Origin of the sequence: Candidatus Magnetominusculus xianensis (assembly GCA_001541255.1) — a bacterium.
Classification (GTDB): Bacteria; Nitrospirota; Thermodesulfovibrionia; order Thermodesulfovibrionales; family Magnetobacteriaceae; genus Magnetominusculus; species Magnetominusculus xianensis.
Genome location: LNQR01000034.1, coordinates 1 through 87,425 on the forward strand (window position 1 = coordinate 1; position 87,425 = coordinate 87,425).

An 87,425-nucleotide genomic window follows, 5' to 3' on the forward strand; every position below is an offset into this window, starting at 1 on the left:
AATTATAAGATGTGCTGATAATTGTAGCTTTAGGACTGCTCTCAACCTCTACCGTAAATTGTTAAGCAATTCCTGTACCGCACAGTATTGTCGCTGTCCCTGTTTATTCATTTCCCTTCATTTTCCCTTCTGAATCCAATATGGCGGCCTTTTATCTGCTGCTGCTTCATTAATTCACGTATGACATCAAAGACCAACTTAAACGGTGTGTCATATTTTTTCTCAATATTATCGTGTTTGCGCGCCAAATCTGCATTTGAGGCAAGCATCTGCCGAAGTCTGACAAACGTGCACATGATTTCGATATGGTCCCTCAAGTTTTCAAACTCCCCTTAATACCAAATTGCAGTCAAAAAAGTAAGTGTAATCGTTTAGTCTAATGCTGCCTTGTCTGCCATTAGTAAAAGTGCGGGGTTACAGGAATTCAGAAGGGGACGAATAGACAAAATGGTTCATTTTGTCTATTGCCAGGTAAATATTTATCTACCTTCAAAAAAATTATTACTTTTTTTCAATATATATTCACTTTGTATCATGCTGTATGTTATCATAAATGCGAGAGTATTTATAATTATTGTTTACATAAAAAAAGGAGGATTAATAATATGATAGCTCAGAAAAGAAGAACACTTATATGGGATTAACACCATTAGAAAGGGAAAAAAGAGCTAAAATGATTATACATGGGGCATCAGTTGCTTCTGCAGCAACTGCGGGTGCGCTTGCTCAGGGTGCTACTTTAGGATTAGATACACCATTTTTAACTGTCATTACTGTGGGCATGGTAATTGCGCTTGGCGAACTGTTCGATCAGAAAACTAATAAATCTACAGCATTAGCTATTCTCGGACAAGCGGCTGGTGCAGGAGTAGGTGTTGCTGGTGCAAAAGCGTTACTTGGATGGTTTCCTGGTATAGGAAATTTAGCTAATGCAATAATTACTACTATATATACAGAGGGTCTTGGTTGGTGGGTTTACAAATACTTTACTAAAAAAACTGCAACATAGAATATGTATGAATTTAGTTTAACATGCAATTCCCCGTGGTCTTGCCTCGGGCCGTATACTTACGTTTTTTGGATATCATACGCTCTTGCAGTAGGGAGATTTATTGAAAATTCACTAATAATCTCCCTTGTTCTTGAAAAAATGAAGAGCTAAATAGAGTTACTAAATATGGATGACTAAATAAGTACCGTGACAATTTACGGCGATTAAAATGTTTCTTAAACAATAGACAAAAATAATTTATTTGTTTGTTGTTTGGTAAATTATACAATTGTCTGCAACTTAGTATTAGTCAGTTGAACCATAAAAACAGCTGGGAATCGGTCATAAAAGTACGCACCAACATTTTTGTCTTAACTCCACGAAGTTCAACCTACCCAGCGTCTAAACATAACCTTCTCGCCGCGAATCAGCAAAATCTTCAATCTCGATAGGTATCATTGCAAGTTTTCGCGCTAATGATGACACTACTATTAATGTACCAGCCGGTAAAGATTTTTTCAGATTTAGCTATTTCTGCACGTTTAGTGTATAATAGCAGTTTATCCCAAAAGACATGAAATGGACGAACATAGAATTTGGTAACTGAAAACATAAGAAATTTCTCTATAATTGCCCATATTGACCACGGCAAATCTACGCTGGCCGACAGGTTTTTAGAACTCACCGGTGCGCTCAGCCGCAAGGAACTCACTAAACAGGTACTCGACTCCATGGACCTGGAAAAAGAACGCGGCATCACCATCAAGGCTCATGCCGTAAGGATTATCTACGAGGCCGACAGTGGCCTAAGTTATATCCTGAACCTGATAGACACGCCCGGACATGTGGACTTTTCATACGAGGTATCAAGAAGCCTTGCCTCATGTGAGGGCGCACTCCTGGTGGTTGACTCCACTCAGGGGGTTGAAGCACAGACCCTTGCCAACACATATCTTGCCCTCGACCACAATCTTGAACTGCTGCCCGTGATAAATAAAATCGACCTGCCACAGGCAGAACCAGAACGCGTCGTCACACAGATAGAGGAGACCATAGGGATTGACTGCTCTGAGGCACTGATGGCGTCGGCAAAAAACGGTATCGGCGTAAAAGAAATCCTTGAGGCAATCGTCAGGAAAGTCCCGCCTCCAACCGGGGATGCAGGGCTGCCGCTCCGGGCATTGATCTTCGATTCGTGGTTTGACAGCTACAAGGGTGTCATCGTCATGGTCAGGGTATTTGACGGCACGATTACAAAGGGTACGCAGATAAAAATGATGTCAACCGGTAAGGTCTTCGAGGTCATCGATGTGGGTGTGTTTACCCCAAAACTGCTCTATACAGAGTCTCTTGGCCCCGGCACCGTTGGATTTATATCGGCAAACATGAAGACAGTCGGAGATACAAAAATCGGGGATACGATAACCTATGCCCAAGTTTCGGCCTCTGAACCGCTGCCTGGTTATAAAGAGATTAAGCCGATGGTCTTTTGCGGTATCTATCCTACAGAGACACACGAATATGAGGAGCTTAAGGATGCCCTTTTAAAGCTCGGGCTCAATGACTCATCATTCAGCTATGAGCCTGAGACCTCCACCGCGCTTGGCTTCGGCTTCAGATGCGGATTCCTCGGACTCCTGCACATGGACATTATAAAGGAAAGGCTTGAGCGGGAGTTTAACCTGTCGCTGTTAAACACAGCCCCGACGGTTATTTACAGGGTCACAAAAAATGACGGCGATATAGTATCAATAGATAATCCAACACAACTGCCTGAGAGTTTTGTTAAAATAGAAGAGCCGTTTATTCTGGCAACGATTTTCGTGCCGGAGAAATACGTTGGCAATATCTTCGACTTGTGTCAGGAAAAAAGAGGCACACAGAAGGAGTTTACCTACTATGGGAAGGACAGGGTGATGGTCGCATATGAGCTGCCGATGAACGAGATATTGTGGGATTTCTTCGACAGGCTGAAGTCTATATCAAAGGGTTATGCCTCAATGGATTATGATTTCATCGGCTACAGGGATGCAGACCTCGTAAAGCTTGACATACTGATAAACACAAAACCAGTCGATGCCCTTTCACTCATCGTTCACAGGGACAAGTCCTATCACAAGGGGCGGCAGATTGTGGAAAACCTTCGCAAGGTCATAGATCGCCAGCTCTATGAAATAGCTATTCAGGCTGCCATCGGTAGGAAAATAATAGCCAGAGAGAGCGTAAAGGCCATGAGAAAAGACGTGCTGGCCAAGTGCTATGGCGGCGATATAACAAGAAAAAGAAAACTGTTAGAAAAGCAAAAGGAAGGGAAGAAAAGAATGAAACAAATAGGTAATATAGAGATACCACAAGAGGCATTTTTAGCGGTTATGAGGATAGATAAATGAAAAAAAATGTCTACAGGGAGTACTCCGAGGCAATAGTAACCGCCCTCTTGCTGGCCCTTTTCATCCGTGCCTTTGTGATACAGGCCTATAAGATACCCTCTGGTTCAATGGAGAAAACCCTGCTGGTAGGAGACCAGCTCCTTGTGAATAAGTTTATTTATGGTGTAATGATCCCGTTTACGGACACGAAGATTCTCACCTTCAATCAGCCCAAAAAGGGCGATATAATAGTGTTCAAGTACCCTGATGACCTCAGCAGGGACTTCATAAAGCGTGTCGTAGCCGTTGGCGGGGACATCGTAGAGGTAGTAGATAAAGAGGTATACGTAAATCATGAAAAACTTGTTGAACCATTCATACAGCACACGGACACATCGATGAGAAATGGTATCCCCCCGCGCGACAACATGGAGCCAAGACGTGTCCCCCCAGGCAAATTCTTCGTCATGGGCGACAACCGCGACAACAGCCAGGACAGCCGCTTCTGGGGCTTCGTTGACCTGAATCTTATACGGGGAAAGGCACTGATTATTTATTGGTCATGGGATAATTCTAAAAATATAGGCTGGTATGAACATATCAGATTTAATCGAATAGGGAGGCTTGTAAAATGACTGAAAAAACGTTGAGCAACGAGCGCGGCGGCGGCGGCATCAAGGCAATCATTATTATAGCACTCATAGTGACCGCAATGTATTCTGGATTTAAGTTTGCAATGCCGTACTACAAACATAATTCTATGAACTCTGAGGCAAAAGAGATAGCCAGACTGGGGCAGGAGAAAGAAAAAACCCTTGAACTAATAAATGAAAAGGTGCAGGAACTGGGAATCCCCATAAAGAAAGATAAGATAAACATCACATTCGACAAGGAAAAGAGGATTATAACGATAAAAATGGCATGGAGTGTCGAGGTTGACCTCATGGGATTCTATAAAAAAACCCTTTTCTTCAAAGTTGACGTAAAAGAATAACGATGTTCACAGGCATAACACTATCCATAGGCGAGGTAGCCTCGATGAAAAGGAAACACGGCGTAACCGAACTGGTGGTTGTTGACGCGGTAGTATCGAAGGACGCCCAAATCGGTGACAGCATATCGATAAACGGTGTTTGCCTTACAGTAGTAAAGAAGGAAAGCGACAAAATGTTTTTTGATGTCTCAGATGAGACCCAAAGAAGCTCAGGGGTTGGCATGTTTACCTCCGGCACAAAGGTAAACCTTGAGCCTGCGATGTCAGCCGGAGGCAGGTTTGGCGGGCACTTCGTCACCGGACATATAGACGGCACGGGGACAATAGAGGCAAAACACGCAGCGGGTGGGGGCGTCATAGAGGTAGTTATTAATGCCCCGCCAGTGATTCAAAAATACATAGTAAGGAAGGGTTCAATAGCAATAGACGGCGTCAGCCTCACGGTTGCAGATGTGCGTGTGGGAGGGTTTTCTATTGTCATAATCCCTCATACATCGGGCGTGACGACACTTGGGGCAAAGAACCGGGGCGATAGTGTTAATCTTGAGACGGACATTATAGGCAAATATGTAGAGAAATTTGTCGCCGCATATTCGGGAAATACTGCCGGAAATAGTGAAAAACTATTAAATAAACTAAGAGAGGAAGGTTTCATAAGATGAAAACCAGACATTCGTTTAATACAATAGAAGAGGCAATAAAGGACATCGAAGAGGGAAAGATGGTAATCCTCATCGATGACGAAGACAGGGAAAACGAGGGTGACCTCTGTGTTGCCGCAGAGAAAATCACACCTGATGTGATAAACTTCATGGCCAAATACGGCAGAGGGCTGATTTGCCTGAGCCTGACCCCTGAGAAAGTCGAACACTTGAACCTCCCTATGATGACAAGCAACAATACCTCGTCCTTCGGTACAGCCTTTACAGTATCCATAGAGGCCAGAAAGGGAGTAACTACGGGCATCTCAGCAGCAGACAGGGCAAGGACTATTCTTACGGCAATTAGGCCCGACTGCCGTCCTGAAGACCTCGCCAGGCCGGGGCATATCTTCCCTCTGAGGGCAAAGCCCGGTGGAGTCCTTCAGCGTGCAGGCCAAACAGAGGGGTCTGTTGATCTTGCGAAACTTGCCGGTCTTATCCCCGCCGGTGTAATCTGTGAAATACTCAACGACGACGGCACTATGGCCAGGGTACCGGAGCTTATGGAGTTTGCGGCAAAACACCAGTTAAAAATCGTAACAATAGAGGACCTTATCGAATACAGGCTCAAAAACGAGCGTTTGATAAAAAAGGTGGCAAACGTAAATATGCCGACTATATTCGGTGGTGACTTCAAGGCCATAGCATATGAAAACGCCGTCGATGCCAATGTCCACCTGGCCCTGATAAAGGGCAATATCACGGCCAATGAACCGGTGCTGGTGCGGGTACACTCTGAGTGTCTCACCGGTGATGTGTTCGGCTCAAGGCGCTGCGACTGCGGGCAGCAACTGCAAAAGGCTATGGAGATAATAGACAAAGAGGGATGCGGCGTGATACTGTATATGAGACAAGAAGGACGCGGCATCGGCCTTGCCAACAAACTCAAGGCATATGAGCTTCAGGACCAGGGCATGGACACTGTTGAGGCCAACATTGAACTTGGCTTTAAGGACGACCTCAGGGACTACGGCATAGGGGCACAGATACTTGTTGACCTGGGTATTAAGCAGATAGCCCTGATGACAAATAATCCGAGGAAAATCGTTGGGTTAGACGGCTACGGGATTGAAATAGTAAAGCGAGTTCCCATCGAGATTGTCCCGTGCGATAAAAATCTGGTTTATTTAAAGACAAAAAAGAAGAAAATGGGACATATATTAGATAAAGTTTGAGGAAAAAATCCCAATAAAGGAGAAGCTGATGAGAGTTTACGAAGGAGAATTGAATGCAAAGGGTTTTAAGTTTTGCCTGATTGTGAGCCGGTTTAACGACTTCATAACCGGGCGTCTGCTTGAAGGGGCAGTTGATGCCCTTACACGGCATGGCGCTGAGAGTGCTGACATATCGGTAATAAAAGTGCCGGGTTCGTTTGAACTGCCTCTGATAGCAAAAAAGGCGGCACAATCCAGGGCATATGATGCTGTTATCGCGCTGGCTGCGATAATACGCGGGGCAACGCCGCACTTCGAGTATGTAGCGGCAGAGGCGTCAAAGGGAATAGCTGCGGCATCGATGGACACCGGAGTACCAATAGCCTATGGCGTGATAACCTCCGACACCATCGAACAGGCTATCGAGCGCGCCGGTACAAAAAGCGGCAACAAGGGATGGGATGCGGCCATGACGGCAATCGAAATGGCTAATCTCATAAAGAAGCTCTAACCAGCCGCCGACTATGACGAGAAGACAAGCACGGGAATATGTATTGCAAAGCCTGTTTCAATATGAATTTACAAAGTCCATCTCTGACAGAAAAGAGATACAGGAGGGGCTTGCCAACAAATCCCCGTCTGACGACATCCTTGAATTCATAGAAGACCTCATAGGTGGGGTTATAAAAAATTTGAAAGAAATTGACGAGATAATTCAATCGGTTTCAAAGCATTGGGAGCTGCAGAGGATTGCCTCTGTGGACAGGAATATTATAAGATTTGCCGTGTATGAACTACTCTACAGGGCAGACATACCGGCGGCGGTTACGATTAACGAGGCTGTGGATATAGCAAAAAAGTATTCAACCCTGGAGTCCTTTTCATTTATAAACGGCATATTGGACACGATAGCGCACGAAAACGCCCCCGAAAACGCTAAAGGCGGTAAACGGCAAAAGGAGAGCACCAAATGACACCCTACGCGGTAATCTCCGATGTCCACTCAAACCTGCACGCCCTCAATGCGGTTATCAAAGATATTGAAGACCGCGGTATTGCAGATATCTACTTCGCCGGAGACATTGTAGGCTACGGCCCGAGGCCAAATGAATGTATTGATATAATAATACAGCGCTGCAAGATACTCATCGCAGGCAATCACGACTGGGCAGTAATCGGTTACACCGACACCGAGTATTTTAACGAAATCGCACTGCGTGCAATTGAATGGACGCGCGAGCAAATAACTGACAAACACATGGAAGACATAAGGGCATTTAAATTATTTAAATCTGACCCGGCACGCAATGCCATGTTTGTCCACGCCACACCAAAAGACCCTGATAACTGGGACTACCTCTTTTCGCTGACAAATGCTGAGGTAAACTTTCGGAGTTTTGGGCAGCAATTCTGCTTCGTAGGCCACAGTCATACGCCGGTTATAATAGAAAACGCCGGAATGGGCAATATGTCAACTATTTGGGATAAAACTGAAATAAAGGAAGCAAACCGTTACATAGTAAACGCAGGCAGCGTGGGGCAGCCACGAGATGGTGATACGCGTTCCTCATACGCCGTTGTCGATGACTCTGCTATTGAGATAATCAGGGTCCCCTATGACGTGGAAAAAACACAGGAGGAAATGGCAGATGCCAACCTCCCGGCAAGGCTCATTGAGCGCTTGTCATATGGTCATTAAAATCAAACACAAGGGGTTTTCAAATAAAATAATATGATAGAACGATACACAAAAAAAGAGATGGGGCAGTTGTGGACGCTTGAGGCCAAGTACAGGAAGTGGCTTGAGGTAGAGTTGGCAGTGTGCGAGGCATGGGCTGAAAGAGGGGAAATCCCCGCCGAAGCCCTTGAAACAATTAAAGAAAAGGCTGGATTCGATTGTTTACGCATTGACGAAATAGAGGCAGAGGTTAAACACGACGTTATCGCCTTCCTCACCAGCGTTGCCGAACACGTCGGCCCGGAATCGAGATATATCCACAAGGGGCTTACCTCGTCAGACATCCTTGATACCTCAAACGCCCTGCTTATGCGGGATGCAGCAGATATTATCATAGGCGATATTAAGGCCCTGATGGAATGCCTCAAGGCACAGGCGATTAAATACAAAAAGACCCCGTGCATAGGGCGAAGCCATGGCATCCACGCTGAACCAACGGTGTTTGGCCTAAAGTTTGCCCTCTGGTATGAGGAAATGAATAGAAATCTCAGCAGAATGGAAAGTGCGCGTAAGACGATAAGCGCAGGGAAGCTCTCTGGTGCAGTTGGAACATTTTCCAGCATAGAGCCAGAGTTAGAAACCGCGGTGCTGGGAAAATTAGGTCTTGTCCCTGAACACGTGGCCACGCAAATAGTGCAGCGCGACAGATACGCAGAGTTTATGACAACACTTGCCATAATTGCCTCGACTATTGAAAAGATTGCCGTAGAGATAAGGCACCTCCAGCGCACGGAGGTACGCGAGGCCGAAGAGCCATTCTCAGTGGGCCAGAAGGGCTCTTCAGCAATGCCCCACAAACGCAACCCCATAGGAAGTGAAAACCTCACCGGACTTGCCAGGGTTGTGCGCTCAAATGCAATGGCCGCCCTTGAGAACGTTGCCCTGTGGCATGAGCGTGACATCAGTCATTCCTCTGTCGAGCGGATTATCATCCCGGACAGTACAATTCTCGTTAATTACATGCTGGTACGCCTCAAGGGAATCCTGTCGAGATTGGTTGTCTATCCAGAGACGATGCTGAAAAATCTAAACCTAAGCCACGGCCTCTATAATTCTCAAAAGGTACTCCTTGCGCTTGCCGGTGCGGGAATGTCCAGAGAGGACGCATACTCAATAGTCCAGAAAAAGGCGATGGAGAGCTGGGCAGACGGTATGAAATTTAAGGAACTCCTGCAAGCCAGTGAACCGGTGAAGGCTTGTCTGGCCGGAGGAGCACTTGATAAACTATTCGACCTTGACGACTATCTTAAACACATCGACTTTATATATGAACGTGTGTTCGGAGCAGGTTAAGGGCTGGTGGGCGATACAGGGCTCGAACCTGTGACTTCTGCCGTGTGAAGGCAGCGCTCTACCACTGAGCTAATCGCCCCACAAAATCTACTAATAGAACATAACAATTTTACCGCTTGATTGTCAATAACTCATATTTGGCCTTTATGAATTATTTTCTTATGGTATTTTTCTAATCTTTTAGTGTATTCTATTGCTATGAAAGTAAAGTTTTGGGGCGTAAGGGGTTCAATCCCAACACCAGGCAAAGACACTGTGCGCTACGGTGGAAACACCTCCTGCATAGGGCTTGACGCCGAAGACGGCACTATCGTCATCTTTGAAGCCGGTACCGGCATACGCATGATTGGCTCAAAGCTCGCCGCCATGTCGCCAGTCAAGGTACACCTGTTCCTTTCACACACGCACTGGGACCATATTCATGGATTCCCATTTTTTATCCCGGCCTATATACCAAAAAACGAAATAACTATCTATGGCCCGCCCCATTTTGATAAAAACCTTCGTGAGATAATGGCCCAGCAGATGGTCTATTCATACTTCCCCGTAAACTCCGACGAGCTGCAGGCAACCATCAAGTACGTTGACCTGAAAGAGGAGACTGTCGAAATAGGCAGCCTTAAAATCCGCTCTAAACTTGTAAACCACCCCGTAACCTGCTTTGCCTACAGGGTAACAGAGGGCAGCAAAAGCATGGTCTACACGGGTGACAACGAGCCTTACTATAATTTCATGGCAAGCGCCGCAATGGACGAGGCCGAGACAGCCGAAATTGCTATGATTGTTGAAGAGCAAAACAACAGAAACGTTGAATTCGTAAAAGACTGCGACTTACTTATTGCCGATGCCCAGTACAAGCACTCTGAATACCCCACAAAGGTCGGCTGGGGACACAGCTCTAACGTACATGTCGTTGACATGTCTATAAAGGCAGGCGTAAAGCACCTCGTCATGTTCCACCACGAACCAACCCGTTCAGATGCTCAGGTTGATGAGATTGTACAAGAGACAAGGGCGTATTACGCAGGGACAGGGCACACAGGGCTTACTATATCGGCTGCTGCCGAGGGCGACGAAATCGTAATCGTTTAACTTCTACGGCTGTGCTGCATTATCTTTTGCCGGTGAGCTTTTCAAGTTCTTTTCTTATATATTTTGAGTCTATCCTGCCGTAACCGGAACAGCCCAGCGTAAAAATAAGTTTTTCTAAATCACTCTCTGACCAATCTGTGGAGCCGCGTCTGGTTAGAGTACCCTGTACGTATGGGGTATGGGCGACGATGAACTTCTCAAGTAATGCAGTAGCATTGGCGTCCCACTGCTGTTCGTTTCTAACGATTAGCTCCCAGTCCAGCGCCCAGACCTTGATTGTGCTGTCGTCATAGGCAGAGATTGCATAACGCCCGTCCATGCTTATAGCAACTGCATTTACGCCCACTACGTGGCCCTTAAATATCCTCAGACACTGCCCAGTTGCGGCCTCCCAAATCCTGAATGTGCTGTCAAAACTCCCTGATATAACATGCTGGGCATCCGAGGTGAACGCCACTGAGGTCACACGCGCCGTATGCCCTTCAAGGTCTCTGATGCTGCGCCCAGTGGCAATGTCCCAGATTTTTACGGTCTTATCGTCGCTTCCAGTTACGGCATAACGCCCGTTTAAACTTATCGCAACACAATTAATCGGGGCAGAATGACCGCTGAAAGTCCCCAAAAGACCTATAAACTCTACAGTGGTCATCTCACACTGTTTTATTACACAGTCCTCTCCGCCAGACAACAGCATCCGGTTGTCCAGGCTCAATGCTACAGTGCGTACCGGGGCAGAGTGTTCTTTAAACGTCTTGAGGCAGCTGCCAGAGTACAAATCCCACACCTTGACTGTCTTGTCATCGCTTCCCGACACGGCAAGTTTACCATCAGCCGTAATGCAAACGGCATTTACACGCCCATCGTGCCCTTTGAGGGTCTTAAGCAGGCGCCCCTTTGAGGTCTCCCACAACCGGACTGTCTTGTCCTGACCGCCAGACAGGGCATAGCTGCCATCGGCGCTGAGGCTTACTGCCTTTACACCTTCAAAGTGTCCTTTAAAGGCCAGCGCAGCATTTTTTGATTCAACCTCACGCAGCCGAAGTGTCTTGTCCATGCTGCCGGATAGGATAAAGTGGTTGGCATCGTCTATGCAGACAGAGGTTACAGCGTTATCATGTCCGGTATATGTAAATGCCTCCCATGCACCGGCGAGGTTCTTGTGTGGAAATACGCTGTAAAGGCGTGTCCACATGTCAACGGCCTCGACTGTCCGGCTGTAGCCCTTTTGAGAGCGTGCCTTTCGTATATGCCCGGCTGCCTTGACGTAATCCCCTGATTGAAGCGATTCTTTTGCAAGCGAGAGTTCACTGCTGTAGGCGGCCATTGCCGAAAATGCAGTCTCACTTTTTAATACCAGAGAAAGCATCATCGGGGCACGATAAACCTCTTTCTCACTCTGAAGGTCCCAGAACAACATATCGTTTCCCATGCCGTTTGAGGCAAAGTGTTTGCCATTTACAGACATATGGACAGAGCTTACCGGCGTCTGATGTCCCTCAAAGGTACGCAGGCAGCGCCCGCTGGATAAATCCCACAACCTGACGGTCTTGTCCTGACCGCCTGACAGGGCATATCGTGAGTTCCATGAAAGCACCACCGACTGTACAGGCTCTGCATGACCGGTCAAGGGCTTTTGATAGTGCCGCGTACGGAAATCCCACAGCCGTAACATGTTGTCAGCACAGGCGGTGATTAAGTAAACCCCGTCTTTACTCAGGCAGGCAGAGTTTACGGCAGCGGTGTGTTCCTTAAACACATGCAGACACTTCAACGACTGAATATTCCATATTCTCACAGTGCCGTCAAGACTGCTTGAAACCACTTGCTGCCCGTCGTTGGTAACGGTCACTGACGTAATAACGCCCCTGTGACCAGCAAATGAACGAAGATAGTTGCCGGAGTTCGTATCCCAGAGTTTTATTGTCTCATCAGCGCTTCCTGATACGGGATATTTACCGTCGGGGCTGAGATATACCGCAGTTACATCGCCTGCGTGTCCCCTGAAATTATAGAGCGTACTGCCTGTGGATATGTTCCACATGCGCACGGTTTTGTCAGCACTTCCGGAGATTGCAAACCTGCCGTCACTGGTCATGCTGACTGCTAAGACAGCGCCTGTGTGTCCGCTTAAGGTTTTAATACACTGACCTATTGCCGTATCCCAGAGCCTGATCTTTTTGTCCATACTGCCTGTAAGGGCAAGGCGTCCGTCGTGACTCAGGCTCACCGACGTAACCTGGGCAAGGTGACCGGCAAAGGTCTCAGACAGCCTCCTTGAGGTGGGGAGTTCTTCGCGGGCGAGGGTTAGCGCCGCTGCAGCCTCCTCAATATTGCCATATGCGGCGATAATATTCTCAAGATATTTTATAGCCGACAGACAGTCGTTCCTTTCAATGTGTGCTAGGGCAAGCAGGTACTCCGGCATCCAGTCTTCCCTGTGTGAACGTTGAACCTCTTCGAGTTCTCTGATCAGCATATCGTCGGTAGTTTTTGCGTTTCTCCAGTTTATGAGACCAAGGTTGTATGAGGACTGTGGGTGGTGGGGCTGGATTTTTATCGCTTCCTGCCAGAGTTTCTCTGCCTCTTCGTCTCTGCCAAGGTCAAGCAGTGAGACAGCGCGGTTGTTCAGGCTGTCGGCTGTGGCGCTGTTTGCCTGTGGCATCTGTCTTGGATATGGGGTTGAGGTGATTTCCTGATATATACCAATTAATGTATTTGCAATTTGTTCCATACTCTCAGGGCGCTGCAACGGGTTGATGTTAAGGCAACTGCGTAAGAGTTTGGCAATCTGGGGCGGCATAGGGGGAAGGGAGGTGTGGGGTGAGCTGTCCTGATTTTCAACGTGGTACGCCAGAGCCTCGGCTGCAACAGTGCCGGAGGGCCATGTTACCTCACCTGTGAACATCACCAGTATTGATACTGCCCACGACCATATGTCTGTTTTCAACGACAAATTTCCCTTGTTGGCCTGCTCAGGAGAACAAAAAGCTGGGGTCATACCAGACTGGCCGGACTGGCCAGATTGGTCGGATTGGATCGATCTATTGGTTTCATCCTCCACTACCCTGCCGCTATGGCTTGCAACAGCCTTAGCGAGGCCAAAGTCCGTCACTTTTGCGATTCCCTCAGAGGTGATCATAATATTTGCCGGTTTCATATCCCTGTGTACAAGTCCCTTTACATGCGCGTAGTGAAGTCCCCAGGCGATTTGAATTGAAATATCTATAATTTTATCCAGCTCAGTTAGTTTACCGTCGTGTATCCAGTCGTTTAAGTTTCCACCGTTGACGTATTCGGCAAAGACACGCGGGATGCTGTCAAGCTCCCTGACATAGTAGCAGCTTACAATGTGCGGGTGCAGACCGAGGTTTACCCAGGTCTCGGCCTCTTCCTGAAAACCCTTAGACCCGCCGGAGCGTGCCAGCTCTGAGGGCTTTGGGCTTTTCACGGCAAGGTCAACATTCCAGCCCCGGTGACGTACCTTGTAGACCTTACCCATGCCGCCTTCACCTAAGAATCCTGTTATCTCATAGAGATCAAGGACTACATCCCCAATGTTCCAGTCGTGGGAACTGCGCCTATTCATTAGGCTGGCTGAACTGACAGATGCTGCTGACAAATCAACAGCACGCTGCTCACCAGCCTTTTCAATTCGAAACATAGTGCCGCACTTCTTACACTTTGCCGACTTTCCGGCAAACGAGGCAGACACATTATATTTGGCTCCACAAATGGTACACGCCGTTATTATCGTCATTGTACTCCCCAAGTCTTTGCCCGTGATATTATATATCTCAGGTATTTACATTGATTTATCACTTACAGGGGCATACCAATAGTATATGGCCTCAGTTTCCTCTAAACCCTTCAGGTGATATGAACCAATGGGCATGGCCTTTACTTTCAGGTCTGGACTTAACGTTTGCCAAAAACTCTCTGTCATAAGGATAAGTTCGCGGCGGTTTGAGTTTACGAGGAAGGAGTTTACTTTCTCCTCTTTGTGGCGCAGGTCTTCGACGGAGAATACGGCATGGGCGTTTCTGCCTGTGCGCTCTCCTTCCTGTGTAAGGCGCACAGGTCCCCAGTGGAGGGCAACGCTTATTTGAACGGGTATCTTTATATAGCGCTGTACGCCTGGCGATAGTTTTAAGGCCGCAGAAATGGCGCTGTCTGCCGTCCCGAATGTGGCAAAGAACCCGTCTCCTGTGCATTTCAGAAATGGATGTTTTTCGCTCTGAAGCACCTTATCAAGCATTTGTCCAAGCGCTGATATGACCTTGACAAGATGTGTATCGCCCTGCTTGACAATCCTTGTAGACCCTACAATATCAACAACGAGCAGGGCCTCTGTTCGTTCCTCGAAAAACTCACTTGGCGGGATTAATATGCTTCCCTCTGAGGCATATGCCTCATCAAACAACCCCTCGGTCAGTCCCTCGGGCTGCGTCCCTGATGCCGATGGTATTATCCCTATGCGGGTCCTTCCTAAGGCAATCCACGACGGCACCGGCAGCGGCTGCGTCCCTTTAAAACGGTGTCCGTTGAGATATGTCCCGTTTCTGCTGTTTGTGTCCTCTATAACTAATGAATCCCCCGCAACCTTTATTACACAGTGTTTACGTGAGATTGTCTTGTCCCACTTTAAGGCAAGGTCGTTGTCTGTGCTTCTTCCAATAGAAAAAGATGGATACTTAACCGGCATACAAAAATGCGACGGCTGCTTGTCTAAATCAACGACAAACGCGTATGGCTCTGTGCGGTCGCTATCGTGGGCCGTGATTGTACCACCGGCAAACTCTTCGGTCTCCATAGAAGCAAAATCATATTCACCGGAGCGTCCTTTTGACTGAGATGGCGCGCACTCAACTAACACTACGGTTATGTTGTCAACGCCGCCTGCGCTGTTAGCGGCAGCTACTAGTTCGATGCAAGCCGTTTCAATATTTTTGTGTTTGTTCAGAATTTTCACTATTGTATCGTCATCAACCATGCCGGTAAGACCGTCGCTGCAGAGCAGGTACCTATCGCCTGGAAATGTTTTTGCCACCCTGATATCAGGCATTACCTCACCGGTCATGCCTATGCAGCGGGTGATTTTCCCTCTGGCCGGGTGCTTCACCGCCTGTGCGGATGTTATTTCCCCTGAGTCTATAAGCACCTGAACTACGGAGTGGTCTATGGTCAGTTGGGCAAAACTTCCGCTTCTCAGTAAATATGCACGGCTGTCACCCATATGGGCAATAAGCGCCAGATCATCTTTGAACATGGCAAGCACTACGGTTGCCCCCATGCCCGACATCCCTGCCTTTGACTTGCTTTGCATGCGCACCTGGTCGTTTAACTCCGTAAAGGCAAGCGTAAGTCCCTCTTCAACCTGAGGCGATTGCAAACTTTTGATGTTCCTTAGATTCCTTTGAAGCAGGGTTGGAAGTATTTCCACTACCATTTTTGACGCCATATCCCCTGCCGCGTGCCCCCCCATGCCGTCAGACACAATATACAGCCCGTACTCATTGTCAAGCATCAGGCTGTCTTCGTTTCTCTTTCGTACATGCCCTTTGTCGGACAGCCCTGCAGAGATGATTGCTTTGTTCATAGCACACCTTCCAGGGCCTTTTTAAAAGACTCTGCGGTCTTAAATATTATTTCAGGCTGGTCAACTAAGGCCGTGTCTATTACTTCAGCCAGGTTCTTTGGAATGGCCTGGTTCCTCCTCTGAATTGGAACACAAGAGGTCTGAAGCACAATATACCAGGGGTCCTTTCCCTTTGGGAAGTCCCGCGGGAAGCGCCCGGTCAGAAGAAAATAATATGTTGCCGCCATTGCCCACACATCTGCCTCCGGCTTTGAGTACTTGAAGTTGATAACCTGCTGCCTTGCCATAAATACTGGGGTGCCTGCGGCAGAACCCGTCCGTGTGTAACCGCTCAGGCCAGCGGCGTCGAAGGCCTTGCCAAGCCCAAAATCAGCAATCTTTGCTATGCGCCCCTGCGGTGTGTCCGTATAAAATATATTCGACGGCTTTATATCTCTGTGAACAAGGCCGTTTATTGTAACTATGCTGCCGTTAGTGAGTTTGACATTTGGGATTTGTATGTTATGGGCGTATATTAACCCGTCAAGGGCCTGAAGTATGATGTGTGTGGCCTCGGCAACCGACAGTTTCCCGCCTTTACGAGCCATTATCTTATCTACGCTTCCACCCTCGCAGTACTCAAGCGTAAAGTAAAATGTGCCCTGTGAGTTTCCATAATCAAGCAGACCTACCACGTTTGGATGTTTTAAGTGTTTAGTGTTTTCCACTTCCCGTAAGAACATCTCCCTCGCGCGATCATTTACGGCAGCGCTTGAGAGCATGACCTTCAGGGCTACTTTCTGCCCGGTTCCTGTTTGCTCTGCCAGATACACGGCGCCCATTCCGCCTTTTCCCAGTTCATTGATTACTTTATATCCTTTTATGTTTACCGAGTCGTCTTCGGCCTCTTGTTTTATTAACTGAAGTGGATTCTCAATGCACGACGCACACAGTATTTCGCTGGCATCAGGGTCAAAAGGGAACTCATTGCCGCAGTTGGTGCAGCGTTTTATATCAGCCCCCTGCGGTTTTTTAACTGGTTCTAATTGTACTTGTTTTGATTTACAGTCTGTGCAGATATATGAACCATCTGTTTGTAATCCGCCGTCTGCGCCATCGCCTGTCAGCTCCTTCGAACAAACTGAACACGCTAGAGGAACAGTGATAGATACGCGGAACACGGTCATGCCTAGTCTTATGGTATCGCCGTCTTTGAGATCATGTTCGGGGAATTTTGCCTTTATCGCCTCTCTATGAGCTATAGTTCTGTCGCGTTGTCCTATTTTTTTACCGTTTACGAATGTGCCATTGAGACTGCCAAAATCGCGAACCCTCATGCCCGGCGGGTTTATATCAAGCAGACAGTGGTGGCGGGATATCGTGCTGTGGTCTTTGTCATCCGGCAGGCGCGGGTTACAGTCCCCTCCACGCCCAATAATGCACGTGGTACGGTCTGTAAACACATACTCTGTTCCCTTTAACGACCCTTCTGTAACTTTAAGAACTATTTTTGCTGGCAAGGCTCAAAAACCTCACTCTTATTTACAGGTATTTACAGGACACGAGCCGCATCCGCGCCGTGCCGCTGACGCCCGCTATGTCTCACTAACGGCCCTAACGACCGCTTATTACGTAAACACTATAACAAAGCACTTTAACTATTGTCAATGCTGCGAATTTCCACTAAAATACTGAGTTGCAGTTGACACCGGCGTTGTGCTATACTTTTTCATCGGCATGGAGGTTTAGATGAGACTGATTTATTTATTTGTCATTATGATATTATTTGCGCCAGTAATAACAGGCTGTGCCGGGTCAAGTGTAACCAAAGGAGACAGCGGTCAGCAGGAAAGCCAGCCGCCAACGCCGCCCATGCCCTCACAGCTTTCATTAATGGGTACGGACTTCGAGGATGTTGACATCCCGGACGAGCTAAAACTGGTAGAAGGCGAATCGATGCTGATGAACACAGCGAACTTCGCAGGCGGGTCATTGGTTTACGCGGCTAATGTTACCGTAGATTCCGTCGTAAGATTCTTCAAGATACAGATGCCAAAGAAAGGCTGGGAGTTTATGGCGTCATCGTTTGCAAGAAATAACGCAATCATCGCGTACAGGAAGCCAAATAAAAACTGCGTAATCCATATCACCGGCCCGGGCGGTTGGCAGCCAGAGGCAAAAGTCCATATCTGGATAGGCAATACTATGAATGCAGCACCCTCCGGGAACCCTGCGCCCGTGAAACCATCCTTGAAATAGAAGTTGCTCCGGTGACCCCCCTGTCAGGATTAGGCGCCGGGCTGCCCTTCTTCGTTGAAGCCGCTTTGCACACGACGAACGCTTTTTGCAAGCTCTCTCATAGCGTCTGTAAGGGATGTACCCGCTTCCATTTTGCTGCGCACAAATTCTGCCTTTGACAGCTCATTAATGACGTGGTCTGTGGAAGTCCCCATACGGCATTCGTTTACCCCGTCCTGAAGCTGCTGATTTATACATGTTTCGATTTCCTGTGGCGTAAATTTTATTGCCAGTTCCCTCACCTCTTTTAAGGGCACATGCTGCTTCTCCATTACTATACCTCCTGGCACGTGTTTCTTGTTATTAAGTTCAGGCGCTGCCTGCTGCCTGCTATGATAGCTTATGGCTCATGGCAACTACAATGGGTTCTTTTTTTTCTTAAGAATTTACTTGCACTTTATAGTGATTATTTGTTATAAAATAAACAGGTGGGCGAAGCTGCCTGCCCTGCTGGTGATTATATGAAAGAGTTATTCCGACTAGCATGAGTTTAGGGAGCCAGTGTAAGGGCGCTCAGAGAGCATGCCGCATGCTGCGGAAGCCCAACGCGTTCTTTTCGGCACCCACCTGTGAAAGCAGGGACTTAACTCTTTTGTGCACACCGCAAGGGCGGGTTTGATTATACATAGATAATATCGGCAGCAGTGGCAGCACAAAGGGCAGTATTGGCAAAGGCATTAGTATTTGGAGGTTTTGTTGTTAACCCTATAACAATAACGTTATAGTTTGCAGATAAATAACAACTGGCAGGCCGCTTAGGCCCGGTGCCGGTGGTATAATGATTTGCTGTTTTTATTAACAGGGTTATCAAAACTCCTAAGTCAGGTCTTTGCCGTATCATCTCTGCCTTCCCTTGTGTGACGCTGGTCTGCGCAACTAGCTGACGGGCATGGCCCGTATTAACCCGTATTAAGATGTATGATTTTAACTTTAAGGATTTTATATATTTGGATTTATTTAAGGGACATCAGAGTAAGGTACGAGGTGAAGCACGTGGGGCGCCGTTGGCCTGGAGGCTGCGTCCTGTGGATTTATCTGAAATAGCCGGGCAGGGGCATATACTTTCAAAGGGCAAGGCCCTGCTTAATATTATTGAGGACGATAAAATCGTCTCACTGGTACTATACGGCCCTCCTGGGACGGGGAAGACCGCGCTTGCCCACATTGTTTCCGACATGACTAAGTCGGTATTCGTGGAGGTTAATGCCGTCACATCAGGGATTAAAGAAATCAGAGAGGCAGTTTCTATTGCCGCAACCTCTAAGACTATCGTATTTGTAGATGAGATTCACCGCTTTAACAAAGTCCAGCAAGATGCCCTTTTGCCGCACATAGAATCCGGCAGGATTGTCTTAATCGGGGCATCAACAGAAAACCCATCATTCGCCCTTACTCCGGCGCTTGCGTCGAGGACTATGATTTTCAGGTTTAATCCACTGTCTACTGAAGACATAAAGTCAATTCTCCAAAGGGCGCTGACAGACGCCAGGGGGTTTGGCGGCTCCATAAGCCTAACCGAAGATGCCTTGTCCTATGCGGCATTGAGAGCCGGAGGCGACGCAAGGCGTGCCCTCAATATCCTTGAGCTGGCCTCCCTATCGCTAAGGCACGCAGGCACAAACACCATAGACCTGGATGTAATCACCGATGCCGTTTCTGATAAGACGCCGTACTACGACGAAAATGAACACTACGACACCATATCTGCATTTATAAAAAGCATGAGAGGCTCAGACTGTGACGCCGCAGTCTATTGGCTTGCCAAAATGTTGAACTCCGGCGAGGACCCGTTGTTTATCGCAAGGAGAATCATCATTTGCGCCGCCGAGGATGTAGGAAACGCAGACCCTCATGCCCTCGGAGTTGCCGTATCTGCATACATTTCAGCAGAGAAGGTGGGGCTTCCAGAAGGGCGCATTCCACTAGCACAGGCAGCTTTATACATCGCGCAGGCGCCAAAGAGCAATGCCTGCTACCTGGCAGTTGAAGCGGCTCTTAATTCGGTGCGAAACGAACAGACACAGTCCGTCCCGCTTCATTTGAGGGATTCCAGCTATGCCGGTGCTGCGAAACTTGGCGTATCTGGATATAAGTATCCCCATGACTATCCTGGACACTATGTAGAACAGACATATTTAATCAATCCAAAGGTATTTTATGAACCATCTTCACAAGGCTATGAAATTGAGATAAAAAATCGGCTACAACAAAGGAGGCACAAAGGCAATGAATAGTATCATATACGTGCTGATAGCTATAATCACAGGGGCGGTGGCAGGGGCTGCCATGTCGCTCTTTTTCAAGGGTGTATTTAAAAAGAAGTTTGAAGAGCTTGAGCACAAACAACTGGACGTAATCAGGGAAGCAGAAAGAGAAGCAGAGAGAATCAAGAGAGAGGCCCTTGTCGAGGCCAAAGACATCCGTTATCAGACAAAGGCTGAGGCTGAACGGGAAGTCAAGGAGAAAAAGAACGAATTCAGCCAAATGGAAAAACGCCTGAGACACAAAGAAGAGAACCTTGATAAAAAACTCGACCAGTTTGAAAAGCGAGACAGCGAACTGATGAGAAAAGAAAAAGAATTCATCAAAAGAGAACAGCAGTTCGCAGAGAAAGAAAAGCAATATGACAAACTCATACTGGCGGAGACAGAGAAACTGGAAAAAATCTCCGGCATGACAGTAGAAGAGGCCAAAACACAGCTCCTGAAAAAAGTGGAAAATGAGATACGCTTTGAGGAAGCAAAGCTCATAAAACAAATAGAGCAGGAGGCAAAGGACGAATCTGAAAAGAGGGCGCGGCATATTATCGGTCTCGCCATACAGAGATACGCAGGCGAATATGTATGTGACGCAACGGTAACGGCCGTAACCCTGCCAAACGAAGAGATGAAGGGGCGCATTATAGGCAGAGAAGGCAGAAATATCAGGGCGCTTGAGGCGGCAACCGGCGTAGACTTTATTGTAGATGACACCCCGGAGGCAGTAACGCTCTCAGGCTTTGACCCGGTAAGACGCGAAATCGCAAGGATTTCCCTTGAGCGCCTTATATCAGACGGAAGGATACACCCGGCAAGAATCGAGGAAATCGTAGAGAAGGTTCGTAAGGAAGTCAACAACGCCATGAGAGAAGAGGGCGAGAAGGCCGTCTTTGACCTTGGTCTTACGGGCGTGCATCCAGAGTTTATCAAACTGCTTGGGCGGCTAAAATACAGAACATCTTATGGGCAGAATGTCCTTCAGCACTCGCGTGAGGTAGCCTATTTCTCCGGCATGATGGCCGGGGAGTTGAAGGCAGACGTAAAGCTGGCCAAACGTGCCGGTCTCCTTCACGACATAGGCAAGGCGGTTGACCATGAGTTTGAGGGCGCACACCACGAAATCGGTGCCTCTATTGCCAGAAAATATGGCGAAGACGAAAGAATAATCAATGCAATGCTGGTACACCACGGCGACGGCGACCCGATATGCGTAGAGTCCGCGCTGGTAACTGCGGCAGATGCACTCTCAGCGGCTCGACCCGGAGTGCGGCGTGAAAGTATTGAAAACTATATCAAGCGCCTTGAAAAACTTGAGGAGATTGCCATGTCCTATCAGGGCGTCGATAAGTGTTACGCTATTCAGGCGGGCAGAGAGATTCGCATCATAGTGAAGCCGGAGGATACGACCGATGAGATGTCCCACCTGATCTCACGAGAAATTGCAAAAAAAATAGAATCCGAGATGACCTACCCCGGGCAGATTAAGATCATGGTTATCAGAGAAACTCGCTTCGTAGAGTATGCTAAATAGGGAATTTTATGAACGTATTATTCATAGGAGACGTTATAGGCAGGCCGGGCAGGGTGTTGGTAAGGCATTTCCTGCCGCACCTTGTGGAGAAAGAAGAAATTGCTTTCATCATAGCCAATGGTGAAAACTCTGCGGGCGGCTTTGGGATAACTGAAAAGACTGCCGGAGAGCTGTTTGACTGCGGTGTGCATGTCATCACAACAGGCAACCACGTATGGGACAAGAAAGAGGCTGTTTCTTATGTCGCAAAAGAGGACAGAATACTCAGACCGATGAACTATGCCCCGGGTGTACCGGGGTTTGGCAGCATAATATACAGTCTGAAAAACGGCCTGAAGGCAGGTGTTATCAACCTCACCGGCAGGGTGTTTATGGCGCCCTCAGACTGCCCGTTCAGGACGGTTATGACTGCGATAGAGGAGATAAAAAGGCACACCAACATAATCATAGTTGACATGCACGCAGAGGCGACATCCGAAAAGCAGGCAATGGGATACTATCTAAACGGCAGTGTAAGCGCTGTCATAGGCACTCACACACATGTTCAAACTGCGGATGAACAAATACTTTCAAATCATACGGCATACATAACCGATGTTGGGATGACCGGCCCGGCCCTGAGTGTCATAGGTGTGAATGTTGGGCAGATAATCGAAAAGTTTTTGACTCAAATCCCTGTGAAATATCAGGTTGCCTCGGGAAAGGGTATTTTTTGTGCCGTTGTCATTCAGATTGACAATGAAACTGGCCGTGCATCGGCGATAAAACGATTAATGCTTCATCACGACTGAAGAAGGAGGTTTTTTTTATGAAAGCCAAGCTGACCTATATCAATGGAATGAAGTTCGTAGCAGAGGCTGACTCAGGACACGCCATCGTAATAGACGGCGACCATGAAAACGGCGGCGATGACTCAGGGATGAGACCCTCTGAGCTGCTGCTGATAGCCACCGGTGGATGTTCTGCGATGGATGTAATATCAATCTTAAAGAAGAAGAAACAGGAAGTCACAGGGTTTGAAATCAATGTCTCAGGCGACAAGGCAGCAACTCATCCGAAGCGCTTTCAGAAGGTCATCGTAGAGTACGTTGTAAGGGGGAAAAACATATCTGATGAGGCCGTAAAGCGAGCTATAGAGCTATCGATGACAAAGTACTGCTCAGTGAAGGCGACAATAGAAGGCGGTGTGCCAGTTGAGTACACACATAGAATAATTGAAGAGTAGCCTGCCGCAAAAGATACTGTCAAATATAGCGACTGTATGGTGTGTAGGATATGCCCCGATTGCCTCAGGGACGTTTGGGACATTGGCGGCATTAGTATTTTTTGTGCTGTTTTGGCCGTCGGATTTCACGCTTCTTATGATAACGGCTGTTGTAATCATAGTGGGCACGGTGGCTGCCCATGCTGCGGAGGGGTTTTTTAAAGAGAAGGACAGCGGCAAAATCGTAATAGACGAGGTTGCGGGGTTTTTCGTATCTATATTATACGTGCCGAAGGGTTTTGTTGTCATAGTGCTGGCATTTTTTCTTTTCAGGGCATTTGACATAATAAAGCCCCCGCCGGTCAATTATATGGAGCGGATTAAGGGCGGATTAGGCGTAATGCTTGACGATGTGGCTGCCGGCCTCTACGTAAACGTAATATTGCAGATAGCGACAAGGATGAGATTTGATGGTTAGAACCTTTATAGCGGTAGACATCTCTGAGGAGCAGAGGGCAGTGATAGGGCAGACTGTTAGCACGCTTAAACACACCCGCAGCGGTGTCAGATGGGTGAGGCCGGAAAACCTTCACCTGACACTAAAATTTCTTGGCAGCATTGATGAGACCTCCATAGATAAAATCTCACAGGTGTTAAAAGAACTATCTGCTGGTTATGCGCCCTTCAAGATGGAATTAAAAACAATAGGCGCGTTTTCAAGCCTGAAAAGGCCGGATGTAATCTGGATAGGGGTAAAGAAATCCCTTGAGTTAGAGACCCTTGCCGCAGATATTGAACAAAAACTATCTGTGATTGGTTTTAAAAAGGAAGACAGACCATATTCGCCGCATTTGACAATCGCACGGGTGAAAAACCTGAAGGGATACGATGAAATCTACGAAAAACTAAAGGCGCTTTCGGACAAAGATTTTGGAGCTTGCGAGGTGACAGAGGTATCGCTTATGAAAAGCGACTTAACACCGGATGGGGCGCAGTATACGCATTTGAAAAGTTTCCGGCTTAAGCAAGCCAGTCATTAGCCCTAAAACCGAAATAGAGATTCAGTATTTTAGGGGTTTCGTAGATTAAGAATGATGGTTTCTGCCAGCTTTATGTTAAACCCTTTTAATGACGCTATCTCTTCGGCTGACGCGTTTCTTATTGCTTCTATGCCGTCGAAGTGTCTCAGCAGCTCAAGCCGGCGCTTTTTTGATATACCCTTAATCGACTCAAGCGGGGAGCGTTTCATTCTCTGTTCTCTGAGCTTTCTGTGATAGGTGATTACGAATCTGTGTACCTCGTCCCTGATGCGCTTTAAAAATAGTGATGACTGTGAGCCGTCCTCAAGGCTTATCCCCCTCAGCGCCCCCGGTATAAATACCCTGTCCGGATTCTTCGCTATCGAGATGACAGCAGGTGTGTTTTCTACAAACAGGCCCTCGGTGTTTAACTGCCTCAAGGCTTCAAGGGCACTCTCAAGCTGTCCCTTCCCGCCGTCTATGACAAGTAGATCGGGGAACTCATCTCCAAGGTTTTTGGCAGCCCTTGTAAATATCTCAGTCATCATCGAATAATCATCAACGCCCGTAACGGTCTTGATTTTAAGCCGCCTGTATGACTCTTTAGCGAAGCGCCCATCCCTCCAGCGTATAAACGCGCCCGCCGATTCACTTCCTGATATTGTCGATACATCAAACGCACCTATGTCTGTGGGTGGGGCAGCAAGGTTTAGTCTCCTCGCTAATTCCTCCATTATAGCGCTGTCCGGGGCGCCTCGCTTCAGAGACAGGTTTCTCTTTGCCGTTTCGTTGGCCATGTTCAGGATGTCGGCTGACGTGTCGGCTGATATGCCGGGGGATTGGCCAGGGGATTGGCAGAGCGGGGTGATTATCTCTACAGGACTTCCCCTTCTTTTTTTCAGCCATGCCCTCAGCGTACCCAGTTGTGCCGGTTTTTGTGCGACTATTATGCGCTCTGGCGGGATGATGTCCTTGTTATAAAACTGTTCGATAAACGTGTAGAGCAGCAATTTATAGGACAACCCCTTGAGGTCTTTTATGTGAAAATCCTTCACCGCAGTCAGCACCCCGTTTCGTATGAAAAATACGTTAAACATGCCCTCGCCCCCTGTAGTGTAAAACCCTATGACGTCGGCATCGGCAAGGGCTGGGTCTATTACCTTTTGTGTCTCCCAGGTGCTGCGTATCGCGGCTATCTTGTCTCTGACCATGGCGGCCTTCTCATACTGAAGCGCCTCGGAATGAGCTGTCATCGCCTGCGTGAGTTTGGATAGCAGTTCCTGATTGTCACCTCTTAAAAATTCTATCACCTCATTGACTGCCGCCATATAGTCCTCTCTGCTTATCAGACCGACGCAGGGCGCCCCGCATTGTCCTATCTGGTATTCAACACATGGGCGCTTGAGGTTTTCGATTTTATACCTGCACGTCCTGACGAGGAAATATTTTCTGATGAAATCCAGTGTCTCTCTCATCCCGCGCGACGAGACATAGGGGCCGATATACACATCGCCGCCGTGGTCAAACCGGCGCACTACCTCAACTCCAGGCCACTCTTGAGTTACGGTTATCTTTATGTATGGATAGTTCTTGTCGTCTTTGAGGATGACATTATACTTCGGTCTGTACTGCTTTATGAAATTGGACTCAAGCGCCAGGGCCTCTATCTCGTTTTGCGTAATGACGAAAGAAAAATCAGCGGCCTCCTCAACAAGGGCTGATTTCCTCAGATCGCCTGATATGCTTTTGTGAAAATAACTCCTCAGCCGGTTTCTAAGGCTGCGTGCCTTACCAACATAGAGGACCTTTTCTTTAGCGTTTTTAAACAGATAGACGCCGGGAAGGGGCGGTACAACGGCGAGTTTCTCAAGCGGTTTATCCATAGATTATCAATATATTATCAGGCGATTATCAGAAATCTCTCTACCCGTGAGTAATCGGTCTTGAGGGTCAGATTGTGAAAGCCTGCCGCGCGGGCAATTTCCATCACGCTGTGAGCTAGTGTGTCGCCAAGTTCAAACGCCATTATGCCGCCTTCGTTTAGGTGTCCTGGCGCCCCTGCGATGATTTCTCTGTAGAAGTGCAGTCCATCTGTGCCTCCATCGAGTGCCTCTACGGGTTCGTAGAGGGCAATTTCCGGCTCAAGTAAATCTATATCTGCTGTCTTTATGTATGGTGGATTGGAGATTATTACGTCGAAGGCCATGCATGCAACGGGTTCATAGAGGCAGCCGGTGTAGAATGTGACATTTTTAATATCGTTAGCGGCGGCATTTGCGGCGGCATATTTTAGGGCTGTCTCAGATATGTCAACCGCGTGGACGATTGACTCTGGGAAGTGTTTTGCAAGCGTGAGGGCAATGCAGCCGCTTCCAGTGCATAGGTCTAGCACACTAATGTTTGGCTTGTGCTTGTTACTTAGAATCCCTGTGAGTATCTCCACAAGCAGCTCGGTCTCTGGCCGGGGAATCAGCACCCCAGTGCCGACTGTTAAAGACAGCCCGAAGAATTCGACTTCCCCTGCGATATACTGAAGGGGCTGCCTGGCAAGTCTGCGGGCTGTCAGGGAATCGAGTTTTTTGAGCACTGAAGCGGCATCACCTGTGACTTTGCTGAAATCACGCGCGTAAAGTGCTGATTTACTAATATTTAATGAAAGACACAGGAGTTCATCGGCCTCTTTTTCTGCGTCCTTAATGCCAGCGGCTTTGAGTCTGGAGCTTATTTCACTAGCAAGTTTATCTGTGGCTGGGCTGCTCACCAGAGACCTTATTTATTGGTAGATGTATGAAGAAACTTGCGCCTTCACCGGCCTTGCTCTTGACAAATATACGCCCTCCCGAGTTTTGAACAATACCTTTGCTCACGGCCAGACCCAGTCCGGTGCCCTTTCCTTCGGGCTTTGTAGTGTAGAATGGCTCGAATATCTTGTCCAGATAATCAACAGGTATGCCGGGGCCGGAGTCTGTGAACTCTATCTCTACCAGCTCATTGGTGTCCTCGATAAATGTCCTTGTCCTGATGATGATCTTCCCTTTGTAGTTCATCGCATCGGATGCATTTATCAGGAGGTTGATAAATACCTGCTCAATCTGCGACTGGTCGCCTTGTATGCGCGGCAGTAAGGGGTCAAAGTCTTTCTCTACCACAATGTTATAAAACTTTGCCTGATTACTCAGTATATGCAGGGCGTTTTCTATTGCCTTGTTGACATACATTGTGAGGTCATCCGAGGGGATTGTCCTTGAGTAACCAAGCAATACGGCTATGATATTAGAACACTTCTCAGCCTGCTCGACAATGACCTTGAGGTCATCCTGGTCGGCCTTGTTATCAGGGGAGATGCGTTTTGCCAGCAGCCTTGCAAAAACGATTATGCCAGTAAGGGGACTATTCAATTCGTGAGCTACGCTTGCGGCCATTCTGCCCAGCGAGGCCAGTTTCTCTGTGTACATGTACTGCTTCTGAGTCTTTCTGATTTCAATGGCCTTTTGTTCCATTATCTCGGAGAGTGCCCTGGTTTTCTCTTCAAGTACGTTCTTCCCTGCCTTGAGTTCCTTTGTCATGTCGTTGTAGTCTTGTCCTAAGGCGCTTATCTCATCTTTTGCGCGAACGTCTATCGTATGACCATAGTATCCCCTTGTTACCATTTTTATGCCCTCTGATATCAATACTACAGGTTTGATGACGAATTTCAACAACAGCAGATACAACGTCACAGCAATCAGGGCAAGGAAAACAACTCCAAGTATCATGACATCAAGGGTTTTATCTCTAAATTTTTTATCTAACTGCGACATAGAAAACTCAGCCTCAATGATACCGTTAATTGTAGAGCCTGGAGCGTGAACGTGACACGCGGCAGACGAACACGATGGCTCATTCTTCACAGGGATGAAGGACTTAAGTACGCGGCCATGGTTTTTCTTGTCAGTAAAGTAGAAATTCCTGCCCGTATCCTTGAGGGTGACCTTGCTGTCTATTACATGACACTCCTTACAAATCATAGAGTTGGACGGGATGGACTTGCCGAGGTCATTTTTATCTGAGGAGAATTTGATATTTCCCTTGTGGTCTATTACCCTGATAGCCGTATGAGGGATAGTGGAAGAGGTGTTTTCCAGTATATTCTGAATGACTTCGCCATGGTTTAACAACATGTTGTATCTGAGGCTGTTTCTGATGATTTCTATAGTGTAAACGGCCTCTTCAGTGGTCTTGGCGACTATTTCCTCATTTGTCCGGAAGATGAACTTATACCAGAAAATCAGGGCACCCACAAGCAAAAGGGCGCTCAACGATACTAAAATTTTTAAATTTACAGTGCTTTTCATTCAATTCCCTTAAATATCCACGCGGTGAGTATGCTGTCATTTACACAGCGTACTTCCGCTGACTTACAAAATGACCGCAGCGTCAACGGGAAAGCCTTCAATGGTTTCTCCAGACCTAACTATCAACAAACCTCCATTTATTCTAATAAATTTATAGGCACTTAAACAAGTCTAAAATTAATATTGACAAATATATTTTTTTTGTGTATGTTAAATACATGTGTGATACGTAAGGCGTACATGCCGGTGTTCAGGGTTACATGTACCGGTTTGTAAAATGATGTGGGCGAAGATAGTATTCGTTAAAGATTTTCACAGATAATCATGACAAGGGCGTTGCCCACCGGCACGCTGCCCACCGGAGGTTGCCGGAAATAGCCCCGGAATAAGCCCCTGAATGCTGGGGGATAGCTGGGGGAAGTTTGTCACGGTGGTTTATCAAAATGCGCATGGTAGTGGAAATACAGTAAGACTGCTTTACTTTATAAGGATATAAATATTAATCTCTAACGCTGCAGGGAAAAAAGATATAACTGCAAAAAAATAAGGAGTCCGCCAATGAGCAATATCGCAATCTCTGAGTTACAAGAAGGGAATATCGAAGAATTAACAGTTGTTGCTGAGGAGCTGAACGTAGAGGGCGCCTCAAGCATGAGGAAACAGGAGCTTATATTTGCAATACTACAGGCGCAGGCAGAGAAAACGGGGAATTTATTTGCCGAAGGTGTCCTTGAGATTCTCTCTGATGGATTTGGCTTCCTCCGTTCACCGGACTACAGCTATCTGCCAGGCCCTGATGACATCTATGTCTCCCCTTCACAAATAAGGCGTTTTAACCTGCGTACCGGTGAGCTTGTCTCAGGGCAGGTGCGTCCTCCGAAGGAAAACGAGAGATATTTTGCCCTGTTAAAAGTTGAGGCAATCAACCACCAGGCGCCGGAACAAAACATCACGCGTCCTCTTTTTGACAATCTGACGCCGTACTATCCCACTGAGAGGCTCCACTTAGAGTATGACATTACAGATTACTCTACACGCGTCATGGAGTTAATCGCCCCAATCGGCAAGGGCCAAAGGGGACTGATTGTGGCCGCCCCCAGAACGGGTAAGACTATGCTCCTTCAGTCAATCGCCAAGTCCATACGGGCAAATCACAAGGAAGTTCACTTAATCATCCTGCTCATCGATGAAAGGCCGGAAGAAGTCACAGACTGGAAAAGACAGGTGCAGCAGGCCGAAATCATAGGCTCGACCTTTGACGAACCCCCGCACAGGCACTGCCAGGTGGCCGAGATGGTCATCAACAGGGCAAAACGCCAGGTGGAGTGCAAAAAGGACGTGGTCATCCTGCTTGACAGTATCACGCGTCTTGCAAGGGCATATAATGCAGTCATCCCTGCAAGCGGCAAGGTACTCTCCGGCGGACTTGATGCCAATGCGCTTCAGAAGCCAAAACGCTTTTTCGGCACGGCAAGAAACATAGAAAACGGCGGCAGCCTGACCATTATAGCCACTGCCCTGGTTGATACGGGAAGCCGTATGGACGATGTAATCTTCGAGGAGTTCAAGGGCACGGGCAACATGGAGCTTCATCTTGACAGAAAACTCGTAGACAAGAGGATATTCCCAAGCATAGATATTAACACCTCCGGCACGAGAAAAGAAGAACTGCTGGTAACTAAGGAAGTTCTGAACAAGATGTGGGTGCTGAGAAAGGTTCTCAATCCACTGAGCAGTGTAGAGAGCATGGAATTCCTGCTTGCTAAACTGAAAAACACAAAGGCCAACAAAGAGTTCCTTGATATGATGAATAAGTAGGGGCGCAGAGGGGGCGTTGCTTCACCAGCCGGTGCTATATGTCAGACGCTCCTGTATGAAACTGTAATACCTGGGAGCAGTATTCGTGCTGGTACGTTATTAAATTACGATGAACGGTAAAATCAAGGATATTTTAACCACCCCGATAGGGTCAGGTCTTACGGCAGTGATTATTTCTATAGCTGTTTGTTTTGGCCTTTCTGCGTTTGTACGGCTTTATGAGTATAACGTGTGGAAACAAAACCCGGACAGATATTTCGTTAACAGTACACCTATGATGACTACCGTTGATGCCTTTTACTGGGTACGGCTGGCGAGGGAATATAAAAACGGGACTTATTACGAGGGCCCTCGTGAAGGCTCAGGGGTGTATTTAATTGACACCCTCCGGAATTTCCCTTCGCAATTTCTTAAACCACTTCGTACTCCGGCAATAAGCATCTTACTGGCCAAATTCTCAGGCGCGTTCGACGGCAATTTATACATAACCGGCGTTTATCTTATTGCCGTACTGTCAGGCTTATTTATCGTACCGCTTATACTTTATTTCGGCAGGACGGGATTTCTGCCGGTGGGTATACTTGGCAGTCTTGTCGGAACATTCAGTTTTATTTACATGGTCAGGACTTCGGCAGCACGGGTCAGACCAGACGCCTTCAATCTGTTTTTCCCATTTTTGGCGTCTTATTTCATTCTCCTCACATGTGACCCTGGGGGGAAGCCGCGGACAGGCAGGATGACATACCTGTACTCTGCCCTTGCCGGAGTATCTATGATGCTCATGGAGCGATGGTACGGCATTAGTGAGTTTTCATACCTGTATCTCGTGTGTTTGACCGCATATCTGATTATCAATAAACACAGTTTTAAAGTGGTATTTTTTTCGACACTGATATTTTTATATTGCTCTTTCCCGTTTTCTGTTAATGTTGGGGTGTTTGCAGTTTCAGCCGCGATTATTTTTATTGGTTATTCCTATGTTGTGGGCAAAAAGGGAATAAAACCTGTTTACGCTGCAACTGTGATTTTAGTGTTGATCTCAGCCGCCGCAGCGATTGGCTCGTCCTACGCTATAAGTATGCTCAATTCTTTACTCGGTTCTGTTTCTTTCATAATAAAGAATTACCTTACATTCAACATGGGTGGCAATCCCAGCGCCCTCACTCAGGTGACAGAGTTGCAGCGTTCATCAGTTTCAGAGGTGTTTGGCTATGTCATAAAGATACCGGCCTTAAGCGCTATGGGATTTATAGGTTTTATTGTGTTTAGCGTTTATCACTTTAAAAAGGTCTTTCCGGTTTTTCCCCTATTTTTTATTGGCCTGATGTCTTTTCTCTGGGCGAACAGGTTTGCCATGTACCTTGCGCCATTTATCGGGGCGGGGCTTGGCTATCTGATTATTGTTGCTGCGTCAGCCTTTGCTGGCAAATTAAAAGAAACCGCAAAGAAGTCTGTCGTTTACATATCGACGGTTGTCTTTTTCATTGCAATAATAAATCAGACTGGATTTTTCTTTATCCCTCAGCCATCGCTTAATGTCGAATACTACAGGGTCTTTCAGGATATAAAGACTAAACTTCATGGGAAATCTGCTATTTTGACGTGGTGGGACTTTGGATATGCGCTTGAGGATATTACTGGTGTTGCAACCTTTCACGACGGCGGGACGCAGCATGCTGAGAAAACCCTCTACATTGCCCATGCCTTTACCTCGAAAAGCCAGCCCGAATTTTACAACATCACAAGCTATCTCACCGGCAATGGCTCAACCGTAACCTCCGGTGACATTACCAGCGGCAAGGCTGCACAAAGGCCGATAGACAATGTCAAAAACACCGGTATTTATGTGCTTTATACAAGCGATATGATAGGTAAATTTCAGGCAATGTTCAACGTAAGCGGTATTAATACACTCCGGCTGCCAACAACACCACAGCCGATGATACAGCCCCTCAACTGCCAGTCTCTTAAAGACGATATGCTGGACTGTTATGAAGTTAAGGTCAATCTGAAGACCGGTATGATAAACAACTCAACTCCCCTTAGAAAGGCCCTTTTCGTTGACTCCGGCAATACGGTGAAGACCATCGAATTCGAACATAAAAACGGTCTTTATCTTGAACTGTTTGCCCTGGGTAGATCCATTAACTCAGTTATGGTTGTAAATGATGTATTCTTTGACTCGAACTTAAACCAGATGTACTTATTGGGCAACCACGACAAATCGCTGTTTGAGGAGGTCTATAGCGCCCTGCCTCACGCAAGGCTCTTCAGGGTAAAAACCCCTGTGATACCGACGATGTAAGCGCCGTTAAAATGCGAAGGTCCTAATGCTCCTCTCTTTCGTAAATATCGTTGAATCGTATAATGTCATCTTCATTAAGATACTCGCCGTTTTGAACCTCGATGACCTCAAGCGGGATTTTCCCCTTATTTTCAAGTCTGTGAAGGGTGGTCTTTGGCACGTAAATGGATTCGTTGGCGTGGACAAAGAGTTCTTTTTCGCCCAGGGTTACTTTGGCCGTGCCGCTGACGACAACCCAGTGTTCAGACCTGTGCATGTGCATTTGCAGACTCAGAGAATGAAGTGGATTCACTATCAGGCGTTTAATCTGGTAGCGGTCGCCCTTGCCCATGAGTGTATAGCTTCCCCATGGCCTGTACGTGGTAACGTGTTCATTTATCTCCTGTCGCCCCAGCTCTTTTAACTGGGATACAACGTTTTTTACCTTCTGCGCGTGCCCTCTCTTTGATACAAGGACAACGTCGTCTGTCTCAACGACGAGGCAGTCTTCCATGCCCAGAGTAACGGTCAACCTCTTATTTGCCAGTACCATTGAGTCTTTTGTGTCGATGGCAATGACATCTCCTGTTGTGGCATTGCCTCCGGTGTCTTTTTCTAATATCTCAAAGATTGAATCCCACGAGCCTATGTCATTCCAATAGATGTCCAGAGGCATGGTGGCAATATTATTGGACTTCTCCATGATGGCGTAGTCGATAGAGATATTGGGCAGTGTGGCAAATATCTTGAGCATCTCGTCATAACTCTTATCGAACACCCTGCCGATTTCAGGCGCCCAGCGGCGGAATTCCTCTGCTATTACGCTGGGCTTGAAGATGAACATCCCAGAGTTCCAGTAGTGTTTGCCGCCTTCGATGTACTCAAGTGCGGTTTTATCGTCGGGTTTTTCTGTAAACTTCTCTACGCGGTAAATCTCCTCTGTCAGACCGCTAATGGTGAGGGATTGGTGTTCCCTTTTTATATACCCATAACCAGTTTCAGGGCGCGTCGGCATTATGCCAAATGTTACAATATATCCCTCAAGAGCTGCCTTCTCAGCGGCCTTTAAATATTCGATAAAACGCTCCGGCGGAGAAATCACATGGTCTGAGGGACAGACAAACACGGTTTCGTCCTTAGCTGCGCCAAGATTATCCATACAGTACTTTACGCCGAGGGCTATTGCCGGTGCGGTATTCCTGGCGGTTGGCTCAAATACTATATGGCCCTTGCTGCTGACTTCGTGCCCGTCTGTCTTATGGCCCGCTGCCTTTGTTACAAGGGATTCCATGTCAGATTTTACATGGAATTTGTATTCTTTATTGGTCAGCACGATTATATCTTCGGGTGGTACGGCCAGGAGTACCCTTGCCATAGTTTCCTGCAGTAGCGACTGCTGGCCCTTTAACTTTATAAACTGCTTCGGATAACTCTTTCGGCTCAAAGGCCAGAGCCTAGTGCCAGAGCCACCTGCAAGTAACAATACCTTCATTAAGGTCTATCCTCCAAATGTTTGCTTACTAAGCTGAGTCAAGCCAGATTCAGCCCTTACGTCCAATATTACCCCCACTTTGAAGAAAATAGCAAGCTGAGAAACTATACTACTACAGACAAATCCTTATGAACAGGGGACTTTCGACCATCAAGGGCATAAATAGTTATTTTCTCGCTTTTACCCTTGATAGCTACAGAGCCTAAAGAACGTGTCAGGTAGTCCCCGCTGGACTTATCGAGGGTAGCGCTGCTTACGATAATTTTTGATTTAAACCCTTCAGTTTTCGTAAGGGTTTCAAGTCTTGAGGCAACATTTACACCATCCCCTATGACAGTGTAGTTAAGTCTGGACTTAGAGCCCATGTTTCCTGCTAACACAATGTCTGTGTTTATCCCAATACCTATGTCAATCGGCGCAAAGCCCATTTGTTCTATTTCTCTGTTTAAACCACTTAGAGCCCCCACCATCTCTAAAGCCGAGTTAAGCGCCCTGTCAGCGTCATCTGGATTACTGATAGGAGCGCCATAAAGGGCCATTATAGCATCTCCTATATACTTATCTATAACACCGCCGTACCTTTCTATGATGGCGCTCATCTCGGTTATATATATGTTTAACAGGGTGAGGATTTGCTTTGGCGGGCGGTTTTCGCTTATCGTTGTGAAATTTCTTATATCAGAAAACAATATGGTTACCTCGCGTTCCTCGCCGCCAAGCTCGACTGCCTTTTTTAGCAGCTCATGGGCAACAGGCGCCGATACGACCTTTCCAAGCAAGTCGGCCACTAGCTCCTTTTCCTCAAGACCTGTACTCATGACATTAAAAGCCTCGGCAAGCTCACCTATTTCATCCTTGTGTCCTATCTGCACCCGATGGCTGTAGATACCCCTGGCAATTTCTCTAACACCATCCACAAGAGTACTTACTGGTCTGGTAACAGTTCGGGCTATGCGTAACGATACAAGGATTGAAAGAAGCAAGGTAAGGACAAAGAACACGTAAAGGATTTTTCTTAGCCTGTAATATGGTTTGAGGACTTCGTTCAGAGAGCGTTGAAGAACTGTAACTATCGAATAGCCTTTAGTTTTTTGCAAAGCAGCTATTGCCGTAACATATTTTTCATTTCCATCGTTTACTTCCAACGTATCCACAGCTTCGATGTTAATTTTAGAAATAGCCTTAAGCAGGGTTTGAGCGGCTTGTTTAGATAAAGTAGATGCGATGATTGACTGGGGCTCTGTCCTTTTAATATTCAAAATGGTTACATGAGCTAGTATCAGTTTTTTTAACTCTAAAAGCAGATCATCATCTATAATAAATCCGGTACATAACCATGCAACAGGGTCTGGGGCAAGAAGAGGCACTATTGTAATCTGGTATATCTTCCCGTCTATTGTGACAATGGCTGATGCCTCGCCATTGGCCTCCGCCTCAGCCAACGCTTCTGGAATACGCACTGTATCGTTGACAATCTCAGGGTGCATCGTATTTGCTAATACAGAGTGTTCTAATGATATGAGCATAACCATATGAGCATTTATGCGTATTTTCAGGTTTTCCAGTACCGAGAGGATTGTTTCATGGTCGGAGGTTGTAACAGCATTTTTAAAAGCAAAATCCATGGACAGAAGATGTGTCATCTGTGCAAGCTGCCGGGCTCTGCTGTTCATCAGTTCGATAAACACACGCCCCCCTACGGTGAGGTTTTCATATATCTGGGTCTTAGCGTTATCTATCATAACAGTATCTATAAATACAATAGATACGAGTTGAACAAAACCAAGCAGAGTTAAAAAGAAAAAAAGTAGTCTTGAATTAAAACGACGAAAAAAAAAGTCATATCAGCGGTAAAGTCCCCCGCCACCCTCTAATAATGGTCCACGCCTTGAACGCCATTGTTGTGTAAGCTGTACTGTGAATTTAACATCGCTGTCATTGCTGCCAGTCACCGAGACCTTCACTTTTTGACCTTGTGACTTCGGACCCATGGCTGGATGCCAAACAACTGCTTCGTATTGCCCCTCTGGCAAATTATTTATGACCGCTTTGCCATGAGAATCTGACCTTGCAAAATACGGTGTATCAACTACATATACATATGCCTTCATCCAGTCGTGTATATTACAGCCGATAACTACCACGCCAGGTTTGTCAAAAAGTATTTTGTTTTTGGTATTAGCCCCAGGAGGATACAAGGGAATTTCAAAGTTTTTTGCAGAAGAAAAAGAGTACACATGATGGCGTATTTTATCGTTGTTTGGAAATGTCACGGTAGTGCCCGCCTGCACAGCCGTCACATAGTCAATAAACTCTTTATCAACCTGATCTACAACCGCTTGCAGCGGTGCTTTTGAATCTCTCATGGAAGAAGATGCAGGAGTTACCGTTACAACTGCATATTCGACCGGTTTACCATCTTCACCGGCAACAAATGCTTTAAGACTTGCCCCATAACAGCAGGTTGCTGAAGCCGACATCGTTATCACAATAAACATTATAAAAAAAATATTTCTCTTCATGAAACCCTCATAGTTTTTATTAATAGCTGTACATTAAAGCAAACTTTACTATGTTTTCATAGTAATCCCACCCGTTGGCACGTCCCACGACATGTGAATAACCGGCATTCAGCGACATATGTCCGGTCAAGGCATAACTGGCCCCTATCGAAAACTGGTGAGCGAAACCATTCAGCTTATATGCCCACAGGGGCTGTCCATAATCATCATCATGAGCGGTTGCCTTGGCATATCCCTTTATAGTGTCAACATATTTCTTACCTGCTGAGGATACGAAATCACCGGTATTAAAAAAATAACCTGGAGTGATAACTAAACTGGGAGCGACAAGAAAATTAGCCGTCAGTGAAATCCTATGGCTGTTGAGATCGAAAACACGGCCAGAAGTGCCAGGGTCAGCAGCGCTGAGGTCTTTACCCCTTCTTGCAGTATACTGATACCCTGCCTGCAAGTCTACACGTTCACTGACATACCCTCCGGCATTAACGCCAACCGTGTATATCATGCTGTCCCTGCTGCTGTCACTTACATCAAGATATGAAGCAGAGCCAGTCAGAGAAATCCATGGAATCTCGTGGCCTACGCCGAGCTTTTGCACTAAAGCAAACGAACCACCTGCTTGAACACTGTCCAATTTGTGGTATAAACTATATATCTCACCAGAGACATCAACAGTAAGCCGCAATCTCGTGCGTTCTCCTAGCTGATAATATCTGCCAATGGATGCGGAAGGTATTGTTATAAAATCTCCTCTTCTTTCATCGGAGGCAAATGTATAATTTATATTATCCCTGTACTGGGCAGACAAATTGGCGTTCAATATCCAATCCGCCCATTCAGCATACGACGGGGAAGGGCATACAAACACTGCTATCACTGCTATCATTGTGGTACAGGCTAATATCCAGAGGCTAAGAGACCTGATTTTCCCAAAACTCTTTAAGGTAAACACCATCTTTGAACATCCCTCATAACATTAATAATCTGCTTATTAGCAACCTCGCAGTCATGCTATCATAAATCCAAATAATAAATCAAATAATTTTTTCGATGCTTTTTTCGATGCTCTGGCGCGGCCCTGTCATGACGCGGGCTTTTTCCTTAGCAAACCCTTCATAAAGAGTATCTCACCGAACGTAAAAGCCTTCTTAGCAAACACCCCGTATATTGCAAGCGCCGCCGCCAAAACCATAAATTTCGGATAACGACCGGCAGAAAAATATATAAGCCCAAGCGCGATGCCCCCCCCTGCAATAGCTAAATAACCCCGTCTGAACAGCGGCGCAAGAGAGACTATCGACGACATATAATACAGATATATGCCTAAGTACAAGACATTTGACGCGAAAAAGGCAGCGCTTGCCCCATATGCACCGCTGAACTTTGTAAGTGGATAATACAACGCGCCGGAGAGTGTCAGGAGTATCAGATTTAATATAAACATATTGCGCTGTTTATGCAGTATTATCAATAACGGCTCGAAGATATATATTAAAAAACTAAAATTAATACCCAGTATCATCAACCTCAGAAGCGCGGCAGAGCCGACATATTTAGCGCCAAAAAACAACATCACCAGCTCCTCGGCCATGACGAACCCTGCAATTGACAATGGAATAGTTACAATAAGTGTAAGTCGGCACGCCGTTGTTATCATCTGGTCTATCTGTTCCTTCTGGTAACTAATAGCGGTTAGGGAGGCAAGCACAGGATACAGGGCTACACTGAATGAAATGGGAAATACATTCAGCCTGTTTACTACCCTGGCCGGGGCCTGAAAAAGCCCTATATCGTAGTCTGTCGTAAATGTTTTCAAAAAGAATACACCCAGATATGAGTATACCTGGATTAGTATCTGGTTTACCGCAAGAAAACCGCATTCTTTTATAAAATAAATCATCCTGCCTTTATCAAACTTGATGACAGGGCGTGCTCCTAATCTGGCAGCTAAGCCCCACGATATACATAATCCTATTAGATTTGACAACATAAAGGCCAAAAATGCGGCATTAAAACCCATGTCAAAAAAGACCACCGCTGCCATAAACACCACAGACAGGAAAGAGATAACAAACGACACCAGTGTCTCATACTTGACCTTCTCAAAGGCAATAAACACAGAGGTGCAGACACTGTTCAGCGCCGCAAATGTGATTGCAAAGACGTTTATGGCAAGTGCCGGGAAATAAATGGCATCGACTTTAAAAATCACCAGCAGCACCATAGTAAAGACAAGTATGGGCGGGGCCAAAAGGCCGATTAATGCTAACCCCTCTCCGGTAATTTCAGGGGCTTGCCCCTTGTCAATCGCAATATCTCTGACTAGTATCCTCTGCAAGACTAAAAAAAGCGGTAGGACAGTCCAGCACGCCGCTATCAAAAACGAATAGACGCCAAACTCCTTGACCCCCAGGTACCTGGCCACAATCGCTACCAGAAGCAGTGAATTTATTACCTCGGCCATCCTTGAGGTAATAAACCATGCCGTGTTTGACGCTATTTTCTTTATCCGCTTAGTTTGATCCATTGATCGATGGCTTTATTACTTTTAATTAACGGGGGCCATTACAGCGCCCTGTACGACCGGGACGCTATGTCGATGTGTTATATTTTTTTAGCAGGCCGTCTATAAACCCTTTAAACAATAAATACAGCTTCCCCGGACTTCTCTCATAGATTATAGTGCCTATGGCGATCCTTATAACCGTTGCAAACAGAGAGAGGTAGGCAAGGCTGGAGAAAGTGCCAATTTTCTTGAGGTACTCGAATATTAAAAACTGATTCCTTACCATATAGTAAAGCTCCTTGTCCCGAAGCCGTATACTCTTTCTGCCAAGTATTATTTTATCGCCGCCCGGCTTGAGTTTTTTTATGATAAGGCCCTCTTTGACCATAATAATGTTTGTATAAAGGGAGGCCATCAGGCCATATGCGAAATCGTCACACCAGCAGAAAAACCTCCTGTCTGGATACCCTATCTCCTTAATAATATTACGGCTGATAAGAAGCCCCTCGAATGAGACAAAATTCTTGCTGGAGAATGTCTGATACTTCGCAAACACGGCGTCTTTTATAACCTTTTGCCTTCCAGTGGCAAGGTCGATGTACTTGTTGTCCTCAAATACCTGTCCATCGGGATATACCCTTGAGGGCTGGATACATTCCCCTAGGGTCGAATATGACAGGAGTGTCTCCAGCGCGTGGAGTTTTGGCTCAACGTCGTCGTCCATAGTCCAAATCCAGTGGAATCCAGCCTCGTATGCCCTCTTGATTCCCTCGTAATATCCACCTGTGCCTCCGGTGTTTGAGTTCATCCTTATGTAGTGCAAGGTGGTGCCGCTTGCCCCGTGGTTTTTGGTTATCTCATACGGCTCAGACAGGTTTAAAGGGGGCAGTGTATCAATAAATCCCTGCCTTAAGAGTTCTGAAGGGGTGTCGTCCTGCGAGGCATTGTCTATCAACCAGACGGCCTCAAGCGCCCTGGTCTGTTTCATCAGGGCACTCAGGCACTCACAAAGCAACGCCTTTCTGTTGTATGTCACAACGACGGCGCACACGCTAAGGGCGGCTGCCCCGCCGGAATCAAGCTCACTCACACACAGAAGATAACATATTTACGGCTGCCGTTACAACTTCATGGTGTAATATGTTAGAATCACCTGTAGAATGATGCGGTAGCTCAGGAGGTATTGTATTGGAATTACGCAGGTATCTGGAGATATTTAACAGAAGAAAGAGGATATTTTACTTCATACTTAGCGCCTCTGTGATACTGTCGCTGCTGATGCTGATTCTTATCAGGCCCACGTACAAGGCGTCTGCAAAGGTATTGATTACAAAGGCGGCCTTTGCAAATGGATTGTTAGCGGGCTGGGGTCTGACCTCACAGACAACCGCAGCCTCTGATGACGTAAAGACTGACGTAGAGCTGTCAAGGGTAAAACCGCTGGCTCAGGCGGTTATTGATGAGTATAAGCTGAAGGGACTATTTGGCTCGCCGTTAAAGGCGGATGATTTTTTTGAGCCTTCTATTGCGGAGAATCTGTTTTCCCTGCCTTATTCAGTTGTTAAGCAATATAAAGAGGCAGCCATCATAGAGATAAGCGCTGTATCACGGGACCCTGAACTGTCAGTCTCTATTGCCAACACACTATCAGCGCGTTATATTGAAGACACAGTAGAGCGGGTAAAGGCCGATTTCAAATCAGCAAGAGAGTCAATTGAGTCAAAACTTGAGTCAATCAGAGACGACTATTATAAAACTCTTGCCCTCGCCACAGGTATAAAACTCAGAGATAAGACTGTCGATCTAACAAGTGAAACAACTAATCTTATCGAGACAATATCAACTCTGAAGACAGACACCGAGACGGCAGACAAGGAGATTGCCCAATACGAAGCCGAAATATCAAAGGGTGTTAAACAATTAAAAGAACTCTCATTGTACAGAAAAGAGACATTTGAGATGACTACTAACTCAAGACTTGATATGTTGAAAATCACTCTCGACAAAAAGATTGCAGAACAGGCAAGCCAGAAAATCGACATAACAAAGGAGCATCCAAAGTATAAGGCCCTTAACGATGAGATAGAGGCGATAAAAAGACAAATGAGCGAAGAGGTTGAACTTGTCCTAAGCAGAGAGATTAAGTCGGTGAATCCCTTGTACACTGATGTATCGAAAAGGATTATAACGAATTACATAAACAAGGAGGCAGTCCTTGCCAAAAAGATAGTAATGCATAAGTTTATGAAGCAATATGAGGAAAAACTTATAAAAATACCGGTAAAGTACGAAGAGATTGCCCGCGTAGAGCCGGTGCTGGCGGCACAGAAGGAGATGTACATGAGGGTTAACCAGTATGCCATACAAGCGGCTCTGGCTGAGTCCATGAACCTGTCAAAGTTAAAGATAATAGAGCGTGCCACAACTCCGAAGAAGAGATTTTACCCAAAGCGGGGACGCACACTGGTCTCAGCAGTTTTACTAGGCTTATTTCTGGGCACAGCGGCCATGTTTTTTACCGAGTACATGGACAATACCGTTAAGTCAAAGGCTGATATCTCAGCCCCTTCAAAACTCCTCGGGCGTATACCGCACTCAGAATACCTGAGAAATTATGATGCTTTTACCTCTCCCAGTTTCATAGAAGGCAATTCCAAAGAAGTAGAGGCCATTAACGAGATTAAAGACAACATCTTCTATATCAACGGGGCAGCCTTACCCCTGATTGTAACAAGTCCGAAGAAAGGTGACGGCAAGACCTGTGCTGCGTCATTGCTTGCCATAGCGTATGCCAGAGAAGGGCGCAGGGTCTTACTTGCCGGTGCCAACGGACCTGCCGCGTTTTTCGGCATGACTAAGGATATTTCAACCGTGCCAATATCAACAAGAGAACCGGGGCTTGAAGTACTGCTTGTGCCGGATATCGCAAAGGCTAATGAAGTCCTCAGCAACCTGCGTGACGCATATGACCACATAGTTATAGATACCGGTTCAGTAATAGACTGTGCGGCGCTTGACGGCAGGGTTATCTGTGTAGTAGAGCCGTATAAGTATGAAAAAGACACATTAGACAGGGTGCAGGGTTTAGCGCATTTCACTGGTTTTGTATTTAATAAAGACAAGTCACAAGAGAAACTGTTTGGCCTGAGTAAAAAACCGTCGGCTGCTAAAAACGCCTCATAAGCACATCGAATATTACACGATGTCCTTTTTCGGAGAAATGCATAGGGTCAGCAAACAAATAGAACTCCTTTGATGGTATCCCCTTAGCGAGGAACTCTGGCACAGGGTCAATGAAGTCTATGTTGTGAGAGCTGAAGAAGGCTGAGAGTTTTTTCTGCGGCTCAAGCAGCGCGTCTGCCTTTCTCAGTTGGACTTCATAGGGGGCGATAATCACTGTAAAGGGGATGTGGTAGGACTTCAGGGCAGCATCAATGTTTAGGATTGGCTGGATGTTTTTATTAAAGATTTTATCGTTGTCTGCGTTATAGTACAGGGCTTCGGCCCGGTAAAATCTCAACTGCGGGTCAGTTAGAAGGCCCTTTAGATACACATAAAGCAGAGAATTTTCCCTCAGGAATTCGTTCAGACCGGCAAGAGTGCCTACGTGTCTTGCGCTGTCAAATATGGTTGTCTTTCGGGCTTTTGTGTTTAGTTCCCTGTCGATGAGGGCGGCAGAGTCGGAGTTTAAGTCGTTCAGGCAGTAAATCAGGTATACTCTTTTGAGTTTGGGGATGATTTCGGGATGAGAGGGGAGAAACTGTGCTATAACGTTTTCATAGTCGTATGAGTTATAACCTACTACGCCAGAGTTATACACTATGGTGTTTGGCAGTTTTGAGCGCAGGAGACCGGCAAACGTATCCTGTTCTTTAACGCCAACGCCGAAGGTGATTGAGTCTCCGAGTAAGAGTACAGCATTGTCGAGGTGTTTATCTGTGTAATCTTTCGGGATGCGAAAACCGTATTTATCAGTATAGACCTTCTCACCGAATGATATGGCTTCGATGTTTTTAGCGTTTCCCTTGCTGGGGCCAAAGGCGTTGAAAACGAAAAGCCCACGCGAGTTGCTGATAGGTTTTACGCTGCCACTGAGTCTTATTATTGCCTCAAATACAAGTAACACTGCTGCTGCTGCTGCGACAGAACAGACAATCAGCAGGATATTTATATAGTTCCGATTCATTACAAATATATTATAAATAATTAGAGTTCTAAAATGCCTTGCCTTATTTTAGGGCTGATAAAACGCTGATCGCGAGTTAATTTAATACACATATTGACACATGTTACAGAAATACTGGAAAATTGCCTATTACACATTAAATCCTTTGGGAGGGGGCGTGTGTTATGACTAAGGCAGAACTATTGGATAGAGTAGCGGCAGAGTCGAAAATGGCAAAAACAGAGGTTGCAAAGGTTATTAACAGCGTGTTTGATAATATTTCTAAGGCCCTGAAAGACGGCGAACGTGTTATTCTTGTGGGGTTTGGTACATTTGTTGTATCCGAAAGAAAGGAGAGGAAGGGGAGAAATATTAAAACCGGAGAGGCGACGGTGATCCCTGCAGCAAGAGTGCCGAAGTTTAGAGCGGCTAAGGGCCTAAAGGATGCGGTGGGATAAAGAGTATTAATTGATGTGTGCAAATCCACTGATATAAGATTTATGAGATCGTGAAGAAACCTTTTAAATAATTGTACTGAATATAATAGCAAATATTCAAATTGCTATGCTATACTGATGTAAGATTGATGGGCCGTGAAGGCCAGTGCATTAAAGCCACGAAGGCAGCAGTAACCTCCGGTGTGTAAGATAGCGCACACTGGCTGAGTGAGATTGCCTTTGCGGCTATTCGTTTTTAACGGCTCTGCAGTAGGCTGTATAATTCAGTGTAGGGAGAGGCATATGCACATCCCGGACGGGTACTTAAGCCCTCAGACGTATATACCGATGTTTGCAGTAACGGGGACATTTTGGGCTGTTGCACTGCGGAAATTAAAAAAAGAACTTTCAGTTAAAGAGATTCCCTATCTGACGATGGCCTCGGTGTTTTCCTTCCTTATAATGATGTTCAACATTCCTATTCCAGGGGGAACTACGGGACATGCCGTCGGGGCGGCAATCGTTGCCACGGTGCTTGGGCCATGGACGGCCGTAGTGGCGGTCTCGGTGGTTCTAATCGTTCAGGCTATTGTGTTTGGCGATGGCGGGATAACTGCAATTGGTGCGAATTGTTTCAACATGGCAATACTAATGCCATTTGTCTCATCATGGGTGTTTAGACTTGTCAGAGGAAAATCCTCAGATGGGGCAAGATTATCAGCAGCAGCCTTTTTATCAGGGTATGCAGGACTTTTGGCCTCAGCGCTGGCAACGGCTGTTGAGATGGGAATTCAGCCAATAATCGCCGCTGCCCCCGATGGTACACCCCTCTACGCACCATATCCGCTGTCGGTCACAATCCCGGCTATTGCACTGTGGCACATGTTTTTACTATGCATTGTCGAGGGTATGTTAACGATGTTGTTGTTCAGGTATTTCTATAAACATGAACCGAAGGGCCTGTATTGGGCAAACTCTTCGGTAGTGGGAGGAGGACGCACGTGATTCAGAAGAAACTGTGGATAGGGCTGGTGATTATGGCGCTTATGGTACCACTTGGTATTGTCATACCTGAGAAGTTTGGGGCTGCCGGGGCATGGGGGGAGTGGAGTGCTGAGACACTCAGCCAGATGCTGGGCTATCTCCCTGATGGGCTGCGCCGATACGCCGGTCTCTGGAATGCCCCTATTGGGGATTACTCTGTTGCCTCGGACAGCGATAACACATTCGTCAAATCACTATCTTATATTGCGTCGGGCCTTATTGGGGCTGTTATTGTCGGCCTTTGCGTCTTTATAATATCCAGGACAGCACTCAGGCGTGAATAATAAGGTACCGTCTTTCTTGTTGACAACCCAGCCGCCTCCAGAGGTTAGAGGCGCCAGGGTTAAGGGTTCATTCATAGACAAGGGAATCGGACATATCTCAAAGTTTTATGAGACGGTCTTTTTGCAGTGGGAGTTATCGCGAAAGGACGGCCTGTTTCAGCGGTTAAACGCCAGGACAAAGGTGGTGTTTCTGGTGTTTTATATATTTATTGTCAGTGTGAAAAAAGAAGTGTCGTCGGAAATATTGGTTGCGGTGTTTATTTTCCTGTTTGTCTTACTGTCGAGGGTTGGGATTTTTAAGTTTTATTGGAAGGTATTCATTGCCGGGTTTTTATTTGGAGTACTTGCCGGACTTCCCGCCGCACTCAATGTGATAACACCGGGGGAGACGGTTTATAAAATTATAGAACTACAGCGGGCGCGGATATACCATCTGCCGGAGACTATCACGGTGACGCGCGAGGGTATCCTGCTGGTAATGATGCTTACGGCACGGGTAGTCAATTCGGTTTCGATTACGCTGTTGGTCGTCAGTACGACATCGTTTTCAGATATTTTAAAGGGGTTAAGGGTCTTCAGGGTACCTGAATATTTTTTGATGATACTGAGCCTGTCACAAAAGTATGTATTCATATTTTTAAAGATGCTCCGCGATATGCACTCAGCGAAAAAGGCGCGTCTCATAGGTTCAGCGGACGCCGCAGGCTGGATACCTGGAAGAATTGCCTTCATATTCAATAAAACTCAGCTCAGGTGTGAAGACGTGAATAAGGCAATGGTCGGGCGCGGGTTTACAGGAGAGGTAAAACTGGCCGGATTAGAATATATAAAAACAGTGGATATCATGTATGGGGCGATATTTATAGCGTTGTGGATGGTATTATTAATCTTGTAAGATAAGGGATTCAATGGAGACGGTACTTGCCCTGAGAGGGGCGGCATATAAGTATTATGAAAAGATAACTGCCCTTGATGGCGTAAGCCTGTCGATTGAAAGTGGGCAGCGGGTTACTGTAATCGGGGCAAATGGAAGCGGGAAGTCATCCCTGCTGCAAGTCCTTGCGGGGTTGATGTTTCCACAAAGCGGCGAGGTGCTGTTTAAGGGCGAACCGTTCACAGAGAAATCATTTAAGGATGCGGCGTTTTTGAGGCATTTCAGGTCGGCAGTCGGGTATGTATTTCAGGACTCAGACGTGCAGTTGTTCTGCCCTAGTGTGTTTGATGAGCTGGTGTTCGGGCCGCTTCAGATGGGGATGGATGAGCAGGAGGCGTCGGGGCGGGCAGAAGAGATTATGATGATGCTTGGGATAGGGGCACTGCGTGACAGGCCGCCCTATATGCTCTCCGGCGGTGAGAAGAAGAAGGCGGCAATCGGCTCGGTACTCACGATGAACCCGGAGATTATACTGCTTGACGAGCCAACAACCGGGCTTGACCCGAGGACGCAGGCATTTCTGGTTGAGCTGCTGTTTACCCTAAACGACGCGGGTAAGACCATCGTACTCTCAACACATGACCTTGCCCTTGTCGAGGAACTACAGGGAGAGACGGTGGTGCTTTCTGAGGGGCATACGATTGAAAGAACAGGCAGCGCTGGCGCAATTCTCGCAGACGAAGAAATGCTCCTTCGTGTAAACCTGATTCATGAGCACTTCCACCGCCACAAAGACTCAGGCGGCACTATCACTCATGTCCACCGCCATGCCCACGGGGATTGATACATGAATAATTCAGCAGACAACAGGGTGGCCTTCACCCCAGAATGGGTTTTTTTAGTAATAAGCGTAGTGTTTGGGTATATTTTTATATTCGTAACGCCCCCGTTTCAGGCCCCTGATGAGTATCATCATATGTTTCGTGCCTATCATGTATCGATGGGCGGGTTAGTTTCGTCGAAGGCGCTGGGGTCATCGGGGGCAGTGCTTCCTGCAAGTATTGGAAATACAGTTATAAACGTATCGACAAACCTCTCTCAGCACCCGGAAAATAAGCAAAAGCTCTCAGACCTGGCCAAAGTCATGAACATCCCGCTTGAGCCGTATAATACCGTGTTTTACTTATTCCCAAACACGGCAAGATATGCCCCCGTCATGTACACCCCGCAGTCAGTGGGGATATTAATAGGAAGGCTATTTAACGCCGCCCCTATATATATCATGTACTTGGGGAGGATGACGAATCTAATCGTCTGGATAGCGTTGATATATATTGCGATTGTCACTACGCCGATATATAAATGGCTCTTCGTGCTATTGGCCCTGACGCCGATGTCGCTGTTTTTGAGTGCGTCGCTCTCTGCCGATGCCTTTACGAATGGGATAGCCTTTGTGTCTGCCGCGTTGATATTTAAGGCTGCCTTTGGCAGTAGAGGTGAGGTCTCATCGGGTGAGCTTGTACTGATTTTTCTGACAGCGGCGATGCTTTCCCTGTCAAAACAGGTCTATGTACCGGCGCTGTTGATTTTTCTGATGATACCGGTGCGCAAGTTTGGCACGTTAAAAAAATATATAACTACCTCGGTATCATTTTTTGTCTTTAATATAGCAGCGGCCTATTCGTGGTATTTTCTGTCAAAGGATTTGCTTGTCCCGCTCAGATTAAAACTTGACATATCGCCGCAGAGACAGTTTTATTCCATCACGCACTATCCTATGGACTTTGTAATTGCGATAAAGAACACTGTCGTAAGATATTGGTCTGATGTGCTGACAGATTTCATAGGGAAACTGGGCTGGCTTGATACGGAGCTTCCCGCGTACATTCATATAACGTTTTGGGTGCTCCTGATTTTCACTGCCATTTCAGAAAACAACCGCGATATCCTGATAAAACTAAAAGACAAGGCGGTAGCGACGGCGGCTGTCGTATGTACAACGTTTCTGATAGTCCTCTCACAGTATCTGACGTGGACAGAGGTTGACAAAAATATAGTAGAAGGGCTGACAGGCAGATATTTTATACCAGTAATGCCCGCGCTGTTTCTATTATTTTATAACAATAAATACCACATAGACATGAAAAGTATGCTCTTTGGCATTTTGATACTATGCTACTTGGCAGTTGTAATGATTTCCACGATAGCGGCAATGATAACGCGCTATTATTTGTGAGGGGGCTGGATATACATATTGACCATAAAAATGCCCAGCATGTAAAGAAAGTACCAGGGCGTAAGACAGATATTAGCGATAGCCAATGGCTGGCAGAGTTAAGCCGCAGTGGTGTTTTGGTGAGAGCAAGTTTTATCCCACCACGAGATATGAGGTTACCAGCGCTTCTGCGTGCTGCTTGAAGACATCTGTTGATTCTGGCATTGATTCTGCTTGACAAAGGGGGCTGCCGTGTAATACGTTATAGATATGGCTAACATCATCGCAGATTTTACCCCGTTTTACGGTCAGCACTGCGAATCTACTGCGACTGGTTCGCTTATTAATCAACTCCTGGGGGTTGACCAGGGCGGGACGGCGTTTTCTGAACCTATGCTCTTTGGCTTAGGTGAGGGTTTAGGATTCATATTCTGGAACATGAAAACTATGGATTTCCCCTTCCTTGGCGGAAGAATTAAGCCAGAAGCCTTAACTCAGAACATCGCCAGAAATCTGAACTTAAAGCTGAACATTGAGGAAACTGCATCACCCAAAAAGGCATGGGATTCACTCAAAAACAATATCGACAGGAACATTGCCACCGGTCTTAAACTCGATTGTTATTATCTGGATTATTTCACAAAAAAATTCCACTTTGCCGCGCACTATGTCGCCATGTACGGCTATGATGACGACTTCGCATATTTGGTCGATACCTCACAGCAAGGCACTAACGTAAAGACATCACTAAAAAGCCTTGAATTAGCCAGAAATGAAAAAGGCCACATGTCTTCAAAAAATCTGAGCTACACGATTCAAGGCAATATCAAAGACTTCAGGGAAGCCGTCCTGACGGCAATACGCAATAATGCAGCAGATTATCTGAACCCACCAATAAAGAATCTCGGGTTTAAAGGGGTATTAAAGGCAGCTGATGAAATCAAAAAGTGGTTTAAAAACAGCAAGAACATTGAAAGAGATTTTATAACAACCGCAATCCTTATGGAAAAAGGAGGAACCGGCGGTGCCTTGTTTAGAAATCTGTACAGGGATTTTTTAAAGGAAGCCTATGAACTGACAGATATAATGGCAATTGATAAGGCATACCAACTATTCGCTGAAACGGCAGAACTGTGGACGAAAATCGCCGCATTGTTTGACCAAACAGGCAAGACTAAAGATGTCGAATACATAAACCAGGCCTCTGTAATACTTGCCGGTATATCTGAAAAAGAAAAGACTGCAATGGAACTGTTATTAAAAATATAACGCTATGAAAAACATTAACTTGACCGGCTAATGCAGCAGCCTTGCGCCATAAGCGTTCAAAACGTACATAAATCATATGGGAAGACAAAGGCGGTAAATGGTCTGTCCTTTAGTGTAAAACACGCCGGGTGCTTTGGGCTGCTTGGCCCCAACGGTGCCGGTAAGACTACAATGATGAAGATGGTCTACGGCAAGGCAGAAAGAGACGCCAAACCGGAGGGCGTAATAAATGTACTTGGCTTTGACCCGCAGCATAACCCGCTCAATGTCAGACACTTGCTTGGCGTCGTCCCCCAGGATGATAATCTCGACGTAGGGCTCAACGTCTATCAAAACCTGTCTCTGTTTGCAAAGTTCTACGGTCTTTCGGGCAGTGCCGCAAAAACCGCAATCGAGCATCTTATCGAAATGATGGAGTTGACAGACAAAAGATACTCAAAGACACGGGAACTGTCCGGCGGGATGAAAAGGCGGCTGATAATAGCACGCGCCCTTCTCAATAACCCGAAAATCCTGATACTCGACGAACCCACAACCGGCCTTGACCCCCAGGTGCGCCACATGATATGGGATAAACTCAGGCTGATGAAAAAAGACGGTATCACCATGCTCCTGACTACCCACTACATGGAAGAGGCATTTCAACTTTGCGATGACCTGATTATAATGCACAAGGGGGAGAAGGTGATTGAGGGCCAGCCGCGAGAACTCCTTGAGCAAAGCATAGAGAAATACGTCCTTGACATTGTAAACAAAGAACGCATGGATAAGATAAAAGACTGCCTGAACTCCCCGTCACTACGGGCAGATATATCAAGGGAGACATTGCACATATACAGCAATCACATTGTTGAGCTGAATGAGATTGCCTCACAGCTTGAGCCGGGGGATTATTTTCTGAGGGCAGCGAATCTCGAAGACCTGTTTATAAAGGCCACAGGGAGGGCGCTTGATGACTCAGGATAACAGCAGCCCATATCCACCGCTGTCACACCGGATATACGCAGTATGGTACCGCCACATGCGCGTCTACTCAAGCAATCTGTTGAGCAACGGGCTTCCACCGTTTCTTGAGCCGCTGATATTTCTGGCAGGCATAGGGCTGGGCTTAGGCAAGTACGTGCCCGGCTTTGGAAATGTACCATATGTCGTATTCCTTGCCATGGGGCTGCCCATTACGACGGCAATGATGACGGCGGCGTTTGAGTGTTCGTTTGGCACGTTTATCAATCTGGAATTCAACAAGGTGTATGACGGGATGCTGGCAGCGCCCATCAGCGTAAACAATCTGATCATAGGGGAGATGCTGTGGGCGGCGACAAAGGGATTTTTCTTTGCCTTTGCGGTGCTTGTGGTGACAGTCCCGTTTGGGGTCATTCCGTTGCCCGGGGGGTTGGTGATGCCGTTTATAGGTTTTATCACGGGGCTGATGTTTGCGTCTCTTTCGCTTCTGGTCACATCGTATGTGAAGACTATAAGTTTTTTCAATTTTTATTTCACGGGGTTTCTTTCTCCGATGTTCTTTTTATCAGGCGTGGTGTTTCCCCTGGCGGAGCTGCCAGAGGTGTTAAGGTACGTGGCAGAGGCGCTTCCGCTGACACACCCTGTCAGGCTGGGGCGCAGCCTTTGCCTTGGACAACTCAGACTGGAGTTACTGTTTGATGTGTTGTATATTGCAGCATTTATCGCACTGGCAGGATACCTCGCACTGAAGAGACTACGTAGACGGCTTATTGATTGACGTGCCAGCTTAAACCGTGCGTATCTCTGGCGCTACACGGGCGCTACTAGGGCGCTACCCGCTCACCGCTTCATCCATTGATTTGTAAATCTTTAAAATGGTATCCAGTCCAGACATTTTCAGCACTTTAAAGACATGTTCGGCAGGTTCGGCAAAGACAATCCTGCCGTCAATCTTTTTTATTTCCTTAGCAGCGGCAAGAAAGACCCTCAGCCCGGCGCTGCTCACATACTCAAGCTCCTTTAGTGAAACGATAACCTTGCCCGGCTTCTGGCTTAAAACATCCATCATCTTTTCGTCGAACACGGGGGCGTTCGACGCATCCAAACGACCATTTAGTGAAATTACATCTATACCATCTTTCTTTTCTATTTTTACTTCCATGCTGCCCCCTGTACTTATATTTTCTAAGCTGTTATACTACCATAGCAGATACGGCAAATACAAATCTAATTGCACCGGTGCGGGAGGTTATATTAAATGGACAAAAATACGTTTAGTTACCTAATCAGGCGTTTCTACGAAGAGATAAAATCAGCAGATGTGGATGAGGCATATGAGACGTTTATGCTTATACTTGACCTCGTATTTATAGACAAGAACAGTGTACCCAAATTTTTTCAGGAGTTACTCGATAAAGACACGCTGCGGATGTTCGACGATATTTCTCTGGTCAAATATAAACATAATGAGGCAATCTGCAAAGAGGGCGCCCATGACCACTCCCTGTTTATAATAGTAAGCGGTACGGTGCGTATATCAAAAAAGTCTGCAAAATCTAAGGGTCCGTTAGTCCCGCTGCCTCCTGTTTTGCTGAATCACCTGATAACCACGCTGTTTACCAGCGGCGCAAAGACCCTGTCGAATCTTTCGGTTGGTGATTTTTTTGGCGAGTCGGCCTTGTTTTCATCAAAGCCGATGGCAGTCAGCGCTATAGCAGATACAGATGTGGAGCTTTTGGTGATAACTGCTGAATCACTCCAAAAGGCCATGACCGTTAAGCCAAACCTGCGCTCACTGCTCAGAGAATATTACGTGTCAAGACTTGATTCTATGGTGGAATTCCTCAACAGTGAACAGGGCAAACTACAGGCATGTGCGTTTGGAGCCTTGTTAGGGGCGGTAATGCCTGATAATAAAAACAACAACTACACAGACACTTCTATGATGTTAGGGGCAGGCTCGAGCTCGGAAGAGGAGACAGGCTTTTCGCTTAACCCGAAATCACTTGTAGAAACCGGACTCAGGAAGGTGATGACTCTATATGCGGCAAACCGGAAGGCAGAGGCGGCGCTCTTGTATCTGAGCATATCCCGCTTATTTTTCAGGGATATTGCTACCGTTGCCGCTAATGAGCTAATCATTAGGGCAATGAACAATGTGACAGTCAGAAATATAAGGCCGCTGTATGACGCATTGGATAAACTTCAGCGTTTAATACCGGAACAATCACCTGAGCTGCACACTGAGCCGCATATGACCGGTGTACCAGATACCTGCATGAATTTCCTTGCGTTATTCAACGAATTACTCAGGAGGAATCTTGATAAGGCAGTGCAGTTGCAATATGAAAAGGGGCGGACGATTGTGAATTTTGGGGAAGAGCCTGATGCCATATATGTAGTTAAAACCGGCTCAGTAAAGGTATATCCCCAGGGCACATCGCCTGAGTCTGAAAATGTCAGCGGCATTACCACAATCGGCAGTGGAGAACTATTTGGTGAATTTGATTTCTTCAATAGAAAACCGCGCACAGCAACTGTGATAGCAGCCGAGGATACATCGCTTTACGAAATAAACAGAACGCTTGCCTCAGAGATTGTGAAAGAACACCCTGAGGTGCTTGAGTTCTTTAAGAAATCATATCAGGCAGAAATCGATAATCTGATCAAAGAGGCCGATGCGATTAAGGCATATTTTGAAAACGACCTGATTCCTTAATAAATGACTGGAGGATAAGATGATATCATTAACAAGAGAATTTGTTAAAAATAATATTTCTGATTCAATAGTTATATTTGAAAGAGGGCTGAGAATATTCAAGCTGGGCAGTTATAACCTCAAGGAAGGAATTTAAATCAACGGTAGAGAAAGAGAAGTTCCCACACTTATACTGGGATTCTGGAAAACCCAGGTATTACTTTGACAGGCAGCTCCCCGATGAATTTATTGACCGCTTCAGACCCTATTTCGATGACCAAGGCATTTACATGACCTCATCGAGCTATATGCGCTAATAGAAGAGGTCAAAGAGATGAGGGCGCTTCGGATTGACGACTACATATTGTAGAGACTTGACGATGCAATGAATCAAAAAGAGATGGAACTACTTAAGGGCAGCTATACTCCTGAGTAATATGCGTGCCGCTCTACCCTTATCAGAAAATTGGCGTGGATTTCGGGCTGTTTAGAAAATCAGTAATCATTGCCGATGAAATGGGCTTGGGTAAGACCCTGCAGTCGATTACGTTGTCGTGTCTGAAGAAGTCACTCTTTAACTTCAGCAAGAGTAACCCCTGCATCACTCAAGGAACAAAGGAAAGGGAAATAATTTTCGCAAAGAGCGCGGCAAGTAGTGTCAATATATCGACACATATGGTAAGATATTCCACTAAAACAGACCAAAGATGGCTAAAAAAAGATAGTGAAAGAGAATCACTTTCAACATTGGTTGTCCAAAAAATCGAAGTAAGTTCAACTCTATATTATTTGGTATGGCGATATGCTTTTTTGATACTGAAATGTGTTACTATAAGTACTAATATGAACACTGAAGAAAAAAAAGAAGAATGTCCTCTTTTCAAGACTGTCAAGGCTGTAATAATGACCACTGAGAGTGTTCGGAAGATGGTGAAAAAATACAGGGACAGATACGACTGCTACGACAGTTCCACCTCTGCTCTTAAGGCAAATATAGCGATAGCTGACAAAATAGTGGGAAGATATTCAAATCTTGCAGCATTAGTCGGCAGCGTTACGGCATTACCAAGCGTTGCCCCCGGCATAGGGACAGTAATAGCTATAACTGGCGGTATGGCGGTTGATGTAGTCACTGCTATGAAATTTCAGGTGGATATGTGTCTGTGTCTGTGTGAGACGTTTGGATTTGACGTTTCGGCTGAGGAGGCAGTTAATCTGGCATTTTTATTAGCCGCTGCCGGTACGCTTGAAAAATCAGGGATAAACATTGGGGCAGCCTGCGAAAACAAGAGTACGATGAATTTACTGAAGAGTAATCTTAAAGGTGCAGCCCTCCAGATATTTGGTGCAAATATTGGAGTAAAGATTGCAAGTGACGCAGGGGTAAACATGATGCATCATTATTTACGCGGTGCAGCCCTGCATGTTATTAAAGATTTGTTCAACAGAATCGGGACGCATTTCACAAGAAGGTCGATAGAGAAGTCTTTGCCCTACGGATTAGGCATTGTCATAGGCGGAACTCTGAACTATGCCTTGACGAAATATGTAGGGGTACAGGCAAAGAATTGGTTTGTTATCGAATATGCCACCAGAGGACAGCGTTAAGACCCCTGAAGCACCTGATACCCCTCCTCCCCAAACCCTCGGTGCTATGGCTTAAGTGAATTTAGGGGAATAAAAAATATTTACAGATTCAAAAGCATTATGCTAAACTGTGTACATGGCAGTCTGCCGGGCGCTGGCGGGTAATAAATATTTAAGCGCATCAGCGGCTGACGTTGTCAAATAATTGCGAGATATGGCAACAGAACAATAATTTGCTCAGGAGGTCAATGATGTATGTTGTTATGATAGCCTCGGAATGCGCCCCAGTCTCCAAAGTAGGCGGGCTGGCCGATGTAGTAGACGGGCTTAGCCGGGAGCTTGCGAATAAAGGACATAAAGTCGAAGTTATACTTCCCTATTATGACTGCATGAACCTCTCAACTATCGGGGCAGCCATCAATGATTTTCAAAACAATTCTGTACAGGTTTCTGTCCAATGCAATGGAAAGCAGTTATTAAGCACCGTACACAGTGCAGTTATACACGATAATGAGTGTTTTTTTATTAAACCTCATTCTCAGGAAAGATATTTTGACAGAGGTATCTACTACGGTCAAAGAGACGACGACGAGCGTTTCACAGTTTTTTGCCTTTCGGCGGTTGAATTCCTGAGTGAAACCGGAAGAAGACCTGATGTTATACACTGCCACGACTGGCAGAGCGCCCTTGTCCCTGTGCTGCTAAAGACTAAGCACAGGCACTCAGCCCTCTCGCAAACGAAGACATGCTACACTATACACAATATCTGGCATCAGGGAAAGACCTCTGAAAAGGTCTTGAAGATGGCTGACCTTGAGCAAGTGGTCACAGGTAAAGACAGCATTGTAGATGACTCTGACCACGCCTATATAAATCTAATGAAAGGCGGCATAACCTACTCGGATATCATCACTACCGTCTCTCCAAAGTACGCCTCTGAGACCATGACCAATCAGATGGGCGAGGGTATGCAGAAGACCTTGTCCAAATATTCTGACAAATATACAGGCATCATCAACGGCGTAGATTATGACTCATGGAGCCCTGCCACAGACAAGCTCATACCCTTTAACTACGACATAGACTCAATAGAAGATAAATATAAGAACAAGGAACACATGAGAAAAAAGATGTCCATGAAACAGGACTTTAAACCCATAGTCTCAGTTGTCGGACGCCTGGATATGCAAAAAGGCGTTCACCTGATCAGACATGCGTTACTGTACTCACTTAACAACGGTATGCAGTTTGTCCTGCTTGGCTCATCTCCTGACAAGGAAATAGATATATACTTCCACCATCTGAAACACTATCTGAAGGACAATCACGACTGCCACATTCATCTCAGCCATGATGAGGAACTGGCACATCTCATATACGCAGGTGCGGATATGATACTGATACCCAGTCTTTTTGAACCGTGCGGGTTGACGCAGATGATAGCAATGAGATATGGCACTGTTCCTGTTGTGAGAAACACGGGCGGACTCAGCGACACAGTGTTTGACGCCGAGGTCTCTGTTAAACCTGTTACAGACAGAAACGGGTTTTCATTTGACGACTTCTCCTATGACGCAGTTTCACTTGCGCTAAAGAGGGCATCTATGACATGGCATGAAAAACCCCATACTTTCAGAGAAATCATGCTGACCGGCATGAGGACAGATTATTCGTGGGGGGCTTCAGCAGATAAATATCTCAGCCTCTATAACAGGATTTCTGGGAAGTGGTAGCCGCTAACAAGTTATTACTATAAAGGAGACACTATGGAAGACACACTCGTTAAAACCGAAGGCCAGGGCAAGGACAAACCCCGTGAAGCCCGTGAAGATGGACACGGTATAGCATATTTATTATCGGACACACTAAAATATCCAATAGTCGAAAACTACGAAATTCCTACTAAATATGATACCGATACGCTTGTCATTCTGCCAGTAACCGAGAAGAAGGTTTATCTTTACTGGGAATTGACTGAGAAGCTGCTCATGGAAAAGACGCAAAACCCGTCGGCCTCATATTTTACCGTGAAGATATACGAGGTAACACTTGGCGAGAAGAAGAACTATAGGGAACAAGAGATATACTCCGCTGCCGTATCAGAGCCGTTTGGTCAGATTTATGTAGAATGCACAGATAATTTCAAGCCGATGACAGCCGCGATAGGCATTGAAAGAGATGGGGTGTTTACAGTAATACTGAAAGCTAACCAGATCAATGTCCCGTCGTTTAGTGTGCTGGGCCTGAAGGAGGAGTTCTGGAGCAAGGGAATATTATACACAGAGGAGAAAAACGTGGACGAAGTAATGGAAAACACTAAAAACGCCGAACTACAGGGCGGTAAATCAGACATATTCGAAAAAGAAATGGAAATCATCTCCAAGTTTCTTGACATAAGATTTAAAGATACGGAAAACATAGAGCTGCTCCTAAGACTGATAGAAAAGATAAAGCATCTCTCAGAGGATGATAAGGCTATGTTTGAACTGATAAAGAGCTTCTTTGAGACCAGGGCTAAAGACATTCAACTGCTGAGTATGTTTCTTGAGTTTCTCAAGTTTTTGGGGCTCAAAGACGACAGCAGGGGGTCAATTATGAAGTATTTCGAGCAGTTGATGGGGAACTCAGGGTCTAGCGAAATGTCCGGTGAAAAGCCCGGCTCAAGTGAGATGTCAGGGTCAAGCGAACTCCTCTCCGGCAAGAGGAGTTAACAAATGATAAAGGGCTATTGGTTACCGGTACTGCATTCACATCTGCCGTTTGTAAAACATCCTGAGTACGATTATTTTCTGGAAGAACACTGGCTCTTTGAGGCAATATTTGAGACATATCTGCCGCTTCTTATGAGGATGAAGAGGTTTGAGGCCGATGGCGTGGATTTCAGATTGACTGTTTCCGTATCACCTCCCCTTGTTGAAATGCTTGATGACGAGTATCTTACGGGGCTGTTTATAAAGTATATGGACAGACTCATCGAACTTTCCCAGAAAGAGATGAAGCGTGTACAAAATGACGGCAGCATGTTGAATGTTGCAACGTTTTACTATAAGAGGTTTATAGAAATAAAGACCTTCTTTACAGATGTATTAGGCAGCAACGTATTAAACGGTTACAAGTACTTTTCAGATAAGGGTCAATTAGAGATAATAACCTGCGGCGCCACACATGGCTTTCTGCCGCTTCTGAGGACAAATCCACGTGCAGTGGAGGCGCAAATAGACCTTGCCACGCAGTGCCATTACGAACACTTTGGTAAGGCCGCTACCGGTATATGGCTGCCTGAGTGTGCGTACTACGAGGAATTGGATGAGATACTGAAAAAATACGGGATTAAGTATTTCTTTCTTGAGTCGCATGGCGTGAACAAAGGTGTGCCTGCCCCGAAGTTCTCTGTGTATTCAGCAGTTCACACGTTAAACGGCCTTGCAGCATTTGCCAGAGACCCTGAAACATCCAAGCAGGTGTGGAGTTCTATGTCAGGGTATCCTGGTTCTCCAGAGTATCGTGATTTCTACAGGGACATTGGCTTTGACCTGGAAATGGATTATATCAAACCATACATCTCACCAGATGGGAACAGGGTGTTTACCGGGATTAAGTACTATAAGATAACCGGGAAGACAGAGGACAAATTACCCTATGACCCTGTTGCGGCATTTCATAAGACAAAATTTCATGCCGAACATTTCTGTAACGCCAGATATGAACAGGTAGAGGCGCTGGCCCCATCTATGGACAGACCCCCTCTTATGGTATCCCCATACGACGCAGAACTATATGGTCACTGGTGGTTTGAAGGACCGGACTTCTTATACCATGTCCTTTTGCAGCTACAAAAAGATAAAACTATCAAGCCCGTCACACCAACTGAGTACCTAAGCTACCATCCCAAGAATCAAACCGTAGCACCAAGCCCATCTTCATGGGGTGAAAACGGCTACTACGACGTATGGCTCAACGAAGACAACAGTTGGATATACAGGCACCTGCATTTCATGGCCGGTTCGTTGGAGAAACTTGCAGACGAGTACTATGACATGCCGGACGACGGTTCGGATATAAGTCTGTTCAACAAGAGGGTTCTGGATCAACTGGCAAGGGAACTCCTGCTGGCGCAAAGTAGTGACTGGGCATTTTTGATAACCCAGGGCACGGCAATCGAATATTCTGTGAAGAGGACAAAGGAGCATATATCGAATTTCAATGCGCTTATGAGCAGCTTCAGGTCTGCAGCTGTTGATATAGATTTTTTGAAGTGGCTGGAGCTTAAAAACTCTATATTTAAGAACCTCAATTTCAGGGTCTATTCAAGCAAAAATATAAGATAGACGCCGCGCATTAGCATCTGGCAATACTGGGCTTGGCAACATTGGTCAATGTGGGCAATGTGCGGTCTTGCCTGATGTTTACTGGAGTGGGTTGATTCTGCTGTTCACATTTGCGGACAGACAACCGCCAGCCGGAAAGAAATATCTGGTTTCACAACAATCGCATAAATAAAAGCGGCCAGTTGTGGAACTGCAAATAAGGACAAGTGAGCCGGTACAGCTGTCACATTTCTCCACTGTTACCTCCAATGCTTTACTCAAATTAGCAGCCGCTCTCCCTATTGTAATTATACAGTGACTAATGTTACAGCAATGTGAAAATAGTGTTACAATTGTGTTAAATATTTATATCCAAAGTTTAACATAAACATAACCCATTCTTAATCAATCCTTAATATTCCTGTAACAGCCCATTGTTTAATATATTACAGTTGAAGAATTAAATAATGGGAATCAGGAGGGAACATGTCAAAGGTAATCTGTGAGCGATTCGAAAGTCTTGCCGAGCTTTCAGCTTGTGGCAGGTGTGAGCATGTAAAAGTGTGTGCAAGCTACGAGGAACACTTGGATGCCGAAGTCTCCAGGGTATGTTCTCGTTATTTGGACTATGTGTAAACCCGGTGAATATGGAGGAAGGCAATGAAACTTTGTGACGACTGTAATTCCATCCTTGTCCTTGCTCGTGAATATTTCACAGGCAATATGTATTCATGTGTAAACTGTAAGAACAGGTTCTTTTTCCCCGTGGTTTGGTTTTTTGCTGAAGAGGGAGTATCCCGTAAAAGACCTGTAATGGTTTGCAGAGAGCTTTGAATATGCACTGAGGAGGTAAGCATATGAGAACAAAATGGATATTTGATGACATGTTAACAAAAAAACAGAAAGATTACGACTTAGAGGAAGATAGAGAACATATATACAGGCTGATAGACACTAACGCATTAACCATCCATTTCCAGCCTATCTATTCGTCAAAAGATGGCAGTGTCTACGCCTATGAAGCCCTTACGCGGCTTATACGTACCTCATCCTTGCTCAACAACATAGGTGAGTTGTTTGAACGGGCAAAGGCAGCTAAGGCGCTCGCTTTGTTAGATGCCGCATGTCAGGAAAACGCACTCGTCAGGGCGTCTCAGGAGGGTATTACAAAGACCGATTCGCATTTATTTATAAACATCTGCCCTGAGACGATAATGGAAAACCCAGGCTGGTGTGAGATTACTGAACACTATATAAGAGAATGGGGTTTACTAAAAGATAGAATTGTCCTTGAGATAACCGAAGAAAGCGCTATCGAAAACTACGATGCCTTCCAAAGGGTCGTTAACCGTTTCAGAGACACGGGCTATAAGATAGCGATAGACGATTTTGGGGTAGGATATGGCGGGTTGAAGATGCTGTCAATCATAGAACCTGATTATGTGAAAATAGACAGGCATTTTATCTCCGACGTGGATAAGGCCCTGATTAAACATAATCTGGTTGATGCCGTTACTACAGTATGCCACAGGCTTGGCATAAAGGTTATTGCCGAGGGGATAGAGACCAAAGAAGAGCTTAAACATGTTATGAACATGGGAGTAGAGTTGTTGCAGGGGTTTTATTTAAACAGTCCTGCCCCCGGTTTAGACGCTCAGGCAAAGACAGAAATTTGCAGCTCACGAGGAAAGAAACCAGACTATTGCTGCAAATTAACAGAGACTGTATTCATCGGCGATATTGCCGTAAAGAAAAAAGCTCTCCTTCCAGAAAGCTCATTAATGGAGGTGTTTAATACTTTAATAAATACTACTGACTTTAGATGTATGCCCGTTATCGATGACGAAAGGATTGTGGGGATAATCAACAGACAGAGGTTTTTAGAGAATCAGATGCTGGGCAAGTGCGGCTATGGCAGTGCCCTTAACTCCCGCAAGAAAGTCAAAGACCTGATGGAAACACAGTTTCTCGTGGTAGAAGGCAGCGTATCTATTGAAGATGTTGCCAATATGATCAGATTAAGGAAAATAGAACATCTTTATGACGACGTCTGCGTTACTAAAAATGGAAAATATCTTGGCGCTGTTACTATCAGTGAACTGTTAGCGGCTGTAACCGAGAAATCCATATCTCTTGCCAAAAACGCCAATCCGCTTACAGGGCTGCCAGGAAACAAATCGATTTACGATGAGATTAACAAGCGGCTTACACAAAACATGCACTTCGATATCTGTTATATAGACCTTGATAATTTTAAGCCCTACAATGACAACTATGGTTTTGAGAAAGGTGACATAGTAATAAAGACGCTGGGTATAGTAATTGAGGAATCGGCGCAGACATTGCAGCATGATTTTAATTTCGTGGGGCATATAGGAGGGGACGATTTCATTCTGCTTTCCCACCCTAACATGTCGATGCCAATCTGTAATTTACTGATAGACAGCTTTAAGTCAACGCTGAGGGCGTTTCACGGTGAAAAAGACTACGAGGCAGGGTACTATGAATCGCTAAATCGAAAGGGACAGCATGAAAGATATGATCTTTTGTCCTTATCTATCGGCATAGTGAGTACCGAGGTATATAAAATTGAATCGGTAGCGCAGCTAGCCTCCATTGCATCTGAAGTCAAGAAGGCAGCGAAGTCAAAGCAGGGTTTTTCGATTGTCAGAGACAAGAGAATGCACGACCATAAGCATACAGCTGACAGCAGAGTTAATTAACACCAGGGAGATTAGATGGATGAGGTAAAAGGCTTTAATTTTTATTACGCGGGCGGTACACATACCCTTAAAAATATAAACTTCCCTATACACAAACACGCCATAACTGCCTTTATAGGACCGTCAGGGTGCGGCAAGACAAGCCTGCTGAGAAGCTTTAACCGGATGCACGACCTCTACCCGGGCAACCGCTACGAAGGTGAGATCGTGTTTAACGGTATAAATATCCTCGCCAACGATACAGACATAATAGAGCTTCGCAGCCGTATAGGTATGGTATTTCAAAAACCGACACCATTTCCTATGTCGATATTTGATAATGTTGCCTATGGGCTGAGGCTTCGGGGGATAAAAAAGCAAAGCGAGCTTGACAGCCATGTAGAGTACGCCCTTAAGCAGGCCGCCATTTGGGAGGAGGTCAAACATAAACTTAACCAGAGCGCTTATACGCTCTCCGGTGGGCAGCAGCAACGCCTTGTCATAGCCCGCGCCCTTGCTGTTAACCCCGAAGTGTTGCTATTTGATGAGCCTACATCAGCGCTTGACCCCATATCTACGTCGAAAATTGAAGAACTCGCGGTTGAATTAAAAGAGACTGTAACTATAGTAATTGTCACACATAACATGCAGCAGGCTGCAAGAATGAGCGATTACACGGGATTTGTCATGCTTGGCACACTCATAGAATTTGACGAAACCTACAAGGTGTTTACATATCCTTCCAATAAACTAACTGAAGATTATATAACCGGAAGATTCGGCTGACGCCGGAGCAAGACCACTTCCCTTCGCTTTCTCAGGATTGACACAGTTTGTTGTAAAGTCTCTATCTTGCGGTAATCTTTTCTCTGACACATTCTGGTCATCCCTGCCTGCCGCGCCAATTGAAATATCTGCCGTCACGCTGATATAATAAATATCGTAAAGCAGGTACGCTTGCCAAAAGACTGTGACAAGCTATTCGCATTGCCTGATTACACAGGGAGGGATACTTTATGTTGGTTACAGTGGTTGAGGTATACGTTAAGCCCGAATATATTGCTGCATTTATCGCGGCCATAAGTGAAAACCATGAAAATTCCGTTAAAGAGCCAGGCAATATGAGATTCGACGTACTGCAGAGCGCATCAGACCCAGCACAATTTTTCCTCTACGAGGCATACGAATCCGAGGACTCCTCAAAGGCTCACAAGGAGACCCCTCACTACAAAAAATGGAAAGAAACCGTAGAGCCAATGATGGCTAAGCCCCGTAAAGGTACGCCGTGCAATGTAATATGTCCAGCACAACGAATGAAGTGGTAATCCCGCAGACCTTTAATTTTGCCAAACCACCGGCGGTATATTTTGGCGCGGGTGTGTTTGATACCCTGCCCAAAGTTATCTCACGGCTTGGGAAAACGGTGTTAATCGTAACCGGCGCTGCATCGCTGAAAAAAACTGGCAGGCTTGACAGTCTGCTGAGTTCACTAAAAAAAGATGGTATCAGATTCTATATCTTTCAAATACACACTGAGCCGTCGCCTGAGATGGTTGACGCCGCCGTTGCTGAGTTCAGAAACTATGGCGTTGATGTCGTTGTGGGCATAGGCGGAGGCAGCGTAATAGACGGCGCAAAGGCAATCTCTGCCATGCTCCCCCTCGGTGAAAGCGTACTTAATTACCTTGAAGGCGTCGGAAGGCCGGAGGCACACAGCGGTATTAAAATCCCCTTCGCCGCCGTACCAACAACATCGGGTACAGGGAGCGAGGCAACAAAAAATGCTGTCTTAAGCCGCGTCGGGCCGGAGGGGTTTAAGAAATCCCTGCGCCATGACAACTTTGTTCCCGATATAGCGCTGATAGACCCTGCACTTACGCTGTCATGTCCACCGGATGTGTCGGCAGCCTGCGCAATGGACGCCTTTACACAGCTCATGGAGTCATATGTATCAGTGAAGGCCTCTCCTATGACAGATTCACTTGCCATTGGGGCAATCAGGCTTGCAATAGACAATCTGGAGTATTCCTGCACGGCAGGCGCGGGGGATATTCGTGCCAGAAGCGCAATGGCATATGCCTCTGCAATATCAGGGATAACGCTTGCTAACGCTGGACTTGGAGTTGTACACGGACTAGCATCATCGATAGGCGCTTGTTTTAACATACCCCACGGGGTCGTCTGCGGGACACTGGTAGGGGCGGCAACCACTGCTAATATCAAAGCTATGAGGGCAACTGACTCAGCAGCAATCCAAAAATATGCAGACATCGGCTGCCTGATAACAGGTGAAAAAGATACGAACACTGCCCCTGATGCCTTAGATGCCTTAATAGAAACATTGAACGGCTGGACAGAAAAACTAAAAATGCAGCGTCTTGGCAGCTATGGCATAACACAAGACCATCTGGACAAACTTGCCGCAGGGGCGTCAAATAAAGAAAGCCCTGTAAAACTCAGCAAAGACGAAATCAAGTCGATTCTTTATGAGAGATTATAATGCCAGTTACAAAAATTCAGAACTGTAGTTTGTGAGGGTTAAACACATGCAAGGCATAATATATATGACTTATGGGATACATGCAAATGGCTGAAACCGGAACTATATGCGCTGTGTGCGCGTGGAGAGGGGATTGCAATAAAAAGTTCCTCATAAGCGGCAGGGATATGCGCTGTGCCGACTTTGTTAAGGATATTTCCATCAAAGAAGCAGAAGGCTAGGTCTTAGGTTTCTTAGGCTTTCTTGTTTTTTGGGCTTTGGCCAGTTTAGGTTCACCAGACTCTCTTTTTTTAGTACGCGATTTGCGTGCCGTTGGTATTTCAGCAACCGTTGGGCTGACATCGGGCATGTTGTTGGCTGTCGGGGCTGCAAGAGCTTCCTGTTCTACTGCCGCCGGTATTTCAGCTTTAGGTGTTTCTGCCTTTATCTCTGTTGTGTCCACGTCTGATGTTTCATCTGATGCTGCAGGGGGCTCCGGCTGTATAATTTTAATTTCAGGCTGAATTTCGGGCCTAGTCTCTGGTTTAGTGTCTGGCTTAGTTTCAGGCTTAGTTTCAGGAGGCTGGGCGCATTGGTGCGTCACAGGATTTTGTGTGTCTGATTTTTTGTCTTGACCAAATATCGTGTTTATTGATGTATCGTAGACTGATTGTACTGTATTTATCAGGTTTAGGCTTGTCTTGCGCACATCTTCGGCAATGCGCGGCCATATCGTATCGTGCCCAAAATATTTGTCAATAAACGACGACACAAACGCTGTAATCTCCTCAAACTTCACCATGTTTTCCTCCCTGCTGTCATAACTAAATCCCTCTCAATGAGGCATTGCCTGCCAAACTGTAACCCAAACTGTAACCTAGTACGGCATCATGCGCTGTTTTCGGTTTCAATATATTGCCTTACTTCCTGTAACAGCCTCTTACATTCGGCAAATGTAATCGTTGCCTCCGCCTCCGGGAACTCTGCCCATTTATATGCCTTTATCTCTTCGTGCTGGATAGATACGGATTTATGTGTTACACGTCCGAGAAAGTATTGCACGGTTTTATTGACACGGTCATCTTGTATTGTATATGAATAATTCTCAATAAAGGATTTATCTCTCAGGATATGCCCGTCATGTATGCCGGTTTCCTCTCTGAACTCACGGCAGGCGGCCTCATATGGAGATTCGCTGCCTTCTGCATGGCCCTTCGGGAATGCCCAGTGCCCTGCATTGTGCTGAAGCAGCAGATAATAAATCGCACCTCCCTCTTCGTAAACGGCAATTATCCCGTATGACCTGTCCTCTAACATATCGCCCTATATAGTAGCAAAATGAAGCTGATAATTAAAAGACGGCCATAGCCATTCGTAAAAGATTTGCTGCCCCCTCAATCATTTAACCAAAATATAATAACTCCTTAATACAATTGTAACAATCCATCCTATATAATGTACTCATGTGTTTATAAACACATAAATTTGACCGCTCAACAAGGAGGAAACAGCTATGAAGGGTTTACAAGCGTTATTACTGATGTGTATTATGTTATTTAGTGTGTATGCACAAGCTGAGGAGTCATTAAGGATAGACGGTTCAACAACGGTGTTACCAATAGCGCAAAAAGCCGCCGAAGAATTTAACAAGAAAAATCCCAACATTAAGGTTTCAGTCACAGGAAGCGGCTCAGGCAATGGTATCAAGGCACTTATGGACGGCACGACAGACGTCGCTACAAGCTCGCGCGAGGCAAAGGAAAAAGAAGTCGCCGCCGCCAAGTCAAAAGGTATTGAAATGACGCCCTTTATTGTAGCATACGACGGTATAGTTCCAGTGGTGCATCCTTCGATGAAAATCGACAAGATTACTATGGAACAGCTCAGGGACATTTATAACGGCAAGATTAACAGTTGGAAAGACATTGGAGGCCCTGCCAGACCAATAACCGTTGTATCGAGAGACACTAGCTCCGGTACGTATGAAGTATGGGAAGAGAAGGTGATGAAAAAGGACCTCGTGCGCGCCGACGCCCTCCTTGTTGCCTCAAACGGACAGGCCGTTCAGACAGTGGCACAAAATCCATTCGCCCTAGGCTACGTAGGCATAGGATATATGGACAAGTCTGTTAAACCTCTATTAGTCAACGATGTAAAAGACAGCCCCGAAACCGTCAGAAACGGCAGATGGCCCATCGCCAGGGGCCTTTACATGTACACAAAGGGTAAACCAGCAGGCAATATTGCTAAATTCATAGATTTCGTCATGTCCAAAGAGGGGCAGGACATCGTCAATGCCGTAAAATTCGTAAGCCTTAAGTAGGGCAATCTTTTTGGAGGAGGGCTTGATTTGAAATTGCACTGGAGAAAACAGGAACATCTGACTGAGAATCTTCTCAAGGTGGTTGGCCTGTTTTCCGTCGTGGTGTTGTTACTGATAGCCTTTTTCCTCTTTAAAGAGTCGTTTATGATTTTCTATAAAATAGGTACTCTAACTATAGTCAGCGGCACGAAGTGGTATCCCACTGCTGAACCTCAGAGCTTTGGGATGCTGCCGCTGATTATGGGCACAATAAGTACGACTATGTTAACGGCGCTGTTTGCCATCCCATTGGGGCTTGCAACGGCTATATATATCGCCGAGATTGCATCGCACAGGATAAAGGAATTTCTGAAGCCCATCGTAGAGATGCTGGCCAGCTTTCCCTCAGTGGTATTTGGTTTTTTTGGTATGGTGGTGATTGCCCCAATACTTACAACATGGCTTTCTCCGCTGCTGTCAGAGAAACTCCCTGCCTTCCTCAGAGATGCCGGTATCCCTTTTTTATCCACAGTTGTGGCAGATTTATGTTATGATAAGCTGTTCATAGCGTCAGGGCTTAATATGTTTACGGCGTCGATGATGCTGACGGCCAAGTCTGTACCTGTGATTGCCAGCATAGCTGAGGACTCAATCGCCTCCGTGCCGAGGACATTCAGAGAGGCCTCGTACTCAATTGGCGCTACTAAGTGGGATACGATAAGGCATGTTGTAATCCCATCATCCCTTTCGGGAATCAGTGTGGCCATCATATTAGGCTTTGCCACAATCGTAGGGGAGACGATGATAGTACTAATGGCAGCAGGTGGGGCGGCGATAATCCCAAACTGGATATTCGATGCCGTAAGACCGATGCCTGCGGCCATAGCCGCAGAGATGGCCGAGGCCCCGTACAGGAGCCTGCACTACCACGCCCTGTTCGGTGTAGGGGCGTTGTTGTTTGTATTTAATTTTATCCTGAGCCTCATATCTGATTTCGTATCGAAGCGCTTCAGGAAGGTAAAGTTAGGGGAGAAGCTGTGAAAGACAAATCGGGAGATATTAAGCGGTATTACTTGCCACCGCGCAAAGCAGGCGCCTCTATCAAGGGCAACCTGATTCTCTCCATAATAAGCGCATTGGGGTATACCGGCGCTGTCGTATTATTTCTTGTCCTGGGTTTTGTGGCTTATAACGGCGCGGGCGTACTCAGTTGGGATTTCATCACAAAAAACCCTACTGACGCCATGACAGCAGGCGGCATACTACCGGCCATTTTAGGCAGCGCACTTTTAACATTTTTATGTATGATAGTAGTGCTTCCCATTGGTATAATGACAGCAGTGTTTCTGACTGAATACTCAAAGCCCGGCCCTGTGCTGAAGCTGGTCAACATGTCCATATACACGCTTGCGGGGGTGCCCTCGGTGGTGTATGGTCTTTTTGGTCTGGCGGTGTTTGTTATAGTGTTTAAGTGTGGGATGAGCCTGATTGCAGGTTCGCTGACGCTTGCCATAATGGTGCTGCCGTATATAATATCCACATCTGAAGAGGCAATTAAGGCAGTGCCGCAGAGTTTTCGCGAGGCCTCGCTTGCGTGCGGGGCAACTAAACTGCATACTATAATAAAGGTCGTCCTGCCGCTGTCCCTGCCGGGAATTTTGACAGGGGCGATGATTGGCACGGCTAAGGTCTCCGGTGAGACAGCCCCGATAATGTTTACTGCTGCGGCATTCTTTACTTCCGGGCTTCCACGGTCGCTGTTTGAGCCTGTGATGGCCCTTCCGTATCACATATACGTACTGGCAACGGCTGGGACACACATAGAAAAGACCAGACCGATTCAGTATGGAACGGCGCTGACGCTGATTGTCCTGGTGCTTGGGATGAATCTTGTTGGTATAATCATCCGCTCCAGAGAGAGGAGGAAAAAGACATGGTGACAAAGAGCGCCCTCAACGAAAGATTAGGAGATACATATGCCGCTGAAAGATAACGAACTCGTAAAGCTGAGGGATGATATTATGAAGATGGCCTCTTTGGTAGAGGCTGCCATAGACAGCGCCATAAAGTCGCTGTTGAACATGGACACGGCACTTGCCCAAATGGTGGTGCGTAATGACCACTTCGTAAATGCCCTTGATGTACAGATAGATGAGGCGTGCATAGTGTTGATAGCCCTGCGCCAGCCGGTTGCAGGTGACCTCAGATTTATAACCACGGCTATGAAAATTACGACAGACCTTGAGCGTATGGCGGACAATGCCGTTAATATAGCAAACCGTGTTGTAGAGCTGCCGTCAGAGATACCGGAGCTTGCCCTGGTCAGCATACCAAAGATGAGGGAAATAGCCTTGGGTATGTTGACAGATGCAGTAGCTTCTTTTTTGAGCGGTGACAAGGGGCTTGCAATGGACGTAATAACCAGAGACCAGCTTCTTGACGGGTTCAACGAAAAGCTGCTGAATGAATTGGTTGAGCTGATGACAAAGGATACGTCATTAATAATTCCAGCCTCGAAACTCAGTTCTATATCAAGATACATAGAGAGAATCGGCGACCACGCCACAAACATAGCCGAGATGGTAATCTATATGGTAGAAGGCCAAATCATCAAACACATGAAGAGCAGTTTAAATCAGTAACACGCTCAACAGTCGCTGGCTTTAACGGATGTTCATGCCGCGAGAATTGCTGCCCCAATTTAATTGTTCTTGTTTTATGCTGAACCGATACGGTACAATAGATTGCAGGGGGTGAGGTATGTCACAATATTGGCTAATGGCTATTGGGGACACATCCCCAATTATTATCAATTTTATTGGGATGTGTCCCTAATACCTTAATACAAGCAAAACCGCCAGCGCAATAAAATACCTTATCTTAGTGATTGGTCTGCCTCCTCAAAATCCCAAATGAACTCAGGTATATAGTAACATATCCGGGCAACAAATCAAATGTCTACTTCAGAAGATGTCATAATCTTTATAAAACGAGGCTACAAGCCAGTCTTTGAGGTTTTTAGGTACTAAATATTCGATAAGTAAAATTTATGTAATTTTCATAGCTCCAGACTAAAAATACCTTTTTATATCGTTAATTCAATAACATACAGCTGTTTTGCAAAATCCATAAAAACTACAATTTTATATGATACTACAATATTGTAGCTTTTTTGACCAAAAACCGCAGTATTTTGCAAGCCATGCGAATAGGAGAATGGCGTATTTACTGGGGTTAAAGGGCATTCATGCGAATTTCAATTATATATAAGGCGTAAAATAACTAAGGCGTAAAACAACCTACAGGAGGAGCAATGGAAGATACATGTTGGATAAAGGATGAACGCGGGAGGTTTCGCGGGAGAAGGCCGGGCTGCAAGATGGAAAAGGGTTCCAGCGGCATGTTACGCGTAAGCGATTCAATGGCTGATAATATCAGAGAGTCACATGGAGATGTCGCCGAGTCAAATCTAACCGATATGGATAGAAGAATACGGGAAATAATGGAAAAGCCTGCGTCTGAACGGACAAAAGAAGAGAATGAATTTTTAAATAAATATATACGTAACAAGGCTGCTGAGATATCGCAACCATGGAAAGATGGTCTTTTGTCAGCATCACTTGCCACTGCTCTGGCATCGGGAGTAGCAGTGGACGAAATTATGAAATATGCCAATGAGAAGTTTGGCAAATGGGGGGCTATTGGTCTCACGCTTGCTGCGATTATCTTAACAGCGGCGAAAGTAAAATATGACGCCAAGTCAGCTGCAAAAGCTGAAAAAAAGGCCGCTGAAGCAATAGCAGAAAGAAAGGCAGCTACTGAAGCTGAGAAAAAGGCTGTGGTGGAAGCTGAGAAAAAGGTGGCTGAAGAGTCTGCAAAGACAAAAGACAAACTTGGCAAAATATACGACGAAACCGCGAACAACAGTGCTTTGTCAAAGTCTGCTACAGAAAAGGAAGCAACTAAGGTAAATACTGGCGATGTAAAAGCTGGTGAAGCAAAGATATTGAACGAGCAAGCTATAAAAAGGCAGGCTCATCAACAAGAGTCGATGGATATAAGACAGAGGCTACACAGGATAGAATTGAACACTCAATGCGTGGACATTCTGATGCTAAAGTAGAAATCAGCAAAGAAAGAGAGGCTCGTGGTGAGACAGTAAGGAATAAGTATAAAATTCCTGAGGAAAAACGTGTTGTAGAGGATGGTAAACACAATGTGCCTCTGACAAAAGAGGACTATCAAAATATACCAAACTATCGCAAGGAGGCGCTTGACCACGGTAGCATTGAGTTTCAGCCGATAACTAAAAGTAAGAAGGTTGAATCTGTTAAGTTCATGTTACCACAAAATGATGGAGTTATACATATGGTTTATAAGATTGACCCTTTTAGCAAGAAAATGACTTTTGTGACGATGTGGAAAGTAGGATATAAATAAAACAACCAGTATCTTGATAACATAGAGGAGGTTACAAACGGTAGAGAACAGAAGCCTTTCCAATAGTTACTGTATTTATGTATAATAAAAACAAGTTGTAAAAATACAAAGGAGGATGACATGACTTTTAATAAAAGGGCAATAGACATATTTGGGATTATGTGTGGAACAGATAATCTGATGGAATACGAAGACTATGATGTTGGGGATATGTTTAACAGCGCATTATGTTTTGTAGATGTTCAAATTGAGCCGTCTCAAAGCACGATAAAATCATTGAAGAAACTTAACATCGAACTTTATGAGGGAGTAGGCAAAATTTTTGCCATAGATGACTATGATAACTACCAAACATTGGTATTTGACTGTGGAATATACGCCTTCTCGCTTCATAGTAGACTTCCTGAGGGAATAGACAGCGGTTCCTATGTGAAGATGCGATTTTATCTGGTATTCGACGAGGACTATCATTCGCAACTTAGCATAAATGGTGAACCGCTTTGGAAAGTTATCCCAGGCATGGTTTATGACTGGAAGATAAAAGACATATTGATATGGGCAAGGGAGGGTAAAAAAGGAGAGAAATACTTTGAAAATTTACCGGTTGCATATACATCTCCTGACGGAGAAAGATATAAACGAATCAGAGGTACCGATGCTTATAATGACACCGGAGGATATGATACTAATTATATTTTGATCTGTGAGATGCTGTAATACAACGATATGATAACTTTTTTTCAGGTTCCCTGATCCAAAACTGTTCCATTTGTGCTGAGGGGCGGGCTAAAACATCTGTTTTACAGGGTTTCCCCCGCCCTATCTTTTTCGGTAGCAAAATTCCAAATTCAACAGGAGGTTACAAACGATGGACAACAATATCATGTCAGACACTTACTCTGAGGCGCTTGCATATGTGATTACTTCTCAGGCTCAGGCTCTGGAGGATAAGAACAAGGCCGGTGCATTTATTGCCTTGTTCTTGCAAAGTGTAAACAACAAATACGGCGAGGCAGGCCTGAAGCTGGTTATCGAAGCAGTCAAAAAAGAGCTATCACCTGAGGCACTGCAAAAGTTGGGCAATAAACAAGCGGTTAACAACTCAATGCCCAATCAGCCGCGTAAACAATCCTCACTCATACAGCGTATCAGGAATAACATGAAGAGACTACCTTAAGGCGCGCGATTTACCGGTTCCTGCTAAACGATGAGATTAGGACAAGAATCCGGTCCTGTATATCAGTAATAACCCCAGGATCAACGACATAGTTTTCTATCATAATGGAAAACACTACGGCCTCAACATTATGAGTAACCGTAAATCCAGCAATTGTCCTGACACCTGCCATCGAGCCGGTCAGTCTTCCCTCTGCCGGTGTTGAGCGCATTCGGAGTTGCAATGTGTCGTCAACACCGGCTAACAATTCAATAAACATCTCTCTTAAATTTGTAGGCCTGCTACATAATTGTAGCAAAATTTGCCAAAAATCCCATTTTCCCATGTTTTTTTCAACCCATACGAATAGGAGAATGGCGTATTTACTGGGTTTAGAGGGCATTTATCTGTCAGCATCGCTTGCCGTACTATTAGGCGCTAATAGCGCTGCGGCAATTGCCACTGCTCTGGCATCTGGAGTAGCAATAGACGAAATTATGAAATATGCCAACGAGAAGTTTGGCAAGTGGGGGGCTATTGGTCTCACGCTTGCTGCGATTATATTAACAGCGGCGAAAGTAAAATATGACGCCAAGTCAGCTGCAAAAGCTAAAAAAAAGGCGGCTTACACAATAATAGAAAGAAAGTAAGCCGTAAGGATAAAATACCTGAGGAAGAAATTAAGGGACAGGCTGGCAAGCACAATGTGCCTTTGACAAAGGAGGATTATCAAAAGATAGAAGAGTATCGTAACCAGGCTGTTAATGCTAAACTAAAAGCCCTGCAGAAGGCAGACTATAGTTTCAACCTACAAAAAGGGAAAAAAGATTTTGAAACGGTTGAGTTTCAGTCACGACACAAAGATGGGGTTATACATATGATTTACAAGGTAGACCCTGTTAACAAGAAAATGACTTTTGTGACGATGTACAAAGAAACCGAAAGAATACCACCGGCATCTCGATAAACAGAGGAGGTTACTAACGATAGAGAATAAAAGCATATACAATAGTTACTCTACTTTTGTATAATAAATTAAACTACAAAAAGGAGGATTGTTATGATATTTAATAAGAAGGCTATGGACATATTTTGGATTATTAAAGATGGAATGTCACTTAGGGAATATGGTGACATTGATGTAGGAGAGACGTTTTTCAGCGCATTAACTTTTATAGATATAGAAATAGCGCCATCTGAAAGCACGACAAAGTCACTTAAGAAAGTTGACATAGATATTTATGAGGGGATAGGCAGGATATTTGACATAGCTAAAGATAATGGCCCAACCTTGTTATTCGACTGTGGAATATACGCTGTTTGTCATGATGCTGCACTTCCCGATGGGATCATAAGCGGCTCGTTTGTTAAGATACGATTTTATCTGCTATTCGATGAAGGTTATGCTGATAATCTTCGAATAAATGGTGAATTGCTCTTTAAGGTTATACCTGAGATGCAATACGACTGGAGAGTGAAAGATATACTGATCATGATAGAGGAGGATATTGGAAAGAAAAACTTTGCAAAACTGCCGGTTGCTTATACTTCCTCTAAAGGAGAAATATATAAACGCATCACTGGAACTAATGCGTATGAGGACTGTGGTGAAAATTTTAATACCAGTTATATTTTGATCTGTGAGATGCTGTGATACCCTGATATATTTTTGCAAGGCTCCATGCTCCATAACTCCTCATTAACGCTGAGGGCGTGCTAAGACATCTGTTTTTACAGGTCTTCCCCCGCCCCACCGGTAACAAAATACCAAATTACAACAGGAGGTTACAAACGATGGACAACAAAGTCATGTCAGACAGTTACTCTGAGGCGCTTGCATATGTGATTACTTCTCAGGCTCAAGCTCTGGAGGATAAGAACAAGGCCGGTGCATTTATTGCGTTGTTTCTGCAAAGTGTAAACAACAAATACGGCGCGGCTGGCCTGAAGCTGGTTATCGAAGCAGTTAAAAAAGAGCTGCCCCCTGAGGCACTACAAAAGTTGGGCAATAAGCAAGCGATTAACAACTCAATGCCCAACCCGTCGCGTAAACAATCCTCTCTCATACAGCGTATCAGGAATAACATGAAGAGACTGCCTTAATATGTTGACATTACCTGCTGATAAATGCTTTTCTATGGGGTATGCTGGGCTATGCTATATAATGCGAGGTAAGTTTATGAACATATCGGGCAGTTTGCCAAATGCTGAGCCAAAGGTTGAAAGGATAGATGCAGCGTCGCGTAAGCCGTGTTTAGGCTCAGAAAGGGGTTTTACCCTCATTGAAATACTCATAGTTGTAATGATAATCGGTCTTATTGCTTCTTTGATAGCGCCGAATATTTTAAATCGCTTTGAGAGTTCGAAAGAGCAGCTTACCACCGCCCAGATAGAGCTCCTGTCAACGTCTGTGCAGTCGTTTTATCTTGATGTCGGCAGGTGCCCAACTACCCTGAATGAGCTGATTTCCTCTACAGATAAGCACTGGCGCGGCCCATATCTGTCAAAGCAGGTTATCCCCCAGGACCCCTGGCACAGAGACTACCAGTATAAGTGTCCGGGTGAGCATGGTCGTTTCGATATCTTCTCTCTCGGCCCAAACGGCAAGATTGATGACAAGATCATCAAGAACTGGTAGCCACAACCCAGGCTCCCACCGGGGTGTTATCAAATGCTCATAGGACAGCTGTTATCTGAACTCTTCGGCATCGGCAGCAGCGAAATAGATAAGGCCCTCGAACTCCAAAAAGAAGTCGGCGGCTACATAGGGCAAATACTGATTAGCATGGGGGCGGTTAATGAAATCCAGCTTATGGCTGCCCTGTCAAAGCAACTGGGCATCCCTCTGTTTGACAAAGAATCTCATTCTGAGATAAATACAGATTTTTACGCAAATATTGCCGGACTAATAGATACCGAATATCTCTTAAGGCAAAACTATCTGCCCATCGCGGCTGAATTCACCGAAGGACAGGAGGACACACCCATCAGGTGCCGCTCCATTGTCTTTATCACCAATGATCCACTGAAGTCATCAGTCTTAGATTATGCCTCAAAGGTGCTTGGCTGCTACCCTGTCCTTATGCTTGCACCCGGGCAGGTGATAAACGAGCTGGCAAGACCGCTTCATACATTCGACAAAGACCTTGTCTCGCTTACCGTTGACGACAACCCCGAACTGCTCAGGGAAATGGCCTCAGAAGCACCGGTGATTAAGTTCCTCAACAATGTGCTCAGTAATGCCGTAGAGCTTAGGGCGTCGGATATTCACATGGAGCCCTCAGAGTCATCATGCCGCATTAAGCTCAGAATCGACGGCGTGCTGCATGAGTCTGAGACTGTAAACGAGAAACTCTTCCTTGCCCTTGTCTCCCGCGTTAAGCTCCTTGCACGGTTGGACATTGCCGAGAAGCGGCTGCCCCAGGACGGAAAGTTCAGCACCAAAATCTCCGCAACCCTGATTGATGTCCGTGTCTCCTCCATACCGTTTGCCATTGGCGAGGGCGTGGTGATGAGGCTCTTATACAGGGAGCGCCTGACCTTTGACATAACAAAGCTGGGAATAGAAAAGGATGTTGCCCCGACAATCCTTGAGTTAATCAACATGCCCTATGGGATATTGCTAGTTACAGGACCAACAGGCTCAGGCAAGACCACATCGCTATACTCAATGCTGTCAAGTCTGGATAAAAAAGAAAAAAAAATAATCACCGTCGAAGACCCAGTAGAGTATAAAATCGACGGGATAAATCAGATACAGGTCAAGGACGAAATCGGCCTGTCCTTTGCGGCCTGTCTGAGGTCAATACTGAGGCATGACCCCGATGTTATCATGGTTGGTGAGATAAGAGACCCCGAAACTGCCGCCGTTGCCGTGCAGTCTGCCCTCACAGGACACCTTGTCCTGTCTACACTTCACACGAACGACGCCCCAAGCAGCCTGTTCAGGCTTATTGAGATGGGCCTTGAGGGGTATCTCTTAAACGCGTCGATTTTGGGCATCATAGCACAGAGGATTATCAGACGAAACTGCCAGTTTTGTTCTGAGCCGGTTGAGCCGTCAAAGGCGCTCTTGGATAAGTATCCCATTATGCCTCTGTATGAAAAATATAAGGACGCCTTAGGGCTGACATTCAATATGAGGCACGGCACAGGCTGCCGTAAGTGCGCTGGCACTGGTTACCGCGGCATGATTGCCGTATATGAGGTGTTTAAATACACGGAAGACCTGAAAGAGCAATTCCTGAAGGAGCAGTCCATAATCTCGATGAGGAGAACACTTGTAGAAAATCACGGCTTCAGGTCATTAAGAGAAGACGGCCTGTTAAAGGTAATCGCCGGTACGACAACGGTGGAGGAGGTTCTCAGGGTCTCGTGACAAACTATAAGTACCTCTGTGTCGATCAAACAGGCAAGGAAATCACCGGCTCTATCGCGGTAGCGGACGCTAAGGCGGCACGCCTCAAGCTTAAAGACAAGGGCCTGAGGGTCGTATCACTTGAGGCGGCTGCCGCGCCACGGACTGCTTTCAGCTTTAAGAGCAAAAAGATAAAGGACTCAGATATCTACAACATGGCCAGAGAACTAAGCGTACTGCTTAAGGCTGGGCTTAGAATCGATAACTCCCTTGAGACCATAGTTGGCACCATATCAAACACAGCCATGAGGGAAACCCTCAACAATGCCCTCAAGGACATCAGGTCAGGCAAGACCGTTGCAGAGTCATTTGAAAAAGGCGGACTTTTTAATACGCTCATGGTGTCGCTGATACGTGTCGGTGAGAGCGTGGGTAACCTGCGCATGTCCTTTGAACAGGTAGCCTCGCACTTGCAGTTCCAGATACAGTTCAGGGCGGAGATCAGAAATGCGCTGACTTATCCAATTTTTCTTATATTTGCCAGTTGTGTTACCCTTTTTGTCATGTTTAAGTTCATTATACCGAAGTTTTTTACCGTCTTTGGGCAGGACCAGTTGAAGAGCCTGCCTTTTGCCTCAAAGGTGATGCTGCAAGCGTCTGATTTTTTGAACATAAAGGTCTTTATTGTTGCCTTAGCCGCGGGCGCATTGATCTATAAGCTGGTTGATATGAAGAAATTAATTCATGCCGGTTATGCCTATGCCCTGTCGATTCCCCTGATGAGGGGTATGATAATAAATCTTGAGCTGTCGAGATTTTCTTATTCTATGTATACGATGCTATCAAGCGGGATAGAGTTTATCAAGGCGTTGAGGTTTTCCATAGACCTGATACAAAATGTAAAGGTAAAGCAGTCTATTGAGCCGTCAATAAAGCTGATAAAAGAGGGCAGGCCGATAGGGGAGGTGTTCTCTCAGGTCGAGCTGCTGCCTGAGATAGCTGCCAATATGATAACGGTGGGGGAGAAAAGCGGCAATATGAAGGAGATATTTCTGGAGCTTTTTAACGTGTTTGACGATAGATTCAAAAGGACGATTAAAAGGATAGTCATTCTGGTAGAGCCGCTGATTATAACGGTGATGGGGGCGGTGGTGGGCTTTATCGTCATATCCATGATACTTACTGTTATGAGTGTGGGGAATATCAAGTTTTGAGGCGTCAAGAGGGGTTTACCCTTATAGAGTTACTGATAGTGACGGCGTTAATTGCCGTAGTGCTGGCCGTAGCAGTTCCATTTTCGATACATATGTACAAGAGATATGCCTCATCTCTTGATGCAGAGCGCCTGCTCATCCTTGTGACTCAGATTCAGCGGGAGGCGTTTCTAACCGGACAGGAGATATACATAAAGGCCGTCGATGGGATACTCTATGCCAATGACGTACCCTGGCCGATTGTGGATAAATCCGATGAGATGAATCCCAATCCGCCGCTCTCGGCATACGTATCTATGGAGCGCCCCGTGATGTTTTTTAACAATGGTACGACAAGCGGCGGCAATATCGATGTGTACGTAAAGGACATAAAATTTACTGTGGAGATATTTGCCCCGCTGGGTAATATCTCGATGAACTGAGGTGGATAAAGCGATAGATAAACATGGTCGTGAGGACGGCTTTCTGGTAATAGAAATCCTGATAGCCGGTCTGATATTAACGGCAAGCATAGCCTCTACGATGTACCTGTTTCGTATTGGGTTTGAGTCGCTGGCAAGGGTGAAAGGCTCAAACATCATCGCATCTAAAGTACCGCAGGCTGTAAACTATCTCAGGGCATTTGCTGTGAAAAGCGCACACGGTAAGGATACCCTTGGCGATGGAGTAGATATTTCATGGGATACTGAACTTCAGCGCCAGGGGACGCCGTCAATCCTCATAAACGCCCAAACGCAGTACGACATCTACCTCTACAGGGTAGACTTTAAACTAACATATGACACACTTTCACGGGACTACCGTATAGTGCTGTTTAAGTATAAGCCGAAGTCGGGTAACTCAGATGACATCCCGTAGGGGTTTTACGCTCATAGAGGTAGTGGTGGCAACGGCGATATTCACGTCTATGGTGCTTTTATCGACGGCGGCGCTGAATCAGGGGTTTAAGCAGTATAAGACGGTTATGGAAGAAGGTGTGAATCTCTGGCGTGTGGCGCGGAGTTTTTGGATACACAAGAGTGCCGCCGGGATGCTGTTTTACTACATAGACGAGGGAAAACGCCGGGAGTGGTATCCATATTACGTCTGTAACTCTGATGTGATAAGTTATGTCAGCGCATCTCCTATGGCCGACAACGTGCCCGTTGTGGCGTGGATAGTCAGGGAGAAACACGAGGACAACTATAATGTAGTATACTATGAGCTTCCTGTGTATGTAAAAAAGCAGGAGGAGCTGGAAAAAGATTATCAAAGCGGCAATTATAAAAAAGGAAACTCTTTTGTTATAATTGAAAATGTGAACGATGTGCGCTTTGAAAGCTATGTCGAAGAACCGCTGACGAAACTCTGGGACTGGAGCCGTGAGTATTATGGGAAAGTCGGAGGGAAGCTGCCCAAGTACATAAGGATAGCCTATAAAAAGGATGGACGCTTAAATGCCCTGCTGTTGAGTGTGGCAACCAATGCGACGATTTACCAGAATCCAAACATGATCTAATGATAAGACCGAAACCTATAGAATTAAATGAGGGCGGCTCGGCTGTGCTTTTGACCATATTTTTGGCCTCGATAATAATAATCGTGGGGATTGCCTTTAACTGGCTGGTGAAAGAACATGTCAAGACGGCAGAGGTGCTAAAAGAAAAGGCTGAGGCGATGACCACAGCCATATCTGTGTTCGATACCCTGCTCTATACGCTCTTGACAGGTACGCTTGGTACTAACAGGATACACGTCTCTGACAGCACAATCATGGGGCTTGATAAAATTCCTATAAACAATAAACCAATAAAGATACGGGACGATATAACAATAAACGTGCAGGACACAAACGGCAGGATATCTGTTTACTCCGGCACTGACAGCGATTTTTCGAGACTGGTCAAACTTATGGATGAGAAAAGCAATGTCACGGTTATCACAAGCTCAATCAACGATTGGATTGACGGCGACGACATAACCAGGCCCTCTGGCGCCGAGGCCGAGTACTACAGGGGTATTGTGATGCCCTATACCCCCAGGAATTTCTCCATGCAGTATATGGAAGAGCTGCTGCTCATCAGGGGGATGAGCTGGGAGTTATACAAGAAGATTAAACCGTATATTACTGTTTTCCCGGGCACGTCGGGGTTTAATCCGGCCACTGCCGAACCTATGGCGGTAATTGCATCCCTTGACATAAACGAGGAAAGCAGGAAAATCCTTGCTGAATATATAGACAAGGGGCTGGAGATTCCAGATGAGTTATTTTATAACCTTACAGGGAGGAGAATCCACAGCCTTGAGTATGACTTATTTCAGCCGTCGCGCTATCTGGAGGTCACGGTGACCTATGGACTTTCAAAGAATCTCTATACGATAAACGCCGGGCTAGGATTGCGCCCGACTGCCTCTGCCCCCTATGCGCTGTACTACTGGAAGGAGGGCTGAGAGAGTTGAAAGCGCTTGCGCAACTGCTTAAGGCTTCCAATAATATATCCGGTAATATATCTGGGGCAAAGCCCACAACCAGCGGGCAAGGGCAGCTCATGGTATGTTATGCCCGTGTGGACGGCTGCGATTTCTATAAGGTATCGAAATCAGGCATAAGCGCAGCCACAGGCGGGGCATCTTCGATGGTTAATAAACTAACGGGGAAAAACGTCCTTGTGATTGGCAGGGAGCTGCTCTACTATTGGAGAGAAAAATATCCACCTCTATTACAAAAAACACAAAAAAACCTCAGTGGAATCATCTCTAACGATATTGCAGATATGTTCCCTATGCTTTCCACCCCAGCGTTCCGCTTTAGTGTCTTTGAGTCCCATGCAAACTACACACTTGTAGATATATGGGCGTGGGAGAGCCGTATGGTGGAGGGGCTTGCAAAGGATTTTTATTATAACTACCTTGTCCCCGAGGACTTGTTGTTTGTATCAGGGGAACCTGAGGCCACAATATATGCCGTAGGGGAGAAGATTTATGCATTTGCACATGGCCCAAAGGGTTTTATTGGCTTTCGTAGTCTTACCTCTCCTCTTAGTGAAAGCGGCGTAGAGGTCTTTTTGCGTGGACTTGGGGCTTACAGGCAGCTAGTGAGGCGTATAAACGTTTACGGGATAGATTTTATGCCGGGTGGCGCTGTCATGGACATCCCCATAAATACCATAGGTGACAACGGTTTTCCTGCTGCCTTAAGAGGCATAACTACCTTTAAGCTGACCCCGTTTAAGACCCGGACATGGCACTCGGCGCTTAACACGGAGCTGCTCTTCAGGGTTGCCCTGTATTCGATGGCGGCGTATCTGGTTTCGTCCTACCTGTCGATAAAGAAACTTGACATGTCCCTTGAGGACATTGAAATGGAAACCGCAAAGACGACAAAAAAGATAAACGAACTAGCTGAACTGCAAGACAAAGATGTAACAGCAAAGCTGCTCATCGCCCTTGCCAAAAAGGTGAGCGACTTCACCCCGCCTCTTGATGTCCTTGAGGTTCTCACCAGGGTAATTACCGACGGCGCTTATGTAACACAGTTGAATATAAATAACAGAAACGTAGATGTCAACATAGTCTCAGCCGACCCCTCGGGGGTGATAAACAAGCTGAGCAGCTTAAAAGAGGTTGAAGCGGTTAAACTCGTAGGGGAACCGGCCAGAGAAGGTCAGACATATAGGTTTCGTCTTTCAATAGACATGCGTGAAGTAGTATCAGGGGATTCCAATACATCATCAAGTCCTGTTATTATCACAACGCCGTCTGTACCACAGGCTGCCACGCTGCAGGGGACTTTTAGCAGGACATCAATCCCTGCTGCCGTTATCAATGCTAATCCAAATTCCGTCGGGGCGCCAGCGGGCCATACAAATAAGGCGTCAAGCCCTGCGGCAATAATAAAAACTGATAAGATATTTTAAAGGGACACCGATAATGGAAAAAATGAATATCTCAGGCAGTAATTTTAAAAAGATGGGATTATACCTGCTGATAATCTTATCGATAGCCAGATTTGCAGTAGTGCCTGCAAAGATGGCGGTAGCAAAGAAAACGGCCCTGGTAGAGGACTACCTTACTACCTATGCCTCTAAATCGGATTTGCTTCAAAGATACCTCGCGGTTGACACAAAGGATGACCCCGAAATAAGTAATGAGCTGGCTGCCCTGGTCTACCCAAAGGGAAGCAACAGGACGGCAATACAGACCGAGATAGTAAATCTGCTGACGAAGACCGCAGAGGCAAATGCACTATCTGTACAGAACTTTCAGCTTATCGAAGGTACTGAGGACACATTATTAACTGAGCCGTCAGTACTGGTAAGGGTTGCGGGGCAGCTCAGGCCGATATATGGATTATTTAAGGCCATTCAGAGTGCCAAACCGCTGCTAAGGATAAAAAGCGTAGAGATAAACGTCCAGGACAAGGGCTACATAGCCAAGATTGTAGTAACAGGGTATATAAGGAAGATATGACACTCATCGGTGGAAAAGGTGCGGCAAGGGCTGCTGAATATGTGTCATGGGTGAAAAGAAATGCCAAAGACTTATTAATTATAATATTAATTGCGGCAGGAATACCGCTTATGATTGTAAAAAACCCTGAAATAAGTTATAATGCTAGGGGCAGAGATATGGAAAGTATCCAGAATAATAAGAAAAAGACATTGGCTCTTATCCTGGAGACGTCAAAAAGAGACTACAAAGAGATATTCATAAAGAATGTTTTTACAGCCGACGGGAAATATCCCCCAGACCCACTGCAAAAAGGTGACACAAAGAAGACATATAAGCTGATAGGGGTTCTTTCGTCTCAGCAGAAAGTAGCAGTGCTTTTAGATAATGAAGGCCAGTACCATTACAGGCGGGAGGGGCAGTTCCTACCCAGTGAGACCCTTGTAAGTGAGCTGACAATGACCTCAGTGACGCTGAAAAATCAGGAAGGTGAGATAAAATTAAAGATATTCTCAGTAAAAAAGTAAAATCACTGACATATAACCTTAAACATGCGAGATATATTTGGTATTCGGCACTGCTGGTGTTGGTATTATTCATAACGGTCTCATGTGTTACCGACCGAAGTTCCGTTAAGATGACAACGATGGCAAATCTGCTGGAGCTGCCTAAAAAGAATGTAGTATCAGGTGATAATACCACAGCCGTGGGCGATAACACGACTGAAAAGTATAAGTCATTAGACATCCTTGGTGAAAAACCGCCTGTTCACAAACCTGTAGAGATAGAAACTCCGTCTTTTGAAAAGGCAGAGTCCAGGGCGGCAGCGATGCAGCTTGAGCCAATAGATACGTCTAAGCTTGCGCTGGAGGAAAAACCGGTACTAATAAATGTTGACGGGATGCCGCTGTCAGATTTCATAATCCACGCGGTGGGAGAGGCCCTGAGGGTAACATTTTTTATTGATGAGGCGGTAAAGTCAATGAAAAACCCCGTTACGCTGCACATGACACAGGAAATGCCTGCGGCCAGGGCGCTGGAGATAATTGTAGAGCTGCTTAGACAGCAAGGGCTCCTTGTTGGCGCTAAGGCCGGAAGCCTCTATATACTAAAGCCCGGGGAGGGTGGAGAGCCGGTAGATGTCCGTGTAGGCAGAAACGTCCCGGTAAGTTCGGCAAAAATAGTCCAAATAGTTGCGTTGAAATATATAAGCGCCGTTGAGATGTCAACACTGATAGCTGATTTTTATAAGACCAACCTTGTAGTAAAGCCATATACTAAGGAAAATGCCATGCTGATAACCGGCCCTGCGGCAACAATACGAGAATGCCTCAATCTTGTAGATATAATGGATGTGCCCTATCTGAAACAGAAACGGGTGATTCTCCTGAAACTAACATTTTGGAAGCCGGAGGAGTTTGTCACCCAGATGGCTGCAATACTCAATGGACTTGGGGTTGGCACATCAACAAATCCGAAGGAACCAGGGGTGACATTCATAGCGATAAAGTTCTTAAACAGTGTCCTTGCAGTAGCGCCGGATGAGCAGTCCGCCCAGATAGTGATGCAGTGGAAGGAGCGGCTGGATACGGCAGAGTCTGCTGGCTCAGGGGAAAAGACATTTACATATTTTCCGAAATTCTCAAGGGCTACAGAGCTGGTAGATACCATTCAGAGGCTCTACGGGATAAAGACCCCAACAGCTCAAACACCTGCAACCGGCACTAAGACTGTCTTGGATAAGGAGAGTAAATCATCGAGTGACTTTGGTTCGACAAAGGCCTCAACCACAACATCTCAGTCAACGGCGGCAACAACAGCCAAGTCCATGCTTTCAAATGCAGTGTCACCGGCTGCAACAACCGGCGCTGCCACAGGCGCTGCGATAATAACCCTGCCCAATGCCCCTGACGTACAGATAAGGATCACGTCGGACGACAAAAGAAACGTCATAATCATGATGACCACACCGTCGATATATCGAAGTCTGCTAAGTCTGCTGAAGGAGATAGATACGCCGCCCAGACAGGTGTTGATAGAGGGGACGGTAGCAGAGTTGTCCATTGACGAATCAAATGAACTGGGGTTTGAGGGGCTTATAAAGGGGAGGATGATGGGAGGCAATTTTGCCGTCTCAACGCTTTCTAATCTGGGCGCTTCGGCGGCAGGCACAGTCTTTAATTTCCTGACAGACCATAATAATGCTGCAATGGTGCTTGATTTGCTTGCAAAAGAAAATAAATTAGAGATACTCATGAGACCACACCTCATGGTAATGGACAATCAGGAGGCGACAATTCAGGTAGGAGACGATGTACCGGTAATATCAAGCGAGGTGTCGTCCTCGGACGTTACAAGCACAGCGTCAAACCCAAGCATACTGAGAAACGTCCAGTACTTAAATACCGGCCTTATTTTAATGATTAAGCCGACAATAAACGCTGACGGGCTGGTCACGCTTGAAATAACTCAGGAGGTCAGCGAGGCCCAGACCAATGCAACGTCAAATATAGACTCACCGACAATAAGAAAAAGAAAGGTCAAGACAATGGTGGTTGCTGGCAACGGACAGACGGTAATACTTGGGGGCATAAGGAGCAAAAAACTCAGTATGACAGAAAATAAAATCCCCCTTCTTGGTGATATACCAATACTAGGCTATGCCTTTAAGAGACAGTCAGAGGAGGTTAAAAGGACTGAGTTACTTGTTTTTATAACGCCAAGAATCCTGACAAACACAGATGACGCCCATAATATAACGAAAGAAATAGGAGAGCGTTTCGACTGGTTTAACAAATAAAAAGGCGCGCTGTGCCCGCTGTAAATGTGCGCCAACAGAAAATCATGTTGAAAATATAGATGTTGGCGATAACAGTGGAGGCACAGAGGCAAATAAAAAACTTAAGTTTTAATTCTCAATGTCCGATAAGACATTAAATGAAGAAAGGGTAGGCAGAAGTCCATAAAGGAGGTGGAATTGTAATAAACGGACAGGGGCCTAAACCGCAGGATGCCGAAGCAGTGAGTGCAGGATGTGAGAAATAGTATTTCTGTCAAGTATTAAAATAACCGGCGCAATAGGTGTTGACAAACGGATTCGCAATGTGTATACTATACGCGAGGTTATGACGTGAAAGTTGTGGAAGATATGCCACAAAGTTGATAATAACTCATTAAAGAGTGAGGAGCTATGGTTATAAAGGGGGTGCATAGGAGACAGAGAGAAAGTAGTTGACGTAAGGAGTATGGTAAAAGGGGTATGGAAAAGGTATAGGTATACCTGTGTTGCAAGTAAGGGTATTTACACACTTGTTAGACAAAAAGAAAGGCAAGGAGGATTAAGATGAAAAGAAGTATAGTATATTTGATGATAGCGGCAGTGGTTTTAACTGGGCTGTTTATGTGGGGAGGGAACCAAGCCAGGGTATATGCAACCTTGGGTGACAACGTAACATATACCTTCCCGTTTTTGGCTACCCATTCTGATAAGCCAACATACTGTGTGGTGTCTAATTTGACGAATGATAATGCCACTATAGGCTTTCAGATGACGTCAGATTCCGCTTATTACACAACTTCGGCTACACAAAATGCGAACTTAGTATCTACAACTGCTTATGTGTATAGGTATCAGACACGTCAGATCAGTTTTGCAGGTAATTCCATTCAGCTTGATGGGTCAGCGATAGGAACTATCCCAACTAGTATTGGTAGTACTGCAATTTACGGTGGTATGCTGAATCTTACTGCTCAGGCTGGTGGGACATATAACGGTGATTCATCTGCAATGTATGGTGCTGCTTTATCTCCTAACTGGAGTTGCGCACAGTTGCCTATAGCATGTTTTCAGGGAACTACATCGCCAAAGCGCAATTTAGTAGGCTACGTATGTTCCGATGAAAATACAAGAAGGAGTGTTGGAGGTGCTACCTTAAATAATGGGGATAGATTGTCTGCAGCTGCAGTTCTGACACCAGGCTTTCCATACCAGAAGATATATACATACTAGGGATGGTACGAAGAAGGTTGCTGAAGCTGTATAGGTAGCCTTTAAAGATTAAAGAGAAATTAATAGAAGGAAATAACGTTAAGGAGGAATTAACATGAAGAGAAGCTTTTTGTATTTGTTAGGAATAGTCGTGGTATTAACATTTTTGGTGATGAAAGGTGGCGGGGTAGTTGCTGGTCCGATAGGGGACTGGTATGACAACGTGACGTACACATTGCCATACTTAAATACAGGAACAGCTTCTAATGTGTATTGCATAATCGCCAACAATACGTCCGACAATGCGACGATACAGTTTAGGGTATCTGCAAACTCGGGGACAAACCTGACATCGGCTACTGTGGTAATAAATAACAATGTTTCGTCTAGTGGAGCAACAGTGTATTCACGCCAGAGTCGCATGTTGTCTTTTGAAGGAACCTCAGTCAAAGTGGACGGGATTGCGATTGGCGATATAAGCTCATATGTAACAGGTGGTTCATATGGAGGTAGGGTGACTCTTATGAAAGGTTCACCAGGTATGGCGCAGGGACAGCTTCCAGGCGGGCAACTTATGCTACACTCAGGTAATCGGGTAATGGGGACATGGGCATGTACGGACCTGCCGATGGCATGTTTTCAGGGGACTACAAACCCGAAGCGTAACCTTGTAGGCTATATTTGTTCAGACTTGTATACGCCTGCAACACCAGCTCAGCACTACACGTATTAACTCATAGCGCAAAAAGAGGCAGTGTTTATCACTGCCTCTTTTTTTTTGTGCTGCACGCTTTTGCGGTGAAAGTCCGCTACGGGGGCAGATAGCGCCAACCGTTAGCCAAGTACAAGGGTGTCCGTTGTGAAGCGGAATCTGGCGGAATCAGGAGAAAGCAAGCGGCAAAGCTCCGGTCTAAGGAACACGAACCGCGCTCACGCTAAGTCAGGTGAGTTTGCCAAGCAAGACGATGATGTTCCCTCGATTAAGTGGACACGTATTTAAGTTACCCCATTAGTCAGTTCGAAGTCAATGGGGCTGAGCAGTCCAGTTTTGGAATGCCTCCTTTGACGATTATAAAAAGCCTCGATGTAGTCAAAAATACTGGTCTTGGCTTGTGCCTTTGTCTCATAACTTTCTTGGAATATCAATTCGATTTTTATCGTAATGACTCAGCTACGGCATTATCATAGCAGTCACCTTTTTCACTCATACTTTGAATGGCTCCGTGGTGCTTAAGGATATTCCGAAATTCATTAGAGGCGTATTGAACCCCACAGTCAGAGTGGAAAGTCAGTCCCCTGGCTGGCTTACGCCTCCAAACAGCTTTAACAAAGGCTCTTTTAAC

At 45.9% G+C, this 87,425-nt stretch carries 85 protein-coding genes, 1 tRNA gene, 1 other RNA gene and 2 pseudogenes; 68 read left to right on the plus strand and 21 right to left on the minus strand.

Translation table 11 applies throughout. The features are described from left to right. Window positions 1-107: 107 nt before the first annotated feature. Complete coding sequence (locus ASN18_RS04980) at window positions 108-317, minus strand: hypothetical protein (RefSeq protein ID WP_157072840.1); 210 nt, start codon at window positions 315-317, stop codon at window positions 108-110. Window positions 318-634: 317 nt separating this feature from the next. Here ASN18_RS04980 and ASN18_RS04985 point away from each other — a divergent pair, with 317 nt between their 5' ends. From ASN18_RS04985 to purB, 10 genes are all read left to right on the plus strand, one after another. Continuing rightward, complete coding sequence (locus tag ASN18_RS04985) at window positions 635-1,009, plus strand: hypothetical protein (RefSeq protein ID WP_085051638.1); 375 nt, start codon at window positions 635-637, stop codon at window positions 1,007-1,009. 578 nt (window positions 1,010-1,587) lie between these two features. Next, complete coding sequence (gene lepA, locus ASN18_RS04990) at window positions 1,588-3,381, plus strand: translation elongation factor 4 (protein WP_085051639.1); 1,794 nt, start codon at window positions 1,588-1,590, stop codon at window positions 3,379-3,381. Further along, complete coding sequence (lepB, locus tag ASN18_RS04995; protein ID WP_085051640.1) at window positions 3,378-3,995, plus strand: signal peptidase I; 618 nt, start codon at window positions 3,378-3,380, stop codon at window positions 3,993-3,995. Before lepA ends, lepB begins: the two co-directional genes overlap by 4 nt. Continuing rightward, complete coding sequence (locus ASN18_RS05000) at window positions 3,992-4,354, plus strand: hypothetical protein (protein ID WP_085051642.1); 363 nt, start codon at window positions 3,992-3,994, stop codon at window positions 4,352-4,354. The genes lepB and ASN18_RS05000 overlap by 4 nt, the downstream gene beginning before the upstream one ends. A 2-nt stretch (window positions 4,355-4,356) precedes the next feature. Then, window positions 4,357-5,016: a riboflavin synthase gene (locus ASN18_RS05005; RefSeq protein ID WP_085051643.1), complete on the plus strand. Its 660-nt coding sequence runs from the start codon at window positions 4,357-4,359 to the stop codon at window positions 5,014-5,016. Continuing rightward, window positions 5,013-6,230 (plus strand): bifunctional 3,4-dihydroxy-2-butanone-4-phosphate synthase/GTP cyclohydrolase II, encoded by a 1,218-nt coding sequence (locus ASN18_RS05010; protein ID WP_085051645.1) that lies wholly within the window; start codon window positions 5,013-5,015, stop codon window positions 6,228-6,230. The genes ASN18_RS05005 and ASN18_RS05010 overlap by 4 nt, the downstream gene beginning before the upstream one ends. Before the next feature lie 28 nt (window positions 6,231-6,258). Beyond that, complete coding sequence (gene ribH, locus ASN18_RS05015; RefSeq protein ID WP_157072841.1) at window positions 6,259-6,720, plus strand: 6,7-dimethyl-8-ribityllumazine synthase; 462 nt, start codon at window positions 6,259-6,261, stop codon at window positions 6,718-6,720. A 13-nt stretch (window positions 6,721-6,733) separates the two neighbouring features. Beyond that, window positions 6,734-7,183: a transcription antitermination factor NusB gene (gene nusB / locus ASN18_RS05020; RefSeq protein ID WP_085051648.1), complete on the plus strand. Its 450-nt coding sequence runs from the start codon at window positions 6,734-6,736 to the stop codon at window positions 7,181-7,183. Further along, entirely contained in the window at window positions 7,180-7,908 is a 729-nt protein-coding gene (locus tag ASN18_RS05025) for a metallophosphoesterase family protein (RefSeq protein WP_085051650.1), read from the plus strand. Before nusB ends, ASN18_RS05025 begins: the two co-directional genes overlap by 4 nt. A gap of 33 nt (window positions 7,909-7,941) precedes the next feature. Further along, complete coding sequence (gene purB, locus ASN18_RS05030; RefSeq protein WP_085051651.1) at window positions 7,942-9,240, plus strand: adenylosuccinate lyase; 1,299 nt, start codon at window positions 7,942-7,944, stop codon at window positions 9,238-9,240. Window positions 9,241-9,244: 4 nt separating this feature from the next. On the opposite strand, the gene ASN18_RS05035 is transcribed toward purB, so the two are convergent. Beyond that, window positions 9,245-9,319: transfer RNA gene (locus tag ASN18_RS05035), tRNA-Val, on the minus strand. Window positions 9,320-9,438: 119 nt separating this feature from the next. On the opposite strand from ASN18_RS05035, the gene ASN18_RS05040 reads away from it, so the two are divergent. Continuing rightward, entirely contained in the window at window positions 9,439-10,332 is an 894-nt protein-coding gene (locus ASN18_RS05040; protein ID WP_085051653.1) for an MBL fold metallo-hydrolase, read from the plus strand. Between the two features lie 19 nt (window positions 10,333-10,351). Here the strand turns inward: ASN18_RS05040 and ASN18_RS05045 are convergent, their stop codons facing one another. The 3 genes from ASN18_RS05045 to ASN18_RS05055 are packed head-to-tail and all read right to left on the minus strand — an operon-like array spanning window position 10,352 to window position 17,427. Continuing rightward, window positions 10,352-14,089 (minus strand): protein kinase domain-containing protein, encoded by a 3,738-nt coding sequence (locus ASN18_RS05045; protein WP_085051655.1) that lies wholly within the window; start codon window positions 14,087-14,089, stop codon window positions 10,352-10,354. Window positions 14,090-14,134: 45 nt separating this feature from the next. Beyond that, window positions 14,135-15,928, minus strand: a complete 1,794-nt coding sequence (locus ASN18_RS05050) for a Stp1/IreP family PP2C-type Ser/Thr phosphatase (protein ID WP_085051656.1) — start codon at window positions 15,926-15,928, stop codon at window positions 14,135-14,137. Next, a complete protein-coding gene (locus ASN18_RS05055; protein WP_085051658.1) occupies window positions 15,925-17,427 on the minus strand; it encodes a protein kinase domain-containing protein in 1,503 nt (500 codons plus the stop codon). The genes ASN18_RS05050 and ASN18_RS05055 overlap by 4 nt, the downstream gene beginning before the upstream one ends. A 229-nt stretch (window positions 17,428-17,656) precedes the next feature. Between ASN18_RS05055 and ASN18_RS05060 the strand changes: the two genes are divergently transcribed. After that, entirely contained in the window at window positions 17,657-18,166 is a 510-nt protein-coding gene (locus tag ASN18_RS05060) for a hypothetical protein (RefSeq protein WP_085051659.1), read from the plus strand. A 29-nt stretch (window positions 18,167-18,195) separates the two neighbouring features. Here the strand turns inward: ASN18_RS05060 and ASN18_RS05065 are convergent, their stop codons facing one another. After that, complete coding sequence (locus tag ASN18_RS05065; RefSeq protein ID WP_085051661.1) at window positions 18,196-18,477, minus strand: hypothetical protein; 282 nt, start codon at window positions 18,475-18,477, stop codon at window positions 18,196-18,198. Window positions 18,478-18,641: 164 nt separating this feature from the next. Between ASN18_RS05065 and ssrS the strand changes: the two genes are divergently transcribed. The 7 genes from ssrS (at window position 18,642) to thpR (ending at window position 24,238) form a co-directional block, all read left to right on the plus strand. Then, window positions 18,642-18,825, plus strand: a non-coding RNA gene (ssrS, locus tag ASN18_RS05070) — 6S RNA. Between the two features lie 405 nt (window positions 18,826-19,230). Beyond that, the gene (locus tag ASN18_RS05080; protein ID WP_236861528.1) at window positions 19,231-20,439 is read left to right on the plus strand and encodes a replication-associated recombination protein A; all 1,209 of its coding nucleotides are present in this window, start codon (window positions 19,231-19,233) and stop codon (window positions 20,437-20,439) included. Then, complete coding sequence (gene rny / locus ASN18_RS05085; RefSeq protein WP_085051663.1) at window positions 20,432-21,994, plus strand: ribonuclease Y; 1,563 nt, start codon at window positions 20,432-20,434, stop codon at window positions 21,992-21,994. Before ASN18_RS05080 ends, rny begins: the two co-directional genes overlap by 8 nt. A gap of 8 nt (window positions 21,995-22,002) precedes the next feature. Continuing rightward, entirely contained in the window at window positions 22,003-22,785 is a 783-nt protein-coding gene (locus ASN18_RS05090; protein WP_085051664.1) for a TIGR00282 family metallophosphoesterase, read from the plus strand. 17 nt (window positions 22,786-22,802) lie between these two features. Further along, entirely contained in the window at window positions 22,803-23,219 is a 417-nt protein-coding gene (locus tag ASN18_RS05095; protein ID WP_085051665.1) for an OsmC family protein, read from the plus strand. Then, window positions 23,209-23,676, plus strand: a complete 468-nt coding sequence (locus ASN18_RS05100) for a phosphatidylglycerophosphatase A family protein (RefSeq protein ID WP_085051666.1) — start codon at window positions 23,209-23,211, stop codon at window positions 23,674-23,676. Before ASN18_RS05095 ends, ASN18_RS05100 begins: the two co-directional genes overlap by 11 nt. Beyond that, on the plus strand, window positions 23,669-24,238 hold the full coding sequence (thpR, locus tag ASN18_RS05105; RefSeq protein ID WP_085051667.1) for an RNA 2',3'-cyclic phosphodiesterase: 570 nt from the start codon (window positions 23,669-23,671) through the stop codon (window positions 24,236-24,238). Before ASN18_RS05100 ends, thpR begins: the two co-directional genes overlap by 8 nt. Window positions 24,239-24,267: 29 nt before the next feature. Here thpR and uvrC read toward each other — a convergent pair whose 3' ends face one another. From uvrC to ASN18_RS05120, 3 genes are read right to left on the minus strand one after another with little or no spacing between them, the layout of a single operon-like run. Next, window positions 24,268-26,100, minus strand: a complete 1,833-nt coding sequence (uvrC, locus tag ASN18_RS05110) for an excinuclease ABC subunit UvrC (protein WP_085051668.1) — start codon at window positions 26,098-26,100, stop codon at window positions 24,268-24,270. A gap of 17 nt (window positions 26,101-26,117) precedes the next feature. Then, on the minus strand, window positions 26,118-26,978 hold the full coding sequence (gene prmC, locus ASN18_RS05115) for a peptide chain release factor N(5)-glutamine methyltransferase (protein WP_236861529.1): 861 nt from the start codon (window positions 26,976-26,978) through the stop codon (window positions 26,118-26,120). After that, window positions 26,956-28,551, minus strand: a complete 1,596-nt coding sequence (locus tag ASN18_RS05120) for a sensor histidine kinase (RefSeq protein WP_085051670.1) — start codon at window positions 28,549-28,551, stop codon at window positions 26,956-26,958. Before ASN18_RS05120 ends, prmC begins: the two co-directional genes overlap by 23 nt. A 567-nt stretch (window positions 28,552-29,118) precedes the next feature. Between ASN18_RS05120 and rho the strand changes: the two genes are divergently transcribed. Continuing rightward, window positions 29,119-30,369 (plus strand): transcription termination factor Rho, encoded by a 1,251-nt coding sequence (gene rho, locus ASN18_RS05125; protein WP_085051727.1) that lies wholly within the window; start codon window positions 29,119-29,121, stop codon window positions 30,367-30,369. Between the two features lie 109 nt (window positions 30,370-30,478). Next, window positions 30,479-32,674 (plus strand): hypothetical protein, encoded by a 2,196-nt coding sequence (locus ASN18_RS05130; RefSeq protein WP_085051671.1) that lies wholly within the window; start codon window positions 30,479-30,481, stop codon window positions 32,672-32,674. 22 nt (window positions 32,675-32,696) lie between these two features. On the opposite strand, the gene ASN18_RS05135 is transcribed toward ASN18_RS05130, so the two are convergent. The 6 genes from ASN18_RS05135 to ASN18_RS05160 form a co-directional block, all read right to left on the minus strand. Further along, window positions 32,697-34,145 (minus strand): mannose-1-phosphate guanylyltransferase/mannose-6-phosphate isomerase, encoded by a 1,449-nt coding sequence (locus ASN18_RS05135; protein ID WP_085051672.1) that lies wholly within the window; start codon window positions 34,143-34,145, stop codon window positions 32,697-32,699. 104 nt (window positions 34,146-34,249) lie between these two features. Then, on the minus strand, window positions 34,250-35,887 hold the full coding sequence (locus ASN18_RS05140; protein WP_085051673.1) for an adenylate/guanylate cyclase domain-containing protein: 1,638 nt from the start codon (window positions 35,885-35,887) through the stop codon (window positions 34,250-34,252). Window positions 35,888-35,989: 102 nt separating this feature from the next. Next, entirely contained in the window at window positions 35,990-36,667 is a 678-nt protein-coding gene (locus ASN18_RS05145; RefSeq protein WP_085051674.1) for a methylamine utilization protein, read from the minus strand. 19 nt (window positions 36,668-36,686) lie between these two features. Then, complete coding sequence (locus tag ASN18_RS05150; RefSeq protein ID WP_085051675.1) at window positions 36,687-37,622, minus strand: porin family protein; 936 nt, start codon at window positions 37,620-37,622, stop codon at window positions 36,687-36,689. Window positions 37,623-37,748: 126 nt separating this feature from the next. Then, a complete protein-coding gene (locus ASN18_RS05155; protein WP_085051676.1) occupies window positions 37,749-39,194 on the minus strand; it encodes an oligosaccharide flippase family protein in 1,446 nt (481 codons plus the stop codon). Between the two features lie 64 nt (window positions 39,195-39,258). After that, the gene (locus ASN18_RS05160) at window positions 39,259-40,263 is read right to left on the minus strand and encodes a glycosyltransferase (RefSeq protein ID WP_085051677.1); all 1,005 of its coding nucleotides are present in this window, start codon (window positions 40,261-40,263) and stop codon (window positions 39,259-39,261) included. A 98-nt stretch (window positions 40,264-40,361) separates the two neighbouring features. Between ASN18_RS05160 and ASN18_RS05165 the strand changes: the two genes are divergently transcribed. Then, window positions 40,362-42,356, plus strand: a complete 1,995-nt coding sequence (locus ASN18_RS05165) for a GumC family protein (RefSeq protein ID WP_236861530.1) — start codon at window positions 40,362-40,364, stop codon at window positions 42,354-42,356. Here ASN18_RS05165 and ASN18_RS05170 read toward each other — a convergent pair. Next, a complete protein-coding gene (locus ASN18_RS05170; RefSeq protein WP_085051679.1) occupies window positions 42,340-43,359 on the minus strand; it encodes a GDSL-type esterase/lipase family protein in 1,020 nt (339 codons plus the stop codon). The genes ASN18_RS05165 and ASN18_RS05170 overlap by 17 nt on opposite strands. Window positions 43,360-43,523: 164 nt before the next feature. Between ASN18_RS05170 and ASN18_RS05175 the strand changes: the two genes are divergently transcribed. The 10 genes and pseudogenes from ASN18_RS05175 to ASN18_RS05220 all read left to right on the plus strand — a co-directional run bounded on the left by ASN18_RS05175 (window position 43,524) and on the right by ASN18_RS05220 (window position 51,202). Beyond that, window positions 43,524-43,796, plus strand: a complete 273-nt coding sequence (locus ASN18_RS05175) for an HU family DNA-binding protein (protein ID WP_085051680.1) — start codon at window positions 43,524-43,526, stop codon at window positions 43,794-43,796. A 282-nt stretch (window positions 43,797-44,078) separates the two neighbouring features. Further along, complete coding sequence (gene cbiM, locus ASN18_RS05180) at window positions 44,079-44,780, plus strand: cobalt transporter CbiM (protein ID WP_085051681.1); 702 nt, start codon at window positions 44,079-44,081, stop codon at window positions 44,778-44,780. Continuing rightward, window positions 44,777-45,103, plus strand: coding sequence for a PDGLE domain-containing protein (locus tag ASN18_RS05185; protein WP_085051682.1), 327 nt, complete (start codon window positions 44,777-44,779; stop codon window positions 45,101-45,103). The genes cbiM and ASN18_RS05185 overlap by 4 nt, the downstream gene beginning before the upstream one ends. Then, complete coding sequence (locus ASN18_RS05190; protein ID WP_085051683.1) at window positions 45,096-45,998, plus strand: energy-coupling factor transporter transmembrane component T family protein; 903 nt, start codon at window positions 45,096-45,098, stop codon at window positions 45,996-45,998. The genes ASN18_RS05185 and ASN18_RS05190 overlap by 8 nt, the downstream gene beginning before the upstream one ends. A 13-nt stretch (window positions 45,999-46,011) precedes the next feature. Continuing rightward, a complete protein-coding gene (locus ASN18_RS05195) occupies window positions 46,012-46,821 on the plus strand; it encodes an energy-coupling factor ABC transporter ATP-binding protein (RefSeq protein WP_085051684.1) in 810 nt (269 codons plus the stop codon). A 3-nt stretch (window positions 46,822-46,824) separates the two neighbouring features. Continuing rightward, window positions 46,825-48,213: a DUF2142 domain-containing protein gene (locus ASN18_RS05200; RefSeq protein ID WP_085051685.1), complete on the plus strand. Its 1,389-nt coding sequence runs from the start codon at window positions 46,825-46,827 to the stop codon at window positions 48,211-48,213. Window positions 48,214-48,242: 29 nt separating this feature from the next. Then, a pseudogene (locus ASN18_RS05205) lies at window positions 48,243-48,368 on the plus strand (IS110 family transposase); the annotation flags it as partial. 94 nt (window positions 48,369-48,462) lie between these two features. Beyond that, entirely contained in the window at window positions 48,463-49,461 is a 999-nt protein-coding gene (locus ASN18_RS05210) for a BtrH N-terminal domain-containing protein (protein WP_085051687.1), read from the plus strand. Window positions 49,462-49,491: 30 nt separating this feature from the next. Next, complete coding sequence (locus ASN18_RS05215) at window positions 49,492-50,427, plus strand: ABC transporter ATP-binding protein (RefSeq protein ID WP_085051688.1); 936 nt, start codon at window positions 49,492-49,494, stop codon at window positions 50,425-50,427. Beyond that, complete coding sequence (locus ASN18_RS05220; protein ID WP_085051689.1) at window positions 50,414-51,202, plus strand: ABC transporter permease; 789 nt, start codon at window positions 50,414-50,416, stop codon at window positions 51,200-51,202. The genes ASN18_RS05215 and ASN18_RS05220 overlap by 14 nt, the downstream gene beginning before the upstream one ends. 54 nt (window positions 51,203-51,256) lie before the next feature. Here ASN18_RS05220 and ASN18_RS05225 read toward each other — a convergent pair whose 3' ends face one another. Further along, window positions 51,257-51,586: an STAS domain-containing protein gene (locus ASN18_RS05225; protein ID WP_085051690.1), complete on the minus strand. Its 330-nt coding sequence runs from the start codon at window positions 51,584-51,586 to the stop codon at window positions 51,257-51,259. Window positions 51,587-51,682: 96 nt separating this feature from the next. Here ASN18_RS05225 and ASN18_RS05230 point away from each other — a divergent pair, with 96 nt between their 5' ends. From ASN18_RS05230 to ASN18_RS17775, 11 genes are all read left to right on the plus strand, one after another. Next, window positions 51,683-53,143 carry a cyclic nucleotide-binding domain-containing protein gene (locus tag ASN18_RS05230; RefSeq protein ID WP_085051691.1) on the plus strand — a complete coding sequence of 487 codons (1,461 nt, stop codon included), beginning with the start codon at window positions 51,683-51,685 and terminating at the stop codon, window positions 53,141-53,143. 450 nt (window positions 53,144-53,593) lie between these two features. Continuing rightward, window positions 53,594-54,730, plus strand: a complete 1,137-nt coding sequence (locus ASN18_RS05235) for an SNF2-related protein (protein WP_157072844.1) — start codon at window positions 53,594-53,596, stop codon at window positions 54,728-54,730. 227 nt (window positions 54,731-54,957) lie between these two features. Beyond that, window positions 54,958-56,442 carry a glycogen synthase gene (locus tag ASN18_RS05240; RefSeq protein ID WP_085051693.1) on the plus strand — a complete coding sequence of 495 codons (1,485 nt, stop codon included), beginning with the start codon at window positions 54,958-54,960 and terminating at the stop codon, window positions 56,440-56,442. A 33-nt stretch (window positions 56,443-56,475) separates the two neighbouring features. Next, window positions 56,476-57,420, plus strand: a complete 945-nt coding sequence (locus tag ASN18_RS05245; RefSeq protein ID WP_085051694.1) for a DUF4912 domain-containing protein — start codon at window positions 56,476-56,478, stop codon at window positions 57,418-57,420. A 3-nt stretch (window positions 57,421-57,423) separates the two neighbouring features. Further along, the gene (locus tag ASN18_RS05250) at window positions 57,424-59,037 is read left to right on the plus strand and encodes a glycoside hydrolase family 57 protein (RefSeq protein ID WP_236861531.1); all 1,614 of its coding nucleotides are present in this window, start codon (window positions 57,424-57,426) and stop codon (window positions 59,035-59,037) included. Between the two features lie 465 nt (window positions 59,038-59,502). Next, window positions 59,503-59,652 carry a hypothetical protein gene (locus tag ASN18_RS17065; RefSeq protein ID WP_157072845.1) on the plus strand — a complete coding sequence of 50 codons (150 nt, stop codon included), beginning with the start codon at window positions 59,503-59,505 and terminating at the stop codon, window positions 59,650-59,652. Between the two features lie 221 nt (window positions 59,653-59,873). After that, the gene (locus ASN18_RS05255; RefSeq protein ID WP_085051695.1) at window positions 59,874-61,739 is read left to right on the plus strand and encodes a GGDEF domain-containing protein; all 1,866 of its coding nucleotides are present in this window, start codon (window positions 59,874-59,876) and stop codon (window positions 61,737-61,739) included. A 15-nt stretch (window positions 61,740-61,754) separates the two neighbouring features. Beyond that, on the plus strand, window positions 61,755-62,504 hold the full coding sequence (pstB, locus tag ASN18_RS05260; RefSeq protein WP_085051696.1) for a phosphate ABC transporter ATP-binding protein PstB: 750 nt from the start codon (window positions 61,755-61,757) through the stop codon (window positions 62,502-62,504). Window positions 62,505-62,734: 230 nt separating this feature from the next. Beyond that, on the plus strand, window positions 62,735-63,043 hold the full coding sequence (locus tag ASN18_RS05265; RefSeq protein ID WP_085051697.1) for an antibiotic biosynthesis monooxygenase: 309 nt from the start codon (window positions 62,735-62,737) through the stop codon (window positions 63,041-63,043). Next, window positions 63,016-64,218, plus strand: a complete 1,203-nt coding sequence (locus ASN18_RS05270; RefSeq protein ID WP_085051698.1) for an iron-containing alcohol dehydrogenase — start codon at window positions 63,016-63,018, stop codon at window positions 64,216-64,218. Before ASN18_RS05265 ends, ASN18_RS05270 begins: the two co-directional genes overlap by 28 nt. An 86-nt stretch (window positions 64,219-64,304) precedes the next feature. Then, window positions 64,305-64,439 (plus strand): hypothetical protein, encoded by a 135-nt coding sequence (locus ASN18_RS17775; protein WP_306688637.1) that lies wholly within the window; start codon window positions 64,305-64,307, stop codon window positions 64,437-64,439. Here the strand turns inward: ASN18_RS17775 and ASN18_RS05275 are convergent. After that, window positions 64,436-64,999, minus strand: coding sequence for a hypothetical protein (locus ASN18_RS05275; protein WP_085051699.1), 564 nt, complete (start codon window positions 64,997-64,999; stop codon window positions 64,436-64,438). The genes ASN18_RS17775 and ASN18_RS05275 overlap by 4 nt on opposite strands. Window positions 65,000-65,085: 86 nt before the next feature. Continuing rightward, window positions 65,086-65,514, minus strand: coding sequence for a bis(5'-nucleosyl)-tetraphosphatase (locus ASN18_RS05280; RefSeq protein WP_085051700.1), 429 nt, complete (start codon window positions 65,512-65,514; stop codon window positions 65,086-65,088). 196 nt (window positions 65,515-65,710) lie between these two features. Here ASN18_RS05280 and ASN18_RS05285 point away from each other — a divergent pair, with 196 nt between their 5' ends. The 8 genes from ASN18_RS05285 (at window position 65,711) to ASN18_RS05320 (ending at window position 72,116) form a co-directional block, all read left to right on the plus strand. Next, on the plus strand, window positions 65,711-66,520 hold the full coding sequence (locus ASN18_RS05285) for a PstS family phosphate ABC transporter substrate-binding protein (protein ID WP_085051701.1): 810 nt from the start codon (window positions 65,711-65,713) through the stop codon (window positions 66,518-66,520). 27 nt (window positions 66,521-66,547) lie between these two features. Beyond that, window positions 66,548-67,540, plus strand: a complete 993-nt coding sequence (gene pstC / locus ASN18_RS05290) for a phosphate ABC transporter permease subunit PstC (protein ID WP_085051702.1) — start codon at window positions 66,548-66,550, stop codon at window positions 67,538-67,540. After that, window positions 67,537-68,439, plus strand: coding sequence for a phosphate ABC transporter permease PstA (gene pstA / locus ASN18_RS05295; RefSeq protein WP_236861532.1), 903 nt, complete (start codon window positions 67,537-67,539; stop codon window positions 68,437-68,439). Before pstC ends, pstA begins: the two co-directional genes overlap by 4 nt. A 36-nt stretch (window positions 68,440-68,475) precedes the next feature. Next, on the plus strand, window positions 68,476-69,141 hold the full coding sequence (gene phoU / locus ASN18_RS05300) for a phosphate signaling complex protein PhoU (protein WP_085051703.1): 666 nt from the start codon (window positions 68,476-68,478) through the stop codon (window positions 69,139-69,141). Window positions 69,142-69,812: 671 nt separating this feature from the next. Then, on the plus strand, window positions 69,813-70,622 hold the full coding sequence (locus ASN18_RS17475; protein WP_085051704.1) for a hypothetical protein: 810 nt from the start codon (window positions 69,813-69,815) through the stop codon (window positions 70,620-70,622). Next, window positions 70,595-70,939, plus strand: coding sequence for a hypothetical protein (locus tag ASN18_RS05310; protein ID WP_085051705.1), 345 nt, complete (start codon window positions 70,595-70,597; stop codon window positions 70,937-70,939). The genes ASN18_RS17475 and ASN18_RS05310 overlap by 28 nt, the downstream gene beginning before the upstream one ends. Window positions 70,940-71,059: 120 nt before the next feature. Beyond that, complete coding sequence (locus ASN18_RS05315) at window positions 71,060-71,656, plus strand: hypothetical protein (protein ID WP_085051706.1); 597 nt, start codon at window positions 71,060-71,062, stop codon at window positions 71,654-71,656. Between the two features lie 151 nt (window positions 71,657-71,807). After that, window positions 71,808-72,116, plus strand: coding sequence for a hypothetical protein (locus ASN18_RS05320; protein ID WP_085051707.1), 309 nt, complete (start codon window positions 71,808-71,810; stop codon window positions 72,114-72,116). Between the two features lie 10 nt (window positions 72,117-72,126). Here the strand turns inward: ASN18_RS05320 and ASN18_RS05325 are convergent, their stop codons facing one another. Then, entirely contained in the window at window positions 72,127-72,375 is a 249-nt protein-coding gene (locus ASN18_RS05325; protein ID WP_085051708.1) for a D-alanyl-D-alanine carboxypeptidase, read from the minus strand. 94 nt (window positions 72,376-72,469) lie between these two features. Here ASN18_RS05325 and ASN18_RS05330 point away from each other — a divergent pair, with 94 nt between their 5' ends. From ASN18_RS05330 to ASN18_RS05410, 17 genes are all read left to right on the plus strand, one after another. After that, complete coding sequence (locus tag ASN18_RS05330; protein WP_085051709.1) at window positions 72,470-72,745, plus strand: hypothetical protein; 276 nt, start codon at window positions 72,470-72,472, stop codon at window positions 72,743-72,745. A 56-nt stretch (window positions 72,746-72,801) separates the two neighbouring features. Then, window positions 72,802-73,062, plus strand: coding sequence for a hypothetical protein (locus tag ASN18_RS05335; protein ID WP_085051710.1), 261 nt, complete (start codon window positions 72,802-72,804; stop codon window positions 73,060-73,062). 93 nt (window positions 73,063-73,155) lie between these two features. Beyond that, window positions 73,156-73,749: a hypothetical protein gene (locus ASN18_RS05340; protein WP_085051711.1), complete on the plus strand. Its 594-nt coding sequence runs from the start codon at window positions 73,156-73,158 to the stop codon at window positions 73,747-73,749. Window positions 73,750-73,889: 140 nt separating this feature from the next. Then, complete coding sequence (locus ASN18_RS05345; RefSeq protein WP_085051712.1) at window positions 73,890-74,198, plus strand: hypothetical protein; 309 nt, start codon at window positions 73,890-73,892, stop codon at window positions 74,196-74,198. A gap of 76 nt (window positions 74,199-74,274) precedes the next feature. Further along, the gene (gene gspG / locus ASN18_RS05350; protein ID WP_085051730.1) at window positions 74,275-74,733 is read left to right on the plus strand and encodes a type II secretion system major pseudopilin GspG; all 459 of its coding nucleotides are present in this window, start codon (window positions 74,275-74,277) and stop codon (window positions 74,731-74,733) included. Between the two features lie 33 nt (window positions 74,734-74,766). Then, complete coding sequence (locus tag ASN18_RS05355) at window positions 74,767-76,473, plus strand: GspE/PulE family protein (RefSeq protein WP_085051713.1); 1,707 nt, start codon at window positions 74,767-74,769, stop codon at window positions 76,471-76,473. Continuing rightward, on the plus strand, window positions 76,470-77,666 hold the full coding sequence (locus ASN18_RS05360) for a type II secretion system F family protein (RefSeq protein ID WP_085051714.1): 1,197 nt from the start codon (window positions 76,470-76,472) through the stop codon (window positions 77,664-77,666). Before ASN18_RS05355 ends, ASN18_RS05360 begins: the two co-directional genes overlap by 4 nt. Then, entirely contained in the window at window positions 77,663-78,088 is a 426-nt protein-coding gene (locus tag ASN18_RS05365; protein ID WP_236861533.1) for a type II secretion system protein, read from the plus strand. Before ASN18_RS05360 ends, ASN18_RS05365 begins: the two co-directional genes overlap by 4 nt. A gap of 1 nt (window position 78,089) precedes the next feature. Next, window positions 78,090-78,524, plus strand: coding sequence for a hypothetical protein (locus tag ASN18_RS05370; protein WP_085051716.1), 435 nt, complete (start codon window positions 78,090-78,092; stop codon window positions 78,522-78,524). Then, on the plus strand, window positions 78,511-79,164 hold the full coding sequence (locus ASN18_RS05375; protein ID WP_085051717.1) for a PulJ/GspJ family protein: 654 nt from the start codon (window positions 78,511-78,513) through the stop codon (window positions 79,162-79,164). Before ASN18_RS05370 ends, ASN18_RS05375 begins: the two co-directional genes overlap by 14 nt. Next, the gene (locus tag ASN18_RS05380; RefSeq protein ID WP_085051718.1) at window positions 79,164-80,096 is read left to right on the plus strand and encodes a type II secretion system minor pseudopilin; all 933 of its coding nucleotides are present in this window, start codon (window positions 79,164-79,166) and stop codon (window positions 80,094-80,096) included. Before ASN18_RS05375 ends, ASN18_RS05380 begins: the two co-directional genes overlap by 1 nt. A 5-nt stretch (window positions 80,097-80,101) precedes the next feature. Continuing rightward, the gene (locus ASN18_RS05385) at window positions 80,102-81,562 is read left to right on the plus strand and encodes a hypothetical protein (protein ID WP_085051719.1); all 1,461 of its coding nucleotides are present in this window, start codon (window positions 80,102-80,104) and stop codon (window positions 81,560-81,562) included. 13 nt (window positions 81,563-81,575) lie between these two features. Further along, window positions 81,576-82,115 (plus strand): GspMb/PilO family protein, encoded by a 540-nt coding sequence (locus tag ASN18_RS05390; protein WP_085051720.1) that lies wholly within the window; start codon window positions 81,576-81,578, stop codon window positions 82,113-82,115. Beyond that, window positions 82,112-82,621: a hypothetical protein gene (locus tag ASN18_RS05395; protein WP_085051721.1), complete on the plus strand. Its 510-nt coding sequence runs from the start codon at window positions 82,112-82,114 to the stop codon at window positions 82,619-82,621. The genes ASN18_RS05390 and ASN18_RS05395 overlap by 4 nt, the downstream gene beginning before the upstream one ends. A gap of 119 nt (window positions 82,622-82,740) precedes the next feature. Beyond that, window positions 82,741-84,894 carry a type II secretion system secretin GspD gene (gspD, locus tag ASN18_RS05400; protein WP_236861534.1) on the plus strand — a complete coding sequence of 718 codons (2,154 nt, stop codon included), beginning with the start codon at window positions 82,741-82,743 and terminating at the stop codon, window positions 84,892-84,894. Between the two features lie 543 nt (window positions 84,895-85,437). Continuing rightward, complete coding sequence (locus tag ASN18_RS05405) at window positions 85,438-86,103, plus strand: hypothetical protein (protein WP_085051723.1); 666 nt, start codon at window positions 85,438-85,440, stop codon at window positions 86,101-86,103. A gap of 94 nt (window positions 86,104-86,197) precedes the next feature. After that, window positions 86,198-86,815 carry a hypothetical protein gene (locus ASN18_RS05410; protein ID WP_085051724.1) on the plus strand — a complete coding sequence of 206 codons (618 nt, stop codon included), beginning with the start codon at window positions 86,198-86,200 and terminating at the stop codon, window positions 86,813-86,815. A gap of 263 nt (window positions 86,816-87,078) precedes the next feature. On the opposite strand, the pseudogene ASN18_RS17480 reads toward ASN18_RS05410, so the two are convergent. Further along, a pseudogene (locus tag ASN18_RS17480) lies at window positions 87,079-87,425 on the minus strand (transposase); the annotation flags it as partial.

Excerpts from the sequence above, each read along its gene's own strand:
- ASN18_RS04985 (WP_085051638.1), top strand. The coding sequence starts at position 635 with ATGGGATTAACACCATTAGAAAGGGAAAAAAGAGCTAAAATGATTATA.
- lepB (WP_085051640.1), top strand. The coding sequence starts at position 3,378 with ATGAAAAAAAATGTCTACAGGGAGTACTCCGAGGCAATAGTAACCGCC.
- ASN18_RS05000 (WP_085051642.1), top strand. The coding sequence starts at position 3,992 with ATGACTGAAAAAACGTTGAGCAACGAGCGCGGCGGCGGCGGCATCAAG.
- ASN18_RS05005 (WP_085051643.1), top strand. The coding sequence starts at position 4,357 with ATGTTCACAGGCATAACACTATCCATAGGCGAGGTAGCCTCGATGAAA.
- ASN18_RS05010 (WP_085051645.1), top strand. The coding sequence starts at position 5,013 with ATGAAAACCAGACATTCGTTTAATACAATAGAAGAGGCAATAAAGGAC.
- ribH (WP_157072841.1), top strand. The coding sequence starts at position 6,259 with ATGAGAGTTTACGAAGGAGAATTGAATGCAAAGGGTTTTAAGTTTTGC.
- nusB (WP_085051648.1), top strand. The coding sequence starts at position 6,734 with ATGACGAGAAGACAAGCACGGGAATATGTATTGCAAAGCCTGTTTCAA.
- ASN18_RS05025 (WP_085051650.1), top strand. The coding sequence starts at position 7,180 with ATGACACCCTACGCGGTAATCTCCGATGTCCACTCAAACCTGCACGCC.
- purB (WP_085051651.1), top strand. The coding sequence starts at position 7,942 with ATGATAGAACGATACACAAAAAAAGAGATGGGGCAGTTGTGGACGCTT.
- ASN18_RS05040 (WP_085051653.1), top strand. The coding sequence starts at position 9,439 with ATGAAAGTAAAGTTTTGGGGCGTAAGGGGTTCAATCCCAACACCAGGC.
- ASN18_RS05045 (WP_085051655.1), bottom strand. The coding sequence starts at position 14,089 with ATGACGATAATAACGGCGTGTACCATTTGTGGAGCCAAATATAATGTG.
- ASN18_RS05050 (WP_085051656.1), bottom strand. The coding sequence starts at position 15,928 with ATGAACAAAGCAATCATCTCTGCAGGGCTGTCCGACAAAGGGCATGTA.
- ASN18_RS05060 (WP_085051659.1), top strand. The coding sequence starts at position 17,657 with ATGAGACTGATTTATTTATTTGTCATTATGATATTATTTGCGCCAGTA.
- ASN18_RS05065 (WP_085051661.1), bottom strand. The coding sequence starts at position 18,477 with ATGGAGAAGCAGCATGTGCCCTTAAAAGAGGTGAGGGAACTGGCAATA.
- rny (WP_085051663.1), top strand. The coding sequence starts at position 20,432 with ATGAATAGTATCATATACGTGCTGATAGCTATAATCACAGGGGCGGTG.
- ASN18_RS05090 (WP_085051664.1), top strand. The coding sequence starts at position 22,003 with ATGAACGTATTATTCATAGGAGACGTTATAGGCAGGCCGGGCAGGGTG.
- ASN18_RS05095 (WP_085051665.1), top strand. The coding sequence starts at position 22,803 with ATGAAAGCCAAGCTGACCTATATCAATGGAATGAAGTTCGTAGCAGAG.
- thpR (WP_085051667.1), top strand. The coding sequence starts at position 23,669 with ATGGTTAGAACCTTTATAGCGGTAGACATCTCTGAGGAGCAGAGGGCA.
- uvrC (WP_085051668.1), bottom strand. The coding sequence starts at position 26,100 with ATGGATAAACCGCTTGAGAAACTCGCCGTTGTACCGCCCCTTCCCGGC.
- ASN18_RS05120 (WP_085051670.1), bottom strand. The coding sequence starts at position 28,551 with ATGAAAAGCACTGTAAATTTAAAAATTTTAGTATCGTTGAGCGCCCTT.
- ASN18_RS05130 (WP_085051671.1), top strand. The coding sequence starts at position 30,479 with ATGAACGGTAAAATCAAGGATATTTTAACCACCCCGATAGGGTCAGGT.
- ASN18_RS05135 (WP_085051672.1), bottom strand. The coding sequence starts at position 34,145 with ATGAAGGTATTGTTACTTGCAGGTGGCTCTGGCACTAGGCTCTGGCCT.
- ASN18_RS05140 (WP_085051673.1), bottom strand. The coding sequence starts at position 35,887 with ATGATAGATAACGCTAAGACCCAGATATATGAAAACCTCACCGTAGGG.
- ASN18_RS05145 (WP_085051674.1), bottom strand. The coding sequence starts at position 36,667 with ATGAAGAGAAATATTTTTTTTATAATGTTTATTGTGATAACGATGTCG.
- ASN18_RS05150 (WP_085051675.1), bottom strand. The coding sequence starts at position 37,622 with ATGGTGTTTACCTTAAAGAGTTTTGGGAAAATCAGGTCTCTTAGCCTC.
- ASN18_RS05155 (WP_085051676.1), bottom strand. The coding sequence starts at position 39,194 with ATGGATCAAACTAAGCGGATAAAGAAAATAGCGTCAAACACGGCATGG.
- ASN18_RS05170 (WP_085051679.1), bottom strand. The coding sequence starts at position 43,359 with ATGAATCGGAACTATATAAATATCCTGCTGATTGTCTGTTCTGTCGCA.
- ASN18_RS05175 (WP_085051680.1), top strand. The coding sequence starts at position 43,524 with ATGACTAAGGCAGAACTATTGGATAGAGTAGCGGCAGAGTCGAAAATG.
- cbiM (WP_085051681.1), top strand. The coding sequence starts at position 44,079 with ATGCACATCCCGGACGGGTACTTAAGCCCTCAGACGTATATACCGATG.
- ASN18_RS05195 (WP_085051684.1), top strand. The coding sequence starts at position 46,012 with ATGGAGACGGTACTTGCCCTGAGAGGGGCGGCATATAAGTATTATGAA.
- ASN18_RS05200 (WP_085051685.1), top strand. The coding sequence starts at position 46,825 with ATGAATAATTCAGCAGACAACAGGGTGGCCTTCACCCCAGAATGGGTT.
- ASN18_RS05210 (WP_085051687.1), top strand. The coding sequence starts at position 48,463 with ATGGCTAACATCATCGCAGATTTTACCCCGTTTTACGGTCAGCACTGC.
- ASN18_RS05215 (WP_085051688.1), top strand. The coding sequence starts at position 49,492 with ATGCAGCAGCCTTGCGCCATAAGCGTTCAAAACGTACATAAATCATAT.
- ASN18_RS05220 (WP_085051689.1), top strand. The coding sequence starts at position 50,414 with ATGACTCAGGATAACAGCAGCCCATATCCACCGCTGTCACACCGGATA.
- ASN18_RS05225 (WP_085051690.1), bottom strand. The coding sequence starts at position 51,586 with ATGGAAGTAAAAATAGAAAAGAAAGATGGTATAGATGTAATTTCACTA.
- ASN18_RS05230 (WP_085051691.1), top strand. The coding sequence starts at position 51,683 with ATGGACAAAAATACGTTTAGTTACCTAATCAGGCGTTTCTACGAAGAG.
- ASN18_RS05240 (WP_085051693.1), top strand. The coding sequence starts at position 54,958 with ATGATGTATGTTGTTATGATAGCCTCGGAATGCGCCCCAGTCTCCAAA.
- ASN18_RS05245 (WP_085051694.1), top strand. The coding sequence starts at position 56,476 with ATGGAAGACACACTCGTTAAAACCGAAGGCCAGGGCAAGGACAAACCC.
- ASN18_RS05250 (WP_236861531.1), top strand. The coding sequence starts at position 57,424 with ATGATAAAGGGCTATTGGTTACCGGTACTGCATTCACATCTGCCGTTT.
- ASN18_RS17065 (WP_157072845.1), top strand. The coding sequence starts at position 59,503 with ATGTCAAAGGTAATCTGTGAGCGATTCGAAAGTCTTGCCGAGCTTTCA.
- ASN18_RS05255 (WP_085051695.1), top strand. The coding sequence starts at position 59,874 with ATGAGAACAAAATGGATATTTGATGACATGTTAACAAAAAAACAGAAA.
- pstB (WP_085051696.1), top strand. The coding sequence starts at position 61,755 with ATGGATGAGGTAAAAGGCTTTAATTTTTATTACGCGGGCGGTACACAT.
- ASN18_RS05265 (WP_085051697.1), top strand. The coding sequence starts at position 62,735 with ATGTTGGTTACAGTGGTTGAGGTATACGTTAAGCCCGAATATATTGCT.
- ASN18_RS05270 (WP_085051698.1), top strand. The coding sequence starts at position 63,016 with ATGTCCAGCACAACGAATGAAGTGGTAATCCCGCAGACCTTTAATTTT.
- ASN18_RS17775 (WP_306688637.1), top strand. The coding sequence starts at position 64,305 with ATGGCTGAAACCGGAACTATATGCGCTGTGTGCGCGTGGAGAGGGGAT.
- ASN18_RS05275 (WP_085051699.1), bottom strand. The coding sequence starts at position 64,999 with ATGGTGAAGTTTGAGGAGATTACAGCGTTTGTGTCGTCGTTTATTGAC.
- ASN18_RS05280 (WP_085051700.1), bottom strand. The coding sequence starts at position 65,514 with ATGTTAGAGGACAGGTCATACGGGATAATTGCCGTTTACGAAGAGGGA.
- ASN18_RS05285 (WP_085051701.1), top strand. The coding sequence starts at position 65,711 with ATGAAGGGTTTACAAGCGTTATTACTGATGTGTATTATGTTATTTAGT.
- phoU (WP_085051703.1), top strand. The coding sequence starts at position 68,476 with ATGCCGCTGAAAGATAACGAACTCGTAAAGCTGAGGGATGATATTATG.
- ASN18_RS17475 (WP_085051704.1), top strand. The coding sequence starts at position 69,813 with ATGGAAGATACATGTTGGATAAAGGATGAACGCGGGAGGTTTCGCGGG.
- ASN18_RS05310 (WP_085051705.1), top strand. The coding sequence starts at position 70,595 with ATGCGTGGACATTCTGATGCTAAAGTAGAAATCAGCAAAGAAAGAGAG.
- ASN18_RS05315 (WP_085051706.1), top strand. The coding sequence starts at position 71,060 with ATGACTTTTAATAAAAGGGCAATAGACATATTTGGGATTATGTGTGGA.
- ASN18_RS05320 (WP_085051707.1), top strand. The coding sequence starts at position 71,808 with ATGGACAACAATATCATGTCAGACACTTACTCTGAGGCGCTTGCATAT.
- ASN18_RS05325 (WP_085051708.1), bottom strand. The coding sequence starts at position 72,375 with ATGTTTATTGAATTGTTAGCCGGTGTTGACGACACATTGCAACTCCGA.
- ASN18_RS05330 (WP_085051709.1), top strand. The coding sequence starts at position 72,470 with ATGGCGTATTTACTGGGTTTAGAGGGCATTTATCTGTCAGCATCGCTT.
- ASN18_RS05340 (WP_085051711.1), top strand. The coding sequence starts at position 73,156 with ATGATATTTAATAAGAAGGCTATGGACATATTTTGGATTATTAAAGAT.
- ASN18_RS05345 (WP_085051712.1), top strand. The coding sequence starts at position 73,890 with ATGGACAACAAAGTCATGTCAGACAGTTACTCTGAGGCGCTTGCATAT.
- gspG (WP_085051730.1), top strand. The coding sequence starts at position 74,275 with ATGAACATATCGGGCAGTTTGCCAAATGCTGAGCCAAAGGTTGAAAGG.
- ASN18_RS05355 (WP_085051713.1), top strand. The coding sequence starts at position 74,767 with ATGCTCATAGGACAGCTGTTATCTGAACTCTTCGGCATCGGCAGCAGC.
- ASN18_RS05375 (WP_085051717.1), top strand. The coding sequence starts at position 78,511 with ATGACATCCCGTAGGGGTTTTACGCTCATAGAGGTAGTGGTGGCAACG.
- ASN18_RS05380 (WP_085051718.1), top strand. The coding sequence starts at position 79,164 with ATGATAAGACCGAAACCTATAGAATTAAATGAGGGCGGCTCGGCTGTG.
- ASN18_RS05390 (WP_085051720.1), top strand. The coding sequence starts at position 81,576 with ATGGAAAAAATGAATATCTCAGGCAGTAATTTTAAAAAGATGGGATTA.
- ASN18_RS05395 (WP_085051721.1), top strand. The coding sequence starts at position 82,112 with ATGACACTCATCGGTGGAAAAGGTGCGGCAAGGGCTGCTGAATATGTG.
- gspD (WP_236861534.1), top strand. The coding sequence starts at position 82,741 with ATGGCAAATCTGCTGGAGCTGCCTAAAAAGAATGTAGTATCAGGTGAT.
- ASN18_RS05405 (WP_085051723.1), top strand. The coding sequence starts at position 85,438 with ATGAAAAGAAGTATAGTATATTTGATGATAGCGGCAGTGGTTTTAACT.
- ASN18_RS05410 (WP_085051724.1), top strand. The coding sequence starts at position 86,198 with ATGAAGAGAAGCTTTTTGTATTTGTTAGGAATAGTCGTGGTATTAACA.